This is a genomic window from Nocardia acididurans, from assembly GCF_016741815.1.
Classification (GTDB): domain Bacteria; phylum Actinomycetota; class Actinomycetes; order Mycobacteriales; family Mycobacteriaceae; genus Nocardia; species Nocardia acididurans.
Genome location: NZ_JAERRJ010000004.1, coordinates 229,254 through 344,596, shown reverse-complemented (window position 1 = coordinate 344,596; position 115,343 = coordinate 229,254). Strand labels below are relative to the sequence as shown.

Here is a 115,343-nt window from a genome sequence, read left to right as displayed (position 1 = left end):
GATACTCGAATACGCCCTGATCGTGTCGATCGTCCCGTTGGTGTTGTGGCTCATGGACGTCTACTCGATGGCCCGCAACATATGAGATCGGCCCGCGGACGCGACCGGTTCTGGATCCGAATCCCGTGTGCGGCGGTTGTTCTCGGTGCGGCGCTGTTCGTACCGGGCGCACCGGCCTCGGCCGCTGCGCCGCCGGTGGTCGATATGGGGGTCCTCGCCGAAGCACAGGCCCTGTCGGGAAAACCGGCGCCGATGGTGACCACCGAGAAGCAGCACTATTGCGCCGAACCCGCTCTGGAAGGCGCTGCGCCCAAGGACGCCCCGCTGGCGCAGCGGGTGCTGAACCTCCCCTCCGCATGGCAGTTCAGCAGGGGCGCGGGACAGAAGGTCGCGGTCATCGACACCGGTGTGGCCCGGCATCCCCGGCTGAATGTGGAAGCCGGCGGTGACTATGTCTCCGACACCGACGGCACGGAGGACTGCGACGGGCACGGAACCCTGGTCGCCGGAATCATTGCCGCTCATCCCAGTCCGGACGATGCCTTCGTCGGCGTCGCGCCCGAGGCTCAGATCCTGACCATCCGTCAGTTCAGTGAGGCGTACAAGGCCAAGGACCAGAGCGGCTCGGCCCCGGCCGGCAGCATCAGCAGCTCCGGATACGGGACTACACTGACCATGGCCGCGGCGGTGGTGCGTGCCGTCGACATGGGCGCGACCGTGATCAATATCTCCGAAGCCGCCTGTGCCACCGCAGGATCCGATACCGCCGACGGCGCCCTCGGCGCCGCCGTGAAGTACGCCTACGAACGCAATGTCGTCGTGGTGGCCGCCGCCGGAAACGTCGACTCCAGCACCGGGTGTAATCAGAACGAGGAATCGGGCTGGGACGATGTCCAAACCGTGGCTACCCCGGCGTACTTCAGTCCCTACGTGCTGTCGGTCGGCTCGGTCGACATCGACGGCAGCCCGTCGAGCATCACGCTGTACGGGCCGTGGGTCGGCGCTGCCGCTGTCGGCCGGAATGTCGTTTCGCTCGATTCCAAGCCCGGCGGCACCGGACTCGTGAACCGGGTGATCGGCCAGAACGGCGCGCAGGCCATCAACGGCACCAGCTTCGCCGCCCCGTTTGTCGCGGGACTGGCGGCCCTGGTGCGTGCGAAGTATCCCGAGCTCACCGCACAGCAGGTGATGGACCGCATCACTCGCACCGCCCACGCCCCGGGCCAGGGGCGCGACGACCGCATCGGCGCCGGGCTCATCGATCCGCTCGCGGCGCTCACCGCGCATATCCCCGCCACCCCGCTGAGCGAGGGGGCGGACGAACCCCGGGCCTTCCCCGAACCCGGTGTGGCGGCGGGCCCGGATCCGCTGCCCCGGCTTATCGCCGCCATCGGGTCCGTCGTCTGTCTGGCCGCGCTGGCCATCGGTCTCGCGGTGTCGATTCCGTACCGCCGCCGGCGGAGCGACGACGAGCTGCCCGACCTCGATTCGTAAGAACCGGAGAAATACCTATGGCTACCGAAGGTTTCGTGCGTCGGCCCCGGATCGCCCCGCCCCGCGCCCCCGGCGGCGAAATGGCGCTGACAGCTCCGCCGGAGATTCCCCGGGCGGTCCCCGCGCCGCTGATCACCAAGCTGATGCCGGTGGTCATGATCGTGGCCATGATCGGCATGATCTCCATGATGGCGATGATGGGCCGGTCCATCCTGTCCAACCCCTTCATGATGATGTTCCCGCTGATGATGATCATGTCGATGGCCGGCATGTTCATGGGCCAGCGGAGCGGCAACAAGAACGCCGCCGAACTCAACGAGGACCGCAAGGACTATTTCCGATACCTCGACCAGACCCGGCGCGAAGTACGCCGCACCGCCACCAAGCAGCTGGAGACGCTGGTGTGGAGCCATCCGTCACCGGCGGATCTGCCTTCCGTCGTCGGCACCCGGCGTATGTGGGAACGCCGCCCCAACGATCCTGATTTCGGGCACGTACGGGTCGGCATCGGAACCCACCGCCTCGCAGCGAAACTCGCACGGCCGGAAACCGGGCCGCTGGAGGATCTGGAGCCGGTGTCCACCGTGGCGCTGCGCCGGTTCGTGCGCACCCACTCGGTGGTGCACCACCTGCCCACCGCTGTCTCGCTGCGTGCGTTCCCAGCCCTCAATATCGAAGGGCCGGAAGCGGATCGGCGCAATCTGGTGCAGGCCATGCTGATGGAACTGTGCGCCTTCCACGGTCCGGACCACGTGGCCGTCGCGATCGTGTGCGCCGAACCCGATTCCGACGCCTGGGGTTGGGCGAAATGGCTGCCACACCTGCAGCATTCGACGCAGCGCGATGGTATGGGCGCGGCTCGCATGATGTTCGGTTCGCTCGGTGAGCTGGAAACGGCCCTCGCGGATGATCTGCTCGAACGAGGGCGCTTCATGCGCAATCCGCAGCCGACGGCGGGCCGCCTGCATCTGGTGGTCGTGATCGACGACGGCTACGTGAACGGAACCGAACGCCTGATCAGCGAGTCCGGCCTCGATGCCGTCACCGTCCTCGACATCAGCGGCACCGAGAACGGCCTCGCCGCGCGCCGCGGTCTGCAACTCGTCGCCGCCGACGGCGACGTTTTCGCCAAAAGCGCTTCCGGCGCAGAGAAATTCGCCACCGCCGACCGGACGACGCTGGCCGAGGCCGAATCCTTCGCGCGCAGCCTGGCCCGATTCCGCGTCGCCACCGCGGCTCAGATCGTCAGTCTCGGAGACAACACCACCACCGCGGATCCCGGTCTGATGGCGCTGCTCAAGGTGCCCGATGCCGCGCAGGTCGATCCGGCCAAGGTGTGGCGGCCGCGCCACGGGCGCGAGCGCCTGCGTGTGCCCATCGGCATCACCCCGGACGGCACACCGGTCGAGATCGACATCAAGGAATCCGCCGAGAACGGTATGGGCCCGCACGGTCTGTGCATCGGTGCGACAGGTTCGGGTAAGTCGGAATTCCTACGGACCCTGGTGCTTTCGCTGGTCACCACGCACTCGCCGGATCAGCTGAACCTGGTGCTCGTCGACTTCAAGGGTGGCGCGACCTTCCTCGGTCTGGACCCGCTGCCGCATGTCGCCGCGGTCATCACCAACCTCGAAGACGAGATCGAACTCGTCGACCGCATGCGCGACGCACTCGCCGGGGAGATGAACCGCCGCCAGGAGCTGTTGCGCTCGGCGGGCAACTTCGCCAATGTCACCGAGTACGAGAAGGCCCGAGCCGCCGGCGTCCCGCTCGACCCGCTGCCGGCGCTGTTCGTCGTCATCGACGAGTTCTCCGAATTGCTCTCGCAGAAGCCCGATTTCGCGGATCTGTTCACGATGATCGGCCGGCTGGGGCGCTCGTTGCACGTCCACCTGCTGCTGGCTTCGCAGCGGCTGGAAGAGAACAAGATGCGCGGCCTGGACTCGCACCTGTCCTACCGCATCGGGTTGCGCACGTTCTCCGCCAACGAATCCCGCGCGGTGTTGGGCATTACCGACGCCTACCACCTACCCGGTGTGCCGGGTTCCGGATATCTCAAGAGTGATGCTTCGGATCCGCTGCGGTTCAACGCCTCCTATGTGTCGGGCCCCTATGTCGCACCGCGCGCCACCCGCCGTTCCGCGGATGGCACCGCCGTCGTCGAAGCGCCGCCGCGTCCCTTCACCGCCGCCCCGGTGGAAATGCTGGAACTGCCCGAACCCGAAGGATTTCCGGATCCGCTGGACTTGCCGCCCCCGCCGCCCGCCGACGAGGGCATTCCGGACAGCCTGCTGCAGACCGTGGTGAAACGCCTGACCGGTCACGGCCGACCGGCACACGAGGTGTGGTTGCCGCCGCTCGAGGAATCCCCGACCGTGGACATGCTGCTGCCCGATCCGGACTGGCGGTCCTCGGTCAACCGCCACGGTCAGCTGTGGATGCCGATCGGCATCATCGACAAGCCCTTCGAGCAGCGCCGCGATGTGCTCACCATCAATCTCGCGGGCGCGCAGGGCAATGTCGCCGTGGTCGGCGGTCCGCAGTCGGGTAAGTCCACCACGCTGCGCGCCATCATCATGGCCGCCGCCGCCACCCACACCCCCGAGCAGGTGCAGTTCTACTGCCTCGACTTCGGCGGTGGCTCCATGGCGGGTCTGGTCGACCTGCCGCATGTCGGTTCCGTCGCGAACAAGCTCGACGTCGACCGGGTGCGACGCACCATCGCCGAGCTCAGCAGCCTCCTGCTACAGCGTGAGGAGCGTTTCGCGTCGCTTCGCATCGAGTCGATGACCGAGTACCGGCGCCGCCGCAATGCCGCGCTCGCAGCCGGAGCGACCAGCGACCCGATCCTGCTGGACCGGTTCGGGGACGTCTTCCTCGTCATCGACGGCTGGGCGGTCATCCGTGAGGAATTCGACGTCCTCGAGGGCGCGGTCAATCAGCTTGCCGCTCAGGGCCTCTCGTACGGTATCCACGTCATCCTCGGCGCGAACCGCTGGGCCGAGATCCGGCCGGCCATCAAGGATCAGGTCGGTACCCGCATCGAACTGCGCCTCGGCGATCCGTCCGATTCGGAGATGGGCCGTCGTGTGGCGGCGAATGTGCCTCTCAACCGCCCTGGCCGCGGTCTGTCCGCCGAACAGCTGCACATGCTCATCGCGTTGCCGCGCTTGGATTCCGATACCGACCCGCAAACCCTGTCCGACGGTGTGAGCGCCGCCGGTGCGGATATGCGGGCGCTCTACGGTGACCGGCGTGCTCCCCAGGTGCGCATGCTGCCGCTCAACGGGTCGCGCGAGGACGTGCTGGAGTTGGCGCGGGCGCACGGCATCGAACAGGGGCCGACCCGCGTGGTCGTCGGCATCGGCGAATCCGAACTGCAGCCGGTGGTTCTGGACTTCGGCGTCGAACCGCATTTCCTGGCGTTCGCCGATGTGGAAAGCGGCAAGACGACGCTGCTGCGCAATATCATTCGCGGCATCGCCGACAACTCCACCGCGGAGCAGGCGCGGATCATCCTCATCGACTACCGCCGCACCCTGCTGGGCGTCATCGAAGGCGATCAGCTCGCCGGCTACTCCACGTCCTCGCAGACCTGCGGCAGCATGATCCAGGAGGTCGTCAACTACCTGTCCAAGCGCATCCCGGGCTCCGACATCACGCCTCGGGAATTGCGTGACCGCAGCTGGTGGTCCGGACCCGAAATCTACGTGGTCATCGACGATTACGACATGGTCGCCACCGGCGGTATGAACAACCCGCTGGGCCCGCTGGTGGAATATCTGCCGCAGGCCCGGGACATCGGCCTGCACGTGATCATCACCCGGCGCATGGGCGGCGTCTCGCGCGCACTCTACGACGGCGTGATCGGCTCCATGAAGAACATGTCCGTGGACACTCTGCTCATGTCCGGCCCCAAGGACGAGGGCAAACTCATCGCCGATGAGCGCCCGATGAAACTGCCTCCCGGGCGCGGCATGCTCATCTCCCGCACCCGCGGCAAGGAGATGATCCAGGTCGCAAACCTGCCCGGGATGTAGTGCCGTACCGGTCGAAGACGAAGGGCGCCGGGCTATTCGACGCCCTTCGTCAGGACCGGCAGTAGCTTGTCGAGCAGGACCCGCTCGGAGTCGCCGGACCAGTTCCGCAGGGCGTTCACGGCCGCCGGATCGTCGAGCACCAGCACCGTCGCCGCCCGGCTGGTCATGGAGAAGGGGAGATCCCGCAGGCCACCGCCGCCGGCGCTGGAATCGCTGCGCACCGCCAGAATGAATCCGGATCGGATGGGGGACAACAGCTCCGAGCTGAGGGTGCTGCCGTTCTCCGTCCGCGGTGAGGGTTCCTCGCCAACGCGGGCGAAGCTCTGGTTATAGACGAATCCGAGCGCCTCCAGGAACTGGCTCTGCGGACCGGGTTTCAGATGCGCCCCGAGTGTCGGGGTGATGGAATCACCGGTGATATCCACGGCCACAATGATTTTGCCCTCGAACGCGGGATGCAGCCGCCGCGCGTCGGCGGCGGTGGTGACCGGTGCGGCGGCGCTCTGCGTGACCGGACCCGCCGGAGTCCGCGCCTCCGGTGCGGCGTCGTCCCCGGAGAGCACCCACACCGTACCCGCCACCGTCAAGGCGGCAGCCAGCGCAGCGGCGCCGATCAGCGCGCCCCGGTTCCGCGGCGCGGTGGGATGCGGCCGCGTGGGCGTCGCCGGCGATGGATACGCCGGTCCCGAAACGGGAGCCGTGAACGCGCCGGGCGCGAGGACCGGCTGCCGGACCGGCTCCGGCGCGGTCGGGGACGACAGCGGTGAGATTCCGTGCAGTAACGCCGATCGCAGGGCGGTGGTGAATTCGTGGCAGGAATCGAACCTTTCGTTCGGATCCTTCGCCATCGCCACCGCCAGCACCTGATCCACCGCCGGCGGCAGCGCGAAGTTCACCATGCTGATCCGCGGCGGCGGCTCGTACAGGTGTCCCATGATGACCTTGGTCGGCTGGGTCGCCGGATAAGGGTTGCGGCCCGCCGCGAGTTTGAAGAACGAGCAGGCCAAACTGTAGATGTCGGAACGGTGGTCCACCGGGGCGCCGTTCAACTGCTCCGGCGAGGCATAGGCGATGGTGGCGACGAACGTTCCGGTCTGGGTGAGTTCGAGGGTGTCCTCGGTGGACTTGGCCACGCCGAAATCGGTGAGCAGCACCCGCTCCTCCTCGCCCGCGGTCTGCGCGAGCAGGAAGTTGGCGGGCTTGACGTCGCGGTGCAGCAGGCCGCGCCGGTGCGCGTGATCCAGGCCGCGGCCCACCTCGGTGATGATGCGCAGCACCCGCTGCGGGGTCATGGACTGCGGTTCCCTCGTCGCGGCCGCCGCGGCGTCGATACCGTCTACGTACTGCATGGCGATCCACAGCTGGCCGTCCAGCTCGCCCCGGTCGTAGACCGCCACCACGTTCGGATGATCAAGGGCCGCGGCCAGATTCGCCTCCCGTTCGAACCGGGAGCGGAACTCCTGATCGGCGCTGTACTGCGCGCTGAGCACCTTGATGGCGTCTCGGCGCGGCAGGGTCGGATGCTGGGCCAGGAACACCGTTCCCATACCGCCCGCACCGATCACCCGCTCGATGCGGTAGCCGTCGACGCTACTGCCCGGACCAATCGTCATGGCGATCTACCGCACCTTCGCATTGGCGAGCAGGGCGTACTGCGCGGCGGCGCGCTGATGCGCGTCCTGGATCTGAGTGCTGCTCACCCGCGCGACATAACGGTCGTAGCTGACCACACACAGATAGTTGTTGCGCGACTTGCCTTCTTCCAGATTGCACCAGGCGCCGGGCACCCCCTCGGGCGCGTCCGCGGGCTTGGTGGTCTTGGCCTGAATCGCGGAAGACATTGCCGTGGCGGCGGATTCGTCGCGGGCGCGCAGCAGCAGGCTGCCCCCGTTCACGGTGGCGGTGAAGTCGACGCCGCCGATGTCGAGCAGCTCCCGCCAGGACGCCATATCGCCCGCGCCATTGAGGAATCCGCGCGTGGACAGCCAGTTCTCGCGCTGCACGGAGGGCGTCATGTACTTCTCCGGATGCAGGGTGCGCCGCAGCATGCCCTCCGGATCGTAATCCAGTCGCAGCACCTCACGCGCGGACAGCGGCGGCAGTGCGTCCAGCAGCGGCAGCTGCACCGCGATCGCCTGTTGCGCGCGGGCGCGGAGCTTTTCCGGATCGGCCTCCGGCAGTTGGACGAACGCATTGACCACATAGTTTCCGTGGGCCAGCGTCGCCGCCATATTCGAAATACCCGGCCGCCAATGGGCTTTCGCATCCGGGTAGCGATCCAGCGTCAGTCGCTGATTGAGATCCGGGGCCACCGCGAAGTCGGCCTCCTCCATCGAGGTCGCGGCATTGCGCGCCGAATCCCGATCCGGGAACTGCAGGACGGTGAGGTTCACCGCCGAGGCGTCGGGCGGTGGCGTGCCGTGGCCGTACGCGTTCATCACATCGGTGGACCCGAAGCCGTCCTGTGAGATCTTGTGGCTGCTCGAGGTGGCCGAGTAGCCGAACTGCAGTCCGTGCTGGACGGCGGCCTGCACGGCGACGTCGGCCAGTACGAAGTCAGCCCGGCTCGCGGAGGTGATATCCACGACCCGAGTGGTGTACTTCAGTGCCGGATCTATCTCCAGACCATTGGCGACCGCGCCCGCCAGCCGCATCACCGCCAGCTCGGTCCCGTTGTTCAGCTGGTGGTTGTATTCCCTGCGCAGATCCAGTGGTTCGGTCGGGAAGCTGCCGACATCCAGCGCGCGGATATCGATCTCACCGGCAGCGGGGGTGCCCGCGACCGTCGAACATCCGGTGAGCACCGTCGCCGCCGCCAGTGCGCCGGTCGCGAGGGTAACGCGAATACCGTTGTGCCATACCATGTCCGCCCCCTACTTGCTGTTCACGAGAAGTGCGTACTGCGCCGAGATCCGCTGCTGCACATCGGGCATCTGCTCACCCCAGGCCATCGCCACGTAGCGGTCCCGGGTGACCCAGCAGTAGTTCGCGATCGCGCCGGTGCTGGGGCCGCGATAGGTGACGCAGCGTGCGGTCGGCAGCGCCGCCGGACCCGCGGCGGTGCGGTAGTAACGGCCGTAGGACAGTTCGTCGAGCAGGCGCTGCGCCGATCCGATGTCGCGCGTGCGGATTACGCGGGTGGCGCCCCACGCCACCGCGTCCACTCCCGCCTGCTCGTAGTGCCCGCGCAGTTCCAGCGGATCTCCCATCAGGTGCAGATCACCGGCCAGGCTGTACACGCCGGGCGGGCCCGTGTAGTAGTCCTCGGTGGTTCGCGACAGCGTCCGGCGGTACATGCCGGTGGGGTCGAGGTCCATCGTGGGCAGCTGATCGACCGGGGTCGGCTGGAAGGACCGGAGTCGCTCCGTGGTCGCGGTGACGCTCCTGTCGGTGAGGTTCAGCAGCAGCTGCTGGTCGGAGTGCTTCAGCACCCGGTTCTCTTCGCTCTGCGCGATGGCGACGATCACGTATCGTCCGGTCGCGTACCACGCGGCCAGCGCCTGTTTTGCGGGCTGCCACCGGACCACCGCGCTCGCGTGCATCGGCGAGCTCAGTGACTCGACCACAATCGGGCTGCCGTCGTAGGTCGCCTGCCACTCGCGCGCGGACAGCGCCGCCGCGGCCGCCGTCGCCGAAGCATCGGAATCGAACAGCAGCACCGAGGTGGACAGGGAGTTCCCGATATTGGCATCGTCGTCGGTCCGGCCGGTGCTGGCGAACCCGGCGACGAAACCCTTCGTGTCGGAGGCGAATCCGGTGCTCGTCAGGTAGGTGTGCATCGCGAGCGTGCTGTTGCCCTCCTCGGGTTCGAGGAACGCCTGCGAGGCCCTGGTGTCGTTGACCCGCAGGCTCGAATCGATCTCGTACGGCAAGGGAACGAAACCCGCCATCCGCTGCGCCTCGAAGTAGCGGGCCACCATCAGCCGGTTCGCGGGCTGGAACTGCTTGGGCTGCGTCTCGTAGCTGCCGACGTCCAGGGTCGCGAGATCGATCTCCGGATCGGATACGGCCGCAACCGAATCGGACCCGCAGGCGGCGACGGCCCCCAGTCCGGTGGCCAGCAGCAACGCCGCCAGCGCGCGCCCTACCCGGCGTACGGGTCGCCTCATCATCAAACCTCTCCCCAGGCGTATGGCCGCGCGGAAGGTCATGCGATGTCGTGGATCCCACCCCGTGGTCGTGCGAAATGTCGCGCGGCAGCGGACGAAGCGCGTCCGCTGCCGGGCAGTCTAGCGTGGTGACCGGTCTGTCACCTTTCGGTGGTTTGCCGGGATCAACCCGCGGACAGCTCCGCCGCACGGCTCACCGGCACCGGCAGGTACGAACGAACCCAGCTGGCGGCCGGACGTTCGAAGAGGGCGCGGGAGGGTCCGGTGGCTTCCGGCCCGGCGATGCGCGCGAGCCGGAAGCCGGCTCTGCGGTAGTAGTCGTGCAGTCCGGGATTGGTGGTCCAGGCGTCCAGGCGCACCCAGGTGCGATGCTCGGCGCGGGCGAGGGTCGCGGCATGGGCCAGCAGTGCGTCGCCCACATGATGACCGGCGAAACGCAGATCCACGATCATGTAGTGCACGATCACCGCGTCGGCTAGTTCGCCCGGGGACCACAGGCCCTCGTCGGCGCGGTCGTTCACCGTGATGGTGCCCGCCGGTTCGCCGTCGATCTCCGCGATCCAGGTCTCCCCGCCGCGCACGGCATGGGCGACGGACCGGACGAAGGTCTCGATGGGGAGCCCTCGCCCGGCCCGGGTCCATTGATCACTGCCGCGGGCGGCCAGCCAATGGGTGCGTTGCCGTCGGAACCTGGTGATCGTTCCGACGTCGCCGATGTGGGCCGGGCGAAGGTGCGGAATCATGGCGAGCCGGGTAGTAGGAAGTTTCCGAAGGAATGGGAGTTGCCCTGGGGGAGCGGGGTTCCCAGGGTGCGGCGGATGACGTCGGTGCCTGCCGCGTCGCCCAGCTCGTAGGCCAGCCGATTGCGGGCCGCCGTGGAGCGGTGCCGGGTGACGCGGGTGATCCGATCGTGCGTGGCCCCGATGCGCAGGTGATCCAGCAGGAAGGTACTCGGACCGATGCCCAGGACGGCCGCCTCCTCCGCGGTGGCCGGGCGCGCGACGATGGTGTCGCGATGCGCGGTCTCGGCGAAACCGCGCGCGGCCAGCCGGCGGGTGGTGCCCTCCGGAATGTCGTGCGGGCAGTCGATCCCGGTGGCCTCGGCCAGATCTCGCGGATAGAACGAGACCTCCCACGACCACGGCTCGTTGTCCAGATACTGCATGATCGTGCGCGATACGACCCAGTCGTCGCGGTCCACGCCCAGCCAGTGCGCGACCTCCGGGGTGGCCGGTTCCATTCTCGCACTGAACTGTTTGGACGGCTCCCGGCCGGCGGACCGCGCGATCTCCACGAAGATATCGGCGGCGACCTTGGGCCGGTCCGGTCGAATGTGGTTGGTGACAACCGATTCCAGCACTTCCTGACTCCGCACGATGGTGCCGCGGGAAGTTGCTGTGTAGACCAGGTTTTCGGCGACCAGGAGCTGAATAGCGTTGCGAGCGGTGGTGATCGAGACCTGCATCTGATCGGCCAGCTCGTTATGGCTCGGTAGTCGATCGCCCGGTTTCCACTTGCCGGCGCGGATCTCCTCGCGGAGGAGGTCTGCGATCCGTTGATATCTCGGACCGTCCGCCATCTCGCTCCTCGGTTGTTGCTTCAAGGCACCGAAGTCTACTCCGGTGGTCGAACCGCCGTGTAAGGCTTGACACCAGCGTTCCGAGGTTTATTGTAATGAAGGTCCTGAATGCGGTGTTGGTCAGCGATGAACGCGAGGCAACGTGGCTGGTTCGGAGACGTCAAATACGGTCGTTGTGGCACTGCCCGACGTGTCCCAGTATGCGGACATCGAGGCGCAGCCACTCGCAACCGGGCTATTGCCGACCTCCGACCTACTCCTGCGCGCTTGCCGAGGCCACCGAGTCATCGGGGGACCACTGCTGTGGTTCGCCCACGACCTGGCGGTCCTGCACGAGCGGCGCCTGGTAGGCCGAGGCGGGATAGGGCCGGAAACCGACCCGACGTCAATCATCGAAAACAAGCGCCGCCGAATCGAATTGGTTATGGCCATTGACGATTGGATCGTGCGCTCGGTCCCCCAGCACCGTCTGGGCGCGACCCTGCACACCGAGACCGTCGGGTCCGTCATCGATCGTTTGGCGGAGGCATCCGTGCGGGCGCACCACGCCCTCATGACCATGGATGCCAACAATGAAATGCTGCATGGTGCCTGGCACCATCTAGCCGAATTGTCCGACGCCTACGACGATCTCGTGCGCGACGTCCTAGCCGGACGCCGCCGCCTCCCCGCCTGGTAGGCGCACACTCACCGGCCGGTCCGGGCCCAAGGGCGGCCCGGACCTCCGGCGGTACCCACTTCGTGGTGGTCAGACCAGGCTGTGCTGGGTCGCAATGGCTTTCGCGGCCCGCCGACCCATGCGCACTGCGCCGTCGACGTGCTGGAAGCCGTGACCGGCCAGGTCGGAGCAGGCGAAGTGGATGGGGCCGAGTGGGGCGCGGTGGTCGTGGCCGTAGCGGGTGAGGCCGCCGAGGTCGAAGCTGACGCCGTAGGCGCCGCGGGTCCATTCCTCTGCGCCCCAGTCGGATTCGTAGTAGACGACCGGGTTCGCGGCTTCGGGGCCGAGGTAGCGGACCAGGCAGTCGAGGACGGTTTTGCGTCGGTCCTCGGGCTCCAGGTCGAAGACGGCGTCGGCCTGTTCGTGGGCGATGAAGCCGACCAGTGCGCCGTTGTCCATGCCGTGGTTGGTGTTGTCGTAGACCTCGGAGACGAAGTCGTTGTCGCTGAAACCGGTTCCGGACAAACCCTTTTCGCGCCAGAACGGGGTGGGGTAGACGGCGTGCACCTTCACCACGAAGCCGAAGGACATGTGCTGGTACATCTGGTGGCGGCGGCGCGGCAGCGGGGGATCGAAACGGATGGCGGAGTAGAGGTTCGGGGGGACGGCCAGGACCATGCGGCCCGCGTGCACCTCCAGGTCGCCCTCGGCGAACACGGTGACCCCGGCGTCGGACCAGCGCACCGTGCGCACCGGCGCGTTCAGGTGCACATCGTCGCCGAGCTGGGCGGCCAGGCGCTGCGACACCTGCTGCATGCCGCCGATCACGCGCCTGTCCAGCATGAAGGTGTCGGTGGCGAGAGCAGTGAAGGAGCCCTGGGCGGCGGCCATCTGGAGGGCCTGCAGGGCGGAGAAGGTGTGCGCGGGCTTGGTCAGCATGGCGCCGGAGACGTAGAAGGCGACGGTCTCGCGGGCGTATTCGTCGTCGGACTGACGTTCCAGCCAGATCGAGAACGGGATCGAATCCAGTTCGCGCGCATGGGGATGCGTCCACGGCTCCTCCGCGCCGACCTCGGCGGCCAGGCCGTCCAGGAGGGCGAGCAGGCGGTCGATCTCGGCGGCGGTGGCCTCGGGGGCCGGGAACACGTCACCGGTGAACTGGTGCCTGCCGCCGTCCGCGTCGAGGAATACCGATTCGCCTTCCCGATAGCGCGAGAAGGTCTCCAGGCCGAGTTCGGCCACCAATTCCAGCGCCGCGGTGTGGTGCGGCGACAGCCACTGGCCGCCGATCTCGATCATCGCGCCGTCGATGTCACCGGTCCAGGTGCGGCCGCCGACTCGGTCGCGGGCCTCCAGCACGGCTACCGTCAGGCCGGCTTTACGCAGCTCGGTCGCGGCGGTCAGACCGGACGGGCCGGCGCCGACGATCACGACGTCACGAGTGATGACAGGCACGAGAACTCCTTGGTGGACATCGGGGACCCTCGGAATAACCCGAAGGTTGCTGACTTCAGTATGTGGGCGCGGGCACTCGCGCGCCCGCGCCGGTCCGTCGAACCGGCCGGCCCCTCAATAGCCGAAACGGCGTACCGGCCGGGTCGCTCACCGCAACGGCAGCGGCTCGTTCTGGGTGATGCAGTGGATGCCGCCGCCCCGAGCGAAGATCTCCCGGGCATCGACCGTGACAATGGTCCGGCCGGGGTACACCTCGGCCAGGATGGCGGCGGCGACGGCATCGTTCGGATCGTCGAAACCACACAGGATCACCGCGCCGTTGCACACGTAATGATTGATGTAGCTGTAGTCGACGAAACCCTCGTCGTCGACCAGGGTCTTCGGGGCGGGCAGGCTGATCACCTCGAAAGACCTTCCGGCGGCGTCGGTTTCACCGCGGAACAGGTCCTTGACCGTCTCGCTCAGCGCGTGATCGGGATGCCCGGCGTCCTGCTGATCGTGCACCAGGACCACACCCGGAACCGGAAGCGCCGCAACGATATCCGCATGCCCCTTGGTGCCGAAGCGCTCCGAGTCCCGCCACAGGCCGCGCGGCAGCCAGATCGCCTTCTCCACGCCGATGGTGCGCCGAAGCTCCTGCTCCACCTCGGCTTCGGTGAGATCGGGATTGCGCAGCGGATCCAATTGCACGGTCTCGGTGAGGATCACCGTGCCCGCGCCGTCCACCTGGATGCCGCCGCCCTCGTTCACCAGCCGTGACTCGACCACGGGGATCCCGGCCGTCGCCGCCACGAACCGGCCGATGTGGCGGTCGGAGTCCCAGCGGGCCCAGTCCTGCTGACCCCAGCCGTTGAACACCCAGTCCACCGCGGCCACCGAACCGTCCTCGGCGTGCACGAAGGTCGGGCCGATATCGCGCATCCAGGCATCGTCGAGCGGGGCCGTCACGATCTCGACCGTCGCCGACAGATAGCGGCGCGCCGCGGCCGTATCGGCCGGATCCACCACCATGGTGACCGGCTCGAACTCCGCCACCGCGTGCGCGACCGCAGACCAGGCGCGCCGGGCGTCGTCGACCGACTCCGGCGTCGCGGTCATCTCGGCCCCGGCCGGCGGGAAGGCCATCCAGGTGCGGCGGTGCTCGACGCCCTCGGCCGACATCTGCCAGGACATCAGGCTCTCCCGAACGGGTGATCGCGCTCGACCGGGGCGGTCAGGCGGGCGTAGGTGTCGGGGCGGCGGGTGTAGAGGAACGGGAACAGCGCCAGCCAGTCCTTGCGCTGATCCAGATCCAGATCCGCCACCAGCACCGCGGACTCGTCGCGCGGGGCCTGCACCAGGATGCGGCCGTACGGGTCGGAGATGAAAGACGAACCGTAGAAATCGATTTCGCCCTCGTCGCCGTAGCGGTTCGGCACGATCATGAAGGTGCCGGAGGTGATGCCGTTGCCCACGATCACGTGCTGCCACAGCGGCTGGGTGTCGAAAGCCGGGAAGCTGGGCTCCGAACCGATGGCCGTCGGGTAGACGATCAGATCCGCGCCCGCCAGCGAGTACAGGCGCGACACCTCGGGGAACCACTCGTCCCAGCAGGTCGGCATGCCGATGCGGACATCGCCGAGATCGGGATGCGAATGCGGTTGATACGCATCGGATTCGGCGGGGCCGCCACGGAAATAGGTGTCCTCGTAGTAGCCCGCGCTGATCGGAATGTGCAGTTTCCTGGTGCGGCCCACCAAATCGCCGGTGGGGGAGACCAGGATCGCGGTGTTGTAGCCCAGCCCGTCGTGCTGCTCGGCCTTCTCGTACAGCGACGCGTGCACGAAAACACCGTGCTCCACAGCGGCTTTCGCGGCGAAGGTGAAGGTGGGGCCGTCGGTCAGGCTCTCGGCCGCCGCACCCGGATTCTCGCCGCCGCGCACGAACGCCGGATACCGGCTCAGCGTCAGCTCCGGCAGGAACACCGCCTTCGCGCCCAGTTCGGCCGCGGCGGCGATACCGGCGAGCAGCTCACCGCGCAGCGCCTCGGCATCCTCGCGCCAGCGGTGCTGGACCAGCGCCACCCGCAGCGGTGCGCGCGTCGGCTCCTCGGTCCGTGCGTGCGAGACCGGCGGGGCGAAATTCGTGATGGTGTGCATGGACAACTCCTCTCAGATGTGGACTTCGGCGGGTTCGGGCATCCGATCGCCCGCCACCGCTCGCGGCAGCGTCGCGCCGCGGAAGAATTCGGGCTGCTTCCAGCGTTGGACCAGCATCAGCACCGCGCCGATGGCCAGCACGCCGAAGCCCAGGTAGAACACCAGACCGACACCGAAAATCGAAGCGCCGCTGCCGACTTCGGGATCGGTGCTCTCCGACACCGAGATGCAGAAGATGATCAGCAGCATCGCGCCGCCGAGCAGCGGGAACAGCAGCCGGAACAGGAACGCGCGCGGCGAATCGAACCAGTGCCTGCGGAAGTACCAGACACAGGCGAACGCGGTGATCCCGTAATACCAGCAGATCATGATGCCCATGGCGGCGATGGTGTCGGACAGCACGTGCTCCGACAGCAGCGAGGTGATGGTGAAGAACCCGCCCGCCACGATGGCGGCCACGGCGGCCGCGAAACGCGGCACCTTGTACCCGGGATGCACCGAGGCGAAGCGGCTCGGCAGCGCCTTGAACGAACCCATGGCCAGCAGGGCGCGCGCGGCCGGCAGGAAGGTGGCCTGCAGGCTCGCGATACTCGACACCAGCACGGCCAGGAACAGCAGCAGCTCGCCCCAGGAACCCAGCACCGGATTGGCGAGGGTGCCGAACACATTGTCGGTGGATTCCGGATTGCCCAGTCCCACACCGGTTTCGCCGGTTCCGGCGTACATCATGAGCGCCACGGCCAGCAGCAGATAGGTGCCCAGCACCGACAGAATCGACAGCAGCCCGGCCCGGCCCGGCGTGCGCTTGGGGTTCTTGCACTCCTCGCCGAGTGTCAGCGCGGTATCCCAGCCCCAGAACATGAACACCGACCCGACCAGGCCGATGGCGAACGCGCCCAGCGTGATTCCGGTGAACGGGTTGAACCAGTCGATGTCGAAATCCAGGCTCGCGGGAGCCTCGCCGGACAGCGCCTTGCCCAGCGCGACCCCGGCGAACAGCAGCAGCACCGTCAGCTGGAAGCCCACCAGCACATACTGCGCGCGTTCACTCGAGGTGATGCCGCGGCTCGCCGCCCAGCCCGCCGCCGCCAGGAACGCCAGCGTGGTCACGATATTGACCGGCTTGTCCGCGCCCAGCTCCGCGATCCATTCCGAATGCACCAGACGGCCCACGAACAGGTACAGGAACTCCGCACCCACCGCCGCGATATTGGCCAGCACGATGATCACCGCGATCACCGAACCCCACCCCGCCATCCACCCCACATACGGGCCGAACGCCCGCGTGGACCAGGTGAACGACGCGCCGCAGTCCGGCGCGTCCGAACTGAACTCGCGATAGGCGTAGGCCGCCAGGAACATCGGAATGAAACCGGCGATCAGCAGCGCGGGCATCTTCAAACCGACCGCCGCCACGATCAGGCCGACACTGGCCGTGGTCGTATAGGCGGGCGCGATCGACGCGATACTGAGCACCGCACCGGCCAGCGTGCCGATCTTGCCGGTGGCCAGTCCCTTACTGCTCTGACCGGGAACCGCGTCAGGTGGGTCCTGCACGAGCATCATTGCTCCTCGAAACGAGCGGGCCGGGTTCCGGGGAAACCGTTGGCTCCCACCGGCACCGAGCCGAGGTGGAGAAACCGGGCCGAGGTCCGGTCGGTGCACGAACCCGGCACAGGGGCCGGTGTGCGAGCCCTGCCGCTCCGGGGGACGGGGGTGAAGCCCCGGAGCGACAGGAGTTCTGGAGGCCCTGGCCCTGAGAGCCAGGATGGTTCGTCAGCCCTGGCCCTGTGGGGGTTCGGGGGCGAAGCCCCTGAGAGCCAGGATGGTTCGTCAGTCCTGGCCCTGTGGGGGTTCGGGGGCGAAGCCCCTGAGAGCCAGGATGGTTCGTCAGTCCTGGCCCTGTGGGGGTTCGGGGGCGAAGCCCCTGAGAGCCAGGAGAGTCGTTTACTTCACCGGGTGAAGGCGACGTACTTCGTGTCGAGGTACTCGTGGATGCCTTCGGATCCACCCTCGGAGCCGAGCCCGGACTGCTTCACGCCGCCGAACGGCGCGGCCGGATCGGAGATGACGCCGCGGTTCACGCCGACCATGCCGGCCTCGAGAGCGTCCGAAACCCGCAGCGCCCGATCCAGGTTCTGCGTGTAGAAGTAGGCGGCCAGACCGTATTCGGTGTCGTTGGCCAGCGCGATCACTTCGTCCTCGGTGTCGAAACCGTAGATCGCGGCCACCGGCCCGAAGATCTCCTCGCGATGGATGCGGGCGGTGCGCGGCACCTCGTCGAGCACGGTCGGCTCGAAGAAGTAGCCGGGACCGTCGACCGCCTTGCCGCCGGTGCGCAGGACCGCGCCCGCTTCGACCGCATCGTCGACCAATGCGGCCACACTGCCGCGCTGCCGCTCGTTGATCAGCGGGCCGAGATCGGTGTCCGGCGCGTAGCCGGGGCCCAGCCGCAGCGCGCCCATGCGCTCGGCCAGCCGGGCCGCGAACTCCGCGCGCAGCGAATTGTGCACGTAGATACGGTTCGCCGCCGTGCACGCCTCACCACCGTTGCGCATCTTGGCCAGCATGACCCCGGCCAGCGCCTGCTCCAGATCGGCATCCTCGAACACGATGAACGGGGCATTGCCGCCCAGCTCCATCGAGGTGCGCAGCACGGTGTCGGCGGCCTGACGCAGCAGGATCTTGCCGACCCGGGTGGACCCGGTGAAGGTCACCTTGCGCAGCCGGTCGTCGGCGAGCAGCGGCGCGGTCACCCCGGCGGCATCGCTCGCGGGCAGCACCGACAGCACACCGGCCGGCAGTCCGGCCTCGGCGAAGACGCGGGCCAGCGCCAGCATGGTCAGCGGCGTGTCCTCGGCGGGCTTCACGATCACCGTGCAGCCCGCGGCCAGTGCGGGACCGATCTTGCGAGTTCCCATGGCCAGCGGGAAGTTCCACGGCGTGATGGCCAGGCACGGGCCCACCGGCTGCTGCTTGACCAGGATCCGGCCGGTGCCCGCGGGGGCGTCGGCGTAACGGCCGCCGATGCGCACGGCCTCCTCGCTGAACCAGCGCAGGAACTCACCGCCGTAGGCCACCTCGCCGCGGCTCTCCGCCAGCGTCTTGCCCATTTCCAGGGTCATGAGCAGCGCGAGTTCCTCGGTGCGCTCGGTAAGCAGCTCCCAGGCGCGCCGCAGCACGGCGGCGCGTTCGCGCGGAGAGGTTGCTGCCCACGAGGATTGGGCTGCCACCGCGGAATCCAGGGCCCGCTTCGCATCGGCGGCGGTCGCATCGGCCACCGTGGCGAGGGTGTCGCCGGTGGCGGGATCGTGCACGGTGAAGGTGCCGCCCGCCAGCGCGTCGGTCTCGGCTCCGTCGATCCACAGACCGGTCGGAACTACAGAACGGATACGGTCGAATTCGGTCATAGCTTGTCCTGACAGTCGATCACCCGGCGAATCACCTACCGGCGGTTCCAAGTTCGGCGATGGCCGTGCACAGCACAGACAGCGCCTCGTGCAGCAGTTCGTCGCCGATCACCAGCGGCGGCAGCAGGCGGATCACATTCCCGTAGGTGCCGCAGGTCAGCGTGATCACGCCCTGCTGCAGGCAGCGGGCGGCCACGGCCGAGGCCAGCGCCGGATCCGGCTCGGTGGTGCCGGGGCGGACGAATTCGAGGGCCAGCATCGCGCCGCGTCCGCGCACCTCGCCGATGGCCGGAATCTCCTGCGCCAGTTCACGGAACCGGGTCAGCGCGATCTCGCCGATATGCCGTGCCCGGCCGGGCAGATCCTCGTCCTTCATCACCTCGATGGCCGCCAGCGCCGCCGCGCACGCCACCGGGTTGCCGCCGTAGGTGCCGCCGAGCCCGCCCGCGTGCACCGCGTCCAGCTGCTCCGCGCGACCGGTGATGGCGGACAACGGCATTCCGCCCGCGATGCCCTTGGCCATGGTGATGATGTCGGGCACCACGCCCTCGTGATCACAGGCGAACCAGTCGCCGGTGCGGGCGAAACCGGTCTGCACCTCGTCGGCGATGAACACCACGCCGTTGGCGCGCGCCCACTCCGCCAGCGTCGGCAGGAAACCCGGTGCGGGAACGATGAATCCGCCCTCACCCTGGATCGGCTCGATGATGATCGCCGCCACCGAATCCGCGCCCAGCTGCTTCTCGATCCGCGAGATCGCCGCCCGCGCCGCCATCGCGCCGTCGGTACCGCCGTCCCGGAACGGGTACGACATGGGCATCCGGTAGACCTCGGGCGCGAACGGGCCGAAATGCGCCTTGTACGGCATGTTCTTGGCGGTCAGCGCCATGGTCAGGTTGGTGCGGCCGTGATACGCGTGATCGAAGGCGACCACCGCCGGGCGGCCGGTGGCCAGCCGCGCCACCTTCACCGCGTTCTCCACCGCCTCCGCACCGGAATTGAAGAGCACACTGCGCTTCTCGTGTGTGCCGGGGGTGAGTTCGGCCAGCTGCTCGGCGACCTGGATGTAGGCCTCGTACGGGGTCACCATGAAACAGGTGTGCGTGAAACGCTCCACCTGATCACGCACCGCCGCAACCACTTTCGGATGCGACGCGCCCACGTTGGTGACCGCGATGCCCGAGGCCAGATCGATCAGCGAATTGCCGTCCACATCCACGATCACGCCGCCGTCGGCGTCCGCCGTGTACACCGGGGCCGTCGAACCCACACCCGCGGCCACCGCCGCCTTGCGCCGTGCCGCCAGCTCCTGCGAACGCGGGCCCGGCAGGGCGGTGTGCAGCACCCGCTGCTGCGGTAGCCGATAGCTCATCTCGATCATGGAAAGTCCTCTGCGGAAAGAAGTTTCGCGCTCGAACGCGCGAGGGAACGGGTTGTCAGTCGTGCGCGCTCATGACGTGCTTGACGCGCGTGTAGTCCTCGACGCCGTAGGCCGACAGGTCCTTGCCGTAGCCGGACTGCTTGAAACCGCCGTGCGGCATCTCCGCCACCAGCGGGATATGGCAGTTCACCCACACCGCGCCGAAATTGAGTGCCGCCGAAACCCGCTGCACCACACCGTGATCGCGCGTCCAGACACTGGAGGCCAGGCCGTAGACCACATCATTGGCCAGCTTCGTGCCCTCCGCCTCGTCGGCGAAGGACTGCACGGTGATCACCGGGCCGAAGATCTCCTCCTGCACGATCGCGTCGTCCTGGCGGACGCCCGTGATCACCGTGGGGGAGAGGTAGAAACCCTTGTCGCCGATGCGGGTGCCGCCCGTGCGCACCTGCGCGTGCTCCGGCAGCGCGGCGAGTTTGCCGGTGACGGAAGCGAAATGGCGCGGATTGTTGAGCGGACCGTACGCCGCCTCGGTGTCGTCGGGGCGGCCCGGACGCACCGTCTCCGCCTTCTTCACCAGGGCCTCCACGAACGCGTCGTGCACCGACTCGTGCACCAGCACCCGGGTCGCGGCCGTGCAGTCCTGGCCGGCATTGAAGAACGCGGCATCGCCGATGCGATCCGCGGCCGTCGCCAGATCGGCGTCACCGAACACCAGAACCGGTGCGTTACCGCCCAATTCGAGATGCGCGCGCTTGACCTGCTGCGCCGCCGCCGAGGCCACCGCGATACCCGCCCGCACCGAACCGGTGATCGCCACCATGGACAGATCCGGATGCGACACCAGCTCCGCGCCCGTCGCGGCATCACCCAGCACGATGTTCAGCACGCCGTCGGGCAGGATGCCCTGCGACAGCTCCGCCAGCAGCAGCGTGCTGCCCGGCGTCGTGTCACTCGGCTTGAGCACCACGGTGTTTCCGGTCGCCAGCGCCGGGCCGATCTTCCAGATGGCCATCATGAGCGGGTAGTTCCACGGGGTCACCTGGCCGACCACGCCGACCGGCTCGCGGCGGACATAGGAGGTGAAACCCTCCAGGTACTCACCGGCCGACTTGCCCTCCAGCAGGCGGGCCGCGCCCGCGAAGAAGCGCAGGTGATCCGCGCCCGCCGCCACCTCCTCCGAGGCGACCAGGTGCATGGGCTGGCCGGTGTCGCGGCACTGCGCGGCCACCAGGGCGTCCGAATTCGCTTCGATGGCGTCGGCCAGCTTCAGCAGCGCGGCCTGACGCTTGCTCGGGGTGGTCGCCTTCCACGCGGGGAAGGCGCGGGCGGCGGCCGCCACCGCGGCATCGATATCGGCGTTCCCGGAGATCGGGCTACGACCCGTGACGCTCTCGTCCACCGGGCTGATCAGATCGAACGACTCCGATGCGGTCGATTCGACGAACTTTCCGTCGATGAAGTTGCGAAGCGTCTCGGTGCTCATGGCTGCCCGTTCTCCTGCGTGTCCTCGATGCGTGGATGCCAGCCAGTGTGCTGTGCGGCACACCCCGGCGTCACCCGCCGGTATGGCGTACCGGCAGAATAAGGATTCGACGATCTGTCCAGTTAGCTGTTGGAGTGCCATTGCGGTCATCGGAGTGCAGGTGAGTGCCGGGATCCCGGTCCGGTGGGTGCTGGCCCAACCGGAACTCGGCCTGGTACTGAAGGGCGGGGCCGCCGGACTGGCACGTGAGATCACCCTCGCCCTCACCTCCGAACTCACCGAACCACAGCAGTGGCTCTCCGGCGGGGAACTCGTGCTCACCACCGGTATGGGGTTGCCGCTCAGTCGCGCGGACCGGCGGCGCTACCTCGCCGACCTGGACTCGGTCGGCGTGGCGTGTGTCGGATTCGGCGTCGGGCTCTCCCACGAGACCGTGCCCGAGGATCTCGTCGAAGCCGCCGACGAACTCGGGCTGCCGCTGTTCGAGGTACCGCTGCCGACGCCGTTCGGCGCCATCGCCAAGAAGGTCATGCAGCGGCTCGCCGAACAGGAATACGAGAAGGTGCTGCGCGCCTCCCGCGCACAGCCGCGCATGACGCGGGCCGCGGTGCAGGGATCCAAAGCCGTCATCAAGGAGCTGTCGGGGGTGCTGTCGGCCACCGTGGCACTGCTCGGCGCGGACGGCGCACTCGCCGAATCACATCCGGGACGGCCGTCCGCCGATGTGGCCGAACGACTCTCGGAATTCCTGGCCGGGCGCGGCGAGGGCGCGGCCAGCGGCGTGATCGCCACCCGGCCCGGCGAATACATCGCGGTCCAGGCGATCACGGCCGGGCACACCGTGCACGGCCATCTCGCCGTCGTCACCACCACGCCGCTCAGCTCCGTCGACCAGGTGCTGCTCGGGCACGCCAGCTCACTGCTCGCGGTCGACTTCGAGAAACCGGTGCGCCTGCGCATCGCGCAGAACCACCTGAACACCCAGGCCATGGCCATGCTGCTCGCCGAGAACGCCGATCTCGACCTCGTCTGGCAGCACCTCGCGCCCGCCGCCGACCGCTCCGGGCGCATCCGGGTACTGGTGCTGCGCTGCGAATCGGCCGACACTGTCGCACTGGCCGCCGCGGCCGTCGACGATCGGCTGCGGGCCTCGAACCGGCAGCTGTTCGCCCACGCCGACGGCAACCGGCTCGCCGTCCTGCTGCCCGGCTCGGACACCGAGGAATCCGCCGAACGCCTGCTCACGGACCTCCCCGACCAGGCCCGCGCCACCACCCGCGCCGGGCTCAGCGCCCCGCATCCCGTGCGCCGCTTCGCCACCGCCATCGAACACGCCGAACTGGCCGCCTCGGCCGCACCGCCCGGCAGCGGACCGCTCGACCTGGCGGCCCTCGCGGGCAGCGCCCTGCTCACCTTCCCCGAGACCCGCCGCGCCCTCGGCGCGGTCTCCGAGGCCATGCTGCAACCACTTGCCGACTACGACGAACGCCACAGCACCGACCTCATCGCCTCCCTGCGCGCCTACCTGGAGGCACACGGCCAATGGGAAACCGCCGCAACCACTCTCGGCATCCACCGGCACACCCTCCGCAGCCGCATCGCCAAGATCGAATCCCTGCTCGGCTGCCGCCTCGACGCCGCCCGGGTCCGGGCCGAACTGCTCCTGGCCCTGATCGCCCACGGCTGACCCAGGGCGGTGCTTCCAGGGCGGAATCCACCGGGATGGCGCACTGCTCCCGCGTCGACCCCGGCCGAGAAACGCGGCGGAATGACAGGGTGCGCCGGTGGCGAGAGCGCGTGGGTGGCGAGGGCGGTCGGACGGTTGTCGATGTGGTTGATCAGTCGCTGTCGTGGTGTCCTGTCGCCGCGGCCAATTCGGCGTTCACGACGCACAGGCGGGCGATGTCGGCGGTGCCGGAGCGGCGTAGTTCGCCGACCAGGTCCAGCAGGCGGGTGGCGTGGGGGTGCACGCTCCACGACGTGACCAGGTGGCGGGCTGAATCCTCGGGGCCGGCCTCGTGTAGGACGGCGGCGGCCAATGCGTGCCAGCGGGAATGCAATTCGTCGACCAGGACCGCTGCGGCCAGGGTTTCCCAGTGATCGGAGGCGGGGGTGGTGGCGAAGGTGCGCGCCAGCCAGTCGAGTCCGATGAGCTCGCCGAGCTCACGGTAGGTCTGCGCCACCAGGGCGACCGGCAGGCCGGCGCGGCGGGCGGTGCCGCTCAACGGCAGCGCCTGGGCGAGCAGCCGCAGATTCGCCGCGTCCCGCTCCGGCCGACCGCCGGGACGGGGCAGCACCGCGACCAGTTCCGCGACCAGCGGTGCGCAGGAGTCGATCTCGCGCTGCCAGCTGTGCGCGCGATGGCGGGCCAGCAACCAGGCCGTCGACTGTTCGATCGCGTCCTGGATACCGGTCAGCACGCTCAACCGGGACTGCGGCGCGACCGGCAGCGCCAGCGCGTCCCGCCACCAGCCGTCGATATCGAGGATGGACTGTACCGCGGTGCAGGCCAGCACGATCTGGGCGGTGCCCGCGCCGACCCGCTCCTCGAGGCGGTGGATCATGCCGGGGCCGACCCGGTTGATCACCTGATTGGCGGCCGTCACCGCCACGATCTCGCGTGCCACGGGATGGGCGCGGAATACCGCCTCCGGCACCAGCTTTCGCATCCGCTCCGGGAAGTAACCCAGCAGCGTGCCCGCCACGATCGGATCGTCCAGGGCGTCGGAGGCCAGCAGTTCATCGCGCACCAGGTTCTTCGACATGGCGAGCAGGACCGCGATCTCCGGGCGCACCAGACCCGTCCCGGCCCGGCGACGGGCAGCCAATTCCGCAGGGGCGGGTAGGAATTCGGCCGTGCGATCGATACCCGCCGCCTGTTCCAGATTCTCGATCAGCCGACCGTGCCGGTCGATCAGGAAGGGCGCGTGAGCCTCGGCCAGGCTGATGGCCAGGGCCTGACGGTCACAGTCGGCGAGGACCGCCGCGACCACGTCCTCCGTGGCGGCCGTCAGGAGGGCATCGCGCTCGGCAACGGTCAGATCACCCTGTGCCACAGCGGTATTCAAAGCGATCTTCAGATTCACCTCGCGATCCGAGATCGCCACACCCGCCGCGTTGTCGATGAAGTCGGCGTTCACCCGGCCGCCCGCGACGGCGAACTCGATCCGGGCCCGCTGGGTCAGCCCCAGATTGCCGCCCTCGCCGATCACCCTGCAGGACAGTCGATCCGCGGTCACCCGCACATCGTCATTGGTGGGATCGGCCACTTCGGCATCCGATTCCCCGGTGGCCCGCACGTAGGTGCCGATGCCGCCGTTGAACAGCAGATCCACCCGCGCGCTCAGAATCGCCCGAATCAGCTCCGGGGCGGTCATTTCCGTGGCCGTCACGCCGAGCCGATCCCGCACCTGCGGCGACAGCGGCACCGACTTCGCCGATCGCGGCCACACCCCGCCGCCCGCCGAGAGGAGCGCACGGTCGTAGTCCGCCCAGCTGCCGCGCTCCAGACCGGCCAGCCGTTCGCGCTCGCGGAACGACAGCACCGGATCCGGGTTCGGGTCCAGGAAGATGTGCCGGTGGTCGAACGCCGCCACCAGCATGATGCGATCGGTCTCCAGCATGCCGTTGCCGAACACGTCACCCGACATGTCGCCGATCCCGGCGACGGTGAAAGCCTGTGCGTCCGGATCGATTCCGAGCTCACCCAGATGCCGTCTGATCGACCGCCACGCGCCCCGCGCGGTGATACCCAGACCCTTGTGGTCGTAACCGGTGCGCCCGCCGGAGGCGAACGCGTCGCCCAGCCAGAACCCGCGCTCCACCGCGATGCCGTTCGCCAGATCCGAGAACCGGGCGGTGCCCTTGTCGGCCGCGACCACCAGATACGGATCCGGGCCGTCCCGCACCACCGTGTGCGCGGGCGGCACCACCGCACCGTCGACGATATTGTCCGTCACGTCCAGCAGCCCGCCGATGAAGGCCGCGTACGCGCGCCGCACCGCATGCGGATCGGCCGCGGTGCCCCGGGCGGTAATCCGGGAGCCGGACGCGGTGCCTCGTGCGCCCCCGCGCAGCTCACTCGCGGTGCCGCGCACCACGAACGCGCCCTTCGCGCCCATCGGCACGATCACGGAATTCTTCACCGACTGGGTCTTCATCAACCCCAGCACCTCGGTGCGGAAGTCGTCGGGCCGGTCCGACCAGCGCAACCCACCCCGCGCGATAGCGCCACCGCGCACGTGACTGCCCTCCACCCTCGCGGCATGCACGAAGATCTCCCGATACGGGGTGACCGGCGCCGCCACCGACAGGCGCGCGGGATCCAGCTTGAACGCCGCCACCTCCCGATCCGGCTGAAACCAGTTGGTGCGCAACACCGCAGCGCAGAACGTGTACAGGCCGCGCAGCAGCTGATCCTCCGGCAGCGTGGTGGCGGCCTCCAGCAGTGTCAGGGCCCGGCTGTCCGCCGCGGCCACCGACGCCTCCCGATCGGCCGCCCGCTCCGGATCGAAAGCGGCGTGGAACAACTCCACGAACGCGCGCACGAAATCCGCGTGCGCGGTGAGGATTTCGACGCTGGTACCGGCGCCCGTGCGCAGGCCCGCCTGGCGCAGATACCGGCAGGCGATCCGCACCAGCAGGGCATCCCGCCAGCCCAGACCGGCCGACCCCACCAGGCCGAGGAACCCGTCCACCTCCAGCTCGCCGGTGGCCGCCGCGACGAAGGCCGCCGCGATCTCCACGGTGGTCGCGCCCGACAGGTCGAATGTGGTGCGGCGGAAGGTGAATCGATGCTCGGACGGGGCGCTCACCTCGTGCGCGGTGACATGCAGGCCGAGCGCCGCGAAGATCTCCACCAGCTCGGTGAGATCGGGGATCTCGGCTGAATCTCGCGGCTGCGGCAGGTCCGAAGAATCGGGTGCCACGGTCGAATTCCGCGCTGCGATCGATGCCGAGGCGCGATCCGGCGCGGTCGTTTCCAGTGGTGCGATTGCCGGGGTGCGGTCCGGCGCGGTCGATTCCAGCGGTGTGGTCGATGCCGGGGTGCGGTCCGGCGTGGTCGATTCCAGCGGTGTGGTCGATGCCGGGGTGCGGTCCGGCGTGGTCGATTCCAGCGGTGTGGTCGATGCCGGGGTGCGGTCCAGCGCCGGGGCGAGCCAGCTGAGCCGGGCCTGGGGTGCGGGCCCGGTTACCCGGGTGAACTCGAGTCGCGGCACGGCGGCCTCGCTCCGAACCACGTCCAGCGTTCCCGTGCCTGCTCCGCGGTGCATTCGTTCCACTCCCTGCGCGTGACCGACTTGATGTCAGCAAATCTGCCGCACAGAGACGCAGGACACAGCCGCCGAACCGGCGTGCGCGGGTGATCCGCACACGCCGTCCTGTCCATTGCCGGGGTGGGCCGCCGCGGCGGTCCGGAGGGATCAGCCCCGATAGCGGCGGTGATCGGTGGCGAAGTCGTCGGCCACCGTGGCCGCCAGCTCGACCAGGGCGCGCTTGGTGTTCTTGTGCAGGCGGGTCAGATCGATCTCCGCGCCCTCGCTCAGGTGAGCGTCGTACGGAATGATGTGCACGGCCCGGCAGCGCGACAGGAAATAGTCGCGGAGCTGGTTGATGCCCACATTCGGGGCGCCCGGACGCGGCAGATTGATGACCACCACCGCATTGCGCACCAGGTGGTCGTGGCCGTGCAGGGACAGCCAATCCAGGGTGGCCGCAGCGCTTCTCGCGCCGTCGATGGCCGACGACGAGATCAGCACCAGCGAATGGGCGAGATCGAGGACGCCCGCCATCGCCGAGTGCATCAGACCCGTACCGCAATCGGTGAGGATGATGTTGTAGAAGCGCTGCAGAATCCGCGCGACCGCCCGGTACTCCTCCTCGCTGAAGGCCTCCGACGCCGCCGGATCCCGTTCGCTGGCCAGCACTTCCAGTCGGCTGCCGCCCTGCGAGGTATGCCGCCGCACATCCGAATACCGCTGAATGCTCTGATCCAGCAATAGATCCCGGACCGTCGACCGCGTCTGCAACGGCACCCGCTGCGACAGTGTCCCGAAGTCCGGATTCGCGTCCACCGCGATCACCCGATCACCGCGCACCGAAGCGAAGGTCGACCCCAGCCCCATGGTCGTGGTCGTCTTCCCCACGCCACCCTTCAGTGACAGCACCGCGATCCGGTAATCCCCCCGCACCGGCTGCCGAATCCGGGCCACCAACTCCTGCAGCCGCAACTCCTCGGCCGACATCCCCGGATTGATGGCCCCACCCGACATATGGTGCACAGCTTTACGCCACCCAGACCCCGCGGCCTTCTTGGTCCGCCGCACCGGCACATCGTCCAGCGAGGGCACAGGCCGTCCGGGCGCGCCATGCCGCCCCGCGCCATCCGGCCCGCCGTACTGCCCCGGAGCGCCCGGCCCGGCGGGAGCGCCGTACAACCCCGGAGTGGCGCTGTACCGCCCCGCCTCACCCGGTGCGGCAGGACCGTCATACCAGCCCGCCCCGCCAGGTCCCGCGGGCGCGCCGGATTGCCCTGTCCCGCCTGGTCCCTCAGATGCGCCGGACTGCTCCGTCCCGCCAGGTCCCGCAGGCGCACCGTACTGTGCGCCCGCACCGGGCGCAGTGGCAGCGCCGTACGGTCCCGGAGCTCCGAGACCCTCGGGTGCGCTGTACTGCCCGGAAGCGCCTGCGCCCGTGGATGTTTCGTACTGCCCGGGAGAGCCGGGGCCGGGGATCTGGAACTGCGCTTGCGCCCCCGGTCCCGTGGGCGCTCCGGATTGGCCCGGCATACCCGGCGACCCATACTGTCCCGGTGCGGCCTGACCCGCATGCGGGGCGGATTGGCCGGGTGCTCCATAACCCGGCGTGCCGTACCGGCCGTGCTCCGCCGCCGGAGCGCCGTGGTGTGCCTGAGCCGAGTGACTCGGCGGCGCAGCGTGCTGTCCGGCGTGCCGGCCGCCCGCCCCATCCCGATCCGTGGGATCGAGCCACGAATTCTCCTGCGGTGCAGCCGAATTCGATGCGCCTGCGCTGTCTGGAGTCCACCTGGTCGTCGCGGCGGCAGGTTCGGCGCCGGGGGCCGGTGCACTCTCCGACTCCGGAGCGCGATGCGACTGCGGGCCGTGTGTGGACTGTCCCACGCCCGGCATCGCCTGTGTGGGTGGCAGGTCAGGGGATTGCCCTGTCGCGGCGGCAGGGTGGTCGGTTGTCGGGCGCGGGGGTTGCTCCGGAACGCCGGACGTTCCGGTCGGTATCCCTCCGGTGAATCGGGTAGTGGCGTCCGGTGCGGGCTGCTGCCGCGGATTCGCTTGCGGCGCAGTGGTGCCCGGCCCGGGATGCGGTGGCGCTTCGGATTCCGGCGCGCGATACGAGCGGGGAGCCAGCTGCGGGGGAGCCGCGGAACTGCCGGGAGCCCTGATGGGAAGCCCGTTGGGGGTCGCCGGCGATACGCCGTTGGCCGGTTCGGAGGGCGCGGACGCGTCGGGCATGGAGGATGGCGCCCGGTCGCCCTGCCCCGCGGTGACCTCCGGCACGGCCTGAGTGGGAGGCAGATTCGGATTCTGCGCGGACGGAGTCTCGCCGGGGGCGCGCGTGGGTGCGGTTTCCGGCCGCATCACATCCGAATCATGGAGGGCACCGGACCGATCGAGGCCGTCCGGCCTCCCCTGGCCCGGCGCCTGGTGTGCCGCGTCCGGTTGGCCCGCCTCGACTCCGGGCATGGGCTGGGCCGGCGGCTGCACCGGGTGACCCGCTTGGGACGGCGGCGTGGTGGGCTGGGCCGGCGGCTGCACCGGGTGACCCGCCTGTGACGGCGGCACGGGCGCCTGACCGTTGACCGCGTTCGGGTCACCCCACGTCATGGTCGGTGCGCCGGCCGCGCCGGGCGGATTTCCGGTGCCGGGTGCCGGGGGCGGCTCCGATTCGGGCGCGCGGTACGACCGCGGGTCCGGCTGTGGCGGACTCACTCGCCCCGGCCGAGGTTCGGGGACCGCAGCAGTGTTCGGCTCCGAAACACCTTCATCGGGCTGTCCGGCCGTCGGCCGCGGCAGCGGCACATCCGATGCCGGAGCATGGATATCGCCGGGCCCGAATGCCGTCGGAGTCGAGCCGGGCTGTGTCTCGCGCGGCGGATTCGATTGTGGCGCACCCTGATTCGGTGCGGTGGGCGGGGGTGGCGGAAGTGGTGGGCGGCCCGCCGCGCCCGCGCTCTGCTGGGGCGGCGGCGGGAGGGGTGGAAGTGGCTGCGCGGCCCCGGCGCCGCTGGACGCGTCTTGCTGACGCTGCGAAGCCGAGTCCGCCGAGCGGCTGTCCGGTTGGGTCGAGAACGGCCGCTGCGGTTCGAGGGGAAGCGGAACATCCACCGCGTGGTGCCGTCCGGTGGCCGCTGGACTGGGCGAATCGCTGGGCTGTCGCACGTCCGGCCCGGTGTCGGCCGGCCCTGCCTCGGCGGATTGCGCGGATCGCGGATCCGAATCAGCGCCGCCCGCATTCGCCGGGGCCGCCGTATTCGGCGCGGAGTGCGCAGGTGCGGCGGCGGACGCCGGGGTCACGGACTCGTGCAGCGGCGTGGGAGCGCCGGTGGTGTGAGCGGGCGAGACCGGGATGCGTGTGGTCGGGTCCGCCGGGACTGCGGGGGGCTGTGGTTGCGCGGGCGCGGGGGATTGTGGTTGCGCGGGCGCGGGGTGCTGCGGTTGCGGGGCCGACGGGTGCCGTTGCGGGGCCGCGGGCGCTGAGAAGCCCGGGTGCGGCTGCTGCGCCTCGGGACCCGGGGCCGGGGTATGCGGGTACGCGTTCTGCGCGGGCGGCTGACCCGGGATCGGGGCCTGCGGCGCGGGCGGCCGACCGGTATTCGGGGGTGGGGCGTTGAAGCGCGAAGGGCCGCCTGCCGCCCAGTCGCCGGACTCGGGGCTCGGGGCGGGCTGCCTGCTCGGCGTGGGTAGTGGCTCGTGATGCGGTGATCCGTCCGTGCCCGGGGCCGGCGGGGTGTCGGGCTCGGTGCCCTTGCGGGATTTGCGCCGACCGAAGAGCCCGCCGCGGGACTTCTTCTCCGGGATTTCCTCGTCTCGCGGGAGGTTCTGCACGGGTGGTTCGTAGCCGGAGTCGGTGGCCTCGGACTCGGACAGCCATGGCGGGAGCATGGGGAGCCCATCGTTGTTGCGGCTCACGACATGTACCCCCGGGGCGCTCGACCGATCTGGCTGGACAAGGCCGTAGTTTAGCGATCTCGCGGGAACCCGCGCGGGGAGAGCGTGTTCTCGCGCACGTGGACGCACCCGTATTTGGCCGGATCTGGGGAAACGGGTAAAGTAGTTCGGCGGTGCATCTATTCGTGGCTGTGGCATGTACACATGCCGTGCGGAGCAGTATGTCACCGGGTCGACTGATGTGCGAGACGAACTGCAGAGAGCCGACCAGCCGTCATGAGCATGAACCAACCAGGTTCAGCCAGAACCGGGAATCGCGGAGGATATGGCGAAGAAGGAAGGGGCCATCGAGGTCGAGGGCCGGGTCATCGAGCCGTTGCCCAATGCGATGTTCCGGATCGAGCTGGAGAACGGCCATAAGGTTCTGGCCCACATCAGCGGCAAGATGCGGCAGCACTACATTCGCATCCTGCCCGAGGACCGCGTCGTCGTGGAGCTCTCGCCCTACGACTTGACCCGTGGTCGCATCGTCTACCGCTACAAGTGAGTTTCCGAGGCCTGCTTTTCTACTGAGCAGAGCTCTCGGGTGTTCCCCGGTCGATCCGGCCGGGGAAAAACTGTGTTCACGGCCAGTGAACACCAACCCAGATTGGATCTGACGTGAAGGTTCAGCCGTCCGTCAAGCCGATCTGCGAGAAGTGCAAGGTGATTCGCCGTCACGGGCGAGTCATGGTGATCTGCGAGAACCTGCGCCACAAGCAGCGTCAGGGCTGAGTCCGGCCTTGCGCCGGGCGTCACCGGGTTAGCCCGGTCGCTCACCAGCCAAGCACCGAACGCGGTTCGGATTGGCAGCAACAAAAGAAGAACTCCCAGCGCCAGTCGCCGTCGCCGAGTCCCGCAAGGGGCGGATGGCGGCTCACCCCCGGTCCGGAGGCCGGGGCCCCACACGAGGGGACGGACAGGGAGCAGACCTCCGAAACAGTTAAGGAATCGCCACTATGGCACGTCTGATGGGCGTCGATCTCCCGCGCGAAAAGCGCATGGAGATCGCGCTGACCTACATCTTCGGCATCGGCCGTACGCGCTCCAAGGAGATCCTGGCTCAGACCGGCGTCAGCCCGGACCTGCGCTCGAAGGATCTCAGCGACGACGACCTGACCAAGCTTCGCGATTACATCGAGGCTTCGGACATGAAGGTCGAGGGTGACCTGCGCCGCGAGGTTCAGGCCGATATCCGTCGCAAGATCGAGATCGGTTGCTACCAGGGCCTGCGGCACCGTCGCGGCCTCCCCGTGCGTGGCCAGCGGACGAAGACCAACGCCCGCACGCGCAAGGGTCCGAAGAAGACCGTCGCCGGCAAGAAGAAGTAGGGATAGCGCATGCCTCCGAAGAGCCGGGCCTCGGGCCCGAAGAAGACTCAGAAGTCGCGTCGCCGGGATAAGAAGAACATCCCGCACGGCCACGCGCACATCAAGAGCACGTTCAACAACACGATCGTGTCGATCACCGATCCCGAAGGCAACGTCATCTCCTGGGCGTCCTCGGGCCACGTCGGTTTCAAGGGTTCGCGTAAGTCGACCCCGTTCGCCGCGCAGCTCGCCGCCGAGAACGCTGCCCGCAAGGCGCAGGAGAACGGCGTCAAGAAGGTCGACGTGTTCGTGAAGGGCCCGGGTTCGGGCCGCGAGACCGCGATCCGTTCGCTCCAGGCCGCCGGCCTCGAGGTCGGTTCGATCTCCGATGTCACTCCGCAGCCGCACAACGGCTGCCGTCCGCCCAAGCGGCGTCGCGTCTAGCGGGAAAGGAAGTAGAACGAAATGGCCCGTTATACCGGACCCATCACCCGCAAGTCGCGTCGTCTTCGTGTCGACCTCGTCGGAGGCGACCAGGCGTTCGAGCGTCGTCCCTACCCGCCCGGCCAGCACGGCCGCGCGCGGATCAAGGAGAGCGAGTACCTGCTCCAGCTGCAGGAGAAGCAGAAGGCTCGCTTCTCCTACGGCGTCATGGAGAAGCAGTTCCGCCGCTACTACGAAGAGGCGAACCGCCAGAAGGGCAAGACCGGCGACAACCTGCTGCGTCTGCTGGAGACCCGTCTGGACAACGTCGTGTACCGCGCCGGTCTGGCTCGGACCCGTCGTCAGGCTCGTCAGCTGGTCTCGCACGGCCACTTCATCGTCAACGGCGTGAAGGTGGACGTTCCGAGCTTCCAGGTTTCGCAGTACGACATCATCGATGTCAAGGAGAAGTCGCTGCCCACGCTGCCTTTCCAGGTTGCGCGTGAGACCACCGGCGACCGCCCGATCCCGGGCTGGCTCCAGGTCGTTCCCGGCCGTCTGCGGATTCTGGTGCACCAGCTCCCCGAGCGTGCGCAGATCGATGTTCCGCTGCAGGAACAGCTGATCGTCGAGTTCTACTCGAAGTAAAGGTGCGCTAGCCGCGTACCGCTGGTGCGGGAATGCCGGAAGGTGTTCCCGCACAATCCAAGTCGTAGGCGTCAAATGGTGGGCGCCTTTGAAGGAGGAAACAGTCCATGCTGATTTCACAGCGACCGACGCTGACCGAAGAGGTCGTGTCCGAAAACCGCTCTCGGTTCACCATCGAACCGCTGGAGCCGGGCTTCGGTTACACCCTCGGCAACTCGCTGCGCCGCACCCTGCTCTCGAGCATCCCGGGTGCCGCGGTCACCAGCATCCGCATCGACGGCGTGCTGCACGAGTTCACCACGGTTCCGGGCGTGAAGGAAGACGTCACCGACGTCATCCTGAACCTCAAGGGCCTCGTGGTGTCGTCCGAAGAGGACGAGCCGGTCACCATGTACGTGCGCAAGCAGGGTCCGGGCACCGTCACCGCCGGTGACATCGTCCCCCCGGCGGGCGTGACCGTGCACAACCCGGATATGCACATCGCCACCCTGAACGACAAGGGCAAGCTGGAGATCGAGCTCGTGGTCGAGCGCGGTCGCGGCTACGTCCCGGCCGTGCAGAACAAGGCGTCGGGTGCGGAAATCGGCCGGATCCCGGTGGACTCGATCTACTCGCCTGTTCTCAAGGTGACGTACAAGGTCGAGGCGACCCGTGTCGAGCAGCGCACCGACTTCGACCGGCTCATCCTGGATGTCGAGACCAAGAACTCGATCTCCGCGCGGGATGCGCTGGCGTCGGCGGGCAAGACCCTGGTCGAGCTGTTCGGTCTCGCGCGCGAGCTGAACGTCGAGGCCGAGGGCATCGAGATCGGCCCGAGCCCGGCCGAGGCGGATCACATCGCTTCGTTCGGTCTGCCGATCGAGGACCTGGACCTCACCGTGCGGTCGTACAACTGCCTGAAGCGTGAAGGCGTGCACACCGTCGGCGAGCTGGTCGCCCGCACCGAGTCGGATCTGCTGGACATCCGGAACTTCGGCCAGAAGTCCATCGACGAGGTCAAGGTCAAGCTGCACTCGCTCGGCCTGTCCCTCAAGGACTCCCCGGCTTCCTTCGATCCGTCCTCCGTCGTCGGCTACGACGCGGCGAGCGGCACTTGGAGCGACAGCGGTTCGTTCAGCGACACCGATGGCGGCGAGCAGGACTACGCCGAGACCGAACAGCTTTAGGCCGATCGGGGCCAGCGCCCCGAATCGTCCTTAGACACAGGAGATTCCCACAATGCCCAAGCCCAAGAAGGGTGCCCGCTTCGGCGGGTCGGCGTCGCACCAGAAGGCGATCTTCGCCAATCTGGCGACGGCGCTCTTCGAGCACGGTCGCATCACGACCACCGAGGCCAAGGCCAAGGCGCTGCGCCCCTACGCCGAGAAGCTCGTGACCAAGGCGAAGGGCGGCAGCCTTGCCGACCGTCGCGAGGTCATGAAGGTGATCCGCAACAAGGACATCGTGCATGCCCTGTTCGCGGAGATCGGTCCCTCGTTCGAGGGCCGTGAGGGTGGCTACACCCGCATCATCAAGACCATCCCCCGCAAGGGTGACAACGCTCCGATGGCGATCATCGAGCTGGTCCGCGAGAAGACCGTGACCAACGAGGCCGATCGTGCCCGTCGTGTCGCCGCTTCGCAGAAGGCCGCCGAGACCGAGACCAAGGCCGAAGAGGCTGCCGTCGAGGTCGAGGCTCCGGCCGAGGAAGCCGCCGAGGAGAAGAAGGAAGACTGAGCGTCTTCCCCGACTCGTCGGTGAAAAGCCCATGAGTAAGCCCGCCGTCCCCTCCGGGTCGGCGGGCTTCACTCATATTTACCAGGAGATTGCTGTGACCGTGGAGGAACCGACCCAGCAACCTGTTGCGATTCGGGTACGACTGGATATCAGCTACGACGGCACCGATTTCATCGGCTGGGCCAAGCAGCCCGGCTTGCGCACCGTGCAGGGCGTGCTGGAGGAGTCGCTGGGCAAGGTGCAGCGGGAGCCGATCCAGCTCACCGTCGCCGGGCGCACCGACGCAGGCGTGCACGCCGAGGGTCAGGTCGCGCACTTCGAGACGCATACCGAGGTGGACGGGCCGAAGCTCGTGCACCGGCTGGCGCGGTTCCTCCCGAAGGATGTGCGGGTCAAGGATGTCCGCGTGGTCCCCGCCGAATTCGATGCGCGGTTCTCGGCCATCCGGCGGCACTACGCCTACCGGCTGACCACCGCCCCCTACGGCGCGCAGCCCCTGCAGACCCGCCATATCGTGCCCTGCCGCCCCGGCGTGGATCTGGCGGCCATGCGGGAGGCTTCCCGAAAGCTGTTGGGCCTGCACGATTTCGCCGCCTTCTGCCGCCGCCGCGAGGGCGCGACCACGATTCGTGAACTGCAGCGTTTCGACTGGGAGTCAGACGGCGATCTGCTCACCGCCTACGTCAGTGCGGACGCGTTCTGCTGGTCCATGGTGCGCAGTCTGGTCGGCGGCGTACTCGCGGTCGGGGAAGGCCGCCGCACGCCCGAGTGGATCGGTGGCCTGCTGCACGAGCGGGAACGCTCCAGCGCTGTCACCGTGGCCCCCGCGCACGGCCTGAGCCTGATCGCCGTCGACTATCCCGCCGATGCCGATCTGGCCGCCCGCAATGCCGAGACGCGCGAGGTGCGCACCGTCCCCGCCGCCGAAGACTGCTGCGGCGGTTGAGCTTTCGCTGAAGGAGCTGTTCGAGGTGTCCGCGTTCTTCTATGCCGTACCGGTGATCATCTACTTTCTCGTCGGCGCGGGCGTGGTCTATGTGACCCTGCGCCGCACCGCGGACGAGCCCGCCGCGACCCGTCGCGCCGAGATCTGGCGGGCCTACGGCGTGCTGCTGGTCCCGGTGCTGGTGGGCCCCATCCTGATCGGCGGTATCACCGGCCGAGATCTGCCGCAGTTCCTGCTCGCCGAATTCGTGCTGGCTGCCGCGGTCCTGGTGGCCGCCGCCGTCACCGTCCGGAAAGCCGTCCCGCACCGCGACCGCTAACGGTATACAGTTAGCGCCCATCGGGAGGCGCGCCGGCTCGGCGGGCAGCGCGTCCGGGGCGGGAGGTGTTCGGAAGGTGAGCGTGGCGGCGGATGACGCGCTGCCGGTGCGGCAGGTCGAGGTGCGATCCGGACCCGGTCTGACCGAGGCCGCCGCCTTCGAGCGCTGGGAAGCGCATATGAGCGAAACCTACTTCCCCCTGGCCGTATCCCCGGTTCCCGCAGGCGAATTCCACGGCTGGATCAGCTGCGGCCGCTACGGCGACGTCGAGGTGACGGCCGTCGGATCCACGCCGCAGCAGGTGCGCCGCACCGACCGGCTGATCGCCGACGACGCCGACGAGTATCTGCTCGCCGGAATCTTCGTGGCGGGCCGGGGCCGCCTGCAACTGGGCGGGCGGGTCACCGCGATCGGGCCGGGGGAGATGGTGCTCTATCGCAGTGGGCGGCGGTACCGCTGGGATATCGAGGGCCGCTGGGAGAAGACGGTCGTGCAGGTGCCGATCAGCCGCCTCACCGAGCACAGCGGTCTGCTCGCGAGCGAGATTCCGGATGTCATCGGCCTGCCCGCGCACGGCCCCGCCGGACTGGTCTCCCGCTTCTTCCGTGATGTGGCCGATCTGCAGCGCCGGGACTGCGCGGACGCGCGGTTGCTGATGCATCCGGCGCTCGACCTGCTGACCGCGGCGCTGCGCCTGTCGTCCGGTAGTGCGCCGGGTCCGTCCGCGGATGCCCTGGCCCGCCGCCGCATCCTCGACCACATGCGCGCCAACTGTCACGACCCCGCCCTCACCGTGGAGCGAATAGCGCAGAGCTGCATGATGTCTCGTCGCACCCTCTACCGGATGTTCGAGGACGTCGACGGTGGTCCGGCGACGGTGCTGCGCCGCATGCGGGTCGAACTCGCGGCCCGCCTGCTCATCGATTCCGCACTGCCCGTGGGCCGCATCGCGAAGGCGTCCGGATTCGCGGCGGACCGCCATTTCTATCGCGCCTTCCGCGGCGAAATGGGAACGACGCCCACGGCATTTCGCGCGGCGGTCAGCGAACGGAGCCGCTGAGTTCCCGGAAGGCCGCCGGATCGTGCGACGAGATGATGGTGACCTCGTCGGCGTGCTCCCGGTGCAGGGCGCGAATTCGGCGCAGATTGGCCAGCCAGTCGAGCGGCTGGACGCCGGTGATGCCGTGGGTGAATCCCGCGAGCCGCGATCCCGGTTGTGCCGCATCGTATTCCGAGCGATAGATGATGGTGTCGCCCGCGTGCAGCAGCCACCCGCTGCCGGTATCCACCGCGACCCCGATATGTCCGCGCCGGTGACCGTAGAGCGGTATCGCGAGGATTTCCTCGGGCAGCCCCGGCAATTCGCGGACGGCCGCGAATCCGAACCAGCGTTCCCCGCCGATCCATTCATTGACCGCCCAGCGCGGTCCGTGCGCGAATTGTGGTGCGCGATAGGCGAATCGCTCGACCAGGCCGGGTTTCCCGAGGGCGCGGAATTCCGGGCCGTGAATATGCACCGTCGCCCACGGGAAGTCGGCCAGTCCGCCCGCGTGGTCGTAATCGAGATGGGTGAGCACGATGTGCCGCACATCGCCGGGTGCGTATCCGAGCGCCTCCACCTGCCGGATGGCGGTCTCGTTCGCGTCGAGCGCGGGGCGGAGCAGTCGATGGGTGGGCCCGAGCACCTGGTCCGGCCGTCGCACGCACGCGAGCCCGAATCCGGTGTCCACCAGGACGAGTCCGCTCTCGGTCTCGAGCAGCAGGCAGTGGTTGACCAGGCCGCCGACCATGGTGCCGCAATTGAGGTGATGGATCTGCACAGCTTCCCCCGGTACGTCGTCGTATCCGCTTCGAGCATACGTGTCCCAGACGATGTCCAGCACGGATGTGACGCCTGGATCCGTGGTGGATATCCGTGGCGCAAGGCTCGTCGCGTGGCTTCGGTGCGGGGTAGGCGAAGTCGATGCGGTGCTGGCGGAGCGCGCGAAAGTTGGATGAGGTGAACGGATTTCACGGTTTCACGGCTGCGCCGGGTGCGACAATCGGGCCATGAGCGGCAGCTCTGAGCCCGCGGTGGTGGAGGTCCGGACGACGCCGGAAGTTTCCGAGGAGGAAGCCTTCGAGCAGTGGGAGGCGGCGGTTGCGCAGGCGTATGTACCGATGTCGGTGACGCCGGTACGCACGGGGGAGTTCCGGGCGCGGATCGTGCAGTCCCGGTTCGCCGATATCGACGTCTCCACAGTGAACGCCACCGGGCAGCGGATCATCCGCGCGCCCAGGATGATTCACGAACCCGACGAACCGTATCTGTTCGCCAGTGTGACCACGCACGGGCGCGGCTGGCTGGAACAAGACGGCAGGGTCGGGGAGATGGCCGACGGCGGGCTCATGCTGTACGTGAGTTCGCGGCCGTTCACCGCGCACTTCGAGCACACCTGGGGCGTGGTGGCCGTGCAGGTCCCGCTGGCGCAGGTGGTGCTCGCGGCGGGCGTGCCACCGGATCGATTGCCCACCGCGGTGCGCCTGCCGCCGGTGGGCGCGGCCGGCATCGTCGGCCAATTCTTCTGCGGGCTGGCGCGATTGCAGCATGTCGATCCGGTGCAGGCGGCGGTGCTGGCCCGGCACGGCACCGGGCTGCTGGCCTCGGTGGTGCAGCTGGCGGCCGGCGAGATCCCCGACGACGAGGCCGGGCAGGCACTCACCCGACAGCGCGCGATGACCTTCATCGAACGTAACTACACCGATCCCGGACTCACCGTGGAACGCGTCGCGAGTGCCTGCGCGGTCTCCCGGCGCACCCTGTACCGACTCTTCGAACAGGGCGAGGACGGGGTGGCTTCGATGTTGCGCCGCATGCGAATCGAACACGCGGTGGCCCTGATCCGCACCGATCGGGTGCGCCCGCTGCTGTCCATCGCCCGGGCCTCCGGGTTCGTGTCCGAGCGTCAGTTCTATCGCGCCTTCAAACGGGAAACCGGCATGACACCAGGTGAATTCCGGGTACGGTACGTCTGACGTGTGCTGACGCGAATAGTCAGGGATATGGCACCGCTGGGCAGTCACAGCCGCGCCGCGGATGTGAATACTGGGGTACGCCCGGTCGTTGCCCTGAGCCGCCGACGACCGGGCATGCGCTTACGCCCCGGTCGCACGCCCCTTCGCCGCGGGCGAACCCGGAACGGTCGCGAAAGTTGTTTGCCGGGTTGACCTTGGTGGGAAGATACCGGTGTGAGTCAACCGGCTACCGCCGAGGTGGAGGTCTGTTCGTCAGAAACCCTCTCCGCCCGTGCCGCCTTCGAACAGTGGGAGGCGGTGCTCGCCGATGCCGTCGTGCCGTCGACTATCGAGCCGCTGTGCAGCGGGCACTGGCACGGCAGGGTCACCGCCACCCAGTTCGATCGCTTCAGCGTCTCCCTCATGCGGGCCAGCGCGCAGCGGGTGGTGCGCACGCAGCAGATGGTCGAACAGTCCGGCGAGGAATACCTGCTGCTGAACATGGTGCTGGACGGCACCAACTGGACCGAGCAGGGGCGCACGGCCACCACCCGCGGCGGGTCCATCGCCTTCTTCGACAGCGGACTACCCCTGGAGAGCCGCACCACCGAGAACGCGATCTCGGCCATCGTGCGCGCGCCGCTGCACCTGGTGCTCGAGCATTCCGGGTTGACGCGCAAGGAATTGCCCACGGCCAGAGCCATTCCCATCGACGGTGCGCTGAGCGTGGTCACCGGGTTCTTCAAGGGGCTGGCGGAGCTGTCCCCGGCCGAGGCCGATCGGGCCGCCGGGGTGCTGGGCTCCGAGGGCGCGAGCATGCTGGCGTCGGCGCTGCTGCTGGCCACCGGGAAAACCTCGCCCGCGCCGTCGGATTCGCTGTACACACGGCAGCAGGTGTTCGCGTTCATGCGCGCGCACTGCACCGACGCCGACCTCTCCATCGAGGACATCGCGCGCGCCTGCCTGATCTCCCGGCGCACGCTCTACCGCGTCTGCGAGGGGCACGGCGGGCCGGGCGGGCTGCTGCGGCGCATGCGGGTGGAGGTGGCGCGCAAACTGCTGCGCGCCGATCCGGGCCGGCCGCTGGCGGCCATCGCGGCGGCGTCCGGATTCTCCACCGACCGGCACTTCTACCGGGCCTTTCGGGAGGAAACCGGGTTCACGCCCGGCCAATTCCGCGGCCAGTAGCGATCGGGCACCCAGGGTCGGTAGGTCGGCACGGTAGGTCGCTGCCACCAGCACTTTCGCGGCGAAGGGTGAGTGCACAGTCCTTGCGGCTGCGCAGTCGTCCGATCGTGTGGAGGAGCCGAGGTGCCGACGAATATTCGAGTGGCGGCCGTCCAAGCCGAACCGCGGTGGCTGGATCTACGCGCCGGCGTCCAGCAGTCCGTCGAATTCATCGAGCGGGCGGCGGCGGGCGGTGCGCGCCTGGTGGCGTTTCCCGAGACCTTCCTGCCCGGCTACCCGTGGTGGCTGTGGCTGGACGCGGTCAGCTGGGGTCCGGGATTCTTCGCCCGCTACCGCACCAACTCGATGACGGTGGGGCGCACCGAGTTCCGGCGCATCGCCGACGCGGCCCGACGGCATCGCATGCACGTGCTGCTGGGTTTCAGTGAGCGGTGCGGAAGTTCGCTGCACATGTCGCAGTGCCTGATCGACGATCGAGGGGTGTTGCTCGGCATGCGGCGCAAACCCGAACTCACGCAACTGGAACGCAAGATCTTCGCGGCCGGTCCGGCCGGGGAGCCCTACGTGTTCCGCACCGGGCTGGGCCGGATCGGCGTGCAGGGCGGCTCCGAGCAACTGCATCTGCCCACCCGGCGCGAGCTGGAACGCAGTGGGGCACAGGTGCATATCGTCTCCTGGCCCGGATTCATCGTCGCCCGCGACGTGGAATGGGGTGTGCGCGTGAACAATGCGGCCACGCTCTGGTACGCGGTGGTGGGCCAGTTGAACGTGGTGGCGGCCTGCTCGCTCATGGATGTGGCGGGCAGCGAGAGCCGGCGCGGACCGGAACCGGTGAAGCAACTGGTGCGCGGACCGGGCGGGCACGCAAGAATTTTCGGCCCCGGCGGGCGCGAACTGGCGACGCCGCTCGGCCCGCACGAGGAGGGCCTGATCTATGCGGATATCGAATTGGATTCCAGTGCGGAGTCGGCGGCATGAGGGATCCGCCGCGTTGGCCGTGAGAGCCGGTTTCTGACAAACTCGCCCATATTCGGCCGGGCAGTGGCCGTCATCGAGGGAAGCGGAGTGGAGCGGTCAGAGTCGGTCGATCGGATCGAGGTGCGATCCGGACCGGAAGTACCGGAGGAACAGGCCTTCGCACGCTGGGAAGCGCAGGTGAGCGAAGCGTATGTGCCGCTTGCCGATCGGCTCGGCGCGCGCGCCGACGACTGCCTGATCACCAGCATTCCCCTCGCCGGCAGTGCGCGGCTGTATCAGGACGGCCGGGTCGCCGAAGCCGTACCCGGAACACTGGTGTTCTACGACTCCTCGCGCCCTTACCACTGGGAAATCGGCAGCGAGTGGGAACAGGTCGTACTCCAGGTTCCGATGAGCCGCCTGCGGGAACGATACGGCGTGGGACGACTGGATGTTCCTACGGCGACGACGTTTTCCGGCGACAGCGCCCCGGGAATCGTGGCGCAATTCTTTCGCGGTATCGCCGGGCTGCAGCGCACCGACCCGAGCGGGGCGGCGCTGCTGGCCGAACCAGGCATGGACCTGCTGGCCTCCGCCGTGATCGCGGCCTCCGGCGGCCTCCCGCGCGACCAGTCCGCGGATGCGCTGAATCGGCAGCGGGTGCTGGCGTTCATGCGCAGTAACTGCTCTGATCCCGAACTCGGAGTGGACCGAATCGCCCAGGGGTGCAGAATGTCCCGGCGTACGCTTTACCGCGTATTCGGCGAACTCGAGGGCGGACCGGGAACGGTGTTGCGGCGCATGCGGATCGAACGCGCCTGTGACTTGTTGCGTAACGCGCCACAGTTGCCGCTCTCGGTGGTGGCGAAGGCGTCCGGGTTCCTCACGGAGCGTAGTTTCTACCGTGCGTTCCGGCTCGAAATGGGCACCACGCCAGGCGCATTCCGCGCACTGGCATGATTAGTCCGGAAAACGGCACGGATGGGCACTGACTCATGGGTGGATATTCGTAACGATCACGTTCCATGAGGAATGTCGGATGAGGAAAACCGTGCGCGTTGCCGCCGTTCAAGCGGAACCGGAATGGTTGCGGCTGACCGACGGAGTCGAACAGGTCATCTCGTTGATCGGCACCGCTGCCGCGGCCGGTGCTCGTCTGATCGCATTCCCCGAGACGTTTCTCCCCGGGTATCCGTGGTGGCGCTGGGTGGAATCCAATCAATGGAACGTCGAATATTCGGCTCGATGCCGCGAGAATTCGATGACGCGGGACGGCGCGGAAATGCGCGCGATCACCGCCGCCGCCGGCCGCTACGGAATCACCGTCGTGCTCGGGTTCGGTGAGCTGCAGGATCGGCGAATCTATATGGCGCAGGCCGTCATCGACGAATGGGGGGAGATCGCGTCGGTACGCCGCAAGGCCGGGCTGAACCCGGTGGAGCGCAAGATATTCGCCTCCGGAACGCCGAATCTGCCCGCCGTGCACCAGAGTTCGCTCGGTGCGCTGGGCGCGCTGTCCGGGCAGGAGAACCAGCGGCCGCTGCTCACCCGCGCGCTGCGCGCCGACGAGGAGCAGATCCATGTGGCGGCGTGGCCCGGGAATCCGGACGGCGACGCACCCGCCGGACCGGAATCCAGCGCCACCGTGAGCCGCATGTACGCCATGGAGACCGGGGCGTTCGTGCTCGCGCCCGGTGCGGTGGTGAGCGCCGCCGCCTGGGGTGAGCGGCACCCCGCGCGACCCGTACCCGCCACCGGTCGCGCCCGGATCTTCGCCGCCGACGGGAGCGAGATCGTGGCGCCGCTCGCCGAAGGCGCGTCGGGTCTCCTCTACGCCGATCTCGACCTGGGCGCGTCGGCGGGTTACAGCCCGAGCATGCAGGCCGATCGGCGCCGGCGCGTCCGGCGCGGACCGCTCAGCGCCGTGAGCTGACCGAGCGCCGTGCGCTGACTCCGCGCGGGACGCGGACCGCTGTCAGGAGCGCACCAGTCGCGCGATGGCGTCGGTGGCTTCCTTGATCTTCGCCTCGGCCTCCGGGCCGCCCGCGACGGCCGCGTCCACCACGCAGTGGCTGATGTGGTCCTCCAGCAGGCCCATGGCCACCGCCTGCAGGGCCTTGGTCATCGCGGACACCTGGGTGAGGATATCGATGCAGTACTTCTCCTCCTCGACCATCCGCTGCAGGCCCCGGGCCTGCCCCTCGATCCGCCGCAGGCGCTTCAGGTAGTCGTCCTTGGCGGTGATGTAGCCGTGTGTGCCGTGATCATGGCAGTTCTGCTCAGCGGCGTCGGCCTGCTCCGCGATGGTCTTCTGCTCGTCGCTCACGACCGTCCTCACTCCCGGCCCTCCGGCCCTCAACCGCTAATACCCCCCGAGGGTACATTGGCATGTCCGGCCTCGCCACCGGCCCGCCGGAGGCTCGGCTCACCGTGATTTCACCCGGAGACCCCTGCCGGGCGAGGGTACGGATGTGTGTCACATGCGGGGATGCGCAAGAATCAGGGCATGAGTTCGGATCCTCGCGCCACGCTGGCCATCATCGGCGGCAGCGGCTTCTACGACTTCTTCGGTGACGACGCGACCACTGTCGAGGTCGAGACCCCGTACGGGGCGCCCAGCGCACCCATCACCATCGGCGAGGTGGAGGGCCGCTCGGTGGCCTTCCTGCCCCGCCACGGGCGCAAGCACGAGTACTCGCCGCATACGGTGCCCTACCGCGCCAATATGTGGGCGCTGCGGTCGCTGGGCGTGCGCCGCGTCTTCGGACCGTGCGCGGTCGGCAGCCTGCGCGCCGACTGGGGGCCGGGCACCGTCGCCGTCCCCGATCAGCTGGTCGACCGCACCTCCGGTCGCGATCAGACCTTCTTCGACGCCGGCGGCGTGCACGTGTCCTTCGCCGACCCGTACTGCGCCGACCTGCGCGCGAGCGCCATCGCCGCCGCGGTGCCGGAACTTCCGCTCAAGGATTACGGCACCATGGTCGTGGTCCAGGGCCCGCGCTTCTCCACCCGCGCCGAATCCCGCTGGTTCGCCGGACAGGGCTGGGAGCTGGTCAATATGACCGGCCACCCCGAGGCCGTGCTCGCCCGCGAACTCGAAATGTGCTATTCCGCAATCGCTCTCGTCACCGACCTGGACGCCGGTCTGGAGTCCGGTGCGGGCGTCAGCGCCGCCGATGTCTTCGCTGAGTTCGAGCGCAACCTCGTCCCGTTCAAGGCGCTGGTCCGCAATGCCGTCGCCGCTGTCCAGGGCGACGACACCTGCGACGACTGCCGCGTCCACGCCGCCACCGGCGTCCAGCTCCCCTTCGAGCTGCCGTAACGCACGTCCGCGGCCACGGAACAGCTCTGACGGCCGCGATGCCCGGAATGGATGCGACGAGCGGGGGTTCCGGCGAGTCGCCTAGGCTGAAGAGATGAGCGCGAGTGGTCCTCGGGCCGACGGTATGCGGGTGTTGCTGACCGGCGCCGCGGGTTTCGTCGGCTCTCATGTCCATCGTGCGCTGCTGGCGGCGGGGCACGATGTGGTCGGGGTCGACGCCATGCTCGAGACGGTGCACGGGGCGGATGCGGCACTGCCCGAAGGGGTTTCACTGGTCGATCTGCGCGATCCGGAAGGGCTCGAACCCCTGCTGCGCGGCATCGACGTGGTGTGCCACCTGGCCGCGGCGGTGCCGCTGCCCGATCTCGCCGACCTGGGGGACCGTCAGGATTCGCGACCGCGTGAGGCGGGAGCGTCCGAGCCGTTGCAGCGGGTCGCGGCGCACACCCTGCACGACGCGGGCACGCCCGAACGATCCACCGACGGCGACTCCGGGGACGCGACGAGTTCCGGTGAGCGGCAGGGGGTTCCGCGACGATCCGCGGCCGGCCAGTCCGACGGTCGTACCCAGCCCAACCCGGCCGTTTCATCGGACGACACGCGCCCGCGCGGCAGGCTGGAAGAGTTGGGACACGGAGCCGGGCCGTGCGTGCGCGGACCGGCGGGGGAGCGGGCCTCCGGGACGGGTTCGCAGCCCGGCAGGACTGGAATGCACTGGGCGGCTTGGTATGCGGCGCACAATGACGCGGGCACGGCCGTATTGCTGGCGGCGATGGAACGGGCCGGGGTGCGGCGGCTGGTGATGGCCTCCTCGGTCGCGGTGTACGGCGAGGGCCGGTACCGCGGTGCCCGCAGCGGCCCGTTCTTCCCGGGCGTGCGCCGTCGCGCCGACCTGGATCGCGGGCTGTTCGACCACCGCGCCCCGCGCACCGGTGAGATCCTCACCTGGGAGCCGATGCGGGAGGACGCCCCGCTGCGACCGCGCAGCGCCTACGCGGCAAGCAAAGTGGCGCAGGAACATTACGCGCTCGCCTGGGCGACGGGCACCGGATCCGCCGCCACTGTGCTGCGATACCACCACGTCTACGGCGAACCCGTGGCGACCGGAAACCCGCCGCGCTCAGCCGAATCCGGTATCGCCGCGCGATTCCGCGCCGAACTGCGCGCGGATCGCGCACCCAGGGTCTTCGAAGACGGCGGGCAGGTAAGGGATTTCGTGCACGTCCGCGATGTGGCCGCCGCGACGGTGGCGGCGGTGACCCACCCGGTGGCCGGTTTCGTCCCGCTGAACATCGGCTCCGGCCGCCCGGTCACCCTGTGGGAGGTCGCCTCCACCATGGCCAAGGCGGTCAGCGGCCCGACCCCGGTCGTGACCGGCCAATACCGTCTCACCGATATCCGCCACCTGGTCGCCCACCACGAGCGCGCCCGGCACGCCCTGGACTTCACCGCCCGCATCGGCCCGGCCCAGGGTCTCGCGGCGTACGCGTCGGCTGATCAAGCCTGAGAACACGCCGGAATGTCCGGGGCGCGCCCGGGTGCCGTAGCGGCATTAGGCTCGCGCCATGGGTGAACCGCTACGGCTCGAGGTGATCGTGGCCAGTACGCGCCCGGGGCGGTTCGCTCCGGTGGTGGCGGACTGGTTTCTGCGGGAGGCACGGGAGGATCCGCATTTCGACGTGGGGGTGATCGATCTGCTCGAGACGCCGCTGCCGCCGGATCTGAGCGAGCACGACGTGGTGGCCGCGTATCGCGAAAGGATCGCTGCCGCAGACGCTTTCGTGGCGGTGACCTCGGAGTACAACCACGGGTATCCGGCGACGCTGAAGACCGCGCTGGACAGCGCGAAGCGCGAATGGCGGGCCAAGCCCATCGGTTTCGTGAGCTACGGCGGACTGTCCGGAGGTCTGCGGGCGGTCGAGCAGTTGCGTCAGGTGGTGGCCGAGATCCATATGGTGTCGGTGCGCGAGACCGTCAGTTTCCATGAGGCCAAACGGAAATTCGACGGTCGGGGTGAGACGCAGGACGGCGCCGCCATCGACGCCGCCGCCCGCATGCTGCATCAACTCGCCTGGTGGGCACGCACTTTGAAGGCCGCCCGCCTCTCGGACCCGTATCCGGGCTGACCGTATGTCCGCGCAGGCTCGCGCCTACTGGTTCGCGAACGCGCGGACCCCGCGCGGCTGCCCGATGTAGGTGGCCTCGCGGGGGATCGACACCAGGTTCAAATTCACCTCGGTCGTCCCGGTGCGCAACAGGATTCGGTTGCCCGCCGCCCCCGGCTGATGGATCGACAGGTCCGGCCGGGTCTCCGGCCAGCCCAGCGGATCGCCGGTCACGTAGATGGTGGTCACACCGGCGTGCGGTGCGGGCGCCAGCACCCCGTCCACCACGGTCGCTGTGAAATCCGCGTCGGACTGGTGGATTTCGACCGCGATGGTCAACCGCTCCGGATTGCCGATGGTGGTGATCAGATTCTCCCAGGCGTGCGGCCGATCCGTGCGGATCAGCACCCGCTCGCCGACGGCCAGCGCCCGGAACACCAGCTGCTGCGCCAGATACAGCTCACCAGCCACGTAGACACTCGAAATGCCCTGGCCGACAAGCCGAATCGCGACGCCGTTACCCTCGTCGTCGGAGCCGAGCAGCTGTCCGCAGCCCGCGACCGGCAACCGCAGTTCGTCGACGGACTCGATCGAGCGCTCGGCGACCGGCACGGTGTCGTCCAGACCCGGCATGGCCAGCGGCAGATGCGCGAGCAGGCTGTCGCGATGCCGCCCGTTCATGGAGATCATGTGTTTGTGCACGCGCTTCTCGGGAAGTTCGCGCGCGGTCAACCGCCACGCCGCGCCCACTCGCACGGTGTCCGCGGACCGGCCGGGCCGCAGTCGCATCGCCACCGTGGTGCCGCGCGAAGCGGGCACCCACAGCTGGGCCAGCAGATCGGTGTCGAGCTGACCGGGATCCACGGCCGCGCCGATGTTCACGCTGTTGCCGAGTTCGGTGCAGCGCCAGCTCTGGGGCAGTTCCCCGGGCGCCACACCGGCCGTGACCTGCAGGGCCGCCTGCTTGATCTCGGGTGCAGTGAGAATTCGCGCCGAGCATGCGGCAGCCTCGAGCGTGCGGACTACGCGCTGGGTGGCAACGGTGACCGACCGGCACGCGCCTTCCAGTCCACCACCCCGGCGGCGTGCGGCCTCCGGGCAGAGCAGCGGATCGAAGGCGATGGCCAGCCACACTGTGCGATGCGCGGTGGCGGGCAGCGGCCCGAGCAGCGATTCGTAGATGGCCCCCGCGGGCGTTCCCGACCGGCTGCGGTAGCCGTGCGACACGATGTCGATCCCGGCCAGCAGAATGTCGTGCTGGCTCAGCCGCTTCGCGAGTTCCGGCAGTGGGAGCAGATGGGAGGCCTGTACGGCCGAACGGCCCAGCCTGGTCAGACCGCCGCGTGGCGGCAGCACCTCGATCACGGCGACCACGCGCGTACCGTCCCGGTACAGCCCGAGTGACCGCCCGTCCCCCGTGCGGAAGTCGATCACGTCCGGATCCTCGCGCTGTTGCCGCGCCCGGAACCGCCAGCGCGTGGCGATCCAGTCTGCGACCGTGCGCTTGCCCATCGGGACCAGCAGCACCAGCCCCACCGCGATCCCCGGTCCGAGCGCGACCAGGAGCGGAACCCGCCCGAGCAGCGCAACGACCACGACGATCACCCCGACCACCTGGGCGATCAACAGGTTCGCCAGTGATATCCGCCCCAGCAGCGGGCGCGGCCCGCCGGACTCGGTCATCGTCGTCCCCCAACTGCCGGTGTCGGCCCGATACTCCATGGCCGAGTGCGAATGAAGATCGGGACGAACTGTACTGTGTTCCGCGAACGCGTTGACTGGTCGGGGGAGTTTTCGTATGCCTTCAAAACCCACTACGCGCTGGCAGGTGAGCGGTTACCGCTTCCTGGTGCGCCGCATGGAGCACGCCCTGGTCCGCCGGGACGTGCGAATGCTGCACGACCCTATGCGCTCCCAGACGCGTTCCTTCGCCGTGGGTTTGGTGCTGGCGCTCGTGGTCCTGGCTGGTTGCGGCGTGCTGGCGTTGCTGCGCCCGCAGGACAAGATCGGCAACAACAAGATCCTGATCGGCAAGGACACCGGCGCGGTGTACGTGCAGATCAGCGGCGTCGTCCATCCGACCCTGAACCTGGCGTCGGCGCGGCTGGCCGTCGGTTCCGCCGCCAAGCCCGCCACCGTCAAGGAGTCGGAGCTCGCGAAGAAGCCCCGCGGCCAGTTGATCGGCATCCCCGGCGCACCGACCTCGCTCAACTATGACTCCGGTGGCAAGGGCCGCACCTGGGCAGTCTGTGATGTGATGTCCAACGACGGCAGCCGCAGCCTGACCACCTCGGTACTGGCCGGCGATCTCAGCCTCGGCGAGAAGGCCTCCGCCCTGCCGGCGGGCAAGGCGCTGCTGGTGCAGAGCGCGGGGAAGACCTACCTGGTCTACGACAACCAGCGCGCCGAGGTCGACAGTGCCCGCGCCGTCGCCGACGCCCTCGGTATCAGCGGGCTCACCGCCCGGCCCATCAGCGAGGGCCTGCTCAACGCCATCCCCGAGGTGCCGCGCATCGAAGTCCCTCCCATCGCGAATGCCGGTGCGGCGCCGGACTATTCACTCGGCAGCCACCGCATCGGCGATGTCGTGGAGGTCCGCACGGACAACCGGTACTACGCGGTGCTGACCGATGGCCTGCAACCCGTGTCGGAGCTGACCGCGAACATCATCCGCAACCAGTACCCGTCGACCGAAGCCGAGACTGCGATCTCGCAGGCCGACCGCACCCGCGTCCCGGTCTCCTCGGCCCTGCGGGTCGGTTCGTACCCGGCGGCAGCGCCCACGATCGTCGACAGCAAGGATCAGCCGGTCGGCTGCATCTCCTGGAAGCCGATCAACAGCTCCGACAAATCCGAGGGCACCAAGCACGCCGAACTGGCCCTGCTTACCGGGCATACGGTCCCGATCCCGGACAAGGCCAAGCTGGTAGCGCTGGCGCAGGCCGACGGCAACGGCCCGAAGGTGGACTCGTTCTACATCAAGCCCGGCGCGGGCGCCTACGTCCAGGGCACCGGCATCGAGGTCGACAGCACCCGCAAGGACAGCCTTTTCTTCGTCTCCGACTACGGTGTCAGCTATGGCATCAAGGATCTGGATTCCGCCAAAGCCCTTGGTATGGACCCGAGTTCGGTGACGCCGGAGCCCGCGCCATCGGTCATCGTCGGATTGCTGCCACCCGGCCCGAATCTGGGCCGCGACGCCGCGATGGTCGCGCACGACGGTGTCGCACCGGATCAGAATCCCGCGAAATCGCTTGTCGAAAGCGGTAACTGAGGCGCCGATCAGGCGTCGTCCTCGCCCAGGCCGAATTTGCGGCGCAGTGGGAACGAGGCGGCCCAGGCCAGGCCGAGCAGTATCGCGATGGTGGCCGTTCCGATCAGGGCCACATTGCGTGCGGTGTGGTCCGCAGCCGGGGCCGGAGCCGGAATGGCCAACTGCTGAGATCCACTGGCCCGCGGGCTTTTCGGCGGAAGCTCGCCGGTGACCTCGGCGGTGAGCGCGGCGGCGGGGTCGACGGTGCCGTAGCCGATGTACGGGTTCCAGCCCTCGCCGGGCGCGTGTGCGGTGGCCTCGATGCGCTTGATGACGTCCCCGGCGCTCATCTCGGGGAAGTGTGAACGGACCAGCGCCGCAACGCCGGACACATAGGGCGCCGCGAAACTCGTTCCGCTGTAGGCGGCCGACTTGCCGCTCTTGACCACGGCGGTGGTGAGGCCGTCGGAGAGCGGGTCGACGGAGATGATGTTCTCACCGGGCGCCGCGACGCCCACCCAGGGGCCGGGCACGGTGAATGACGAGGGCCTGCCGAAGGCGTCGACAGAGCCGACGGACAGCACGTAATCGTCCCACCAGGCCGGAGCCACATAGGTCGAGATGTTCTGCCACAGATCCTGGGTCGGTTTGAGCGGGTTGATATCCGGATTGCTCGCCGAGCAGGTGTCGGTATTGCCCGCGGAGGCGACGATGACGACGTCCTTCTGCACGGCGGCGTATTTGACCGCCGCGCCGAGAGAATCCATTTCGGGACTGTTCGGCTTGCTGGTGTTGCAGGAGACGAGGGAGATGTTGATGACCCGCGCGCCCGCGTCTGCGGCCCGGACGACGGCCTTCGCGAGGGCGGAGACTTTGCCGTAGCCCTCGGCCATATCGTCAGGACCCTTGTTCTGGCTCGCGCCCTTGGTCTGGTACAGGGCGCTGGTCTGGCGGATGGTCATGATCCGAGCTTCCGGGGCCACACCCGAAAAGCCTTGTCCCGCAACCTGGGATGCGCCGATCAGCCCGGCGACGAGGGTGCCGTGGGCGTCGCAGTCCTCGGTGCCGTCACCGCCCGCCGCGACGAAATCGCCGCCGGGCATCAGACCGGGCAGCCGCGGGTGGGCGGCGACACCGGTGTCGATGACCGCGACGAGAACGCCTGCGCCCTTGGAGAATTGCCAGGCCCGGTTCAGATCGAGGGAGCGCTGCGCGGCTGGAACGGTCGGGCCGTCGCCACCGGCCTGGGTGCTGTAACACGGTGAGTTCGAAGGATGTTCGGTTTCGGTGGGTGGCACGGCCGGACCGCCCGATGGCGGGGTCGCCGTGATCTCCGAGGGCCGATCGGCGTATGCGACGCCGTGCCCGGCCCCCACTCCGGTACACACCGACAGAGCCAGCACCGTAGCCGCGGTCACGGTCCGGAAACCCTTGTTGCGCATTGCTTCACCCGACATCAGGTCGACCGTGCTCAGAGCCCGCGCACGAGCGAGTACAGGTCGGTCACCCAGAACACCAGCGGCACGACGGCGGCCACGAACGCGTATTCGAGGAGTTCGGCCGCACGGCGCATGGGCGGGGTGGCTTGGCGGCCGGGGATGATGATGCCGAGTACGAGTGCCGAGATCAGCACCACCAGGGCCACGCCGAAGACGGCGAGTGGCTGGTCCAGGGTGAGGGCCGCGCCGCCGAGCAGGATCAGCAGAATGCTCGCGCCGCCGGCGATCAGCACCACGGCCTGTTCGGCGCCGGCGTAGGTGCGGCTGCGGAACATCAGGACGGCCGAGCAGACCAGCGCCAGCGAGAGGCCGGGCCAATAGATGCCGGCGGCGGTCGAGTCGACGGCGGCCAGCGCGCCCGCGGCGATCACGATGGTCATGGCCGACACCAGACCTGCCAGATAGTTGCGCGCCCGCTCCGACTTGATGCGCAGCACCTCCATGGCCGGCAGGGCGCGATAATCGTCCGGATCTTCCTCGGTGGGGTCGATCGGGGTGCCCGGCGCGGGAACCGGCGGCAGCGGCAGTTTGGCAAGCAGCATGGAAAGCCTCGGCGCCAGCGACAATCCGATCAATCCGGCGGTGGCGGCGCCCGCGCCGAGGGCGCGCAGGGGCAGATCGGTGAGCAGGCCCACCAAGGCCGTCGGCACCGCGTACACGGCCACGGTGGTGGCGCCGATGAACAGGCCCAGACCGACGCCGCACATCCGCCACGCCAGGATCGCCGTCGCCCCGGCGAGCGCGAAGCCGAGCAGTAGGTTCGCCCAGCCGTAGTGATCGGGCACCAGCAGCATGCCCGCGGCGAAGGCAGGCGGCAGTGCGCACGCACCGACGACGAGTGCACTCGCGGTATCGCCGTACATGCGGCTGAGGATCATGCCCGCCACCACCAGCAGCACGGACACGATCAGTGCGGCCGGACCGCTCACCCAGCCCGGTACGGCGTCCGGCGCTGCCAGCAGGCCCAGACAGCCGACCAGCATGGTGAGCACGGCCAGGACGGATCCGGTGAGGCGCGCCGTCTTCGGATTCCAGCCCCGGAAATGATCGGTGTCGGCGATCGCGACGTTGTACATGATGTCGTCGAACAGCGGGCTCGGCGCGGTGTCCTCGGCGCTTTCCAGCATGAGCAGTTCACCGTCGCGCACATTCTGCTCGGCGAGACTCAGCGAATTGGAGAATGGCGGCTGTCCGATGCGGGCCAGCACCCATTCGTGTGGCTCGAACTGTTCGCCGTCATTGTCGAAATCATTGGAGCGGCTGTGTTGCGCCACCATATCGACCACGCTGGGGATGACGAGCGCGACCGGCACATCCAGCGGGATCGCCATATCGACCTGGGTGTGCTTCGCAAGGATCGTCACGCGTGCGAGGTCCGGCGCGCGGACTATGCCGCGAGCATCGTCGATATCCATTCGCGCGTGCGTCACGCTGCCCCCAACTTCGGTCTACCTGGCGTTTCAACGAGCGGTAGGAGAGATCACCACCACCCCGGAGCGAATCCCTAACTGGATCAGAAGTTCGCAGGCACTGTACGACATGAAGATCGTGGTCCGTACACTGAGCCCGCAGACCAGGACTCGATGGGGGACATTCTTCGATGAGCACTGTCCGGTTCCAGCGCCGACCACGCCGGGAGATTCCGCGCTCCCCGGGCGGTGAGGTATCGCTGCAGCCGCCGCCCGAGGTGCCCCGCAATATCCCGGCCAATCTTTTCAGCAAGCTTATGCCGGTCCTGATGGTCATCGCCATTGTCGGCATGATGGCGCTGATGTTCTCCTCGGGGGCGAGCACGTTCCGTAACCCCATGAGCCTGATGTTCCCCATGATGATGGTCGTCTCCATGGTCGGCATGTACGCCGGACAGGGCGGCAAGGGGCAAAAGGCGTCCGAGGCCAACGAGGATCGCAAAGACTACCTGCGCTATCTCGACCAGGTCCGCAGGGATGTCGAGGCGACCGCCGTGCAGCAGCGCGCCGCCATCGAATGGAGTCATCCGGAACCGGGTCTGATCTGGATGCTGGCAGGCACCACCCGCATGTGGGAGCGCCGCCCCGGCGACAAGGACTTCTGCCACGCCCGCATCGGCCTCGGCACACAGCGCCTGGCCACCCGGTTGGTCGCACCGGAGACCGGTCCGGTGGAGGAGCTGGAGCCGATCGCCGCCGTATCGCTGCGGCGCTTCGTGCGCACCCACTCCACGGTGCCGGATCTGCCGACCGCGCTCGCGGTGAAGGGCTTCGCCTCCGTTCAACTCACCGGTGACCGGGCACAGGCCCGCGATATGACCCGCGCGATGCTGTTGCAACTGGCCATGTTCCAGGGGCCGGACCAGGTGCTGATCGCCGTTGTGTGCGGGCCGGACACCGCGCGCGAATGGGAGTGGGCCAAGTGGCTGCCGCACAGCCAGCATCCGGACGCCACCGACGGCGTCGGCACCGAGCGCATGTTCTACGGCTCCATCCGCGCCGCCCACGCCGGTCTGAACCCGTTGCTGTACAACCGGGTCAGATACTCGCGCAATGCGCCGCCGAACCCGAATCTGGCGCAGATCATCCTGGTCGTGGACGGCGGACTGCTGGAGTCCGAAGAAGATCCGTTGCGCGAGACCGGCTTCGAAGGCGTCACCGTGATCGACCTCTGCGGCTACGCACCGCGGCTGGCGGCCTCGCGTGGCATCCAGATGCTGGTCGAGAACGGCGAATGCTCCGGCCGCAGCGCGTCCGGTGTCATGGAGCGTTTCGCGACCATCGACGCCATCACCGCCCGCGAAGCCGAGCAGGCGGCCCGGCGACTCGCGCCCTACCGGGCCTTCGTGCAGCGCACCGACGAGGCGACCGGCGATGAGGGCGAAGTCATCTCGACCTGGGCGCAACTGCTGTCCCTGGGCGATATCGGCACCTTCAATCCGGCGAACGCCTGGAAACCCCGCTACGAACGGGAACGCCTGCGGGTGCCGTTCGGCGTCGGCGCGGACGGGTTGCCTGTCACGCTCGACATCAAGGAGGCGGCCGAGGGCGGTATGGGCCCGCATGGCCTGTGCATCGGCGCGACGGGTTCCGGTAAGTCGGAATTCCTTCGCACCCTGGTGCTTTCGCTCATCGCGACGCATTCGCCGGACCAGCTGAACTTCGTCCTCGTCGACTTCAAGGGCGGTGCGACCTTCCTCGGCCTGGAGGGCGTGGCCCATGTCGCGGCCATCATCACCAACCTCGAGGAGGAGGCCGACCTCGTCGACCGTATGCGTGATGCCCTGGCCGGCGAGATGAACCGGCGTCAGGGCGTCCTGCGCGCCGCGGGCAATTTCGCGAATGTGGGCGAGTACGAGAAGGCCCGAGCCGCGGGCGCGGACCTGGACCCGCTGCCCGCGCTGTTCGTGGTGCTCGATGAATTCTCCGAACTGCTCTCGCAGCACCCGGATTTCGCGGAGCTGTTCACCATGATCGGCCGGCTGGGCCGCTCCCTGCACGTGCATCTGCTGCTCGCCTCGCAGCGGCTGGAGGAAGGCCGCCTCAAGGGCCTGGAAAGCCACCTGTCCTACCGCATCGGCCTGAAAACCTTCTCCGCCAACGAATCCCGGCAGGTGCTGGGTATTCCCGACGCTTACAACCTGCCCGGCATCCCGGGCGGCGGGTACCTGAAATCCGACTCCGGCGACATCTCCCGGTTCCAGGCGGCCTATGTGTCCGGCCCGTACGTCGGCATCGGCTCACAGCCGGACGCGACGGCGGCCACTCAGTCCGGTGAAATCGACGTGGCCGCACGGCCTTTCACCGCGGTGCAGGTGGATTTCCGCGCCGGAGATCATCTTCCGCTACCCATGCAGCGCAACGAGCCGGAGGATCAGCCCGACGCGGACGGCATCTCGAACCTGCTGATGCTGGTCTCCCGGGTGCGCGGCCACGGCCGCCCGGCGCACGAGATCTGGCTGCCGCCCCTGGACGAGGCGCCGACCCTGGAACAGCTCATCCCGAAGTCCATCCTCACCGGCGACTACAACCCGGTCGCGACCCTGCGGGCTCCGTTCGGCATCGTGGACCGTCCCTACGACCAGCGACGCGATCCGATGCTGGTCGATCTGTCCGGTTCCCGGGGGCACGTCGCGGTGGTCGGCGGCCCGCAGTCCGGCAAGTCCACCGCGCTGCGGTCGCTGATCATGGCCATGTCACTGACGCATACCGCGGAGCAGGTGCAGTTCTACTGCATCGACCTCGGCGGCGGCACAATGGTGGGCCTGGAGGGACTGCCGCACGTCGGTGGTGTCGCCAGCCGATCCGAAGGCGACAAGGTGCGGCGCACGGTCGCCGAGATGCTGTCCATCGTGCGACAGCGGGAGTTGCGTTTCCGGCAGCTCGGCATCGAATCCATGGCCGAATTCCGGCGCCTGCGCGGAACGGACCCGGCCGTGAGCCCGGCCGCCGCGGGCGCGCACGAGGATCCCTTCGGCGACGTGTTCCTGGTGATCGACGGCTACGCCGTCTTCCGCGAGGAGTTCGAAGCGCTGGATCCATTGATCCTCAGCCTTGCGGCCCAGGGTCTTTCGTACGGTGTGCACGTGGTCATATCGCTGAAGCGCTGGCCGGAGGCCCGGCCCGCGCTCAAGGACCAGATCGGCACCCGCATCGAACTACGCCTCGGCGACCCGATGGATTCGGATTTCGGACGCAAGTTCGCGGCCCTCGTCCCGGTCGGTCGTCCGGGGCGCGGTATGAACGCCGAATGCCTGCACATGCTCACCGCGCTCCCGCGCATCGATGGTGACCCCGATCCCTCGACCCTGGGAACCGGTGTGGCACAGGCCGTTTCCACGATCGCGCACTGGAATCCCGGCCGACCAGCTCCGAAGGTGCGCATGCTGCCCGAGCGGCTCGAACGCGAGGAACTGCTCCAGCGGGCCGGAAACTGGCCCGCCACAGTGGATTCCGCGCAGGCGTGCCTGCGCTTCCCAATCGGTATCAACGAATCCGAGCTGGCTCCGGTCTATCTCGACTTCAACCAGAGCCCGCACTTCGTGGTCATCGGCGATTCGGAGAGCGGCAAGACCACCCTGCTGCGCTCCATCGTGCAGTCCATCATCGCGTCGAACACCTCCGACCAGGCTCGTATCCTCATGGGCGACTACCGACGCACCATGCTCGGCACGGTGCCGCCGGACTATCTGGCCGGATACGGCAGCACGGCACCGCAGTTCACGCAGAACATGAAGGATCTGTCGACCTACCTGACCCGGCGTATGCCGGGCCAGGATGTCACACCGCAGCAGTTGCGGGAACGGTCGTGGTGGCGCGGCCCGGAGATCTACGTCATCGTCGACGACTACGACCTCGTCGCGACCTCGAGCAACAACCCGATGCACGCCGTGGTCGACCAGCTGGCGCACGCCCGCGATCTGGGCTTCCATGTGATCATCGCCCGCCGCTCCGGTGGTGCGGCCCGGGCCATGTACGAGACGACGCTGAACCGTATGAAGGAACTGAACTCCTCGGCACTGACCATGAGCTGCAGCCGCGACGAGGGAGCCATGTTCGGCAATACTCGTCCGTTCTTCATGCCGGCGGGGCGTGGCACGTACTTCACACGCAATGGCGAAGGATTGATTCAGTTGGGGTGGATACCGGAGGAGTAGAAGCCGATCCCCCATGGCAAACGAGAGCGCCCCGCCGATTCGGCGGGGCGCTCTCGTTTGCCTGGCGCGGTTCAGAGTGAGGGAAAGAGGCCGGCCAGGGCGGCGTCCTTGGCCTGCAGATCGGCATTGCCTTCGAAGACGAGCTTGCCCGCGCCATCCAGAGTGGTGTTCAGCTGCGTCACCCAAACATCCCACTGGGCCTGCAGAGCCACGAAGGCTTCCGAAGCGGCGCCTTGATCCCAATTCTCCGCGACGAAGTTCGCGATCTTGTTCTTGAACTGCTCGAGATCGTTGATGAGTTGTTTCGCATCGCGCTGGAGGGTCTGTGCGGCATCTGCGACGTGGCCGAAGTCAGCGCTGATCCGAGTTGAGTTGGTAGCCATCAAAACTCCCTGATTATTCGAAAGTCGAAGTGTTGGTTCTGAGCGATTCAGACGCCGGGCAGGTTGAGCTTGATCGGCACGTCAGCCGCCTGATCCGCCTGCAAATCCGTCAGCGACTTGCTGAAGACCTGGTCCTGTTCGCTGAAGTGACCACTGGTCTTCATCAGACTCTCGACCGTTTCCAGCAGTTTGTCGTTCACCTTCTCGGCCTGGGCGTAGTAGCGCTCCATGAACGCGTTGAAAGCATCCCGCGCCGAACCCGTCCATGTCGCGGTGATGTCGTCTTCGGTCTTCTTGAAGCGACCGATGTTCGCCTCGAGAACGCCGTGCTGCTGTTCACACTCGCTCGCAAAGGTCCTGAGGTTCTCTGTTTCTACTCCGAGCTTGGCTGCCACAATGGTTCCCTTCGCTTCTGATCGTTGGCGTGATGCCGATCGACCGCTATATGGATTGGACGCGGGCGAGAGCGAATCGGTTCCCTCCCCCTGTGCTGATCGGGAGGAACCCGTGGCGACTCCGAAAACCTGACGGATCAGAGGCAATGCCTGCTGAGCTCCCCCGAGTCAGCTGCTCCGTCACCATACCCGGTCGGACCTGGATCCGCACCAGAGTGTGGTTGATCACTAACCGATCACCAGGTGCTGTTGGCGAGCAGTGCGTACTGTGCCGCGGCCTGCTGATGTGCGTCGGCCAGCTGGTCGCTTTCCACGGTCGCGACGTACTGGCGATAGACGAGGACACAGCGGAATCGCTTCACGGAATAGCCCGCGCTGTTCGTTTTCTCACCGCAGCTGCTGCCCGGAACGCCGCCCGGGACTGCGGCCGCTCCAGGAAAGGACAGCTCTAGCGCGACATCCGCCAGTTTGCGCGCGCTGCCATCGTCTCGCGCGCGGAACAAGCGGGTGTAGTCGGAAATCGAATACCGGTCGACCCCGGCGTCGTTCATGGTCCGGTTCCAATACCCCTGATCGGTGGATTGGTGCAGGAATCCGCGCAGGCCGAATACCGCCTGACTCGTCACGTTGGGAGCGCCCAAGCCGTTCGGATTCAATGTGCGGCGCAGCATGCCGTCCGGGTCGTAGGGCAGGCGCAGCATATCCTCGCGGCTGAGCGGCGGGAGGGTGTCCAGGAGCGGCAACTGCACGGCGTAGACCTGCTCGGCCAGCGCGGTCAGCTGATCGAGCTGGGGTTCAGCGACACCGATGAACAGGTGCACAACATACTTGCCATGTGCCAGGGTGGAACCGATGGTGGCGATGCCGGGCCGCCAATGTGAGTGTGCACCAGGATATTTCGACAGGATGACCGGCTGGTTGGCATCGGCTGCGACGGCGAAGTCGATCGCATCCGTCTCCGCGGCGGACCGTGCCGCGGTCTCCTCGTCGGGGAATTGCATCACCGTCAGATCGATGAAAGTGCTTCCGGTCGAGGGATTTCCGGACTTCTCGAAGGATTTGTCGGACACGCGGGCCGCGTAGCCGAACAGCAAGCCGTTGCGGTCCAGGGCCGCCGCGGCGTCCGGGGTGAGCACCCGTGACGCGGTGTGGGCGTATGGGACGGGAATCGGGGTGGCGCTGTAGGTGAACCGTGGATCGATTTCGGGACCGACGGCGATATTTCCGGCGAGCCGCATCATGGAGAGCTGGGTGCGGTTGCTCAGATCGGGAGCGTAGGTGTAGCGCACTTCCAGCGGGTCGGTCGAGTATTTGCCGACATCCAATGTCCGGACGTCGATCTCGGCCGGTTGCGCCGCGCCGTCGAGTTCCGAGCCGCACCCTGCCGTCAGCATCGCCGCAATGGCCACAGCCGCGAGCCGGTATTTCCGTGAGAGCATCATCATCCGCCCCAGATCACTTGCTGTTCACGAGAATCGCGTATTGCGCCGCGATCCGCTGTTGGGCGTCGAGCAATTGGTCCGCCGATACCTCTGCGACATACCGGTCATAGGAAACGACGCAGTGGTAGGTGACATCGTATTTCGAGTACGCGGTCCGACGGCATTTCGCGTCGGGCAGATTCGCCGGGGAGTCGGCCCGGGGCGATTTCCTGGTGGTTGTCGCGCGGGATCGGACAAATGTCTGTGCGGCCTCGGAATCCCGTGTGCGATAGACGTATCCGCCCTTCCATGCCACGCGATCGACGCCGGTTTCCTCGAATAACTGCACATCCGTTCTCGGTGACGGCGAGATCTGCAGGCCGCCACGGCGGTCGTACACTCCGGGTATACCGTTCTGCGACTGATCGGCGACCACCGTCGGGACCGCGCGAGCGAGTACGGCATCAGGGTCGACCGTCAGATCCATCAACTTGTCCGGCGGCGTGGCCTCGAATTCGGCCACGCGCGGGGCGATAGCGTCGATGCTCCGCTCCACCCGCTCGATCAGTTTCGGTAGATCCCGTTCCTTCAACTCGGCCATGACCCCGTCGAAGATCCGTGTGAAAATGACGAATTTACTGGTCGCGTACCAGGACCAGAACTGCCCTGGTCCAGCGAGATCGTCGGTTGTGTAGGCAACCGCGTTCGGGTACTTGGGGATCGGCACGCTCTGATTCGCGGCGTCGGCGGCGAGATCGAGGTGCCCCATTGCCTGCGCCGCGTCCGCAGCCGCCTTCTCGTCGGAGAAGATCATGACGAGGTTGTAGAGCTCGTAGCCCAGATAGCTGGACAGGTCGGATCTGCCGGTGGTCACGAATCCAGCGACGAATCCAGTGGCCACCCCGTTCAACGCAGCCGGATCGGCCTTGACGCGGCAGTCGATCGCGGTGGAATAGATGCTGATGAAGATTTGCGGCGCGCACGGCGTCGCCGGCTCATACTTGACCTCGGGCATGATCTCCGAAGGCAGCGGAAGATGATTCGCCAGTCGCCAGGCTTCGACGATCTTCGCCTGCTCGATCGAGTCCGCTTTACCATAGAATTTGGGTTCCGTCGGCATATTGCCGACATCCAGGGCGGCGAGGTCGATCGTCGGCTCGGCCCCCGAGGTCGGGGCATCGGATCCACAGGCTCCGGTGAACAGTACTGTCACGGCGGCGCAGCTGGTCAGCGCCATCCGGCTCGATTTCAGCCGCATATCTCCCCCTAGTTTTCTGTGTAAAACCGTACGCACCCTACTTGATCCGGGAGCGCAGGGCCGGAACCAGCTTGTCCAGCAGCACCTGTTCCGACTCCGCGGACCAGGTGCGCATGGCCGCGACGGCGGCGGGATCGTCCAGCGGAATCACGACCGCGAGGGAACCGGTGATCGTCGAGGGCAGCCCCAGCAGGCCACCGTTCCCGGCGTTGTCGTCACTGCGGACGGCGATGATGTACGACGCCTCGGTGACTTTCAAGGCCTCGTAGTTCGGGACGGCGCGCGGCGAGAGTTCGTCCCCCTTGGGCGCGTACTGCGTGTTGTAGGCGAAACCGAGCGATTGCAGGAACTTCGTCTGCGGGCTGCCACTCAGGTAGATGGCGTGCGCGGTGCCGGAGAAACCGTTCTGGGTGACATCGACCACGGTGATCGACTTGCCCTCGAACGCCGGATTCTCGGCTCGCGCCTTGGCCAGCGGGGACAGGGACGCGATCGCCGATGTGGTGGTGGCCCCGGACTTCTCGTCGCCGCCGGTCATGGCGAAGATACCGATCCCGGCGGCCACCGCCACCGCCACCGCTACGGCTCCGATGGCGAGATAGCGGCCCCGATGGCTCGTCCGCACTTCGGCAGGGGCCGCGGGCGGAATCGACTGGCCCGTGAAAGACGTTGCGTAGGTTCCCGTTTGGCTCGACGGCGCCTGCATGGGCGGCTGGGGGACCTGGACCGGGTAGGTGGGGGAGGTGTTGGTCGCGGTGGGGTTGTGGCCGGGGGTGAGGGCGTTGGTGGCGGCGTCGGTGAAGTCGCGGCAGGTGGGGTAGCGGTGGGCGGGGTTCTTGGCCAGGGCGATGGCGAAGACCTGGTCCAGGGCGGTGGGGAGGTGGGGGTTCACCGCGGTGGCGCGGGGTGGGGGCTCGTGTAGGTGGCCCATCATGACGCGCGTGGGTTGGGGTGCGGGGTAGGGGTTTTGGCCGGTCAGGAGGCGGTAGAAGGAGCAGGCGAGGCTGTAGATGTCGGAGCGGGGGTCCAGGGTTTCGCCGGCGAGTTGTTCGGGGGAGGCGTAGGCGATGGTGGCTACGAAGCTGCCTGTTTGGGTGAGTTCGTTGGTGTCCTCGGTGGATTTGGCTACGCCGAAATCCGCCAGCAGGACGCGTTCTTCGTCGTCGCCGGTTTCGAGGAGGAAGTTGGCGGGTTTGATGTCGCGGTGTAGTAGGCCGCGGCGGTGGGCATAGTCGAGGCCCTTGCCGATCTCGGTGGCGATGCGCAGGGCGCGCAGCGGAGTCATGGCGGCGGGGTCGCGTTTGGCTTCGGCGGAGGCGTCGGTGCCGTCCACGTACTGCATGGCGATCCAGAGTTGGCCGTTCTCTTCGCCGCGGTTGTGCACGGCGACGATGTTCGGGTGGTGCAGGCCCGCAACGACATTGGCTTCGCGTTCGAAGCGGCCGCGGAATTCGGGATTGTTCGACAGGTCGCCGGAGAGCACCTTGAGGGCGTCCATGCGCGGCAGCGAGGGGTGTTTGGCCAGGTACACGGTGCCCATGCCGCCGGAACCTAGAACGCGGATGATCCGGTAGCCGCCGACGACGGTGCCTGGACTCATCGTCATGCGGGTAACTCCTGGATCGACGCGGGCGGGGTGACTGCTCTGCCGGAGCTTACTGGAGCGGCCGGACCCCGTCCGAGTTGATCGCCGGGCCTACATGCTGTTGGCCAGCAGTGCGTATTCGGCGGCGATCTTCTGCCGCACGTCGGCTTCGGAGTCGCTGCTGACCACGCCGATGAACCGTTTGTAGGCCACGTAGCAGCGGTTCTTGTATTCGATTTCGGTGTCGCCCTTGCTGTTCAGCTGGACGCATTTGGCGCCGGGGAGATCGTTGGGGGCGGCGATGGTGTCGTAGTGGTCGCTCTCGTCGGCGACGAGGGCGCTCAGCATGGTCTGGGCTCCGGCGTCGTCGCGGGTGCGGATGACGGTGGAGTAATCGGAGTAGGCGATGGCGTCCGCGCCGCTGGCGGTGACGGCCTTCTCGATATCCGATTCGTTGTTGGCATTGTGGATGATCTTGGTGGGGCCGTAGACGGCGAACGCGGTGGGATCGGGGGTGGTGGTGCCGTTCTTCGGCCGGTCCTTCACCACCACGCGGGCCAGCAGATCATCCGGATCCACCTGCAGCGACGACAGTTTCGACTCCGGCGTCGGAACGAACTTGTCCAGCAGCGGCACCTGCGCGTCCAGCGTCTTGCGCACCCAGCTCAGCAGATCCTGCTCATCGGCCGTCGGGCGCTCGATGAGCAGCGAGATCACGAAGTCCTTGTACGCCATGAAGGTTCCCATATTCGGGACGCCCGGACGCCAGTGGACGTAGGCATCCGGGTACTGGCTCAGCGGGACCTTCTTGTTGATATCCGCGGCGACGTTGAAGTCGGCGTCCTCGAGCTCACGGGCGGCGGTCTTCGCGGTCTGCGAATCCGGGAAGCGCAGCACCATATTCGTGATGGTGGTGGCCCCCGGCTCCGACTTCCCTCCGGAGAGCGGGATCTTGTCGGTGCCGCTGGCGATGAACGCGGTGATCATCTTGTTGCGGTCCAGCACCGGCTTGGACACATCGGCCAGACCGGCGTCGGTGGCGTCGGCGGTGTCGACGGTCGCGCGTCCGCCGCGCCCGTAGGTGAGCGAGGAGTCGATGCGGACGGTCGGCACCACCGCCTCCGACATGCGGAAGCCCTCCAGCAATGCTGCGCTGTTGCCCGCGTTCTGGTTGTAGCTGAACTTGCTGACCTTGTACTGGCCGACCTCGAGTTTGCGGACGTCGATCTCCCCGGCCACCGGGTTGCCGCTGATCTCCATGCAGGCGCTCGCCAGCAGCGCGGTTATCGAAAGACATGCGACGAAGAGCGGTTTGCGCGCTGTGCGAACCATGGCAGGTCCTCGTTCCTCCCGTACGGTGCATTCAAAATAGCGGACGAATGCCGCTGCCGGGTGGGCACTGAAGGTACGGGGAGGCGGAATTGCGCAGTAACCTGTGGTTGTGCTGAACCCACCGCGCCGCGCGTACCCCTGGGGCCGGTTCCGTTGATGGATCGGCAGGTCGAGGTTGTCGCGGGCAACCATGTGATCACCAGGACGGCGGGCGCTGTGATCCTGGTCGCGCACCGGGAACGGGGAAAGCTGACGTCGGATTCCCGAGCGCTGGCGGCCTCGCGCGCACTGGCCGAACTGGTCACCGAGGCGGCCGAGCAAGCGCCGGACGGGCCGGGGCGACTGGTGGCGCGGCAGGCCACGCGCTGGCTCATGAAGGACGCCGACCGGATCTCGCCGGGGGAGGCGATCGAATTCGGCATCCTCTCCGCCGCGGACACCGGCGGGGTCGCCATCTTCCTGCACGGTTCGGTGACGGCGGTGCTGGCCGGGCGTCTGGTCGAGTACTACCGGGGCAGCGACGCGGCCTTCACCGTCGACCGGGTCGCCGAACGCCCGGCGCGGGCGGTGGCGCTGTTCATCGACGAGGGGAAGCGGCGCATCCCGGAACTACCCGAGCGCGGCATCGGATCGCTCGTCGAGGGCATCGCGGAGGCTTCGGGCGCGGTGGTGTGGTTCGAGGGCGAGCCGGTCGCCGGATACCAACCGGTGAGTGAGCCGGTGGCCGAACGCAAGCAAGCCACCGGGACACCGGAGCGGGTGGTGGAGCCGCCTCCCCCGACCGCCTCCTACGATCCCGAACCCGAGCGAATTCCGCTGGACCCCAACCTGACCCCGACCAAGACGTCGACGAGCCTGCCCTCCGGACTGCTGCCGGACCTCGAAACGTCCACCGCCGCCGACGAACTCGACCCGGACGAGGTGCCGACCAGCGGCCTCTACCGCGAAGAACCCAACGCCGCCGGGGGATTCGACCCGCATCGGGCGCCCACCGAGATGGGCGGCACCAACCCCGCGCCCAAACCGGATCCGGACCTGCAGCGCCGCCTCGAAGCGACCGCAAAGGCCAACGCGCTCACCGTCAAGGTGCTCGGATTCAAGTGCGCGCGAGCGCATCCCAGCGATCCGCGCGCGGCCTTCTGCACCGTGTGCGGGATGCCGGTGGATCAGACACAGCAGGTGGCGGAGGTCATCCGGCCGCCGCTGGGCATGCTGATCCTCGACGACGGCATGACCTACATGCTCGCCGCCGACGCCGTCGTGGGCCGCGACCCGGAGAACTCCGAGGCGGCGCGAGCGGGCCTGGTGCCCCTGCGGATCGAGGACTCCTCCGGCGGCATGTCCCGCGCGCACGCCGAAATCCGTTTGATGAACTGGGATGTCACGGTCGTCGACCGCGGCTCCACCAACGGCACCCGGGTCCGTCAGCCCGGCTACCGGGATTGGGTTCGGCTGCAACCGAATCAGCCGATGACGCTGATCGCCGGTGCGGAGGTCATGCTCGGCAATCGGGTGCTGCGCCTGGAGCCGGTCGCGCCGCCGCCGTTCGGATAACCCTTCCGGCGGCTACGTATACCGGGCTTCGCAGGTCTTCTGGTCGCCGAGTACGCCCGCCCGGAAGGCGTCCACGCGCGCGAATCCGCTGGGCACCGTGTTGCCGTCGGTGTCGCTGGCGGCCAGGCCATCGGTCAGCAGGCCCGAGACCGCCTCGTCCACGTCTCCGGCGGATAGGCTGATATTCCCGTCCGCCGCAGAGCGATTCGGATCCGACAGGTGCGCGGTGATCACGCCGGACAGGCAGGCCGCGCGCAGTCCGGTCTTCGCGCCGGTGAGCGCCTGCCCGGCGGCCCGCTGCACCGCGAGGGTGTACCGCGAGATGAACACCACGTAGGCCGTGAAATCCCCGGTCACCTTGACCGGCAACCCATCCTGCTCATCCGCGTTCGACACCCCGCGATCCTTCAGCGCGTCGATATCGGTGCCGATGGTGTTGGTGGCCGGGCAGTACGTCACCGGGATGGTGTCTTTCCCGTTGCGGCAGTTCATCTTCGCGGTGTCGTAGCGGTACTCGGGTTCCTTGGAGATCGGCATGATGGAGGCCATCGCCTTGGCGAGTTCGTCGAGATTGGCTCTACCGACCTCGGATTCGCCCTGGTTCGCATCGTCCTGGAAGCTCTGCGGGAGTTTGCCGCGGCGGCCCTCGATCTCGTCGATGTCGATGGCCTTGCAGCCCTCGGCCCCGTCGGTGAATCCGATCTGCACCGCCGTCACCCGCTCGAACGCCGACCCGTGCACGCTGTCCGGGTCATCCGGATTGTCGTCACGAATGGCTACGGTGGCGGCCAGCACCTGGTTCAAACCGTCCGAGGTGTTGATGGTGAAGTGCTTCGCCTTGCCCTCCGCCACATGGCGGATGAACGAGCCCGCGAAGCAGTCGGCCTGCTGCTCCTTGACCAGGGTGGGCGTCTTGCGGGTCACCAGGTTGGCGATGTTCTGGATGGCGTGCCCGTACTCGTGCGCCAGCACCATGACCATCGACATTTTGCCGAAGGTCTCCTCCACGGCGGGCAGCAGCACGGCCCGATCCCAGCCGATGGAGTGGTCGACGCGGCAGTACGCGGCATTGACCAACCGGTAGGTGCTCTCATCGCAGAACTTCACATCCTGCGAACGCGGGGCCTTCGCACTCCAGGACACCAGCTTGGTGGCCTTCACGAAATCACCGTCGAAGTTCCGGGGGTACTCCACCTGCCAGTACGACTCGATGTCCTCGATGGCGTTCATGACCAGCCGGTCCACTTCGCCGCCATCGGAATTCACCGCCTGCGCGGGATTGTCGGGAACGCCCGACCGCGGCCCGTTCGGGCCGCTCGTCGTCGGCAGGCCCGCGACCTTGAACGGATCGTCGTAGATGGACACCGCGCGACCGTCCACCGTCCGGGTACACCCGGCCAGCAGCAACACCACCAGCGCCAGGATCGTGCACACCGCACCCGTGCGGCGGATCGTCGTGGCCGGGCGTCGCATCGCCGCCCCCAGGCGTCTCGCCACCTTCACTCCCTCGCAGGCCAACCGGTTCACCACCCCGGAGGCGGGCAAATGGCCAATGAGCACAACGCCGTATCCCGGGGCTTCGCATATTATGCGGCCATGTCTTCACCGGGGGCGCAGCAGATCACCGTGCGTCATGATGGAACCGAACGGGTCTTCGACGCAAGTCAGCGGATCACCATGGGGCGCGCCCCGGAAGTGACGCTGTTCGTCGACAGCCCGCTGGTGTCCCGCGTGCACGCGACACTGGTCTACGAAGCCGGGTCCTGGGTGCTCACCGACAACGGCAGCACCAACGGCGTTTTCGTGGACGCGCGACGGATCACCAGTCCGGTCGCCATCATGCGGCCGACGCAGGTGCGGCTGGGGGACGCCATCAGCGGGCCGCTGCTGCATCTGCTGCCGCAGGGCGCGGGGCGGGGTGCGCCCGCACCGCAGCCGGGACCGGGGCAGCCGCAGGGACAACCGGGACCGCAGGGCCGACCGCCGCAGCGGCCGGGTCCGCAATCTTCGCAACCGGGTCAACCTCAGGTCGGGCAGCCGTACGGGCAGCAGCCCTACGGGCCGGGTGGTTACCCGGCGGGCCCGCAGGGGCGTCCGGGGCAGCACGCCGGGCAGCCGGGACAACACGCCGCGGGGCAGCCCTTCCAGTCCGGTCAGCCGGCGCAGCCGTATGCGTCCGGGCAGCAGCCGTTTTCGCCGGGGCAGCCCGGCCAGCGCGCGCCGGGGCAGACGCCGCAGCAGGGGCAGCGGCCGCCGCAGTCCCAGCCGCAGCGTTCGGGCGGAATGCCCGTCCAGGGGCCGCGCTCGGGTCCGCAGCAGGCCGCGCCCGGCCAGCGGGGGCCGGGACAGCCTCCCGCGCAGGGGCATTCGCGCGGGCCGGGGCAGGCGGCCGCGCCCGAGCACGAGGAAGCCCAACGGCCGCCGTCGAATCCGTCGACGCCGCTGCATCCCGACGCCCCGGTCAATATGAATATGACCACCAAGGGCGACTTCTCGATGCTGCCGCCCGTGCGCGCCCGCGCCTCCACGGCCGCCATCGCACGCGGCGACAAGATTCCGCCGGGCGGCCTGCACCTCGGCCGCACCAGCGACAACCAGATCGTCGTCAACGATCCGATGGCCTCGCGCCGGCACGCCCGACTGGTCGCCGACCGGCAGGGCCTGGCCATCGAGGACCTGAACTCGGCCAACGGCACCTTCGTCAACGGCCGCCGCGAACAGCGGGCGCTGCTGCGCGAACGCGACATCGTCACCATCGGCAATGTCGACTTCGTGGTGCAGGAGGGCACCCTCGTGCACCGGCAGCGGCCGGTCGCCGAACAGGGCCTGCACGTGCACGGCATCGGATTCACCGTCGAGGGCAACAAGGAACTGCTCGTCGATGTGAACATGCAGGCCGGGCGCGGCTCGCTGACCGCGCTCATCGGGCCCTCCGGCGCGGGCAAGTCGACGTTGTCGCGGCTCATCGCGGGCACCACGCAGCCGTCGGCCGGTGTGGTCACCTTCGAGGGCCGCAACCTGCACGCCGAATACGATTCGCTGCGCTCCCGCATCGGCATGGTGCCGCAGGACGATGTGCTGCACCGGCAGCTCACCGTCAAACAGGCGCTGGGCTTCGCCGCGCAGCTGCGGCTGCCGCCCGACACCTCCAAGGCCGACCGGCAGCGCGTCATCGACGGTGTGCTGGACGAACTTTCGCTCACCCAGCACGCCGACACCCGCGTGGACCGGCTCTCCGGCGGTCAGCGCAAACGCGCCTCGGTGGCCATGGAACTGCTGACCGGACCGTCGCTGCTGATCCTCGACGAGCCCACCTCGGGTCTGGACCCGGCGCTGGACCGGCAGGTCATGACCATGCTGCGCGAGCTCGCCGACGCGGGCCGCACGGTCATCGTGGTCACGCATTCGGTTGCCTGCCTGGACATGTGCGATCAGGTGCTGCTGCTCGCGCCCGGCGGCAAGACCGCGTTCTGCGGGCATCCGGGCAGTGTGGCCGAATTCCTCGGCACCAGCGACTGGGCGGAGATCTTCGGCCGGGTGGCCGCCGATCCGGATCGCGCGTTCGCGAACTACCGGTCCCGGCAGTCGTTCGTGCCGCCGCCGCCCGCCGCGCAGCAGACCGAACCGGCCAAACCGCCGAAATCCAGTGCGGTCAAACAGTTCTCGACGCTGGTGCGACGGCAGTTCCGGCTGGTGCTCGCCGATCGCGGATATCTGGCGTTCCTGCTGGTGCTGCCGTTCGTGCTGGGCGGGTTGACGCTGGTTGTGCCGGGCGACAACGGATTCCAGATGGGACCGCTCGAATCGCAGGGCGGGACGATCGGACCCAAGGGCGGTGATCAGACGCAGTCGCTGCTGGTGGTGCTGATCCTCGGGGCCTGCTTCATGGGGTCCACGCTCACCGTGCGTGATCTGGTGGGCGAGCGCGCCATCTACTTCCGGGAGCGGGCCGTCGGCCTGCGGTCCGGGGCCTATCTGATGTCGAAGATCGCGGTCTTCAGCGTCGCGGCGCTACTGCAGGCGGCGGTCATGGTCGGCATTCCGCTGCTGATCATGAAGCGTCCGGAGCAGGGGTCGGTGATTCCGATGGGCAGCCTCGAGCTGTACATCGACATCGCCCTGACCGCGGTGACCTGCGTGATCCTGGGTCTGCTGCTGTCCACCCTGGCCAAGTCCAGCGAACAGGTGATGCCGCTGCTGGTGGTCGCCATCATGGCGCAGCTGGTAATGGCGGGCGGGCTCATCCCGGTCACCAACCGGGTTGTGCTGGAACAGGTTTCCTGGCTGTTCCCGTCGCGCTGGGGGTATGCCTCCGGCGCGTCCACGGTCGACATCCGCAATCTGTTCGCGAAGGCGCAGCCGGACAAGTTCTGGGAGCACACCGCCGCGGCCTGGTATCTGGACGTCGGCGCGCTGGTGGCGATCGGCTTGGTGCTGGCCCTGTTCACCTGGTCGCGGCTGCGATTGAAGAAGTCGGCGGCATGAGGCGGGGGTGCGTGAAGTCGGTTCGATCGCGCGCCGTGCGTGGTGAGCAGGCACACTGGTGGGCGTGACAGCTCGAGTTGGGGCAGTGCACCTCGGCTGGGACGTGGTGTCGGTCGCCGCCGGTGGCGGTGGCACGCCGATACGTCCCGTCCAGGTCGAAGGCACCTATACACCGCCCGCCTACCTCCTGGCCGACGCGTCCGGCCGGCTGCACACCGCCGGCGTGGACAGGCGGCCCGATGTGGGCATCGCCATCTCCGATGTGCGCGACATCATCGGCCATCCGCAGATCGTGGTGGCCGGGGCGACCTGGCCCGCCGAACTCGTGTTCCGGGCCCGCATGCACAACTCGCTGTCGGCCATCACCAAGCACCTGGGCACCCAGGCCGATGTGGTCGCACTGCCGTTCCCCGACGAATGGCCCGACCCCAAGGTGGACGAATTCGCCCGCCTCGTCGAACAACTCGGCGTGGTCGCCGAACCGCTGCCCGAATCCGTGGCGCTCTCCGGCTACGTCCGCGCCCTGGGCATCGTCCGCGCCGCGGGCCGCGGCCCCGCGGTCGGCGCCACCGGCGTCTACTCCGACGGCCGCGAATGCCTCGTGGTCGCCGTCCACGGTGACGACGACCAGCCCACCGAATCGGTCAGCGTCGCCATCACCGACGCCGCCCTGCACGACGCCCGCGCCGCCGACAACGTCGTCATCGAGGTCATGGCCGCGGCCCGCGCCATCAATGCCGACACCTCCACCGTCCTGCTCACCGGCAACGTCTGCTTCAACGATGCCCTCCGCCTGGCCTTCCAGAACCATCTCGGCCACCGCTTCCAGGTAGCCGACCATCCCATGCACGCCGTCGTCCTCGGCGCCACCCACCTGCTGGTCAGCGACAGCGAAGGCGAAGAGCTACCCGATCCCACGCCTCTGCAGCATGCGCCCGCACCGGGGCAGGGTTCGGCGCCCGCGCCCGTGCAGGGTTCTGCACCCGGCGCGGGTTCCACGCACGCCCAGCAATCCTCGCGGGGTGAAGCCGCCGGGCACGGTGAGTCCGCCGAGCAGTCTTCCGCGCAGGCCGCGCGATCCGGTGCGGCCGCCGGACCTGTTGCGGGCCAAGGCGGTCCGAACGCGGCTGCGGCGGCGGCAGCGGCGGGTGCCGCCGCTGCCGGCCAGGTGCAGGCCGGTGCGCACGCCGATATCGACGCCGATGTCGCCCTGGACCAGACTCGACGCATCACGCGCGATGCCCCGCCTGCGGCCGCTTCGGCTGCGCCCGCGTCGGCCGGTGCGGGTACACCGGTGGAATTCGAACAGACGCAACGGGTTTCGCCGGAGGAGATGGCTGCCGCGCCGGTCGCCTCGCGGGGCGGCCTGCCGCCCGGGCTCGCAGGTGTGGGCGGACGGTTCACTCGGCCGCCGGGCACTCCGGCTGATGACCGCAGTACTACTGTCATGGGTCGTTCGGAGTCCGGGGCGGAAGGTGCGTCAGCGGGTGGATATGGTTCCGCCGCAACGCAATCCGCCACCGCCGGATCCAGCGCGGCTGCCTACGGGCAGCAGGGTGGCGCGCCGCAGGCGGTGCCCGGATCGCAGCCGGGCTCGCAGGGGGCGAACGCCGGAGGTTACGCGGCGCAGGGGCCCGGCACGGGTGGCTATCCGGTACAGGGGCATGGTGCCGTCGGATACCCCGCGCAGGGGCCGGTTACCGGCGGTCCGCACGGAGCGCAGGGGAGTCCTTACGGCTCGCAGGGCGGTTCGTATGGCGCTGCTTCCGGTCCGTATGGATCCGGGGCGTCCGGTGGTTACGGCGCTCAGGGCGGGTACGGCCAAGGCGGCTACGGCGGCCAGGGTGGAGCGCCCGGGTCGGGTGCGCCGCAGGGCGGCCAGCCGGGTGGATACGGTTCGCCGGCCCCCGGTCAGCAGGGTGGTTTCGGTCCGCATTCCGGAAACGCTCCTGGTCAGGCCGGGTCGGGGTACGGTGGGTCGATGCCGTCTGCTGGGTCGCGTCACTCGGGTTCGCAAACGCCGGAAGATGCCGCGGGGCAGCCGGATTCGGAGTCGGGCGACGAGCGCAAGCCGCGCAAGGGCAAGCTCTGGAACAAGGTGAAGAACAACCTCCGGGGCGCGCCCATCGTCGTCGGAGCCGCCACCCTGGCGGCCGTCGGCATGCACGCCGAGGCGGAACCCGCTCACTCGGCCGCACCCGAAGCCGGAGCCCTCGACACCGTCGTCTCCGCCCAGGCAGCCCGCGAGGCCGCCCCCATCGCCGACGCGAGCCGAGACACCGCGACATTCGGACCCGCCACCTTCGACATCGCCTCGACCGCAGCCGTCCACGCCGCGGCCGTGACCGCCTTCGGCGCCTGGCCGTCCCTGGAACGCAATGCCGTGGAAGTCCACGACTCCTGCGTCCTGACCCCACCGGCCGCGGCGCTCCCGCACCCCGGCATCGCCCCCGTCAACACCCAGGACTGCCTACGCCTCGGCATCGACACCCTGCGCTACAGCATCCCGGGCCCGGTCCGCGGCATAGACCCGGGCCCGCCGACCCAGATCTGATAGCGCTACCGCCCGATTTCAGGCGGGCGGTAGCGCGCTGGTATCGTGGCTCGTTGGCGTGCGGTACGGCCGGGTTCTCCCGGTTGTCGCACGAGCCCCCGGGTCTCCACCGGCCGCCGGGGATCAGCTCGACCATGCGCCTGGCTGGCAAAACCTACGACAGACAGGGAACGACTGTGCCTACGTACAGCCCGAAGGCGGGTGACGTGACCCGTAAGTGGTACGTCATCGACGCCACTGACGTAGTGCTCGGCCGTCTCGCCGTGCAGGCTGCAACCATCCTGCGTGGCAAGAACAAGCCGACCTACGCTCCGAACGTCGATGGTGGCGACTTCGTCATCATCATCAATGCCGACAAGGTCGCCGTCTCCGGCAACAAGCGGCAGGACAAGTTCATCCACACCCACTCCGGGCACCCGGGCGGTCTCAAGTCCCGCTCTGTCGGTGAGATCCTTGACACCCGCCCCGACCGTCTGGTCGAGCGCGCGGTGAAGGGCATGATCCCGAAGAACAAGCTGGGCAACAAGATCGCCGGCAAGCTGAAGGTCTACGCGGGCCCGACGCATCCGCACGCCGCTCAGCAGCCCATCCCGTTCGAGATCAAGCAGGTGGCCCAGTGACCGCTCCTGAGGAATTCAACGACGACTACGTCGTCGAGGACACCAGCGTCGAGGTCGTCGAGGAAGGTTCCTACGACGACGGCTACGAGGCCGTCGAGTCGGCTTCCTTCGCCCCGGTCGTGATCGACCGTCCGGTGCAGACCGTCGGCCGCCGCAAGGAAGCCGTCGTCCGCGTCCGCCTGGTGCCGGGCTCCGGCAACTTCGTGCTCAACGGCCGCACCATCGAGGATTACTTCCCGAACAAGGTGCACCAGCAGCTGGTGAAGTCCCCGCTGGTCACCGTCGAGCGCACCGAGACCTTCGACGTGTACGCCCGCCTGGTCGGCGGCGGCCCGTCCGGTCAGGCCGGCGCCCTGCGTCTGGCTATCGCCCGCGCCCTGATCGAGGTCACCCCGGAGGACCGCCCCGCCCTCAAGCGTGCCGGCTTCCTGACCCGTGACCCGCGTGCCACCGAGCGCAAGAAGTACGGCCTCAAGAAGGCCCGTAAGGCGCCTCAGTACTCGAAGCGCTGATCACTTCAGACGGCACAGTGCGCCGTCCGGCTGCACCGTGCCCGGCCCTTCAGAGGGCCGGGCACGGTACCGTCTATACGGCAACCTGTACGAGAGCAGGCTCCCTGCAACGGTTTTCGAACCGCCCGGGCGTCTGCTCTCGTGCTGTATATACCGACCAGCAGGGGTGTTGAGGTTATGGGACGTTTGTTCGGCACCGACGGAGTCCGCGGACTCGCCAATGACTCGCTGAGTCCGGAACTTGCACTGCAGGTTTCGGCAGCCGCGGCGCAGGTTCTGAGCCGGGGCAAGAAGCGGGCGCTCGCGGTGGTCGGTCGTGACCCGCGCGCGAGCGGCGAGATGCTGGAGGCCGCCGTCACCGCGGGCCTGACTTCGGCCGGCGTGAACGTGCTTTCGGTGGGTGTGCTGCCGACCCCGGCGGTCGCCTATCTGACCGGCGTCTACGACGCCTGCCTGGGCGTGATGATCTCCGCCTCGCACAACCCCATGCCGGATAACGGCATCAAGATCTTCGCCGCGGGCGGCCACAAACTCGACGATGCCGTCGAGGACCGCATCGAGGCGCTCATCGCCGACGGCGGCTTCGCCCGCCCCACCGGCGCGGGCATCGGCCGCATCCTGGGCCATCCCGGTCTCGGCGGCCACACCTTCGACGCCGACGACCACTACAGCCTCGAGGGCACCCACGAACGCTATGTCGAGCACCTCGTCGAGGCCACCGGCCGTGACCTGAGCGGGCTCACCGTCGTGCTGGACTGCGCGCACGGCGCGGCCTCCGAGGTCGGCCCGGCCGCCCTGCGTGAAGCGGGCGCGACCGTCATCGCCATCAACGCCGACCCCGACGGCCTCAATATCAACGACGGCTGCGGCTCCACCCATCTCGACCAGATCCGCCGCGCGGTGCTCGAGCACGACGCGGACCTGGGCCTGGCTCTCGACGGCGACGCCGACCGCTGCCTGGCCGTGGACGCCACCGGCGCGGTCGTCGACGGCGACGCCATCATGGCGGTCATCGCCCTGGCCATGCGCGATTCCGGCGAACTCGCCGAGAACACCCTCGTCGCCACGGTGATGAGCAATCTGGGCCTGCACATCGCCCTGCGCGACGCCGGAATCACGGTGCGCACCACCGCGGTCGGTGACCGCTACGTCCTCGAGGAACTGCGCCGCAGCGGCCTCACCCTCGGCGGCGAACAGTCCGGCCACGTCGTCTTCCCCAAGTACGGCACCACCGGCGACGGTGTCCTCACCGGCCTGAAACTCATGGCCCGCATGGCCGAATCCGGCCGCACCCTGGCCGATCTCGCCGCCATCGTGCAGACCGTCCCCCAGGTCCTGGTGAACGTCCCCGTCTCCGACAAGGCCGCCGTGGCCGCCGCCCCGTCCGTGCGCGACGCGGTCGCCGACGCGGAACGCCTGCTGGGTGACACCGGTCGAGTCCTGTTGCGCCCCAGCGGAACCGAACAGCTGGTCCGCGTCATGGTGGAGGCCACCGACCCCGACCGCGCCCAGCGCCTGGCCGACGACCTCGCGAAACTGGTCGCCGCGGTCTGACCGTGCTCGGGCAGCCTTACAGCCCGGTCGAATGATCGCTAACGCTCGGTGAGCTGGCCGGCGTCCATGTGCCAGCGGCGGGTGGCGCGGACGTTGTCCAGCATGCGGCGGTCGTGGGTGACGAGAAGGACTGTGCCCTCGAAGGATTCGACGGCCTCCTCCAGTTGTTCGATGGCGGGGAGGTCGAGGTGGTTGGTGGGTTCGTCGAGGACCAGGAGGTTGACGCCGCGGGCCTGGAGCAGAGCCAGGGCGGCGCGGGTGCGCTCGCCGGGGGAGAGGGTGTCGTTGGGGCGCAGGACGTGTGGGCCGCGCAGGCCGAATTTGGCCAGCAGGGTGCGGACTTCGGCTTCGGGCCAGTCGGGGACCTCGGCGCTGAAGGTGTCGGCGAGAGTGGCTGTGCCACGGAACAATCCGCGTGCCTGATCGACCTCGCCGATGGCTACGCCGGAACCCAGGGACGCGGATCCGGTGTCCGGCTTCGTCTTTCCGAGCAGCAGCGACAGCAGGGTCGACTTGCCGGAGCCGTTCGCGCCGGTGAGGACGATGCGGTCACCCTGATCGACCTGCACGGTGACCGGGCCGAGCGTGAAATCACCCCGCGCCACAGCGGCATTCGTCAGGGTCGCCACGATCGAACCACTACGCGGAGCCGCCGCGATGGTCATGCGCAGCTCCCACTCCTTGCGCGGCTCCTCCACCGCCTCCAGGCGTTCGATCCGCTTCATCGTCTGCTTGATCTTCGAGGCCTGCTTCTCGGTGGATTCGGCGCGGGCCTTGCGGCCGAGCTTGTCGGAATCCGCGCCCTTGGCCTTGCGCCGGGAATTGCGGACGCCGTGCTCCAGCCAGTTGCGCTGCATGACGGCACGAGATTCCAAGCCGGCCTTGGTATCCGCGTATTCGTCGTAGGCTTCGCGGGCGTGGCGGCGGGCGATGGCGCGCTCCTCCAGATACGATTCGTAGCCGCCGTCGTAGACGCCCACCTGCTGCTGGGCCAGATCCAGTTCGACGATGCGATTCACGGTGCGTGCCAGGAACTCTCGATCGTGGCTGATCACCATGAGCGGCTCGCGGACGCCGGTGACGAACTGTTCCAGCCGGGCCAGGCCGTCCAGGTCGAGGTCGTTGGTGGGCTCGTCCAGCAGCAGAATATCGAAGCGGGACAACAGGACCGAGGCCAGCCCGGCGCGGGCGGCCTGGCCGCCGGACAGCACGGTCATCGGGGTGTCCAGGCCGTGCGGCAGGCTCTCGCTGAGACCGAGGTCGGCGGCCACCTCCTCGGCGCGCTGCTCGAGATCCGCGCCGCCGAGCGCCAGCCAGCGTTCCAGGGCGGGGGAGTATTCGTCCGCGCCGCCGTCCGCGAGACGTTCGGCGGCGGCGTCCATGGTTTCCTGGGCGGCGGCCACGCCGGTGCGCCGGCGCAGGAATTCGAGCACCGTCTCGCCCGCGAGGCGTTCGGGCTCCTGCGCGAGGTAGCCGACGGTCGCGTCGGGCGGGCTGAGGGTGATCTCGCCCTCGTGCGCGGCGCCGTCGGCGAGCATGCGCAGCAGGGTCGACTTCCCGGCGCCGTTCACGCCGACCAGGCCGAGCACATCCCCGGGGGCGAGCACGAGATCGAGGTCGGAGAACAGGGTCCGCTCGCCGTGTCCGGCAGCCAGCCCGCGCGCATGAAGTGTGGTGCTCACCTGGGCAATTCTGCCCTGCTCAGGGTTGCACCCTGAGCCCGCCCCCGCCGAAGTTCAGGGTCGGTATGGGTCATGGGACCGATGCCGGAACGCGGTGATCCGAGGAGAGTGGAGTTATGACAACACCGACCTACACCCGCAAGCTCACCCGTTCGACCAACGACAAGTGGATCGCGGGCGTGTGCGGCGGTCTCGCGCAGTACTTCGGCTGGAACGCCAACATCGTCCGCCTGCTGTTCGTGATCTCCTGCCTGCTGCCCGGTCCGCAGTTCATCATCTACCTGGCGCTGTGGCTGATCATCCCCAAGCAGAAGTACTGAGTTTCCACAGGCCCCGGAGTTATCCACATTCCAGGTGAAGGTGCTGTGAGGCGCAGCGCCGGGTGACAGGATGAAGCTCACGTCCTAGCGGAGGAGCGCACATGGTCACATCGGGTGATCTGCCGGGCATGGATCTGCCGAATCTCGACGCGCATTCGGAGTTGGGTGGCCTCGGCGCGGTCGAGCTACAGCATCCGACGCAGGACATCGATGGTGATGGCACGCTCGACACCATCACCACGAGTACCGACCGCGCCATGCACGTCTGGACCGATCTCGACCATGACGGCTGGGCCGATCACGTCACCATGATCGACACCGGCGGCGATTACGCCGCATGGGAATTCCATCATCATGCCGACGGCACCACCGAGTGGGTGCGGACCGATTCGGGCAGCCTCGGCGGCTAGACCGGGCCGGGGTTTTCGATCTAGGGGGGACATCATGAGTGGATCGAACGCGCTCTCCATCGATGTCGACGGACTGCGCGCGGCTGCGGCCACCCTGCGCGACGAGGCTGTCACGCTACGCCTGCAGTCGCGCCGAATCACCGACCACACCTTCGGAGTCGGCAACGACCAGGCCGGGCGCAACTACGCCCGGCAGGGCGCGGCCGTGCACGACGGATTCGAACGCGTCGCGGACTGCCTGCGCGACTGGGGCACGGCAGTCTCCGTGACAGCCGACGTATTCGACCTGGCCGCAAGCGAATACGAACGTCAGGACAGAGAGCGGGCCGAGCGCGTCACAGGGGGATGAGCGTGAGTTTCGATGCCAGCGGCAAGACGATCGATGAAATCCTGGATTACGGCGCACCCGGGCTGCAGTACTGGGAACACTTCCTGCCCCTCTACGAGAAGGCCTTCGGTCCCCTCCCCGGCGCGGTGCTCAGCGACCTGCAGGCCCGCTACGACGAACAACGCCGCACCGACCTGGCCGGACTCGACAGTGCCCGAACGGAATTGGACGCCGCGGTCACCGAAGCCGAAATCCGGTGGACGGCCCAGCGTGGCGTGGCCGACCGGCTCCCGAGCATCTGGGACGGCGGCACCGGCGAGCAGGCGCTCGGCATTGTCGACGGCCAGCTCACCCGAGCCCGCGATGTCCTGGATTGCGTGCACGCCGCCGCGACAGTCATCGGCGGCACCCCGGAGCCCCTGCGCGCGGCAGCGCTGACCAAGGCCGAGCACACCCTCGGCCTGTTGGAACAAACCCCCGACGGGGCAGGGCGAGTCGCCGTCGGCGGCAAAACCCCGGACGAGATCGACGCCCTCATCGGGAATTCCGAATCGACCTGGCTGACAGACACTTTCAAAGTCGACGTCGAACGCAAGCTGGACGCCTTCACCGCCGCCTGCGCGACGACGAACGAATGCTTCGAGACGCAATACCAATCCATGGTCACCGCCCTCAACCAGGTACCCGACCAGCCGTACCCCTACCCCGACGACGCGATCGTCCCGCGCCGGTCCGATTTCTCCGGAACGACGAGCGGGGCATGGGCCACTGGGAGTTCCACGACGCCGGATACGGCGGCGGCATCCGTATCCGCGGCTGCGCCACCGACATCCGAGCCACCATCGCCCGCGCCGGGATCTACGGTGTCGGGATCGTCCGGGGCCGAGACGTATGCCTCCGGCGCAGCTCCCGCACTTCCCGCGCCCGGAGCGCAGCCGAACATCGATCCGGCCGGAGTGGGGGCTGCCGCGCCGGGATCCGCGTCCGTCACCGGATCGGATGCCGCCGGGGACGAATCACCGCAGCCCTCGGGTGTGGGCTCCGGTCCCGCTGACAGCTCCGCAGGGGCCGAGCGCACCGGAAGTACTGTGCCGCAAGCCATCGCGGACTTGCTCGACCGTCTTCAGGAGATCATCTCCGGTGCGGCGTCGACATGGTCCGGCGTGGTCGATCCGTCCGGTGCCGGACAGCCGGGGAGCGATCCCGAGTCGGGGATTGATGCGCCGCCGGGTACGGAACCGGAATCCGGCAGGGAACCGCAGCCTGCGGCGGAGCCGCCGATGAATCCGGCCCTCCCAGCGGGCAAGGCCGAATTCGATATTGCCGGAAAGCATTTCGCCCTGGAGCCGACAGCCGACGGTGGCCTGCGACTCGCCGTCACCGACGAATCGGGCGAGGTGCACACCTACGCCGTGACTTTCGACGAGCACGGAATTCCTGCCATTACGGTCGAGGAACCCGCACAGAACGGCGACGTGCCGCCGGACGCGTCAGGTCGGCCGGAGGGCGGGGTGTGCGATTCACCGGAGAATCCCGCTGTAGCGCAGCAGCTTCCGCTCGATGGTTCCCCCGCGGGCCCGGCACCCGTCGACGAGCCCGCGCCGTCCTGCGAGCCCGCGCCGTCCTGCGAGCCCGCGCCGTCCTGCGAGCCCGCGCCGTCCTGCGAGCCCGCGCCGTCCTGCGAGCCCGCGCCGTCCTGCGATTCAGGTGGGCCCGGCGATTCGGGGCAGCCGGGCGTGACGCAACCGGGCACCTGTCAACCCGCGCCGTCTGATGGGGGCAAGGGGCAGCCCGCGCCACCGGTCGACGGGGGTGAAGGTAACCCTGTGCCGCCATCGCCCGGCGGGCCGACGGAGCGTGTTCCGGTGCCGCCTTCGGTGCTCGACACCGAGGATCCTACCGTCGAAATCCCTTATGCCGGAACCGAAATCCCCGAGCTGCCCGCCCCGGAGATGCCGTGAGGCTACTTGCGCAGCGCCTGGACCAGTTGCAGGAGGGGGAGCTTCTGCGGCTCGGCGGGCTCCTCCTCGACGGCGTCCGGGTCCACCACCTGGGTGTGCGGGATCAGGATTTCCGGGTCGGCGAACGCCTTGTATTTCTTGTCGCCGAGAACCGTGTAGTTGAGGAAGCCGACGAGCAGGGCTCGGGTGAGGCGCTCGGTTTTGGGCTCGTGTTTGCCCGCGCCGAGGGCGGCCAGGGCGCGGCGGCCCTCGACCATGCCGTTGTGCGAGGCCCGGTCGACCGAGCGCAGTACGGCTTTGCCGCCCCAGGCGGAGGCCAGCGGGATGGCGTTCGAGCTGACCGAGTCGATATCCGCGGCGCCGGCCAGAATCAGTGCGGGCGTGTCGATCCCGCCCGCGAGCGATTCACCGGACGGCGCGGTCGGGGCGGGGTACAGCGCGGCCACGGCCGACACCGCACGCTGCGAGGCCGCGATCACCGCCGCGCCCGCACCCATGCCGTGCCCGGCCAGGGCCAGTTTGTCCGGATGCACGCTGATGTCGCCGGTGCCCAGGCGCACCCCGGCACAGATGTCCAGGGTGGTCAGCAGGTCGGTCGCCAGGTTCAGGTGCGAGGGGATCGGGCCGCGCTCGGTGTCCGGCGCGGCGGCCACGAACCCCCACGACGCCAGATGCTCCAGCAGTCGGCGATAGTTCTCGGCCTTGGTCAGCCACCCGTGCCCGAAGGCCACCGCGGGCAGGTTGAGCCCCTTGGCTGGCGTGTACACCACACCCGGCTGCCCGGCGATGCCGAGATTGCCGCGCAGCACTTGATGCGGGCCACGGGCGGTCAGGGTGCTCAGGAGCGATTTCACAGACGCCGACACGACCTAGAACCTATCCGATCTCCGGGTGGTTGGGGTGATTCGCCCATTGAGCCCGCACACTCGGTTCAGCGTGTCGTGTGTGCGCCAGTAGTCTGGTCACCCATGTGCGGAATCGTGGGGTATGTGGGGTATAGGGGCGCCCTGACCGTAGTGGTGGACGCGTTGCGCCGCATGGAATATCGCGGCTACGACTCCGCCGGAGTCGCCATTCTCGACGGCGCGGGCGGGCTCGCCGTGGAACGCAAGGCGGGCCGGCTCGCCAACCTGGAAGCCGAACTGGCCGAGACCGGTGTGGACCGCTTCGCCGGGACCACCGGCATGGGCCACACCCGCTGGGCCACACACGGCGCGCCGACCGATCGCAACGCGCACCCGCACCGGGACGTCACCGGCCGGATCGCGGTGGTGCACAACGGCATCATCGAGAACTTCGTGCCGCTGCGGCGGGAACTCGAGGCGGCCGGGGTCGAGCTCGGCAGCGACACCGATACCGAGGTCGCCGTGCACCTGGTCGCCCGCGCGTACGCCGCGGGCGAGACCGCGGGCGATTTCGTGGCCTCCGCGCTGTCGGTGGTGCGCCGCCTCGAAGGCGCGTTCACGCTGGTCCTCACGCATGCCGACCATCCGGGCACGATTGTCGCCGCCCGCCGCAACACGCCGCTCGTGGTGGGTGTCGGCAAGGGCGAGATGTTCATCGCCTCCGATGTCACCGCCTTCATCGAACACACCCGGGAGGCCGTGGAACTCGGCCAGGACCAGGCCGTCGTGATCACTGCCGACAGCTACACGGTCACCGACTTCCACGGTGTCACCGACGGTGTGCGCACCCGCCCCTTCACCATCGACTGGGATCTCGCCGCCGCCGAGAAGGGCGGCCACGACTACTTCATGCTCAAGGAGATCGAGGAGCAGCCGCAGGGCGTCGCCGACACCCTCATCGGGCATTTCGCCGATGGCAAGATCGTGCTCGACGAACAGCGCCTCGCCGATCAGGAGCTGCGCGAATTCGACAAGGTCTTCGTGGTCGCCTGCGGCAGTTCGTATCACGCGGGCCTGCTGGCCAAATACGCCATCGAGCATTGGACGCGGCTGCCCGTGGAGGTGGAGCTGGCCAGCGAATTCCGTTACCGCGACCCGGTTCTGGACCGCTCCACCCTGGTCGTGGCCATCTCGCAATCCGGCGAAACCGCCGACACGCTCGAAGCGGTGCGGCACGCCAAGGATCAGAAGGCTCGCGTGCTGGCCATCTGCAACACCAACGGTGCGCAGATCCCGCGCGAATCCGACGCTGTCGTCTACACCCGCACCGGGCCCGAGATCGGCGTCGCCTCCACCAAGGCTTTCCTCGCGCAGATCACCGCCAACTACCTGGTGGGTCTGGCGCTCGCGCAGGCGCGCGGCACCAAATACCCCGACGAGGTCGCGCGCGAATTCGCCGAACTCGAGGATATGCCGCGCCTGGTGGCGCAGGTATTGGAGTCCGCACCGCAGGTGCGCGAAATCGCCCGCTCGCTCGCGCATGTGCCGACCGTGCTGTTCCTCGGCCGCCACGTCGGCTACCCGGTCGCCCTCGAAGGCGCCTTGAAACTCAAGGAATTGGCCTACATACACGCCGAGGGCTTCGCCGCCGGTGAGCTCAAGCACGGTCCCATCGCGCTCATCGAGGACGGCCTGCCGGTCTTCGTGGTCATGCCCTCCCCGAAGGGCCGCGCGGTACTGCACTCCAAGCTGCTCAGCAATATCCGCGAGATCCAGGCCCGCGGCGCGCGCACCATCGTCATTGCCGAGGAGGGCGACGACACCGTGCGCCCGTTCGCCGACCATCTCATCGAAATCCCCGCTGCCCCAACGCTTTACCAGCCGCTGCTGTCGACCGTGCCGTTGCAGATCTTCGCCGCCGAAGTAGCGCAGGCCCGCGGCTACGACGTCGACAAGCCCCGCAACCTCGCCAAGTCGGTCACGGTCGAATAATCCGGGCAGCCGTCGAAGAGCACCGAACAGGCTGCGGCCCCGCCGATCGCGATCGGCGGGGCCGCAGCCTGAGGGTCCTACTGTTCGACGGTGACGGTGCCTTTCATATCCGGGTGCAGCGGGCACAGATAGCGGTACGTGCCCGGCGAGGTGAACGTGTAGCTCCACTCGCCCTTGTGGAAGATCGGGCTGTTGATTCCCATGGCGACATCCCCGATGCCCTGCACCGCGTGCGGCGCCTTGTCATCGAACTTCCACGTCACCGTATCCCCGGCCTTCACGGTGATATTCGCGGGCGAGAACTTCATATCCGTCACCTGCACCGTCACCGTGGCGGGCGTCCGCGGCCCCGACGTCTCCCCGGCCGACGTCGACGTCGCCGCCGAGGTGGTGGTGCTCGTGGGCTTCGAATCATCCGCCCCGCACCCGCCCACGGCTAGCGCTCCGGCCACCACGGTGACGAGGAGCAGGGCGCGGGCGGCGGTGTAGTGGCGGATCGGCATGCCCGCCAGCCTAAACGGGCACGAGTAGCAGCCAATTCGCGGGCGGCCGCAACACCGGAATTCGCTGGGCAGGTGTCCAGATGGTTCCCGTCTGCGGTGACGCGGAATCGAAGCACCGCCTCCGATCGAGCGCTGAGCGGGGCACGGCCGAGGGGCCGAGCAGGGCCGAACCGACGCGCCCATCGACCGGCGTAATCTGCTGGGGTCGCAGGCACGCGGGACCGGCGGTCCCGTCGGACCTCAATTGCGGGAGGCGAATGATGACCGACGCGGTGCGCGGATACTTCACGGCCGACGAGGTGCGGGCGGCCGAGGCCGAGCTGTTCACCCGGGTGCCCGAGGGAATGCCCATGCGACGCGCCGCATTCGGGCTCGCGGACGTGGTGGCGCGTGAATTGCGCCAGCGCACCGGAGGCGTGGCCGGTCGGTCGGTGACCCTGCTGGTCGGATCGGGTGACAATGGCGGCGATGTGCTGTGGGCGGGGTCGATGCTGCGCCGCCGCGGCGTCGCGGTCCGGGCGATCCTGTTGTCGCCCGAACGTGCGCACGCTGCCGGGTTGGCCGCTCTGCGTCGGGCAGGGGGTCGGATTCTCGCTGTCCCAGGTGAGTCGGTTCAGGGAGGGAGTTCGGGCGAGCAGTCCGAAGGCTCCGGCCCGGCGGGCGCGATCGGCGCACCGGATTTGGTCGTGGATGGCATCGTCGGCCTTTCGGGTCGCGGTCCGCTGCGCCCGCGCGCGGCGGAAATCGTTGCCGCCGTGCGGGTTCCGATCATCGCGGCGGACCTGCCCAGTGGGGTGGACCCTGATACGGGTGCGGTCACCGGACCGGCGGTTCGCGCGGATGTGACCGTGACATTCGGCGCGTACAAGCCGGTGCACGCCCTGGCCGCGCCCTACTGCGGGCGAATCGAGCTGGTGCCCATCGGGTTACGGCTGCCGGAGCCGAATCTCGCCGCGCTGGAACCGGACTCGGTCGGTGCGCGGTTGCCTGTGCCCGGCGCGGCCGATGACAAGTACACCCAGGGCGTCACCGGAGTGTGTGCGGGCAGCGCCACCTACCCGGGCGCGGCGGTGCTGTGCACCGGGGCCGCGGTCGCGGCCACCTCCGGGATGGTTCGCTATGCGGGCACCGGGGCGGAGCAGGTCCTCGCCCACTTTCCGGAAGTCATTGCGGCTCCGGATATCTCGTCCACCGGCCGGGTGCAGGCATGGGTGTTCGGGCCGGGCGCGGGCACCGACGACGCGGCTCGTGACCGCCTCGCGCGGATCCTCGCCACCGACCTTCCCGTGGTGGTCGACGCGGACGGGCTGACCCTCCTCGCGGCAGATCCGAGCTTGGTCACCGACCGCGCGGCGCCCACCGTCCTGACCCCGCACGCGGGCGAGTTCGCTCGGCTCACCGGTGACGAGCCCGGCCCCGATCGGGTGGCATCCGTTCGGAAACTCGCCGAATCCTGGGAGGTCACAGTCCTTTTGAAAGGACGGGCCACCCTGGTCGCCACTCCCGGCGGGCCGGTGCTGGTCAACGAGGCGGGCGGATCGTGGGCGGCCACCGCGGGCTCCGGTGATGTGCTGTCCGGCATCATCGGCGCACTGCTCGCCGCCGGACGCGAACCCGTCTGGGCGGCCGCCGCGGCTGCCCGGGTGCATGCGCTCGCCGCGAACCTCGCGGCGCACGCCGCGACCGACGCGGGTACGCCCATCTCCGCCTCACCGCTGCTCGCCCATGTCCGTGCGGCCATCGGCACGCTCCGGGAACTCGCTGCCCCGATGTGAGCCACACCGCTCGCAGGCCCGCACAAGCAGCGGAAATCCGGTGTGAGCTGACGCATGCTGTGCCGGGACGACAGCGGGGGATGGCAGGATCGGAAGGGTGAGCAATCCGGAACCGCAGGTGGAAGCCCTAGTCGATCTGAATGCCATCGCACACAATGTGCGGATCCTGGCCCAGCACGCCGGGGACGCCGCGGTGATGGTGGTCGTGAAGGCCGACGGGTACAACCACGGCGCGGTCGAGGTGGGGCGGGCGGCCTTGGCCGCCGGTGCGCGCGAACTGGGGGTGACCACCGTCGCCGAGGCCGTCGCCCTGCGTGCGGCGGGAATCACAGCTCCGATTCTGTGCTGGCTCAACACCTCCGATACCGATTTCGCGAGCGGGATCGCCGCCGATATCGAGATCGCCGTGTCCTCGGTGGCGCATCTGGAAGCCGTGGCGGCTGCCGCCCGGCAGCTCGGCAAGACCGCGATCGTGAGCCTCAAGGTCGATACCGGGCTGAACCGCAACGGCGTCTCGCCGACCGAGTACCCGCAGGTGCTGGAGCTGCTGGCGAGTCTGGTGGCCGAGAGGACCGTGCGGTTCCGGGCGATCTTCTCGCACCTGGCGAACGCCGACGAGCCGCACAACCCGGTCATCGACATGCAGCGCGACCGCTTCCTCGAAGCCATCGCCACCGCCAAGGAGGCGGGCCTGCAACCCGAACTCGTGCACCTGGCCAACTCGGCGGCCGCCCTCACCCGGCCGGACCTCGCCTTCGACATGGTGCGTCCCGGCATCGCCGTCTACGGACTGTCACCCGTGCCCGAAATATCCGACTACGGCCTGCGCCCCGCCATGACCTTCCGCGCCCGCGTCGCCCTGGTGAAACGCGTCGCCGCCGGTGAAGGCGTCTCCTACGGCCACGAATGGATCGCCGACCGCGACACCACCGTCGCCCTCATCCCCGCCGGATACGCCGACGGCGTGCCCCGCACCCTCGGCGGCCGCTTCGACGTCTTCCTCGGTGGCGAACGCCACCCCAGTATCGGGCGCGTCTGCATGGACCAGCTCGTGGTGAACCTCGGCGAGAACGAAGCCGGCGTCCGCGAGGGCGACACCGCCATCCTCTTCGGCGGCGACACCGGCGTGCCACACCCCCAGGAATGGGCCGATACCCTCGGCACCATCCACTACGAGGTGGTGTGCTCCCCCCGCGGCCGAGTCGTGCGCAGCCACATCGGAGGCGACCGATGAACACCGTCTCCCAGAATCACCGCATGCTCCCCACCGTCGAAGACACCGAAGCCCTCGGCCGCGAACTCGCGAGCCAGCTCCAAGCCGGTGACCTCGTCATCCTCGACGGCCCCCTGGGTGCGGGCAAAACCGCCCTCACCCGCGGCATCGCGGCGGGCCTCGGCGTCGAAGGACGGGTCAGCTCACCGACTTTCATCATCGCCCGCCAGCACCGCGCCGGCGCCGACCCCGGCTCCATCGCCCTGGTCCACGTCGACGCCTACCGCCTCGGCGGCGACCTCGACGAGCTCGACGCCCTCGACCTCGACACCGACCTCGATCACGCCGTGGTCGTCGTCGAATGGGGTCTCGGCGTCGCCGAACACCTCGCCGACCGTCACCTCCGCGTCCAGCTCCGCCGCGAACCCGAATCCGACGTCCGCACCGCCGAATGGGAATGGGTGGCCGCCACCACCCCCCGATAGCTGCTCACGACCGCCGACACGCGTGTGGAACAGGTCACGGCTCTCAGCCATGCGCTGAAGTCTCGGAGAGGCGGGACAGTCGGAACTGTATTGTTGGGGCAATCATGCTTGTACTGGCTGTCGACACCGCGACCCCAGCCGTGACGGCGGGACTGGTGGAACTGGAACCGGCGGACGCCGGGGCAACCGCACCTCGTATCACCACGATCACCTCCAAGGTGACCGTGGACGCACGCGCGCACAACGAGGTGCTGACCCCGCAGATCCTGGCCTGCCTGGCCGAATCCGGCCGGTCACGCGGCGAGATCGGCGCCGTCGTCGCCGGAATCGGCCCCGGACCCTTCACCGGTCTGCGTGTCGGCATGGCCACCGCGGCCGCCTTCGGTGACGCTCTCGGCGTGCCGGTGCACGGTGTGTGCAGCCTCGACGCCGTCGCCGCCGACACCGAGAGCTATCTGCGCGACCACGCCGACCCGGTGGAACTGCTGGTCGTCACCGATGCCCGCCGCCGCGAGGTGTACTGGGCGCGCTACCGCGCCGAAGGACGCGTCGAGGGCCCGGCCGTGTGCAAACCCGCCGACCTGGATCCGGCCGCGGCCACCGTCATCGCCGGATCCGCCTCGCACGTCGACTATTTCGATCTGCCGGTGCTGCCCGTGGAGACCCCGTCCCCGGCCGGGCTGGTGCGCGTCGCGGCCCGCGATCTGCTGTCCGGCGTCACCCCCGAACCCTTGATCCCGCTCTACCTGCGCCGCCCCGACGCGGTCGAGCGCAGCTACGCGCAGGTGGGCCGATGACCATCCGCATCGAACCGATGCGCCCCTCCGATGCCACCCGCTGCGCGCAACTCGAGCAGCTGCTGTTCCCCGAGGACGACCCCTGGCACGAGGTGTCGTTCCTGTCCGAACTGGCCGGGCCGCACAACCGCTACATCACCGCCCGCGAGGACGGCCGCATGCTCGGCTACGCCGGTATCGCGCTGCTCGGTGACATCGAACATCCCGAAGCCGAGATCCACACCATCGGCGTCGACCCGCGCTTCCATCGCGGCGGCGTCGGCACCCTGCTGCTGACCGCACTGCTCGCCGAGGCCGGTCGGCGCGGCGGCCCGGTGTTCCTCGAGGTGCGCACCGACAACGCGCCCGCCATCGCGCTCTACGAGAAGCACGGCTTCCACATCATCGGCCTGCGCAAGAACTACTACCAGCCCAGCGGCGCCGACGCGTACACCATGCGCCGACCCGCCATGGCCGGCTTCCCGCAGGATGTTCCGGGGATCTCGGCCGCCGAATCCGCTGACGGCACAGCCGGATCGGTCGACGGCGCAGCCGAGTCCGCCGATGGCGCAACCGAATCCGCGCCCGGCGCAACCGAATCCGCAACCGGCACCGAGGTCCTGTCATGATCGTCATGGGTATCGAAAGCTCCTGCGACGAAACGGGAGTCGGCATCGTCCGCTACCGGCCGGATGGCACCTGCGAACTGCTCGCCGACGAGGTCGCCTCGAGCGTCGATCAGCATGCCCGTTTCGGCGGCGTGGTGCCCGAGATCGCCTCCCGCGCGCACCTCGAGGCCATCGTGCCCGCGATGCGTCGCGCCCTGGCAACCGCCGATATCGAGCAGCCCGATGCCCTCGCCGTCACCATCGGCCCCGGACTCGCGGGTGCGCTGCTGGTCGGTGTCGCGGCCGCGAAAGCCTATGCGGCAGCGTGGGACATCCCCTTCTACGCGCTCAACCACCTCGGCGGTCACGTCGCCGTCGACACCCTCGAGCACGGCCCCATGCCGCCTGCCGTCGCCCTGCTCGTCTCCGGCGGGCACACCCATCTGCTGCAGGTGACCGACCTGGCCCAGCCCATCACCGAGCTGGGCAGCACCGTCGACGACGCCGCGGGCGAAGCCTTCGACAAGGTGGCCCGTCTGCTCGGCCTCGGCTATCCGGGCGGGCCCGTCCTGGATTCCATTGCGGCCGAAGGCGATCCGACCGCCATCGCCTTCCCGCGCGGTATGACCGGTCCCCGCGACCCCCGCTACGACTTCTCCTTCTCCGGCCTGAAAACCGCGGTGGCTCGCTATGTCGAAGCGGCCCAGCGCGAAGGCCGCGACCTCCCCATCCCCGACATTGCCGCCTCCTTCCAGGAAGCCGTCGCCGACGTCCTCACCATGAAGGCCGTCCGCGCCGCCCAGGATGTCGGCGTCGACACCATCGTCCTCGGCGGCGGCGCCACCGCGAACTCGCGCATCCGCTCCCTGGCCGAAGAACGCTGCGCCGCAGCGGGTCTGACCCTGCGCGTCCCCAAGCCCCGCCTCTGCACCGACAACGGCGTCATGATCGCCACCCTCGGCGCTCACATCATCGCCGGCGGCGCACAACCTTCCGAGCTGACGGTGGCCACGGACCCCGGCCTCCCGGTCTCCACCAGCCGCCTCTGACGCCCTCGACGCCCGGCTGTGGCGTCGATCCGGCGCGCGATCACGCCGACAGCTGGAGTGCCGCGGGAATGGCTGCGAAGGCCAGGCGCAGACGCTCGAGCAGGCCGGAGCGGCCGCCCTTGCCGTTGTCGGCGACCCAGCCGCGGCCGGCGGTGCTCCAGGCGGTGGTGGTCAGTTCGGCGAGGATCCGCGGACGCAGGTCGCCTTCGGGGAGGGCGAGTTTGCCCGAGAGATGCTGGGCTACTTGGGTTTCCACGCCGGAACGGGCGTATTCGACGTGGCCGAGCAAGCTGGGCGCGGTGAGCACCAGCTGCCGGGTGGCGATGTAGCGCTCGTCCCAGTCCTCGGGTAGTGCGGCGATGGCGTCGGTGAGGATGTCGTGCAGTGCGGTCAGGACCGGACCGGTGAGATCGTGGCTGGTCAGGGTGTCGAGATAGCCCGTCCACAGCTCGGTTTCGGCCTCGATGGCCACGGCTTCCTTGGTGGCGAAGGCCCGGAAGAATGTGCTGCGGGACACCTCCGCCGCGTCGACCAGTTCCTCCACGGTGGTGGCGGCGAAACCCTTTTCCGCGAAGAGCCGCAGTGCGGCGTCGGCGAGGGCGCGGCGGGTGCGTATCCGTTTGCGTTCACGCAGCGGCAGGGCGCGGTCGTCTGCAGGCATACCCGGAATCCTAACGCGAAGAGAACCTCGGGCACGAAAGAAACTCAATAGAAATTGGTACTTGCGCACTTATGGAACTCAGTGTCAGAATCGATCTCGTCAACGAGCAACACCGAACGAGGAGATCGCAATGACCACCACCACCACCCCGGCCACCCTGAACCCCGCCATCGTCGGCCAGGCCGAGAAGCACCACGCCGCGATCCTGAACCGCGCGCTGGCCGGCACCACCCTCGACGAGCACCAGTGGATCGTGCTCAACCAGGCACTGGCCGCAGCCGAACCGGTCGAACGGGCCGCGTACACCGCCCGCATCGCCGCGATGACCCAGTGGAACCCCGCCGACGTGGTGACCGCCCTGGACGCACTGCTCGCTGGCGGCCTGCTCGCGACCACGCCCGATGGCCTGGTCGAACCCACCGAGACCGGCACAACCCTCGCAGGCAGGATCCGCGCCGAATCCGGCGCGATCGTCGCCGCCGCCTACGGCGCGGTCGCTCCCGAGGACCTGGCCGTCGCGGCCCGGGTGCTGGCCACCGTCACCGCCCGCATGGCCCAGGAACTGGCCCGCGCCTGACCACGGCACGGCGTCTCCCGGCCCGGGAGCCGCGCGATCCGCTGACTCGAGGGCACCCAGATAGCCCGCATCGGAAGAGGTTTCACAAATGTCCAGCAGAACTGCCACGGTCGGCGTCGCGGTGTCGGTCATCGGCGCGACGCTGCTGCTCGCCGGTTGTCACGCAGCGGCCGTCGACGCGGGGCCGTCCAGTAGCGCCGTCGTGGCCGCGAGTACGACCGCACAGGCTCCGGCCACGATCCAGGCCACCCTGAGCCCCTCGATCATCGGCCAGGCCGAGAAGCACCACACCGCCGTTCTGGCCCGCGCGCTGGCCGGCACCACCCTCGACGAGCACCAGTGGATCGTGCTCAACCAGGCGGTGGCCGCCGGTGGACCGGTCGAACGATCCGCCCACATCGCCCGCATCGCCGCGATGACCCAGTGGAATCCGGTCGACATCGAAGCCGCGCTGAGCGCACTGCTCGACAGCGCCCTGCTGCGGGCCGCACCCGGCGGCCTGGTCGAACCCACCGAGACCGGAACAACTCTCGCGGGTGAGGTTCGTACCGTATCGGGCGCGATCGTGCAGGACGCCTACAGCGTTGTCACGCCGGAGGATCTGGCCACGACCGCCCGCGTACTGACCGCGATCACCGCCCGCATGGCAGCGGAACTCGACCGCCCCTGAGCCGAATGCGCGCAGTCGCCGGGCGTCCGGACGCTAGTCGGTCGGGCGGACCAGGGTTGTGGTGCCGCCGGCGGAGCCCGAGTTGCTGCGGGGGGCGGCGGGTTTGGTCGGGGATTCGGGGTCGGGTGTTTCCGAGGGGGCGAGGGTGCTGCCCAGGAGGGGGCCGAGGATGCGGGGGAGATCGGCGGGGAAGGGGATCTGGGGTAGGCCGGGGTCGGGACGCAGGGGCGGCTGCTGGACCGTGGTGGCCGAGGGGGTCTGGATGCCGTTGGGGGTGCCGGGCTGGCCGTTGGTGTTGGCCGTGGGCCCGGTGGTGCGCTGGGCCGGACTCCGGTTGGGGATGGCGGGGGTGGTGATGCCGTTGCCGGTGGTGGGGCCGGTGGTCGGCGGGGTGGGGTTCTGCGGGGCCTGGTTGCCGGTGCTGGGGGAGTAGTTGGTGCCCTGGGGTTCGGGAACCAGCTCCTTGACCCCGTAGCCGACGATGAGGCCGACCACGACGATGGCTCCCGCAAGCGTGCCCGCGAGTTTGGTGAAGGTGCCGACCGGGGCGTCGGAGCTCAGGTTGATCACCGGGAAGGCATTGGTGGCCTGCGAATCGGCAACCAGCGCAGCGCCTTTCGCGATGGCGGATTCCGGCTCGGGCACGGTCAGCACCGGCACGTCGAGCTGGCGTTCCAGACTGGCCAGGATCATCGGGGTGTTCGCGCCGCCGCCGATGAGGGCCACGGCCTCGGGGAACTTGGGCGCACGCACGAATACGCCGCGCGTGAACACGGCGAGTTCACGCACCAGATCGGAGACGAGCTCCTCGAAATCGACCCGCGTGAGCTTGATGGCCTGCCCCGCCACGTGGTCGATGGTCACCGCGGGCGCGATGGACAGGTGTTCCTTCGCGGCCCGGCTGCGGTTCAGCAGCATGCCGCGGTTGGGCCGGGTGCCGCGCCGGGCGAGGTGGCAGTCGAGCAGGTGCTGCAGGATCAGTTCGTCGATGGCGTTGCCGCTGATGGCCGTGGTGCGCTCGGAGCGCAGCACGGTGTCGTCGGCGTGGTCGGCCACGGTGACGGTGGTGCCGGTGGCGCCCAGATCGAGTACGGCGACCGTGTCGTAGCGGTCCAGCAGGCCGGTGTGGCGCAGGAACGCGAGAGCCGCGGTGCTTTCCGGGATGAGCTGCACGGCCCGGCGTTGCCGCCCGATAGCCGAGCGGATGATCTGAGCCTGCTCCCGGTCTCGATAGGCGACCGCGATATCACCCGGCGCGGAGGGTTCGGCATCGTGCTGGACGAGTGGCGTGATGTGGTGGCTGCCGACGGGGTGCACGATGTCGCGCGGAATCTGGGTGGTCATCAACTCGATGGAGGAGGCCACCAGATCGCCGAGATCGGAATGGGCCGTGTCGGCGGTGACGACACGGTAGTCGAAAGTCTGGGCTCCGTTGGGCGCGGTGGCGACAGTCGCCGAGCACACCACCTCGTTCCCGGCGGAGATGCCGAGGGATGTTCGCATGTTCACCTCCCTTCGAGCGGATGGTCCTGCTGTAACCGACCATCTCGAACGGACTGCGGAAACGTCTCGCTGGTGACGGACGAATCCGAGCTACGGATCAAGCTGAGCCCTCGTCCGATGGGGCGTCGGGACCAGCCGGCGATCACTTGCGGTCTTGCTCTCGTCTCTGCGCTGCGCGGGCGCTGCCGTGCAGTGGGGTGAAGCACTCTGTAACTTTCGATGCGGCGCGTGACGTATCCGATGTGATGCCGTCGCGCGGCCGTCGTCAATGGTGTCACATTCCGTTATCCGAACGTTACAGATTTTCGTTTTTCTTTGGAAGCCCTCAGATTCCCCGGCCGTTCCAGTCGGCGAGTCGCGTTGTGTGTCTCGGTTACGGGTCCTGCCTGGACCGATGACCGGCACTGCCTGGACGGATGACAAGTATTGGTTGGTCTTGATGGCAGAGCCCAGCCTTGAGCGCTGGCACTCCCGTGTATAGAGTGCTAGTTGGCACTGGATGTGTGCTCAGGTGCCAGCAAACGACTACTGGGCAGGAGTCCCGGCACCCGCGACGACGGGGCGACGCACAGGGTCGGCAAGACCTATCCGTGAGCTCGGGGAACAGCCCCGGGCGCGAAGAATCCCCTGAAAGTGGAGGGCTCAACGTGGCGAGCGTGAACATCAAGCCGCTCGAGGACAAGATCCTCGTCCAGGCCAACGAGGCCGAGACGACGACCGCCTCCGGCCTGGTCATCCCCGACACGGCCAAGGAAAAGCCCCAGGAGGGCACCGTTGTCGCCGTCGGCCCCGGCCGCTGGGACGAGGACGGCGAGAAGCGGATTCCGCTGGACGTCAAGGAAGGCGACGTCGTCATCTACAGCAAGTACGGCGGCACCGAGATCAAGTACGCCGGCCAGGAGTACCTGATCCTCTCGGCGCGCGACCTGCTGGCCGTCGTCACCAAGTAAGACGCAACTCTCCGGGCCTCCAGGGCTTCGCCCCGGACCCGGACTTTCCGCCCCGGCGTCGACGCTGGTCATACGGCCACCCGACCCGGGGCGGAGTGCGTTCTCTCCCAACTCATTTCAGGAGCAGGTACACATGGCAAAGCAGATCGAGTTCGACGAGAAGGCGCGTCGGGCAATGGAGCGCGGCGTCGACAAGCTCGCCGACGCCGTCAAGGTCACCCTGGGCCCGCGCGGCCGGCACGTGGTGCTGGCCAAGGCGTTCGGCGGCCCGACCGTCACCAACGACGGCGTGACCATCGCTCGCGACATCGACCTCGAGGACCCGTTCGAGAACCTGGGCGCGCAGCTGGTCAAGAGCGTCGCCACCAAGACCAACGACGTCGCGGGTGACGGCACCACCACCGCCACCGTGCTGGCGCAGGCGCTCATCAAGGGCGGCCTGAAGAACATCGCCGCGGGCGCGAACCCGATGGTGCTCGGCAAGGGCATGAGCAAGGCCGCCGACGCGGTCGCCGTGGCCCTGGCCGCCGCCGCGACCCCGGTGTCCGGTGAGAAGTCCATCGCGCAGGTCGCCACCGTGTCCTCGCGCGACGAGGAGATCGGTGAGCTGGTCGGCAAGGCCCTCACCACCGTCGGCAAGGACGGCGTGGTCACCATCGAGGAGTCCTCCACGCTGCAGACCGAACTCGCCATCACCGAGGGCGTGCAGTTCGACAAGGGCTACCTGTCGCCGTACTTCGTCACCGACGGTGAAGCGCAGCAGGCCGTCCTGGAGGATGCCTACATCCTGCTGAACCGCGAGAAGATCAGCTCCCTGCCGGACCTGCTGCCGCTGCTGGAGAAGATCGCCGAGTCGGGCAAGCCGGTCGTCATCATCGCCGAGGACGTCGAGGGCGAGGCGCTGTCCACCCTGGTCGTGAACGCGATCCGCAAGACCCTCAAGGCCGTTGCCGTGAAGGCCCCGTTCTTCGGCGACCGCCGCAAGGCGTTCCTCGACGACCTGGCCATCGTCACCGGCGGCACCGTGGTCAACCCGGACCTGGGCATCACCCTGCGTGAGGCGGGCCTCGAGGTGCTGGGCAAGGCCCGGCGCGTCGTGGTCACCAAGGACGAGACCACCATCGTCGAGGGTGCGGGCACCCAGGACGCCATCGACGCGCGGGTTTCCCAGCTGCGCAAGGAGATCGAGAACACCGACTCCGACTGGGACCGCGAGAAGCTGGAAGAGCGCCTGGCCAAGCTGGCCGGCGGCGTCGCCGTGATCAAGGTCGGCGCGGCCACCGAGACCGAGCTCAAGGAGCGCAAGTACCGCGTCGAGGACGCGGTCTCCTCCGCCAAGGCCGCGGTCGCCGAGGGCATCGTCCCCGGTGGCGGCACCGCCCTGGTGCAGGCCGCCGCCAAGCTGGTGGAGCTGCGCGACTCGCTGACCGGTGACGAGGCGGTCGGCGTCGAGGTCGTGCGCCAGGCGCTGCTCTCGCCGCTGTACTGGATCGCCACCAACGCCGGCGTCGACGGCGCGGTCGTGGTCTCCAAGGTCACCGAGGGCAAGGAAGGCTTCAACGCCGCCACCCTGACCTACGGCGACCTGGTCACCGAGGGCGTCATCGACCCGGTGAAGGTGACCCGTTCCGCTGTCGAGAACGCCACCTCCGTGGCGCGCATGGTGCTCACCACCGAGTCGGCCATCGTGGACAAGCCCGCCGAGGAGGCCGACCACGGCCACCACGGCCACGCCCACTGAGTGCGGTCTCGCTGAGCGAAGCGACAGGCCCCCGGACACGCACCGTGTCCGGGGGCTTTCGCGTCAGGCCAGGCCGCAGCGGGCCAGCAGGCCCTCGGCGGCCGCCGGGTCGAGTTCCTCGATCAGCTCCGCGGACGCCCGCAGCGCCTCGTGCAGAACGGGATACATATTCGACGGCTGCCATCCGAAATGCGTCAGCTTGGGTTCGACCACCAGGAACGGGATTCCGTCCAGCTGCGGCAGCTCCAGGGGTGAAGCAGAGCCCGGCATGAACAGGCCGCCGGGGTAGGCGAAATTGAAGCGCTGATGATCGCGGATGCGCTCCCACGCGCCCGGGTCGCTGTAGTCCAGCCCGGTATTGCGCGCGTAGTTCACCGCGTCCGGATCGACGGGTTCGGCGTCGAGGTAGCCCGGTCCGGCATGGCGCAGCAGGGCGTCCTGGAGCAGCGCGTAGGCGTGATACAGCCGGTCCCGCACCGCGATCAGCCGGAATCGGAAGGCCCGCCGGTTCTTCGGATCGAGCAGCAGGATCTCGAAGTCGTCGTGCAGGGTGAAGATCTCGCGCAGGAAGAACGGCACGAAGTCGTTGTCCTCGAGCTCGTCCAGCCGTTCCATCACGTCGGGGCGTTCCCGCCACCGTTTGCGCGTCTCCCTGGATCGGCTGAGCATCGTCATGGCCGCGGGGAAGCTCAACCGGCTCGCCGCCAGCACCTCGGCGTCGGGCCGTTCGGCGAAGGCGTCCAGTTGCCGTACGAGCAGTTCCAGGGTGGCGTCGATGGCGCCGCCCGCGTCGGCCCCGTTCTCCACCAGCGATCCGCACAGGAGCGCGAGCACGGCATTGTGGAACAGGTCTCCGCCGGGCATGAGGTTGCGTAGTTCGACGACGGACGCGGTGAGTTCCGCGGGTGTCCGGGCCGACATCATCTCGCCGACTTCGGCGCCGGCGTCGGGTGGCAGCCACAGTCCGCGGCCGCTTTCGATGGACTGGATCTCCGCCGCTTCGGTCTGCCGCTGGATGAACTCGGTCAGCGCGCGTAGCGACATGAAACCTTCTCCCCCCGAACTGAAACGGTGATGCAACAGCCCTCGACGCTAGCAGTCGCGGTCCGCGCGCGCCCAGACCCGGAGTTCGGCACGGAAAAGCCCCTGAACGCGAATCCTGTTCAGGGGCCTTGCATTTGCGCTTCCGGCGCAGCCGGGGTGGGCTGGCGGGAGGGGCGCGAAAACTGGTGGCGATCCGGACGTTTGCCGTAATTGGTGCGGAACCAACTGGGCGGGCGCCCGGATTCGCGGAGCTGCGAAAAAGCGCCTCAGTCGTGGACGGGGTGGGAACTTCGTCCGTTGGCCGGGCGGTAGGTGGTGTGGTGATGGATTGCGGTTGCCGGCGCCGGGTCCGTGGCAATGGCGGCGAGGAGGCGGTCGCGGAGCGCGGCGGGCGGCGGCGTGGCCGCCGCGGTCGCGAACAGGGCGAGAGCTTCTCGGGTCTGCTGCACTTCCTGGGTGAAGTCCGCGCGCAGTACCGGGTCGTCGGTATCCAGGATGTCCTGCACTGCGCGCTGATCTTCGTCGCCGATCGATCCGAGCGCGACAGTGTGCGCGAGATCGATCTGGCTTTCGTTCATCTCACGTCACTCCCAAACTTTTCTTGAGTCGTGTCAATCCGTCTCGTATACGAGACTTAACGGTAGGTAACCCTACGCCCAGATATGCCGCTACCTCGGCATATGTGCGCCCACCGAAGTAGGCGAGGGAGATGGCTTCCCGTTGCGTCTCCGTCAGTGTGGCCAAGCCCTGCAGGACCGCCTGCTGTTCCAGCCGACGTCCCACCTCCTCGGTCACCTCGTCGAACTCGTGACCGAGAGTGCTTGTGCCATAGGCGACCTCACGCTGGGCATGCGCCTGTTCGGCGCGCACGCGATCGACCGCGCGCCGATGGGCGAGGGTCATCAACCAGGTGACCGCCGAGCCCTTGGCTTGGTCGAAATTGGCTGCCGTGCGCCAGATCTGGAGATAGACCTCCTGAGTGGTCTCCTCCGCGTATCCAGGATCGTGTAGCACGCGTAGGACCAGGCCGAACACTCGTGCCGAGGTGCGGTCGTACAGCTCGGCGAATGCCTGCTGGTCGGACTGCCCACAGCGTTCGAGAAGTGCGGCGAGTTCGAGACTTTCGGCTGCGCGCGCCGTTACCGCAGAGTCCACGCTCGGTGTTCCGACCCGCTCGCCCCTCGAACTCTGGAACGAGTCGCCCTCTGCGGCCGGCGGACGCGTTGTCACAACGCTCCGTTCTGTGTCATCGGCCACGAGGGTAGCGTGCCGCTATAACCTCCTTTCCGTTGGGGGTATCGGGAAAGCGACTGTCGCGCAGTGGTTTTCCGATTTGTACCGAATCTCCGCAACGCGTCTGGTGAGACACGCCGTACGCCAGTCCGTCGCAACCGGCTTCGGTGGGACAGTGGCCGGTTGTTTGCTAGAGATTCGGCACGCCACGCCACGCGGATGGGAAAATTTCCGAACTCACACTCCCGGGCCGCCTCAGCGTCCCCGCTGGTACACACCCGTCACGCAGGTGTGGGAAGACGATCTAGGCGACCACCCGGCGGCGGTTCCGGCGGGCGTGCATCTCGCGCTCGGTCTCCGACATGCCGCCCCAAATTCCGTAGGGCTCGCTCACCTTCAGCGCGTGTGACCGGCACTGCAGCAGCACCGGGCACTGCCGGCAGATCTCTTTGGCTCGCATCTCGCGCTGGGATCGCGCACGGCCCCGCTCACCGTCCGGATGAAAGAAGACCGATGAGTCCTGACCGCGGCAGGACCCGCGCATCTGCCAGTCCCAGACGTCGGCGTTGGGACCGGGGAGGTGGGTCGGCATAGGCATGGTGAACTCCTCGTGGTGCGAGCTCGTCGGCATTGTCGAGCGGTGCTGGTGAGCAATCAGTGGGCCGCATCGCCGGTGCCCGGCGATCGCACTCCGCCGCCGCCGAATTTCGATCAGCGCCGACGATGGCGATGTCGTACGTTAGGACGGACAACGAAATCGAGTCAATAGTTCGATCCGCTGCGATCCGAATAGCAGTGCATTTGAGAATTAACATCGACGCTATTTACAAATCGGGCGATCTGTGGTGATACTGATCGGTTGCCCAGCAGCCCGCGGCCTCCGTGATAGCCACTCCGAGTTGTCAAACCGACAGGTAGAACGGCCTTTTCGTACGCGAATGCGTGCAATCGGAGCTATGCCCGAGTGGCGATCGTCGTGATCTCGCCCATTGCGCATCCCGCCCTGAGTGCGGTAGAGATGGCCGGATCAAGGCGCCCAGGTTAATAGCGCGAAACGCCATACGAATTTCTTACGGGCGTGCTAGGCGATAGCGAGCAGCAATTTACGGAGTGGAAACACAATGCCGCTTGCGAATGCTGAAAGGTAGCTGAGTATCTATGCTATGGCGGCTGATGTTCATCCGCCCCGGGCTGGTTACAGTGCGGCAGTGCCTGTGCCCGATGTGAACTCCCCACTCGCCGAGTCGGCTTTCGGCAATGCGCCCGCCGCCGCTGCCACGGGATTGCCCGCGGCGACCGACGCCACCGAATCCTGGCTGCGCGCCGTCGCTCTCGGCGGTGTCGGGCACTATGCCGCCGCCCGCGCCGAACTCGCCCGCGCCCGCCGCGCCGCGACCGATCCGGCGCTGCGCTCGCTCACCCACAGCACCGAGGGCTCTCTCCTGCGGCAACTCGGCTGGCACGCATACGCCGCTGTCGCAGATGGCCGCGCCGCCGCCCTCGCTCTCGCGGGCCCGGTGACCGCGCCCGCGACCGTCGAAGCGGATATCGCTCGCGCCCAAGCCGTTTGCGACGCGTTGACGGGCCTGGCCGCGGACGCTCTCGGCACCGCTCGCCCGGCCCTCGCGGCCCGGCTGCTGACCCGTTGCCACACCCATATCGACGCCCATCTCGCCGCCCCGGAGGCCGGATGGCGCCAGCGCATCCGCCTGCACTGGGTGGCTGCCGAGACCGCGCTGTCGGCCCCGGACTCGCAGCTGATCGCGCCCCCGGCCCGGCGCGCCGGCGATGAGCTCTCCGAACCGCTGTCCCCGGACCCCGCCCTCGCCCACGCGGAAACCGCGCTCGCCCTCGCCGAGCGCGCGCCCTCGGTCCGTCACCAGGTGAAATCCCGGCTACTCGTCGCGGCCGCCTGCGCCGCCACCGGGGATCTCGAGCGGTCCCGCGCCCTCGCCGCCACCGTCGCGTCGCAGTGTCGCGAGTACGACCTGCTGCCGCTGCGATGGGCCTGCGCGATGCTGCGTTCGGGCGTGGATCCGGCCTCCGACGGCGCGTCCGAGGCCGCCGAATGCGCTGGTTTGCTGGCCCTTCGCGGCGGTCGATTGCGCTCCGCCACGGACACTCTGGGCACCCCTTGAACACTTCCCAAAGGTGACCCCGTAAAGGGTGGCGTCGATGCGACAGCCGCTATTGTTGGACCGTTCCGCCCCTCCGCGGAAGCACCGGCCCTCCCGCCGATGTGCCACTCGTAACGCCAGGAACAGCTCTGACGATGAACAACACGGGTGAGGAGTTGGACCCCGCAGTCGTCGCTGCCGCAGCGCAGGGCGACCGGGCTGCTCTAGCCCAGGTACTGGAGAGCATCCGCCCACTGGTGGTGCGGTATTGCCGCGCGCGCATCGGGTCGGCCGAAAGAGGCCAGCTCTCCGCGGACGACGTGGCGCAGGAGGTTTGTCTGGCCGTCATGACAGCCCTGCCTCGGTATCAGGATCAGGGCCGACCATTCATGGCCTTCGTCTACGGCATCGCCTCGCACAAAGTCGCCGACGCCCATCGAAATTCCGCCCGTAACAAGGCGGACGCCATGGCCGAAGTACCGGATGTCATATCCACCGACCAGGGGCCGGAGCAGCGAGCTCTCGAATCCGAAACCAGTCGCCAGATGAACGCATTGCTGGCGACGCTTCCGGAGAAGCATCGAGAAATCCTGATCCTCCGCCTGGTCATGGGTCTGTCAGCTGAAGAAACCGCAGTCGCCGTGGGCAGTACGGCGGGTGCTATACGAGTCGCCCAGCACCGGGCACTCGCGAAACTCAAGTCTCAAGTGGCGAGGGCAGGTGAAATGTATGGCTAGGGATGGCGAGCGCGGTCGGGGCGACTGGAAGGCGCGATCTGGATCGCACAACAGCGGTCCCTACGCCGAGGCGTCCGGTGACACCGGGCCGGTGGACATTACGGCGGTCCGCCGTGATGACGCTCTGATCGATGCCATCTCCGGCGACGGTCCCGTGCAGACGGGTACCGAGGAGGAATATCAGCTCGCGGCGTTGCTGGCGAACTGGCGGGCGGAGATCCTTGCCGAGCCGATGCCGGCCGGACCGGACCTGGATGCCGTTGTCGCAGCGGTCAATCAAGAGATAGGCGCCCGGCAGGCGCGAATCAGTGCGCATACGGGTGGGCGACTACGGCTGCTGCGTCCTATCGCCGGCGCGGCCGCGGCGATCGCCCTGGTGATCGGCGGCATGACGGCGTTCTCGTACAGTGCGGCGCCCGGGGATCCGCTGTGGCGGGTCAAGGAGGTCGTGTTCAGCGAGCAGGCCCAGAGCACGGTGGTGCAGTTGGCCGACGACGATCTGGCGACTGCCAAGCAGTACATCAGCGAGGGCAAGCCGGAGCTGGCCGCGCCGTACATGGAGCGGGCGGCGAGCAATGTCGGCCAGGTCAATGATCCGGGCAAGAAGGACAAGCTGCAGGATCAGTGGCAGCAGTTGCTGACCACGCTGGCGACGGTGGCTCCCGAGGTGGCCAAGTCGATCGATCCGAGCGCGCCGACCACGCCCCCGGGCCAGGTCACCACGCCGCCGAAGGAAACGACCGTGCCGAATCAGGGCGGTAGCGGCGGCACGACCACCGATCCGCGGATCCTCGGCGTCGATCCCACCGACCCGAATACCGGTGGCGGCACCACGCCGGGCGGCACCACGGGTGGCGTGACCACCCTGCCGGTGACGCCTCCGGTGGTCACCACACCGCCGACGACCGATCCGGCCACGCCGCCGACCAACGGCGGGAACATCTCGACACCGGCCGGTGAGCCCACCGGCGGACAGCAGACGGGGGCACCGGAGATCACGGTGCCTCCGGCTGGTGAAGTCCCCGCGAATCCGCCCACGGTGGAGAAGCCGATCTCGGTGGCGCCGGTGGTGCCGTCCGGGAATTCGCTTCCCACCAACGGGGGGATCGTGCCGCCGACCGTGCCCAACTCCGGTGGAACTCCGTGAGCGAAATCAGCTGAGGCATAGTCCGATCGCCGAGTGGCGGTCGGCTTTCTTTGTGCGGCAATAGGAACGGGCCTGCATTCCGGGTGGAATGCAGGCCCGATGCCGTTGCTCAGTGCATCGGACTCAGATGTCGAATCCGTCGAACCCGTCGCCGTGCAGCGCCTCGTTCATCGAGGCGTCCGCATACCCGCGGCAGTAGTCCCACGTGACGTAGGCCTCCGGGGTCGGATCGTAGGCGGGCTCGTGCGGGCGCACCGTGCCGTCCACCAGTAGCTGGAGGAGGTTGGCGCGCAACATATCCCAATCGTGGTAATGGTCCTGTCGGCAGTCCTCGCAGCTGACCACGAGTCCGCGGATGCCGCGGTGGGCCAGCAGCGCCTCGTACACCGCGAGGTCGGCGAGATCCTCCTCGACCGCTAGGCGCTCGTGAGGATCCAGCGGTTCCCCCGGCTCGATGGCATCGAGCGCGGCCGACGGGTCGGAGGGGTCTCCGGCGAATGGATCCGGCGGCAAGCCAGGTGGTAGATGGTCACGCACAGTCCCACGGTACGCAGAGATACCCCCTCCGCGCCAGCGCTGAGAGGCATTTGCCCCTGTTTCGCTGAAGTAGGGGTGCAAGTGTGCGTGTACGACCGGCGACAGGGTACTTGCACTCGTGCGCACAACGCACATCTCGGGCGTGGCGCGGCATCTGAAACATAGGTGATGCACTGTGTGGAAGCGGACTTCGCACCCCGGTCGTTACCGGTGACACAGGGGTGCGGGCGTGGCTGCGAGCTGGAATTGTGCGGCGGATACCATGGTTGACCAAAGGCCGGGTAGCAAACGCCGGTACTTGTCATCCATCTCGTCCACCGGTACCGGGCCGGAGGGCGATGCCGAGGTTCCAGGAGGGGTCGATCCGATGAGCAGTCCCGTTACGGGCGAACGAAACGCCGGCCGCCCCCACACGGGTGGAGACGATCCGAACAAGATCGCGATGCTCGGCCTCACCTTCGACGACGTGCTGCTGCTGCCGGCCGCCTCGGATCTGATTCCGAGTTCGGTCGACACGTCCAGCAGATTGACGCGGGAGATCTCGCTGCGCACGCCGCTGGTGAGCTCCGCGATGGATACCGTCACCGAGGCGCGCATGGCCATCGCCATGGCGCGTGCGGGCGGTATGGGTGTGCTGCACCGCAATCTGTCGGTGGCCGATCAGGCCGCGCAGGTCGAGACGGTGAAGCGGTCCGAGGCGGGCATGGTCACCGATCCGGTCACCTGTCGCCCCACCGACACGCTGGCCGAAGTCGATGCCATGTGCGCGCGGTTCCGCATCTCCGGTCTGCCGGTGGTGGACGAGACCGGTTCGCTGGTGGGCATCATCACCAATCGCGATATGCGCTTCGAGGTCGATCAGAACCGCCGCGTGGCCGAAATCATGACCAAGGCTCCGCTCATCACCGCCCAGGAGGGCGTGACCGCCGAGGCCGCGCTGGGCCTGCTGCGCCGCCACAAGGTGGAGAAGCTGCCGATCGTCGACGGCAACGGCAAGCTGCGCGGGCTCATCACTGTCAAGGACTTCGTCAAGACCGAGCAGTTCCCGAACTCCACCAAGGACCGCGACGGGCGACTGCTCGTCGGCGCGGCCGTGGGTGTCGGTGAGGACGCCTGGTCGCGCGCGATGACTTTGACCGAGGCCGGAGTGGACGTGCTCATCGTCGACACCGCGCACGGCCATCAGGCGGGCGTGCTGCAGATGGTCTCCAAGATCAAGGCCGAGGTCGGCGACCGCGTGCAGATCGTGGGCGGCAATATCGCCACCCGCGCCGGCGCGGCCGCGCTCGTCGAGGCCGGTGCGGACGCGGTGAAGGTGGGTGTGGGCCCCGGCTCCATCTGCACCACCCGCGTGGTCGCCGGTGTCGGCGCGCCGCAGATCACCGCCATCCTCGAGGCGAACGCCGCCTGCGCGCCGCACGGTGTGCCGGTCATCGCCGACGGTGGCGTGCAGTACTCCGGTGATATCGCCAAGGCCATCGCGGCCGGCGCGTCCACCGTCATGCTGGGCTCGCTGCTGGCCGGTACCGCCGAGTCGCCGGGTGAGCTGATCCTGGTGGGCGGCAAGCAGTTCAAGAGCTACCGCGGTATGGGTTCGCTGGGCGCCATGCAGGGCCGCGGCGAGGCCAAGTCCTACTCCAAGGACCGCTACTTCCAGGACGACGTGCTGTCGGAGAAGAAGCTGGTGCCCGAGGGCATCGAGGGCCGGGTGCCGTTCCGCGGCCCGCTGGACCAGGTCATCCACCAGTTGGTGGGCGGTCTGCGCGCGGCCATGGGCTACACCGGTTCGCAGAACATCCCGCATCTGCAGCAGGCGCAGTTCACCCAGATCACGGCGGCGGGTCTGAAGGAGTCGCACCCGCACGACATCACGATGACCGTCGAGGCTCCCAACTACACCACCCGTTCGTAAGCGATATGACCGGTTCGCGGAGTTACCGCGGACCGGTTTGTCGTGTCCGGACATAGAGAGGAAATGATCTGCGATGCGCGACATGGTCGAGATCGGCATGGGGCGGACTGCCCGGCGCACATACGAATTGGACGACATCGACATCGTGCCGTCCCGGCGGACGCGTTCGTCCAAGCAGGTGTCGCTGGCGTGGCAGCTCGACGCGTACCGCTTCGAGATCCCGTTCCTGGCTCATCCGACCGACGCGCTGGTGTCGCCGCGGTTCGCCATCGAGCTCGGTAAGGCCGGTGGCCTGGGCGTCATCAACGGTGAGGGGCTGTGGGCCCGGCACGCGGATGTCGAGTCCAAGATCCAGCAGCTGACCGAGGTCGCGGAGAAGGAAGGCACCGAGGCCGCCGTCGCGCTGCTGCAGCAGTTGCACGCCGCGCCGATGCAGGCCGATCTGCTGGCCGCGGCGGTCGGCGAGGTGCGCGCCGCGGGCGTCACCACCGCCGTGCGCGTGAGCCCGCAGAACGCTCGCGCGCTGACCCCGGCGCTGGTGCAGGCCGGCATCGACCTGCTGGTCGTGCACGGCACCATCATCTCCGCCGAGCATGTGGGAGACGGGGAACCGTTGAACCTCAAGACTTTCATCGCCGAGCTGGATGTGCCGGTGGTCGCGGGCGGCGTGTCCGATCACCGGACCGCGCTGCACCTCATGCGCACGGGCGCGGCGGGCGTCATCGTGGGCTACGGCTCCATGCAGGGCGCGACCACCACCGGTGAGGTGCTGGGCATCGGCGTGCCGATGGCCACCGCCATCGCCGACGCCGCCGCGGCGCGGCGCGACTACCTGGACGAGACCGGCGGCCGCTACGTGCACGTCATCGCGGACGGCGACATCCTCACCTCGGGGCATATCGCCAAGGCGATCGCCTGCGGTGCGGACGCGGTGATGCTGGGCGTGCCGCTGACGCTGGCCAGCGAGGCCCCGGGCCGGGGCTGGTACTGGCCGTCGGCCGCCGCGCATCCTTCGGTGCCGCGTGGCGCGGTGCTGCCGTATGGCATCGACGAGGAGCGAGTGTCGCTGGACCAGGTGCTGAACGGACCTTCCAACGATCCGTTCGGCTCGCTGAATCTGGTTGGCGGCCTGCGTCGTTCGATGGCCAAGACCGGCTACTGCGACCTCAAGGAATTCCAGAAGGTCGGCCTGAACATCCGCGCCTGAAATTTCCGGATTCGGCCGCGCTCTGCCTGTGTGGAGTGCGGCCGAGCTGTATCAGTGGCTCTCGGACTTCGGGTGGGCCGGGAGATCGGCTGTGCGCACGGGGATTTCGCCGGTGCGGAAGCGGGACGGGGTCAGCGACCTGGACACCGTGTGCTCGCGCAGGAAGTCTCGGATGGCGGCGTTCACGGCCACCGGGTGGGTCATGTTCACGGTCTGGCGGGCGTTCTCGATCTCCAGATAGCGGGCGTCGGGCAGCCGTTCGGCCAGTTCGCGGGCGTGGGCGCGCGGGATCCCGGACCTGGTGGGGTGGATAACCAGTGTGGGACAGGTGATTTCGGGTAGTCGGTCGAGGATAGAGTCGCGGCCGAGCAGGCAGCCCGCCGCCACCTCCGTCGCGTGGTGATCGCGGGCCAGCCAGCGTTTCACCCAGACGGCGCGGTACCAGTCGTCGTCGCCGAGGAGCCAGCGCGCGAGGTATTCGGCCAGGGCCTGGCGCGGGCCGTCCTCGTACCATTTGTCGAGAAAACGCCGGGCGTTGACCAGTTCCTGCGGGGTCGGCGCGTGCGCCTCGGTGCCGATGAGGACCAGCGCCGCAACACGTTCCGGGGCGAGCAGCGCGGTGCGCAGCGCGATGTAGCCGCCCTGGGAGATGCCGCCCACCACGGCTCGTTCCACGCCGAGCTGATCCAGCACGGTGAGCGCGTCCCGGGCGCAGGTCCAGTAGGTGAACGGGAGGCCCTTGTCGCGTGTGTGGCCGTGCCCGCGCGCGTCCCAGGACACGAACCGGAACTCCGGTGTGAGCGCCGCGGTCTGCGACGCGAACATCGTTCGGTCCATGAGGAATTCGTGCCCGAGCAGTACTACCGAACCGTTGCCCCCGCTGTCCTCATAGTGGATTTCGGCATCGATCGCGTGGGCGAATGGCACGGGTAGAGGATAGCCAGGCCGACCGACAAATCGGCGGGCTTTCCCAGCACCGCCACAACCGGTGTCGGGATGCCCACGGCGGCAGGTCGTACCGCCTTCGGGCGGTGTCCGATGGGCTCTACCGCCACCGCACCCGATGTGTTCTCCTGGGTCTTTTGCGTTGTGTTCCCCGGAGGCAGTGTGTTCCATGTCGCTCTTTAGACTGGGCGGGTGGCAGAAACCCAGCGACCAGTCCTTGTAGTCGACTTCGGTGCGCAGTACGCGCAGTTGATCGCGCGCCGGGTGCGCGAGGCCAGCGTCTACTCCGAGGTGGTGCCGCACACCATCACGGTCGAGGAGATCGCGGAGAAACAGCCTCTCGCCGTGATCCTCTCGGGCGGCCCGTCCAGCGTGTACGCCGAGGGCGCGCCGCAGCTGGACGCGCGGCTGTTCGATCTGGAGCTGCCGGTCTTCGGCATCTGCTACGGCTTCCAGGCCATGGCGCAGGCGCTCGGCGGCACCGTGTCGCACACGGGCACCCGCGAGTACGGCCGCACCGATCTGAGTGTCGACGGCGGCATCCTGCACGGCGGCCTGCCGACCCGGCAGCCGGTGTGGATGAGCCACGGCGACGCCGTCACCGACGCCCCCGCCGGTTTCGAGGTCACCGCGACCTCCGCGGGCGCTCCGGTCGCCGCGTTCGAGAACCGCGCGCGCAAGCTGGCCGGTGTCCAGTACCACCCCGAGGTGCTGCATTCGCCGCACGGCCAGCAGGTGCTGAGCCGCTTCCTGCACGAGGTCGCGGGCATCCCCGCCCAGTGGACCCCCGCGAATATCGCCGAGGCCCTGATCACCCAGGTCAAGGAGCAGGTCGGCGACGGCCACGCCATCTGCGGCCTGTCCGGCGGCGTCGACTCGGCGGTGGCGGCGGCCCTGGTGCAGCGTGCCATCGGCGACCGTCTCACCTGTGTCTTCGTCGATCACGGTCTGCTGCGCGCCGGTGAGCGCGAGCAGGTGCAGCGCGATTTCGTCGCCGCGACCGGGGCCAAGCTGGTCACCGTCGACGCGGTCGACAAGTTCCTCGGCGAGCTGAAGGGCGTCACCGACCCCGAGGAGAAGCGCAAGATCATCGGCCGCGAGTTCATCCGCTCCTTCGAGGACGCGGTGGCCGAGGTGGTCGGCGAGCAGGGCGAAACCAAGGTCGAGTACCTCGTCCAGGGCACCCTCTACCCCGACGTCGTCGAATCCGGCGGCGGCGCGGGCACGGCCAACATCAAGTCCCACCACAATGTCGGCGGCCTCCCCGACGACCTCGAGTTCTCCCTCGTGGAACCGCTCCGCCTCCTGTTCAAGGACGAGGTCCGCGCGGTCGGCCGCGAACTCGGCCTCCCCGAGGAAATCGTTGCCCGCCAGCCCTTCCCGGGCCCGGGTCTGGCCATCCGCATCATCGGCGAGGTCACCCACGACCGCCTCGAACTCCTCCGTCAGGCCGACGCCATCGCCCGCGAGGAGCTCACCGCCGCCGGCCTTGACAAGTCCATCTGGCAGTGCCCGGTGGTCCTGCTCGCGGACGTCCGCTCGGTCGGCGTCCAGGGCGACGGCCGCACCTACGGCCACCCCATCGTCCTGCGCCCGGTCTCGTCCGAGGACGCCATGACCGCCGACTGGACCCGCCTGCCCTACGAAGTGCTGGAACGCATCTCGACCCGGATCACCAACGAGGTGGCCGAGGTCAATCGCGTGGTCCTTGACGTGACCAGCAAGCCGCCGGGCACCATCGAATGGGAGTGAGCGTCGGTCGCTGACGCGTAATACGAAGGGCCCCTGATCCATTCGGGATCGGGGGCCCTTCGCTATCCGCAGGTGGCCTGATAGGGCACATCCGGCAGATAGCGGTTCCACAACTCCGGTGTCATGGAATCCCCTGCGATACCGCAGATTCGGTCGATGGCGTATTCCCAGTCGAGTTTCCAGAGCCGCCGCGTGCCCTCGCTGCTCGCGCCTGCCAGGAATCCGCCGGCGGGATGGAAGGCCACGAGCCAGGCGGCGGTATCGGGTGTCACGATCGGTCCGGTGACGGTTTCGAGGTGGCGGCGGTCGGTGGTGTTCCACAGCCGGATCGTCCGGTCGCTGCCGCTGGTGACCAGCAGGGATCCGTCGGCACTGAAGTCGGCGGTCATGATGGAGAGTTCATGCGCTCGAATCGGATCGCCGAGCGGGGTGACGGCTGCCGGATCGCTGATGTCCCAGAGTTGCAGCGTCTCGTTGCCCCAGGTGAGCAGGGTGCGATTGTCCGGGTGGAAGGTCATCTCCCCGAATGGCGGGGTCGAGCGGTCTCCGGCCGGATCCACCATCCGGTGCGCTTCACCCAGCTGTATCGGATGGTCGGGATTCGAGACATCCCACATCGACAGCAGGGTCTGCATGGTGAACGCCCCCGATGCCGCGGCCTCGTCGGCATTGGTCCACTGGGTGAGCGCGAGGATAGTGCCGTTCGGGCTGAATGCCGCGCGCAGCAGCGAGTCGGTGGGGATCGAGGCCGATGGCTTCGGATGGACCGGGTCGGAAATATCCCACAGCTGAACGGAACTGCTACCCCGTTCCGTGCTGGTTGTCACCATCAGCCGCCAATCACGCCGCATGGTCACGGGTAGTCGTTGTCGCGTGGGGTCGTTCCATTCGGTGAGCAGAACCGGGCTATCGGGGTTGGTCAGATCGAATATCTGTGTGGCCGAACCGAACTGATTCCGTATCGCCACTCTTTGCGCCTGCGCGTCGATACTGGAGACGAAGGATCCCGGCGGTACACGCACCTCGGTGAGACGGCGTGGAACGCCGGGATCGCTGGTGTCCCATACGATTACGCGGCCGTCATCCGATTCGGTGAGCATTCGGGCGCCGTCGGCGCTGAATCGTGGGCGGCCGGACCACCCGGTGTGCCCGGTGAGGTCGGTGGGGGCCAGCGACCACAGCCGAACCGTTCCCTCGGTGCCGCCGACCGCGAGAGTTCTTCCGTCCGAACTGAATGCGAGCGAGGTCGGTTCGCCGATGCATCGGGTCGGCACGCGCGCGTCGTTGAGGCAGCGGACCGGTACCGCGCCGAGGGGGTTGCCCAGCGGGGTCGGTCTGGCCGGGTCGGTGATGTTCCACAGTCGCGCACCGGCCGCGCCTCCGGTCGCCAGGGTGCGGCCGTCGGGGCTGAAGGCAATGACCGGGGTGGGGCGGTCGATCGAACTGTGGTCGACGAGTGGGGATTCCAGGGACCGTGGGTGCTCCGGATCCGTGACCCGCCACAGCTGCGTGAGGGGTGCGGACCCGAAGCGTTCGGCGTCGCCGATCCCATTGAGCGCCAGCATGGTGCCGTCGGGGGTGAATTCCATGCTCCAGACCGTCAGTGGTACCTCCAGCGTGGGTCCGACGCGGGTGGCGATCGTCGGCTCGGTGACGGTCCACAGTTCGACTTTCGAATGCGCCTGGCCGGGTGCGATGCTCGTGATGGCGAACAGGCTGCCGGTGGCCGCGAAGGTGAAGGCCCGGACGGCGCCGTCGCCGGGTGCGGCCAGAATGGGGCCGGGTTTCGGAGCGGCCGGATTGCCGACATCCCAGAGGAGGACACCCGGTCCGCCGGTGGAAGCGACAGCGAGGGTGCGGCCGGTCGGACCGTACCTTCCCGAGTACGCCAGTTCACCGGCCTCCGTACCGCTGGCCGGGTTCAGTTGCCGGGGGCGGGCCGGTTCGCTGACGTCCCAGAGCTGGGGGATCTGCGTGGCTCCGGTGGTGGCGAGTGTCCTGCCGTCCGGGCTGAATCCCACCCAGAAGGAGGCGTCGGGCAGAGCGCCGAAGGGTTCGCCGACCGCCTGTGGTCGGCGTGGGTCGGAGACGTCCCACAGCCGGATCGTGTTGTCGTTGCTAGCGGTGGCCAGCAGTTTTCCGTCGGGGCGATAGGCGATCTTGCGCAGTCCCTCGTCGTGGGCCGCGAATGCTGTTGCCAGCGGCGTGTTCTCGGTGGCCAGCAGCCGGGCGCGGACTTCCTGATCGCCGGGGCGCAGCCGGGCGGCGGCCACGTAGAGCTGGGCGGCGATGGTCGGGTCGATATCGCGCAGCCGGTCGGCTTCGGCGAGGATGGCGGCGAAATTCTTGTCGTCGCGCTGCTTTTCGCCGAATCGGGTTTGGGTGTAGGCGGTGATGCCCAGGATCAGGAGGATGACGCCCAGGAGGGCGAGGACAGCCTTGCGGGTGGTCGACTGTCGCCGGGCGCGGGTTCGGGAGTCGGTGGCGGCCGCGAGGAAGGCGCGGGGCAGTTCGCCCGCGGCCGCGGGATCGACCTGATCCAGGACTGTGTGCAGCCGCGCGCCGCGATAGAGCAGCGACGCGTCGTGACCGGCCGAATCCCATTCGGCGGCATCGGTTTCCAGTCGTTGCCGCAGCAGGTGGCCGACTCGGTCGGCGTCGATCCAGGAGCGCAGGCGCGGCCAGGCCCGGAGCACGATCTCGTGGGTGAGGTAGACGGATTCGGCGTCGAGGGTGAGCAGGCGTGTGCGCGAGAGGGTTTCGAGAGCGGTTTCGGCCGCGTCCGGATCGGCGGTGTGGCGCACCAGCTCCGATCGGGTCGCGGTGCGGCGGGTGTCGCGCGCGTCGGCGGTGGCGGTGACCAGGCCGAGCAGAATGTGGCGGGCGGCGGTCTGCTGTGGTGCGGTCAGGTCCGTCCAGGCGTTCTCGGCGGTTTCGGTGACGGAGCCGCTGACGCCGCCGGCTTTGCGGTAGCCGGCGATGGTGAGGCGGCGGGCGGTGCGGTGCTGCCAGGTGGCGGCCATGACGTGTGAGAGCAGTGGGAGTGCGCCGGGTTCGTAGCCGGAGCGGTCGTGCTGGTCGCCGACGCCGCACAGTTCGGTGATGACGAGTTCTTCCAGGCCGGGTTCGAGTTCCAGGCCGGTGAGCTGTGCCGGACCCGAGATGGCCTGTGCGAGTTCGTCACCGGACATGGGGCCGAGCGGATAACTGTGATGTTCGAAGGCGGCGCGCAGGGCGGGGTAGGACAGGCACTGGCTGTAGAAGTCGGCGCGGAGGGATAGTACGGCGGCGGATCCGGGTGCTGCGGCGCGGCGGGCGAGGGCGGCGATGAATTCCTCGCGGTCGTGTTCGGCGTCGGTGAGTGTGAAGAGCTCCTCGAACTGGTCCACGATCAGGAGCCGGTGGGCGGATGATGTTTCGGGACTGCTGGTTTCGTTTGCGGAAGCCAGCGCTCGCAGTGGTTCCGCGCCGGGCGTGAGGGCGGTGATGTCCCAGCCGCTGAGGGCGGGCGCCACCCCGGCTGCCAGGAGTGAGGATTTACCGGCCCCGGATGTGCCGGTGAGGATGACGATTCCGGATTCGGAGTCGAGACCAGCGCGGATCAGCGCGGTGAATTCTGTTGTGGCCCGGTCTCGTCCGAAGAATCGCTGCCGGTCCGCAGCGCCGTAGGCGGCCAGTCCGGGGTACGGGCAGTCGGCGTCGCCGGCGTCGTCCGGAGTCCAGGTGGTGGCGGTCTTCCAGAGCCGCTGCCATTCGCGGATATCGCTCAGCTGCTTGGGTATCGGTGTTTCGTGTCGGCGTGCCAGGTCGAGGAGGGTCAGCACGACCGGCAGCAGCGATTCGAAGCGTGCCGGGACATTGCGCCCGGCCTTCCAGTCGCTGATGCGTTGTGCCGATGCGCCGCCGGTCGTGGTGGCGGACTGGGTGGCTCGCATGCGCTGGGCGGCGGCGGTGGCGACCCGGCGTAGCGTCGGATTGCCCGCCGCGTCGTAGAGATCGGCGAAGTTCTGGGCGAAGGCCGCACGCGGGGAGAGGTTTTCGCGCTCGACTGTTTCCCGACCCACCACGTGCCCACCTCGATCCCCCGGGGCGCTCGCCCAGGCTCAAGGTAGCAGCCGACATGTGAAGGGCCCGGATCCTTTTCGGGATCCGGGCCCTTCCATGGTGGCGGGTCCTTCCGTGCCGTCCGTCAATCGTCGCGTTTGCGCGGCGAGAGGACGAGGACCACGCCGACCACGATGGCGGCTATCACGACGATCCAGCCGAGGGACAGTCCGCCCGAGACCGGCCAGGAGTGCGGGCCGATGAAGGCCCAGATGCTGACCAGTACGGAGAGGACTCCGGCCAGGAGCAGGGAAAACGAGGGGCGGCGAGTTTTCTTGTCAGCCACGGGTCACCTCCACATCGCCCATACGGACGTTCACGATCAGGTTCAGGATCGGGCCTTCGGCGGGGCCCGACAGGCCGCTCTTGCAGTTCGACGCGTCACCCATGCGCACATTGCAGGTGGTGTTCACGCGCAGGTTCTCCGGCAGGATCACCTTGGCTTCGCCCGCGCCCACCGTGACGGTGGTGGTGCGGTCCTCGGTGAGCTGCAGTGCGCTCAGGTCGAGGGTGGCCGAACCCATGTTCACCTTGTAGGCGGGGCGCAGGTCGGCGGCGCTGGTGGCGGCCCAGGACTGGTCGCCCATGGTGGTCTCGTCCCATTCGATGGGGCCGATCATGGAGGCCAGGATCACGAAACCCGCGAGGGGCGCGAGGATCACCATCAGCCCGTAGCCGCGGCGCAGGAACGCGCCCATGATCAGGCCGATGCCGACGACCGCGAGCGCGGCGGCGGCGATGCGGCCCGGGGTCATCCATTCGACGCCGGAGGCGGCCACCGATCCGGCCGAGGCGGCGGCCAGCAGCGCCAGGCCGATCACCACGGGGGTGAAGCGGGAGCGCGGCTTGCGCGGCGCGACGGTCTGGGTTTGCACCGGAAGTTGTGCTGTCGCAGTGGGATCGGGGAGATCCCAGGCGAGCGGGGCCACCCCGAGTGGATCCCAGCCGGGTGGGGTGGGGCCGAAGTCGGGGGAGATGGGCGCGGGCCCGTAGCTGGTGCGGGGCTGTTCCATGGCGGAGGGAATCCGGTGCAGCACAGGCGGTGTGCCGTCGTCCGGGCGCTTCTCCAGGGTGGCGGCGGGGGTGTCGTGCTCGGGTTCGTCGTCCGCCGGAGTGGCCGTATCCTTCTGCAGGACTACGGTTTCGGCGTCGATGATCTCCTCGTCGGCTGGAACGGGCCGATCCGCGTCGGATGCCGCCTCCGGCGTCTCGGGTTTGCGTAGCACCACGGTGTCGGCCTCGACTTCCGGTAGGGCCGCGGTCTCGGTGGCCTGGACCTGCGCCTGCACCGCGGATTCCCCGGACCCCGACTGCGACTGTGATTGCTGCTGCCGGTTCGGATCCGGCTCGTAGTGGTCGGGCAGTTTCGTATACGGCCCATAGGTCTCGAACGGCGCGGTCCCGCCCGGCGTGGTCGTCCCCGGATACCCGGTCCACCACGGCGAATTCGTGCCCGGATACCCGGGATCCAGCGCAGGATCAGTGGATATCCAATCCAGATATCCGACAGGCGGCTGCGGTTGCCGCTGATGCAGCAGCCACCATCCGGCCAGCATGAGCACGAAGCTGATCAGCCCCGACCCGCCCAGCCCGGCCCCCACCGGCCCGATGGTGCTGACCGCGATCCCCAGCGCCACCAGCAGCACCACCGTCTTGGACGAGGACTGCGAAGCCTGCCCCTTCCCGAACAGCGATTCCGCCGCCGAGGTCTGATCCCCCGACTGCGGCAGCAGCAGCCACCCCATCAGATAGAGCACGATCCCGGCCCCGCCGAACAGCGCCGACACCACGAACGCGACCCGCACCAGCACCGGATCCACGTTGTACCGCCGCCCGAACCCGGCCGCCACCCCCGCGACCGGCCCGTGCTGCGGCAGTCGCACCGGCCGCGTCGCCCACAAATCATGAACCTGATCGCTGAAGCTGCCGCCGGTTCTGGCGCTGCTGGACCAGTCGCTCCCTGAAGTCATGGCTCCATCGTGCTGTCCCACCGACCTCGGCCGCATCGGGGATCACCCTGAAACGCCACCTGAAGTCGGGGTCAGTCGCAGGGCGGGTCGTAGGAGATCTGAGGCAGATAGCGCTGCCACAATTTCTCGGTCCACGCGTCGCCGGTGATGGCGCAGATTCGTTCGGCGGCGTGTTGCCGGTCGAAGTTCCACAGGCGCAGTGCGCCACCGGAACTGGCTCCTATCGCGATGCCGCCTGCGGGGTGCACGGCTGCCGACCAGTAGTTCTTGCCGTGACCGGCGGTCAGGTCGGCTTTCGGACGCGGTTGTGTGGGGTCGGTGTAGTCCCACAGTTGCAGTGTGCCGTCGCTACCGGCGGTCAGCATCGTGTGCCCGTCGGTGGTGAATCCGAGCGAGTTCACCGCGGAGGTGTGCGCGGTGAATGGGTCACCCAGTGCCCGCGGGTGGGCCGGATCACCGACGTCCCAGCTCTGTAGCGCCTCATCCGAGACGACGACGAGCACCCGCGGATCGGGCGTGGCGTAGGCCCTGGTGTTCGGGACATCGGTGGGGAACCGCACGGCGTCGGCCAGTTTGACGGGGTGCGCGGGATCTTCGACATCCCAGCTGGTGACGAGAAGAGTGTGGGCGCCGCCGGGCTCATTGGCCAGCTGCTGGACTGTCAGGGTCCGGTTCTGGAAGTCCGTAGCGACCCACATGGGTTCGGTATCGATGTCGAGGGTGGTGAGGGATACCGGCCGGGTGCGCTCGGAGAGATCCCACAGCCGAACCGTCTCGTCCTCGTGGATCTTCGCCATGATCCGCCAATCGCCGCTCGGGTACGGCGGGCTGGAGTCGTCTTGCGGCAGCGGCCACTGCCCCAATAGTCGAATGCGGGAGGCATCGGACAGATCCAGGACAAAGGTCTTCATCGGTTCGGAGGAGGAAACGAGCAGCGTGCCGCCATCGGGGGAGAGTGCCGTCGAATAGAAGTCCGGTGGCATGCGGTAGGTGCCGACGCGGGCCGGTTGTCGCCGATTTCGCATGTCCCACACGATGATCCGGCCGTCGGTGGACATGGTCACCATACGATCCCCCGATGCGTCGAACAGCGGCGGCGTCAGGTACCCGGCATGTCCGGTGAGCACGGACGGCGGCAGTGACCAGATGAGCAGGTCACCACTTGTGCGATGGGAGAACAGGTTACGGCCGTCCGATGTGAAGGCGAGATCGCGAGCCGAACCGGCGCAGTCGTAGGAGGTCGTGATGACATGGCAGATCCCCGCACCGATGGTCGATTCACCCATCACCGGTACGGGGTAGGCGGGATCGGTCATGTTCCACAAGTTCAGGCTGGGACCCGAGCCTACGGCGAGGGTATTGCCGTCGGCGGTGAATGCCAATGTGGGGGCGTCACCGGACCCGGTTTCCAGTGGTGCTCGCGTCTGGCGTGGACGGTTCGGTTCGGTGAGATCCCAGAGTTCGACCGTGCCGTTCGTATTGCCCATCGGGAGTACGCTGGTGGCATTCGTGCCGATGGCCAGCAGCGTGCCGCCAGGGGCGAAGGCCACATCGCCGAGGGTGACATCGGTTGTGATGAGGCGGTCGATGAGTTTCACCGGTGCGGTCCGGTTGCTGACGTCCCACAGTTGAATGGCTTCGATCAACGAATCGCTGTCGCGGTTGGCGCTGATCGCAAGCAGATTTCCGGTCGGATCG

The 115,343-nt window shown here is 68.4% G+C and carries 94 protein-coding genes and 1 pseudogene (2 of these 95 cut by a window edge); 54 read left to right on the top strand and 41 right to left on the bottom strand.

Features of this window, described 5'->3' with window-relative positions:
• The 3 genes in view from eccD (JK358_RS12280) to eccCa (JK358_RS12270) are tightly spaced (at most 17 nt apart) and all read left to right on the top strand, a layout consistent with a single transcriptional unit that may run on beyond the window.
• A protein-coding gene (gene eccD, locus JK358_RS12280; protein WP_232851237.1) for a type VII secretion integral membrane protein EccD crosses the window boundary here: on the top strand, positions 1–85 show its 3' portion. 1,445 nt of this gene lie to the left of the window's left edge; 85 of the gene's 1,530 nt are visible here — the last part of the coding sequence; its start codon lies off the left edge, out of view; it ends in the stop codon at positions 83–85.
• A complete protein-coding gene (gene mycP / locus JK358_RS12275) occupies positions 82–1,494 on the top strand; it encodes a type VII secretion-associated serine protease mycosin (RefSeq protein WP_201946905.1) in 1,413 nt (470 codons plus the stop codon). Before eccD (JK358_RS12280) ends, mycP (JK358_RS12275) begins: the two co-directional genes overlap by 4 nt.
• 17 nt (positions 1,495–1,511) lie before the next feature.
• Complete coding sequence (eccCa, locus tag JK358_RS12270) at positions 1,512–5,534, top strand: type VII secretion protein EccCa (RefSeq protein ID WP_201946902.1); 4,023 nt, start codon at positions 1,512–1,514, stop codon at positions 5,532–5,534.
• 32 nt (positions 5,535–5,566) lie between these two features.
• Here the strand turns inward: eccCa (JK358_RS12270) and JK358_RS12265 are convergent, their stop codons facing one another.
• The 5 genes from JK358_RS12265 to JK358_RS12245 form a co-directional block, all read right to left on the bottom strand.
• Positions 5,567–7,147, bottom strand: a complete 1,581-nt coding sequence (locus JK358_RS12265; RefSeq protein ID WP_201946900.1) for a serine/threonine-protein kinase — start codon at positions 7,145–7,147, stop codon at positions 5,567–5,569.
• 6 nt (positions 7,148–7,153) lie between these two features.
• The gene (locus tag JK358_RS12260; RefSeq protein ID WP_201946898.1) at positions 7,154–8,398 is read right to left on the bottom strand and encodes a DUF7373 family lipoprotein; all 1,245 of its coding nucleotides are present in this window, start codon (positions 8,396–8,398) and stop codon (positions 7,154–7,156) included.
• A 9-nt stretch (positions 8,399–8,407) separates the two neighbouring features.
• Positions 8,408–9,643: a DUF7373 family lipoprotein gene (locus JK358_RS12255; RefSeq protein WP_201946896.1), complete on the bottom strand. Its 1,236-nt coding sequence runs from the start codon at positions 9,641–9,643 to the stop codon at positions 8,408–8,410.
• A gap of 164 nt (positions 9,644–9,807) precedes the next feature.
• Positions 9,808–10,386 (bottom strand): GNAT family N-acetyltransferase, encoded by a 579-nt coding sequence (locus JK358_RS12250; protein WP_201946894.1) that lies wholly within the window; start codon positions 10,384–10,386, stop codon positions 9,808–9,810.
• Entirely contained in the window at positions 10,383–11,222 is an 840-nt protein-coding gene (locus JK358_RS12245) for a GntR family transcriptional regulator (protein ID WP_201946891.1), read from the bottom strand. The genes JK358_RS12250 and JK358_RS12245 overlap by 4 nt, the downstream gene beginning before the upstream one ends.
• Before the next feature lie 142 nt (positions 11,223–11,364).
• Here JK358_RS12245 and JK358_RS39975 point away from each other — a divergent pair, with 142 nt between their 5' ends.
• Complete coding sequence (locus JK358_RS39975; protein ID WP_307817478.1) at positions 11,365–11,901, top strand: DUF4254 domain-containing protein; 537 nt, start codon at positions 11,365–11,367, stop codon at positions 11,899–11,901.
• A 69-nt stretch (positions 11,902–11,970) separates the two neighbouring features.
• Here JK358_RS39975 and JK358_RS12235 read toward each other — a convergent pair whose 3' ends face one another.
• From JK358_RS12235 to JK358_RS12205, 7 genes are all read right to left on the bottom strand, one after another.
• A complete protein-coding gene (locus tag JK358_RS12235) occupies positions 11,971–13,335 on the bottom strand; it encodes a flavin monoamine oxidase family protein (RefSeq protein WP_201946886.1) in 1,365 nt (454 codons plus the stop codon).
• A 147-nt stretch (positions 13,336–13,482) separates the two neighbouring features.
• Positions 13,483–14,508, bottom strand: a complete 1,026-nt coding sequence (locus JK358_RS12230; protein WP_201946884.1) for an agmatine deiminase family protein — start codon at positions 14,506–14,508, stop codon at positions 13,483–13,485.
• Positions 14,508–15,473, bottom strand: a complete 966-nt coding sequence (locus JK358_RS12225; protein WP_201946882.1) for a nitrilase-related carbon-nitrogen hydrolase — start codon at positions 15,471–15,473, stop codon at positions 14,508–14,510. Before JK358_RS12225 ends, JK358_RS12230 begins: the two co-directional genes overlap by 1 nt.
• 12 nt (positions 15,474–15,485) lie before the next feature.
• Complete coding sequence (locus tag JK358_RS12220; protein WP_201946880.1) at positions 15,486–17,036, bottom strand: APC family permease; 1,551 nt, start codon at positions 17,034–17,036, stop codon at positions 15,486–15,488.
• 389 nt (positions 17,037–17,425) lie between these two features.
• The gene (locus JK358_RS12215; protein ID WP_201946878.1) at positions 17,426–18,883 is read right to left on the bottom strand and encodes an NAD-dependent succinate-semialdehyde dehydrogenase; all 1,458 of its coding nucleotides are present in this window, start codon (positions 18,881–18,883) and stop codon (positions 17,426–17,428) included.
• Positions 18,884–18,914: 31 nt separating this feature from the next.
• Positions 18,915–20,264, bottom strand: coding sequence for a 4-aminobutyrate--2-oxoglutarate transaminase (gene gabT, locus JK358_RS12210; protein ID WP_201946876.1), 1,350 nt, complete (start codon positions 20,262–20,264; stop codon positions 18,915–18,917).
• Between the two features lie 55 nt (positions 20,265–20,319).
• Positions 20,320–21,750, bottom strand: a complete 1,431-nt coding sequence (locus JK358_RS12205) for an aminobutyraldehyde dehydrogenase (RefSeq protein WP_201946873.1) — start codon at positions 21,748–21,750, stop codon at positions 20,320–20,322.
• A gap of 160 nt (positions 21,751–21,910) precedes the next feature.
• On the opposite strand from JK358_RS12205, the gene JK358_RS12200 reads away from it, so the two are divergent.
• Positions 21,911–23,437 carry a PucR family transcriptional regulator gene (locus tag JK358_RS12200; protein WP_307817477.1) on the top strand — a complete coding sequence of 509 codons (1,527 nt, stop codon included), beginning with the start codon at positions 21,911–21,913 and terminating at the stop codon, positions 23,435–23,437.
• A 151-nt stretch (positions 23,438–23,588) separates the two neighbouring features.
• Here the strand turns inward: JK358_RS12200 and JK358_RS12195 are convergent, their stop codons facing one another.
• Both JK358_RS12195 and JK358_RS40330 read right to left on the bottom strand, forming a co-directional pair.
• Positions 23,589–27,023, bottom strand: a complete 3,435-nt coding sequence (locus tag JK358_RS12195) for an NAD-glutamate dehydrogenase domain-containing protein (protein WP_201946869.1) — start codon at positions 27,021–27,023, stop codon at positions 23,589–23,591.
• Positions 27,024–27,173: 150 nt separating this feature from the next.
• Complete coding sequence (locus tag JK358_RS40330; RefSeq protein ID WP_443677903.1) at positions 27,174–28,100, bottom strand: MinD/ParA family ATP-binding protein; 927 nt, start codon at positions 28,098–28,100, stop codon at positions 27,174–27,176.
• A gap of 1,066 nt (positions 28,101–29,166) precedes the next feature.
• Here JK358_RS40330 and JK358_RS39970 point away from each other — a divergent pair.
• The 12 genes from JK358_RS39970 to JK358_RS12135 all read left to right on the top strand — a co-directional run bounded on the left by JK358_RS39970 (position 29,167) and on the right by JK358_RS12135 (position 37,354).
• Complete coding sequence (locus JK358_RS39970; protein WP_269811797.1) at positions 29,167–29,289, top strand: hypothetical protein; 123 nt, start codon at positions 29,167–29,169, stop codon at positions 29,287–29,289.
• An 86-nt stretch (positions 29,290–29,375) separates the two neighbouring features.
• Entirely contained in the window at positions 29,376–29,558 is a 183-nt protein-coding gene (locus tag JK358_RS12185) for a hypothetical protein (protein WP_201946867.1), read from the top strand.
• Between the two features lie 1,660 nt (positions 29,559–31,218).
• Entirely contained in the window at positions 31,219–31,440 is a 222-nt protein-coding gene (gene infA / locus JK358_RS12180) for a translation initiation factor IF-1 (protein ID WP_040804562.1), read from the top strand.
• A 113-nt stretch (positions 31,441–31,553) separates the two neighbouring features.
• Positions 31,554–31,667: a 50S ribosomal protein L36 gene (gene rpmJ / locus JK358_RS12175; protein WP_033085975.1), complete on the top strand. Its 114-nt coding sequence runs from the start codon at positions 31,554–31,556 to the stop codon at positions 31,665–31,667.
• A gap of 224 nt (positions 31,668–31,891) precedes the next feature.
• Positions 31,892–32,263: a 30S ribosomal protein S13 gene (gene rpsM, locus JK358_RS12170; RefSeq protein ID WP_201946865.1), complete on the top strand. Its 372-nt coding sequence runs from the start codon at positions 31,892–31,894 to the stop codon at positions 32,261–32,263.
• Positions 32,264–32,272: 9 nt separating this feature from the next.
• Positions 32,273–32,686, top strand: coding sequence for a 30S ribosomal protein S11 (gene rpsK, locus JK358_RS12165; protein WP_067818955.1), 414 nt, complete (start codon positions 32,273–32,275; stop codon positions 32,684–32,686).
• Positions 32,687–32,707: 21 nt separating this feature from the next.
• Positions 32,708–33,313 carry a 30S ribosomal protein S4 gene (gene rpsD / locus JK358_RS12160; protein WP_201946863.1) on the top strand — a complete coding sequence of 202 codons (606 nt, stop codon included), beginning with the start codon at positions 32,708–32,710 and terminating at the stop codon, positions 33,311–33,313.
• A gap of 107 nt (positions 33,314–33,420) precedes the next feature.
• Positions 33,421–34,479: a DNA-directed RNA polymerase subunit alpha gene (locus JK358_RS12155; protein ID WP_201946861.1), complete on the top strand. Its 1,059-nt coding sequence runs from the start codon at positions 33,421–33,423 to the stop codon at positions 34,477–34,479.
• A 52-nt stretch (positions 34,480–34,531) separates the two neighbouring features.
• Positions 34,532–35,029: a 50S ribosomal protein L17 gene (rplQ, locus tag JK358_RS12150; RefSeq protein ID WP_201946860.1), complete on the top strand. Its 498-nt coding sequence runs from the start codon at positions 34,532–34,534 to the stop codon at positions 35,027–35,029.
• 31 nt (positions 35,030–35,060) lie between these two features.
• A complete protein-coding gene (gene truA, locus JK358_RS12145; RefSeq protein WP_201946858.1) occupies positions 35,061–35,975 on the top strand; it encodes a tRNA pseudouridine(38-40) synthase TruA in 915 nt (304 codons plus the stop codon).
• Between the two features lie 25 nt (positions 35,976–36,000).
• Positions 36,001–36,294 carry a hypothetical protein gene (locus JK358_RS12140; RefSeq protein ID WP_201946855.1) on the top strand — a complete coding sequence of 98 codons (294 nt, stop codon included), beginning with the start codon at positions 36,001–36,003 and terminating at the stop codon, positions 36,292–36,294.
• Between the two features lie 76 nt (positions 36,295–36,370).
• A complete protein-coding gene (locus JK358_RS12135) occupies positions 36,371–37,354 on the top strand; it encodes an AraC family transcriptional regulator (protein WP_201946853.1) in 984 nt (327 codons plus the stop codon).
• On the opposite strand, the gene JK358_RS12130 is transcribed toward JK358_RS12135, so the two are convergent.
• Positions 37,335–38,177: an MBL fold metallo-hydrolase gene (locus tag JK358_RS12130; protein ID WP_307817475.1), complete on the bottom strand. Its 843-nt coding sequence runs from the start codon at positions 38,175–38,177 to the stop codon at positions 37,335–37,337. The genes JK358_RS12135 and JK358_RS12130 overlap by 20 nt on opposite strands.
• A 166-nt stretch (positions 38,178–38,343) precedes the next feature.
• Here JK358_RS12130 and JK358_RS12125 point away from each other — a divergent pair, with 166 nt between their 5' ends.
• The 5 genes from JK358_RS12125 (at position 38,344) to JK358_RS12105 (ending at position 43,366) form a co-directional block, all read left to right on the top strand.
• Positions 38,344–39,309 (top strand): AraC-like ligand-binding domain-containing protein, encoded by a 966-nt coding sequence (locus JK358_RS12125; RefSeq protein ID WP_201946850.1) that lies wholly within the window; start codon positions 38,344–38,346, stop codon positions 39,307–39,309.
• Between the two features lie 213 nt (positions 39,310–39,522).
• Positions 39,523–40,476 (top strand): helix-turn-helix transcriptional regulator, encoded by a 954-nt coding sequence (locus JK358_RS40325; protein WP_201946848.1) that lies wholly within the window; start codon positions 39,523–39,525, stop codon positions 40,474–40,476.
• A 123-nt stretch (positions 40,477–40,599) separates the two neighbouring features.
• The gene (locus JK358_RS12115) at positions 40,600–41,454 is read left to right on the top strand and encodes a nitrilase-related carbon-nitrogen hydrolase (RefSeq protein WP_201946845.1); all 855 of its coding nucleotides are present in this window, start codon (positions 40,600–40,602) and stop codon (positions 41,452–41,454) included.
• 87 nt (positions 41,455–41,541) lie between these two features.
• Positions 41,542–42,393, top strand: coding sequence for a helix-turn-helix domain-containing protein (locus tag JK358_RS12110; RefSeq protein ID WP_201946843.1), 852 nt, complete (start codon positions 41,542–41,544; stop codon positions 42,391–42,393).
• A 79-nt stretch (positions 42,394–42,472) separates the two neighbouring features.
• Positions 42,473–43,366 (top strand): nitrilase-related carbon-nitrogen hydrolase, encoded by an 894-nt coding sequence (locus tag JK358_RS12105; protein ID WP_201946841.1) that lies wholly within the window; start codon positions 42,473–42,475, stop codon positions 43,364–43,366.
• 42 nt (positions 43,367–43,408) lie between these two features.
• Here the strand turns inward: JK358_RS12105 and JK358_RS12100 are convergent, their stop codons facing one another.
• Positions 43,409–43,738, bottom strand: a complete 330-nt coding sequence (locus JK358_RS12100) for a metal-sensitive transcriptional regulator (protein ID WP_201947303.1) — start codon at positions 43,736–43,738, stop codon at positions 43,409–43,411.
• A gap of 201 nt (positions 43,739–43,939) precedes the next feature.
• On the opposite strand from JK358_RS12100, the gene JK358_RS12095 reads away from it, so the two are divergent.
• The 3 genes from JK358_RS12095 (at position 43,940) to JK358_RS12080 (ending at position 46,881) form a co-directional block, all read left to right on the top strand.
• Positions 43,940–44,755, top strand: a complete 816-nt coding sequence (locus tag JK358_RS12095) for an S-methyl-5'-thioadenosine phosphorylase (RefSeq protein ID WP_201946838.1) — start codon at positions 43,940–43,942, stop codon at positions 44,753–44,755.
• A 94-nt stretch (positions 44,756–44,849) separates the two neighbouring features.
• Positions 44,850–46,262, top strand: coding sequence for an NAD-dependent epimerase/dehydratase family protein (locus tag JK358_RS40625; protein ID WP_372440659.1), 1,413 nt, complete (start codon positions 44,850–44,852; stop codon positions 46,260–46,262).
• 58 nt (positions 46,263–46,320) lie between these two features.
• Entirely contained in the window at positions 46,321–46,881 is a 561-nt protein-coding gene (locus JK358_RS12080; protein WP_201946835.1) for an NADPH-dependent FMN reductase, read from the top strand.
• Positions 46,882–46,905: 24 nt separating this feature from the next.
• Here JK358_RS12080 and eccE read toward each other — a convergent pair whose 3' ends face one another.
• On the bottom strand, positions 46,906–48,543 hold the full coding sequence (gene eccE, locus JK358_RS12075; protein ID WP_201946833.1) for a type VII secretion protein EccE: 1,638 nt from the start codon (positions 48,541–48,543) through the stop codon (positions 46,906–46,908).
• A gap of 115 nt (positions 48,544–48,658) precedes the next feature.
• Between eccE and eccB the strand changes: the two genes are divergently transcribed.
• Complete coding sequence (eccB, locus tag JK358_RS12070; RefSeq protein WP_201946830.1) at positions 48,659–50,134, top strand: type VII secretion protein EccB; 1,476 nt, start codon at positions 48,659–48,661, stop codon at positions 50,132–50,134.
• An 8-nt stretch (positions 50,135–50,142) separates the two neighbouring features.
• On the opposite strand, the gene mycP (JK358_RS12065) is transcribed toward eccB, so the two are convergent.
• Together mycP (JK358_RS12065) and eccD (JK358_RS12060) are read right to left on the bottom strand one after the other, a co-directional pair.
• A complete protein-coding gene (gene mycP / locus JK358_RS12065; RefSeq protein WP_232851161.1) occupies positions 50,143–51,570 on the bottom strand; it encodes a type VII secretion-associated serine protease mycosin in 1,428 nt (475 codons plus the stop codon).
• A 14-nt stretch (positions 51,571–51,584) separates the two neighbouring features.
• Positions 51,585–53,042 (bottom strand): type VII secretion integral membrane protein EccD, encoded by a 1,458-nt coding sequence (eccD, locus tag JK358_RS12060; protein ID WP_201946827.1) that lies wholly within the window; start codon positions 53,040–53,042, stop codon positions 51,585–51,587.
• Between the two features lie 170 nt (positions 53,043–53,212).
• On the opposite strand from eccD (JK358_RS12060), the gene eccCa (JK358_RS12055) reads away from it, so the two are divergent.
• Positions 53,213–57,238, top strand: coding sequence for a type VII secretion protein EccCa (eccCa, locus tag JK358_RS12055; protein ID WP_201946825.1), 4,026 nt, complete (start codon positions 53,213–53,215; stop codon positions 57,236–57,238).
• A 71-nt stretch (positions 57,239–57,309) separates the two neighbouring features.
• Here eccCa (JK358_RS12055) and JK358_RS12050 read toward each other — a convergent pair whose 3' ends face one another.
• The 6 genes from JK358_RS12050 to JK358_RS12025 all read right to left on the bottom strand — a co-directional run bounded on the left by JK358_RS12050 (position 57,310) and on the right by JK358_RS12025 (position 63,612).
• Positions 57,310–57,621 (bottom strand): WXG100 family type VII secretion target, encoded by a 312-nt coding sequence (locus JK358_RS12050; RefSeq protein ID WP_201946822.1) that lies wholly within the window; start codon positions 57,619–57,621, stop codon positions 57,310–57,312.
• 47 nt (positions 57,622–57,668) lie between these two features.
• Positions 57,669–58,016 (bottom strand): WXG100 family type VII secretion target, encoded by a 348-nt coding sequence (locus tag JK358_RS12045; RefSeq protein ID WP_201946820.1) that lies wholly within the window; start codon positions 58,014–58,016, stop codon positions 57,669–57,671.
• A 236-nt stretch (positions 58,017–58,252) separates the two neighbouring features.
• Positions 58,253–59,455, bottom strand: coding sequence for a DUF7373 family lipoprotein (locus tag JK358_RS12040; RefSeq protein ID WP_201946818.1), 1,203 nt, complete (start codon positions 59,453–59,455; stop codon positions 58,253–58,255).
• A gap of 16 nt (positions 59,456–59,471) precedes the next feature.
• A complete protein-coding gene (locus tag JK358_RS12035) occupies positions 59,472–60,695 on the bottom strand; it encodes a DUF7373 family lipoprotein (protein ID WP_201946816.1) in 1,224 nt (407 codons plus the stop codon).
• 37 nt (positions 60,696–60,732) lie between these two features.
• The gene (locus JK358_RS39955) at positions 60,733–62,301 is read right to left on the bottom strand and encodes a serine/threonine-protein kinase (protein WP_201946814.1); all 1,569 of its coding nucleotides are present in this window, start codon (positions 62,299–62,301) and stop codon (positions 60,733–60,735) included.
• A 90-nt stretch (positions 62,302–62,391) separates the two neighbouring features.
• The gene (locus tag JK358_RS12025) at positions 62,392–63,612 is read right to left on the bottom strand and encodes a DUF7373 family lipoprotein (protein ID WP_201946811.1); all 1,221 of its coding nucleotides are present in this window, start codon (positions 63,610–63,612) and stop codon (positions 62,392–62,394) included.
• A 156-nt stretch (positions 63,613–63,768) separates the two neighbouring features.
• Between JK358_RS12025 and JK358_RS12020 the strand changes: the two genes are divergently transcribed.
• Positions 63,769–65,166 carry an FHA domain-containing protein gene (locus JK358_RS12020; protein ID WP_201946808.1) on the top strand — a complete coding sequence of 466 codons (1,398 nt, stop codon included), beginning with the start codon at positions 63,769–63,771 and terminating at the stop codon, positions 65,164–65,166.
• 12 nt (positions 65,167–65,178) lie between these two features.
• Here JK358_RS12020 and JK358_RS12015 read toward each other — a convergent pair whose 3' ends face one another.
• On the bottom strand, positions 65,179–66,639 hold the full coding sequence (locus JK358_RS12015; protein WP_201947296.1) for a neutral zinc metallopeptidase: 1,461 nt from the start codon (positions 66,637–66,639) through the stop codon (positions 65,179–65,181).
• 123 nt (positions 66,640–66,762) lie between these two features.
• Between JK358_RS12015 and JK358_RS12005 the strand changes: the two genes are divergently transcribed.
• The 5 genes from JK358_RS12005 to glmM all read left to right on the top strand — a co-directional run bounded on the left by JK358_RS12005 (position 66,763) and on the right by glmM (position 74,891).
• Positions 66,763–69,651 carry an FHA domain-containing protein gene (locus JK358_RS12005; RefSeq protein ID WP_232851159.1) on the top strand — a complete coding sequence of 963 codons (2,889 nt, stop codon included), beginning with the start codon at positions 66,763–66,765 and terminating at the stop codon, positions 69,649–69,651.
• 64 nt (positions 69,652–69,715) lie between these two features.
• Positions 69,716–72,205 (top strand): mediator complex subunit 15 domain-containing protein, encoded by a 2,490-nt coding sequence (locus tag JK358_RS12000; RefSeq protein ID WP_201946805.1) that lies wholly within the window; start codon positions 69,716–69,718, stop codon positions 72,203–72,205.
• Positions 72,206–72,381: 176 nt separating this feature from the next.
• On the top strand, positions 72,382–72,825 hold the full coding sequence (rplM, locus tag JK358_RS11995; RefSeq protein ID WP_201946803.1) for a 50S ribosomal protein L13: 444 nt from the start codon (positions 72,382–72,384) through the stop codon (positions 72,823–72,825).
• Positions 72,822–73,337: a 30S ribosomal protein S9 gene (rpsI, locus tag JK358_RS11990; RefSeq protein WP_307817473.1), complete on the top strand. Its 516-nt coding sequence runs from the start codon at positions 72,822–72,824 to the stop codon at positions 73,335–73,337. The genes rplM and rpsI overlap by 4 nt, the downstream gene beginning before the upstream one ends.
• A 177-nt stretch (positions 73,338–73,514) precedes the next feature.
• On the top strand, positions 73,515–74,891 hold the full coding sequence (gene glmM, locus JK358_RS11985; RefSeq protein WP_201946800.1) for a phosphoglucosamine mutase: 1,377 nt from the start codon (positions 73,515–73,517) through the stop codon (positions 74,889–74,891).
• 38 nt (positions 74,892–74,929) lie between these two features.
• Here glmM and JK358_RS11980 read toward each other — a convergent pair whose 3' ends face one another.
• Entirely contained in the window at positions 74,930–76,573 is a 1,644-nt protein-coding gene (locus JK358_RS11980) for an ABC-F family ATP-binding cassette domain-containing protein (protein ID WP_201946798.1), read from the bottom strand.
• A gap of 116 nt (positions 76,574–76,689) precedes the next feature.
• Here JK358_RS11980 and JK358_RS11975 point away from each other — a divergent pair, with 116 nt between their 5' ends.
• The 4 genes from JK358_RS11975 to JK358_RS11960 all read left to right on the top strand — a co-directional run bounded on the left by JK358_RS11975 (position 76,690) and on the right by JK358_RS11960 (position 79,592).
• A complete protein-coding gene (locus JK358_RS11975) occupies positions 76,690–76,893 on the top strand; it encodes a PspC domain-containing protein (RefSeq protein ID WP_201946796.1) in 204 nt (67 codons plus the stop codon).
• A gap of 101 nt (positions 76,894–76,994) precedes the next feature.
• Positions 76,995–77,303, top strand: a complete 309-nt coding sequence (locus tag JK358_RS11970; protein WP_201946794.1) for a DUF6802 family protein — start codon at positions 76,995–76,997, stop codon at positions 77,301–77,303.
• 34 nt (positions 77,304–77,337) lie between these two features.
• Positions 77,338–77,652, top strand: coding sequence for a hypothetical protein (locus tag JK358_RS11965; RefSeq protein WP_201946791.1), 315 nt, complete (start codon positions 77,338–77,340; stop codon positions 77,650–77,652).
• A 2-nt stretch (positions 77,653–77,654) separates the two neighbouring features.
• On the top strand, positions 77,655–79,592 hold the full coding sequence (locus JK358_RS11960; protein ID WP_201946789.1) for a hypothetical protein: 1,938 nt from the start codon (positions 77,655–77,657) through the stop codon (positions 79,590–79,592).
• A gap of 2 nt (positions 79,593–79,594) precedes the next feature.
• Here JK358_RS11960 and JK358_RS11955 read toward each other — a convergent pair whose 3' ends face one another.
• The gene (locus JK358_RS11955; protein ID WP_201946787.1) at positions 79,595–80,458 is read right to left on the bottom strand and encodes a dienelactone hydrolase family protein; all 864 of its coding nucleotides are present in this window, start codon (positions 80,456–80,458) and stop codon (positions 79,595–79,597) included.
• A gap of 102 nt (positions 80,459–80,560) precedes the next feature.
• Here JK358_RS11955 and glmS point away from each other — a divergent pair, with 102 nt between their 5' ends.
• Complete coding sequence (gene glmS / locus JK358_RS11950; RefSeq protein ID WP_201946784.1) at positions 80,561–82,429, top strand: glutamine--fructose-6-phosphate transaminase (isomerizing); 1,869 nt, start codon at positions 80,561–80,563, stop codon at positions 82,427–82,429.
• Between the two features lie 77 nt (positions 82,430–82,506).
• Here glmS and JK358_RS11945 read toward each other — a convergent pair whose 3' ends face one another.
• Positions 82,507–82,932 (bottom strand): cupredoxin domain-containing protein, encoded by a 426-nt coding sequence (locus tag JK358_RS11945; RefSeq protein ID WP_201946782.1) that lies wholly within the window; start codon positions 82,930–82,932, stop codon positions 82,507–82,509.
• Between the two features lie 272 nt (positions 82,933–83,204).
• On the opposite strand from JK358_RS11945, the gene JK358_RS11940 reads away from it, so the two are divergent.
• The 6 genes and pseudogenes from JK358_RS11940 to tsaD all read left to right on the top strand — a co-directional run bounded on the left by JK358_RS11940 (position 83,205) and on the right by tsaD (position 88,838).
• Positions 83,205–84,707, top strand: a complete 1,503-nt coding sequence (locus JK358_RS11940) for an NAD(P)H-hydrate dehydratase (RefSeq protein WP_201947290.1) — start codon at positions 83,205–83,207, stop codon at positions 84,705–84,707.
• Positions 84,708–84,804: 97 nt separating this feature from the next.
• Positions 84,805–85,941 (top strand): alanine racemase, encoded by a 1,137-nt coding sequence (alr, locus tag JK358_RS11935; RefSeq protein ID WP_307817472.1) that lies wholly within the window; start codon positions 84,805–84,807, stop codon positions 85,939–85,941.
• Positions 85,938–86,405: a tRNA (adenosine(37)-N6)-threonylcarbamoyltransferase complex ATPase subunit type 1 TsaE gene (gene tsaE, locus JK358_RS11930; RefSeq protein ID WP_201946780.1), complete on the top strand. Its 468-nt coding sequence runs from the start codon at positions 85,938–85,940 to the stop codon at positions 86,403–86,405. The genes alr and tsaE overlap by 4 nt, the downstream gene beginning before the upstream one ends.
• A gap of 104 nt (positions 86,406–86,509) precedes the next feature.
• A complete protein-coding gene (tsaB, locus tag JK358_RS11925; RefSeq protein ID WP_201946778.1) occupies positions 86,510–87,202 on the top strand; it encodes a tRNA (adenosine(37)-N6)-threonylcarbamoyltransferase complex dimerization subunit type 1 TsaB in 693 nt (230 codons plus the stop codon).
• Positions 87,199–87,651 (top strand): annotated as a pseudogene (gene rimI, locus JK358_RS11920) (ribosomal protein S18-alanine N-acetyltransferase); the annotation flags it as partial. The gene tsaB and the pseudogene rimI, both read left to right, overlap by 4 nt.
• Before the next feature lie 155 nt (positions 87,652–87,806).
• On the top strand, positions 87,807–88,838 hold the full coding sequence (gene tsaD / locus JK358_RS11915; RefSeq protein ID WP_201946772.1) for a tRNA (adenosine(37)-N6)-threonylcarbamoyltransferase complex transferase subunit TsaD: 1,032 nt from the start codon (positions 87,807–87,809) through the stop codon (positions 88,836–88,838).
• Between the two features lie 40 nt (positions 88,839–88,878).
• On the opposite strand, the gene JK358_RS11910 is transcribed toward tsaD, so the two are convergent.
• Positions 88,879–89,499, bottom strand: coding sequence for a TetR/AcrR family transcriptional regulator (locus JK358_RS11910; RefSeq protein ID WP_201946770.1), 621 nt, complete (start codon positions 89,497–89,499; stop codon positions 88,879–88,881).
• A 130-nt stretch (positions 89,500–89,629) separates the two neighbouring features.
• Between JK358_RS11910 and JK358_RS11905 the strand changes: the two genes are divergently transcribed.
• Positions 89,630–90,076, top strand: a complete 447-nt coding sequence (locus tag JK358_RS11905) for a hypothetical protein (RefSeq protein WP_201946768.1) — start codon at positions 89,630–89,632, stop codon at positions 90,074–90,076.
• An 88-nt stretch (positions 90,077–90,164) separates the two neighbouring features.
• Complete coding sequence (locus JK358_RS11900) at positions 90,165–90,746, top strand: hypothetical protein (RefSeq protein WP_201946767.1); 582 nt, start codon at positions 90,165–90,167, stop codon at positions 90,744–90,746.
• Between the two features lie 33 nt (positions 90,747–90,779).
• Here JK358_RS11900 and JK358_RS39950 read toward each other — a convergent pair whose 3' ends face one another.
• Positions 90,780–92,249: a DUF7159 family protein gene (locus JK358_RS39950; protein WP_201946766.1), complete on the bottom strand. Its 1,470-nt coding sequence runs from the start codon at positions 92,247–92,249 to the stop codon at positions 90,780–90,782.
• 647 nt (positions 92,250–92,896) lie between these two features.
• Here JK358_RS39950 and groES point away from each other — a divergent pair.
• Positions 92,897–93,199 (top strand): co-chaperone GroES, encoded by a 303-nt coding sequence (groES, locus tag JK358_RS11890; RefSeq protein ID WP_201946765.1) that lies wholly within the window; start codon positions 92,897–92,899, stop codon positions 93,197–93,199.
• Positions 93,200–93,332: 133 nt separating this feature from the next.
• Entirely contained in the window at positions 93,333–94,940 is a 1,608-nt protein-coding gene (gene groL / locus JK358_RS11885; protein ID WP_201946763.1) for a chaperonin GroEL, read from the top strand.
• Positions 94,941–95,003: 63 nt separating this feature from the next.
• Here groL and JK358_RS11880 read toward each other — a convergent pair whose 3' ends face one another.
• The 4 genes from JK358_RS11880 to JK358_RS11865 all read right to left on the bottom strand — a co-directional run bounded on the left by JK358_RS11880 (position 95,004) and on the right by JK358_RS11865 (position 97,815).
• Entirely contained in the window at positions 95,004–95,984 is a 981-nt protein-coding gene (locus JK358_RS11880; RefSeq protein WP_201946761.1) for a hypothetical protein, read from the bottom strand.
• Positions 95,985–96,250: 266 nt separating this feature from the next.
• Positions 96,251–96,562 carry an RskA family anti-sigma factor gene (locus JK358_RS11875; RefSeq protein ID WP_232851156.1) on the bottom strand — a complete coding sequence of 104 codons (312 nt, stop codon included), beginning with the start codon at positions 96,560–96,562 and terminating at the stop codon, positions 96,251–96,253.
• Between the two features lies 1 nt (position 96,563).
• Entirely contained in the window at positions 96,564–97,139 is a 576-nt protein-coding gene (locus tag JK358_RS11870) for a sigma-70 family RNA polymerase sigma factor (RefSeq protein WP_201946759.1), read from the bottom strand.
• 382 nt (positions 97,140–97,521) lie between these two features.
• Positions 97,522–97,815 (bottom strand): WhiB family transcriptional regulator, encoded by a 294-nt coding sequence (locus JK358_RS11865; RefSeq protein ID WP_067544211.1) that lies wholly within the window; start codon positions 97,813–97,815, stop codon positions 97,522–97,524.
• Between the two features lie 610 nt (positions 97,816–98,425).
• On the opposite strand from JK358_RS11865, the gene JK358_RS11860 reads away from it, so the two are divergent.
• The 3 genes from JK358_RS11860 to JK358_RS11850 all read left to right on the top strand — a co-directional run bounded on the left by JK358_RS11860 (position 98,426) and on the right by JK358_RS11850 (position 101,218).
• On the top strand, positions 98,426–99,355 hold the full coding sequence (locus tag JK358_RS11860; protein ID WP_201946756.1) for a hypothetical protein: 930 nt from the start codon (positions 98,426–98,428) through the stop codon (positions 99,353–99,355).
• 134 nt (positions 99,356–99,489) lie between these two features.
• A complete protein-coding gene (locus JK358_RS11855) occupies positions 99,490–100,071 on the top strand; it encodes a sigma-70 family RNA polymerase sigma factor (protein WP_181583115.1) in 582 nt (193 codons plus the stop codon).
• Positions 100,064–101,218, top strand: coding sequence for an anti-sigma-D factor RsdA (locus tag JK358_RS11850; protein ID WP_201946754.1), 1,155 nt, complete (start codon positions 100,064–100,066; stop codon positions 101,216–101,218). Before JK358_RS11855 ends, JK358_RS11850 begins: the two co-directional genes overlap by 8 nt.
• A 123-nt stretch (positions 101,219–101,341) precedes the next feature.
• Here JK358_RS11850 and JK358_RS11845 read toward each other — a convergent pair whose 3' ends face one another.
• Complete coding sequence (locus JK358_RS11845; protein WP_067561879.1) at positions 101,342–101,755, bottom strand: DUF5319 domain-containing protein; 414 nt, start codon at positions 101,753–101,755, stop codon at positions 101,342–101,344.
• Between the two features lie 367 nt (positions 101,756–102,122).
• Between JK358_RS11845 and guaB the strand changes: the two genes are divergently transcribed.
• Entirely contained in the window at positions 102,123–103,667 is a 1,545-nt protein-coding gene (gene guaB / locus JK358_RS11840; protein ID WP_269811796.1) for an IMP dehydrogenase, read from the top strand.
• Positions 103,668–103,740: 73 nt separating this feature from the next.
• Positions 103,741–104,874: a GuaB3 family IMP dehydrogenase-related protein gene (locus JK358_RS11835; protein WP_201946752.1), complete on the top strand. Its 1,134-nt coding sequence runs from the start codon at positions 103,741–103,743 to the stop codon at positions 104,872–104,874.
• A 51-nt stretch (positions 104,875–104,925) separates the two neighbouring features.
• Here the strand turns inward: JK358_RS11835 and JK358_RS11830 are convergent, their stop codons facing one another.
• Positions 104,926–105,801, bottom strand: coding sequence for an alpha/beta fold hydrolase (locus tag JK358_RS11830; RefSeq protein ID WP_201946750.1), 876 nt, complete (start codon positions 105,799–105,801; stop codon positions 104,926–104,928).
• 210 nt (positions 105,802–106,011) lie between these two features.
• Here JK358_RS11830 and guaA point away from each other — a divergent pair, with 210 nt between their 5' ends.
• Complete coding sequence (gene guaA / locus JK358_RS11825; RefSeq protein WP_201946748.1) at positions 106,012–107,571, top strand: glutamine-hydrolyzing GMP synthase; 1,560 nt, start codon at positions 106,012–106,014, stop codon at positions 107,569–107,571.
• 62 nt (positions 107,572–107,633) lie between these two features.
• Here the strand turns inward: guaA and JK358_RS11820 are convergent, their stop codons facing one another.
• The 4 genes from JK358_RS11820 to JK358_RS11805 all read right to left on the bottom strand — a co-directional run.
• The gene (locus tag JK358_RS11820; RefSeq protein ID WP_201946746.1) at positions 107,634–111,638 is read right to left on the bottom strand and encodes an NACHT and WD repeat domain-containing protein; all 4,005 of its coding nucleotides are present in this window, start codon (positions 111,636–111,638) and stop codon (positions 107,634–107,636) included.
• Positions 111,639–111,760: 122 nt separating this feature from the next.
• On the bottom strand, positions 111,761–111,961 hold the full coding sequence (locus tag JK358_RS11815) for a hypothetical protein (protein WP_201946744.1): 201 nt from the start codon (positions 111,959–111,961) through the stop codon (positions 111,761–111,763).
• Positions 111,954–113,645 (bottom strand): PspC domain-containing protein, encoded by a 1,692-nt coding sequence (locus JK358_RS11810; protein WP_201946741.1) that lies wholly within the window; start codon positions 113,643–113,645, stop codon positions 111,954–111,956. Before JK358_RS11810 ends, JK358_RS11815 begins: the two co-directional genes overlap by 8 nt.
• A gap of 71 nt (positions 113,646–113,716) precedes the next feature.
• Positions 113,717–115,343: the end of a WD40 repeat domain-containing protein gene (locus JK358_RS11805; protein ID WP_201946739.1), read on the bottom strand. Its footprint extends 2,183 nt past the window's final position; 1,627 of the gene's 3,810 nt are visible here — the last part of the coding sequence; the start codon falls outside the window, past its right edge — the gene reads right to left on this strand; its stop codon occupies positions 113,717–113,719.

Bases quoted from the DNA above. Each gene is read 5' to 3' on its own strand.
- mycP (WP_201946905.1), top strand. From the start codon at position 82: ATGAGATCGGCCCGCGGACGCGACCGGTTCTGGATCCGAATCCCGTGT.
- eccCa (WP_201946902.1), top strand. From the start codon at position 1,512: ATGGCTACCGAAGGTTTCGTGCGTCGGCCCCGGATCGCCCCGCCCCGC.
- JK358_RS12265 (WP_201946900.1), bottom strand. From the start codon at position 7,147: ATGACGATTGGTCCGGGCAGTAGCGTCGACGGCTACCGCATCGAGCGG.
- JK358_RS12260 (WP_201946898.1), bottom strand. From the start codon at position 8,398: ATGGTATGGCACAACGGTATTCGCGTTACCCTCGCGACCGGCGCACTG.
- JK358_RS12255 (WP_201946896.1), bottom strand. From the start codon at position 9,643: ATGAGGCGACCCGTACGCCGGGTAGGGCGCGCGCTGGCGGCGTTGCTG.
- JK358_RS12250 (WP_201946894.1), bottom strand. From the start codon at position 10,386: ATGATTCCGCACCTTCGCCCGGCCCACATCGGCGACGTCGGAACGATC.
- JK358_RS12245 (WP_201946891.1), bottom strand. From the start codon at position 11,222: ATGGCGGACGGTCCGAGATATCAACGGATCGCAGACCTCCTCCGCGAG.
- JK358_RS12230 (WP_201946884.1), bottom strand. From the start codon at position 14,508: ATGTCCTGGCAGATGTCGGCCGAGGGCGTCGAGCACCGCCGCACCTGG.
- JK358_RS12225 (WP_201946882.1), bottom strand. From the start codon at position 15,473: ATGCACACCATCACGAATTTCGCCCCGCCGGTCTCGCACGCACGGACC.
- JK358_RS12220 (WP_201946880.1), bottom strand. From the start codon at position 17,036: ATGCTCGTGCAGGACCCACCTGACGCGGTTCCCGGTCAGAGCAGTAAG.
- JK358_RS12215 (WP_201946878.1), bottom strand. From the start codon at position 18,883: ATGACCGAATTCGACCGTATCCGTTCTGTAGTTCCGACCGGTCTGTGG.
- gabT (WP_201946876.1), bottom strand. From the start codon at position 20,264: ATGATCGAGATGAGCTATCGGCTACCGCAGCAGCGGGTGCTGCACACC.
- JK358_RS12205 (WP_201946873.1), bottom strand. From the start codon at position 21,750: ATGAGCACCGAGACGCTTCGCAACTTCATCGACGGAAAGTTCGTCGAA.
- JK358_RS12195 (WP_201946869.1), bottom strand. From the start codon at position 27,023: ATGCACCGCGGAGCAGGCACGGGAACGCTGGACGTGGTTCGGAGCGAG.
- JK358_RS39970 (WP_269811797.1), top strand. From the start codon at position 29,167: ATGGGAAGCCCGTTGGGGGTCGCCGGCGATACGCCGTTGGCCGGTTCG.
- JK358_RS12185 (WP_201946867.1), top strand. From the start codon at position 29,376: ATGGAGGGCACCGGACCGATCGAGGCCGTCCGGCCTCCCCTGGCCCGG.
- infA (WP_040804562.1), top strand. From the start codon at position 31,219: ATGGCGAAGAAGGAAGGGGCCATCGAGGTCGAGGGCCGGGTCATCGAG.
- rpsM (WP_201946865.1), top strand. From the start codon at position 31,892: ATGGCACGTCTGATGGGCGTCGATCTCCCGCGCGAAAAGCGCATGGAG.
- rpsK (WP_067818955.1), top strand. From the start codon at position 32,273: ATGCCTCCGAAGAGCCGGGCCTCGGGCCCGAAGAAGACTCAGAAGTCG.
- rpsD (WP_201946863.1), top strand. From the start codon at position 32,708: ATGGCCCGTTATACCGGACCCATCACCCGCAAGTCGCGTCGTCTTCGT.
- JK358_RS12155 (WP_201946861.1), top strand. From the start codon at position 33,421: ATGCTGATTTCACAGCGACCGACGCTGACCGAAGAGGTCGTGTCCGAA.
- rplQ (WP_201946860.1), top strand. From the start codon at position 34,532: ATGCCCAAGCCCAAGAAGGGTGCCCGCTTCGGCGGGTCGGCGTCGCAC.
- truA (WP_201946858.1), top strand. From the start codon at position 35,061: ATGAGTAAGCCCGCCGTCCCCTCCGGGTCGGCGGGCTTCACTCATATT.
- JK358_RS12125 (WP_201946850.1), top strand. From the start codon at position 38,344: ATGAGCGGCAGCTCTGAGCCCGCGGTGGTGGAGGTCCGGACGACGCCG.
- JK358_RS12105 (WP_201946841.1), top strand. From the start codon at position 42,473: ATGAGGAAAACCGTGCGCGTTGCCGCCGTTCAAGCGGAACCGGAATGG.
- JK358_RS12095 (WP_201946838.1), top strand. From the start codon at position 43,940: ATGAGTTCGGATCCTCGCGCCACGCTGGCCATCATCGGCGGCAGCGGC.
- JK358_RS40625 (WP_372440659.1), top strand. From the start codon at position 44,850: ATGAGCGCGAGTGGTCCTCGGGCCGACGGTATGCGGGTGTTGCTGACC.
- JK358_RS12080 (WP_201946835.1), top strand. From the start codon at position 46,321: ATGGGTGAACCGCTACGGCTCGAGGTGATCGTGGCCAGTACGCGCCCG.
- eccE (WP_201946833.1), bottom strand. From the start codon at position 48,543: ATGACCGAGTCCGGCGGGCCGCGCCCGCTGCTGGGGCGGATATCACTG.
- eccB (WP_201946830.1), top strand. From the start codon at position 48,659: ATGCCTTCAAAACCCACTACGCGCTGGCAGGTGAGCGGTTACCGCTTC.
- mycP (WP_232851161.1), bottom strand. From the start codon at position 51,570: ATGTCGGGTGAAGCAATGCGCAACAAGGGTTTCCGGACCGTGACCGCG.
- eccCa (WP_201946825.1), top strand. From the start codon at position 53,213: ATGAGCACTGTCCGGTTCCAGCGCCGACCACGCCGGGAGATTCCGCGC.
- JK358_RS12050 (WP_201946822.1), bottom strand. From the start codon at position 57,621: ATGGCTACCAACTCAACTCGGATCAGCGCTGACTTCGGCCACGTCGCA.
- JK358_RS12040 (WP_201946818.1), bottom strand. From the start codon at position 59,455: ATGCTCTCACGGAAATACCGGCTCGCGGCTGTGGCCATTGCGGCGATG.
- JK358_RS12035 (WP_201946816.1), bottom strand. From the start codon at position 60,695: ATGCGGCTGAAATCGAGCCGGATGGCGCTGACCAGCTGCGCCGCCGTG.
- JK358_RS39955 (WP_201946814.1), bottom strand. From the start codon at position 62,301: ATGACGATGAGTCCAGGCACCGTCGTCGGCGGCTACCGGATCATCCGC.
- JK358_RS12025 (WP_201946811.1), bottom strand. From the start codon at position 63,612: ATGGTTCGCACAGCGCGCAAACCGCTCTTCGTCGCATGTCTTTCGATA.
- JK358_RS12020 (WP_201946808.1), top strand. From the start codon at position 63,769: ATGGATCGGCAGGTCGAGGTTGTCGCGGGCAACCATGTGATCACCAGG.
- JK358_RS12015 (WP_201947296.1), bottom strand. From the start codon at position 66,639: ATGCGACGCCCGGCCACGACGATCCGCCGCACGGGTGCGGTGTGCACG.
- JK358_RS12005 (WP_232851159.1), top strand. From the start codon at position 66,763: ATGTCTTCACCGGGGGCGCAGCAGATCACCGTGCGTCATGATGGAACC.
- glmM (WP_201946800.1), top strand. From the start codon at position 73,515: ATGGGACGTTTGTTCGGCACCGACGGAGTCCGCGGACTCGCCAATGAC.
- JK358_RS11975 (WP_201946796.1), top strand. From the start codon at position 76,690: ATGACAACACCGACCTACACCCGCAAGCTCACCCGTTCGACCAACGAC.
- JK358_RS11970 (WP_201946794.1), top strand. From the start codon at position 76,995: ATGGTCACATCGGGTGATCTGCCGGGCATGGATCTGCCGAATCTCGAC.
- JK358_RS11965 (WP_201946791.1), top strand. From the start codon at position 77,338: ATGAGTGGATCGAACGCGCTCTCCATCGATGTCGACGGACTGCGCGCG.
- glmS (WP_201946784.1), top strand. From the start codon at position 80,561: ATGTGCGGAATCGTGGGGTATGTGGGGTATAGGGGCGCCCTGACCGTA.
- JK358_RS11945 (WP_201946782.1), bottom strand. From the start codon at position 82,932: ATGCCGATCCGCCACTACACCGCCGCCCGCGCCCTGCTCCTCGTCACC.
- tsaE (WP_201946780.1), top strand. From the start codon at position 85,938: ATGAACACCGTCTCCCAGAATCACCGCATGCTCCCCACCGTCGAAGAC.
- tsaB (WP_201946778.1), top strand. From the start codon at position 86,510: ATGCTTGTACTGGCTGTCGACACCGCGACCCCAGCCGTGACGGCGGGA.
- tsaD (WP_201946772.1), top strand. From the start codon at position 87,807: ATGATCGTCATGGGTATCGAAAGCTCCTGCGACGAAACGGGAGTCGGC.
- JK358_RS11910 (WP_201946770.1), bottom strand. From the start codon at position 89,499: ATGCCTGCAGACGACCGCGCCCTGCCGCTGCGTGAACGCAAACGGATA.
- JK358_RS11905 (WP_201946768.1), top strand. From the start codon at position 89,630: ATGACCACCACCACCACCCCGGCCACCCTGAACCCCGCCATCGTCGGC.
- JK358_RS11900 (WP_201946767.1), top strand. From the start codon at position 90,165: ATGTCCAGCAGAACTGCCACGGTCGGCGTCGCGGTGTCGGTCATCGGC.
- JK358_RS39950 (WP_201946766.1), bottom strand. From the start codon at position 92,249: ATGCGAACATCCCTCGGCATCTCCGCCGGGAACGAGGTGGTGTGCTCG.
- groL (WP_201946763.1), top strand. From the start codon at position 93,333: ATGGCAAAGCAGATCGAGTTCGACGAGAAGGCGCGTCGGGCAATGGAG.
- JK358_RS11880 (WP_201946761.1), bottom strand. From the start codon at position 95,984: ATGTCGCTACGCGCGCTGACCGAGTTCATCCAGCGGCAGACCGAAGCG.
- JK358_RS11875 (WP_232851156.1), bottom strand. From the start codon at position 96,562: ATGAACGAAAGCCAGATCGATCTCGCGCACACTGTCGCGCTCGGATCG.
- JK358_RS11865 (WP_067544211.1), bottom strand. From the start codon at position 97,815: ATGCCTATGCCGACCCACCTCCCCGGTCCCAACGCCGACGTCTGGGAC.
- JK358_RS11855 (WP_181583115.1), top strand. From the start codon at position 99,490: ATGAACAACACGGGTGAGGAGTTGGACCCCGCAGTCGTCGCTGCCGCA.
- JK358_RS11850 (WP_201946754.1), top strand. From the start codon at position 100,064: ATGGCTAGGGATGGCGAGCGCGGTCGGGGCGACTGGAAGGCGCGATCT.
- guaB (WP_269811796.1), top strand. From the start codon at position 102,123: ATGAGCAGTCCCGTTACGGGCGAACGAAACGCCGGCCGCCCCCACACG.
- JK358_RS11835 (WP_201946752.1), top strand. From the start codon at position 103,741: ATGCGCGACATGGTCGAGATCGGCATGGGGCGGACTGCCCGGCGCACA.
- JK358_RS11810 (WP_201946741.1), bottom strand. From the start codon at position 113,645: ATGACTTCAGGGAGCGACTGGTCCAGCAGCGCCAGAACCGGCGGCAGC.